General features: G+C 71.6%; 88 protein-coding genes, 11 tRNA genes, 1 other RNA gene and 1 riboswitch (1 of these 101 running past the window's edge). Of the genes, 51 read left to right on the top strand and 49 right to left on the bottom strand.

What is annotated here, in order from left to right:
- From ACFYZA_RS20815 to ACFYZA_RS20795, 5 genes are all read left to right on the top strand, one after another.
- Positions 1 to 330 carry the end of an amidohydrolase family protein gene (locus ACFYZA_RS20815; protein WP_388492064.1) on the top strand. 639 nt of this gene lie to the left of the window's left edge, so only the last 330 of its 969 coding nucleotides appear in the window; the start codon falls outside the window, past its left edge; it ends in the stop codon at positions 328 to 330.
- A gap of 72 nt (positions 331 to 402) precedes the next feature.
- Positions 403 to 1,143, top strand: coding sequence for a response regulator transcription factor (locus ACFYZA_RS20810; RefSeq protein WP_382582883.1), 741 nt, complete (start codon positions 403 to 405; stop codon positions 1,141 to 1,143).
- Positions 1,144 to 1,205: 62 nt separating this feature from the next.
- Positions 1,206 to 2,780, top strand: coding sequence for a sensor histidine kinase (locus tag ACFYZA_RS20805; RefSeq protein WP_388492272.1), 1,575 nt, complete (start codon positions 1,206 to 1,208; stop codon positions 2,778 to 2,780).
- Positions 2,781 to 2,937: 157 nt separating this feature from the next.
- Positions 2,938 to 4,290, top strand: a complete 1,353-nt coding sequence (locus ACFYZA_RS20800; protein ID WP_388492062.1) for a glycosyltransferase — start codon at positions 2,938 to 2,940, stop codon at positions 4,288 to 4,290.
- Positions 4,287 to 6,488, top strand: a complete 2,202-nt coding sequence (locus ACFYZA_RS20795) for an ArnT family glycosyltransferase (RefSeq protein ID WP_388492061.1) — start codon at positions 4,287 to 4,289, stop codon at positions 6,486 to 6,488. The genes ACFYZA_RS20800 and ACFYZA_RS20795 overlap by 4 nt, the downstream gene beginning before the upstream one ends.
- Before the next feature lie 41 nt (positions 6,489 to 6,529).
- Here the strand turns inward: ACFYZA_RS20795 and ACFYZA_RS20790 are convergent, their stop codons facing one another.
- On the bottom strand, positions 6,530 to 7,393 hold the full coding sequence (locus tag ACFYZA_RS20790) for an endonuclease/exonuclease/phosphatase family protein (RefSeq protein WP_388492059.1): 864 nt from the start codon (positions 7,391 to 7,393) through the stop codon (positions 6,530 to 6,532).
- Between the two features lie 189 nt (positions 7,394 to 7,582).
- Between ACFYZA_RS20790 and ACFYZA_RS20785 the strand changes: the two genes are divergently transcribed.
- Positions 7,583 to 9,097, top strand: coding sequence for an MFS transporter (locus ACFYZA_RS20785; RefSeq protein WP_382582871.1), 1,515 nt, complete (start codon positions 7,583 to 7,585; stop codon positions 9,095 to 9,097).
- 77 nt (positions 9,098 to 9,174) lie between these two features.
- Positions 9,175 to 9,951 (top strand): TetR/AcrR family transcriptional regulator, encoded by a 777-nt coding sequence (locus ACFYZA_RS20780; RefSeq protein WP_388492058.1) that lies wholly within the window; start codon positions 9,175 to 9,177, stop codon positions 9,949 to 9,951.
- Between the two features lie 270 nt (positions 9,952 to 10,221).
- Here ACFYZA_RS20780 and ACFYZA_RS20775 read toward each other — a convergent pair whose 3' ends face one another.
- The 3 genes from ACFYZA_RS20775 to ACFYZA_RS20765 all read right to left on the bottom strand — a co-directional run bounded on the left by ACFYZA_RS20775 (position 10,222) and on the right by ACFYZA_RS20765 (position 14,328).
- A complete protein-coding gene (locus ACFYZA_RS20775; protein WP_382582866.1) occupies positions 10,222 to 11,040 on the bottom strand; it encodes a YceI family protein in 819 nt (272 codons plus the stop codon).
- 245 nt (positions 11,041 to 11,285) lie between these two features.
- Positions 11,286 to 13,766, bottom strand: coding sequence for an MFS transporter (locus ACFYZA_RS20770; RefSeq protein WP_388492056.1), 2,481 nt, complete (start codon positions 13,764 to 13,766; stop codon positions 11,286 to 11,288).
- A 79-nt stretch (positions 13,767 to 13,845) separates the two neighbouring features.
- A complete protein-coding gene (locus ACFYZA_RS20765; RefSeq protein WP_382582861.1) occupies positions 13,846 to 14,328 on the bottom strand; it encodes a MarR family winged helix-turn-helix transcriptional regulator in 483 nt (160 codons plus the stop codon).
- 304 nt (positions 14,329 to 14,632) lie between these two features.
- On the opposite strand from ACFYZA_RS20765, the gene ACFYZA_RS20760 reads away from it, so the two are divergent.
- Positions 14,633 to 14,851, top strand: a complete 219-nt coding sequence (locus ACFYZA_RS20760) for a hypothetical protein (RefSeq protein WP_382582858.1) — start codon at positions 14,633 to 14,635, stop codon at positions 14,849 to 14,851.
- A gap of 65 nt (positions 14,852 to 14,916) precedes the next feature.
- On the opposite strand, the gene ACFYZA_RS20755 is transcribed toward ACFYZA_RS20760, so the two are convergent.
- The 9 genes from ACFYZA_RS20755 to ACFYZA_RS20715 form a co-directional block, all read right to left on the bottom strand.
- Complete coding sequence (locus ACFYZA_RS20755) at positions 14,917 to 15,729, bottom strand: hypothetical protein (protein ID WP_388492054.1); 813 nt, start codon at positions 15,727 to 15,729, stop codon at positions 14,917 to 14,919.
- Positions 15,730 to 15,797: 68 nt separating this feature from the next.
- The gene (locus ACFYZA_RS20750) at positions 15,798 to 16,649 is read right to left on the bottom strand and encodes an RNA polymerase sigma factor SigF (protein ID WP_382582852.1); all 852 of its coding nucleotides are present in this window, start codon (positions 16,647 to 16,649) and stop codon (positions 15,798 to 15,800) included.
- 246 nt (positions 16,650 to 16,895) lie between these two features.
- Positions 16,896 to 17,771: an RNA polymerase sigma factor SigF gene (locus ACFYZA_RS20745; protein WP_388492052.1), complete on the bottom strand. Its 876-nt coding sequence runs from the start codon at positions 17,769 to 17,771 to the stop codon at positions 16,896 to 16,898.
- Positions 17,772 to 18,070: 299 nt separating this feature from the next.
- Positions 18,071 to 18,364, bottom strand: coding sequence for a Dabb family protein (locus ACFYZA_RS20740; protein ID WP_382582846.1), 294 nt, complete (start codon positions 18,362 to 18,364; stop codon positions 18,071 to 18,073).
- A 76-nt stretch (positions 18,365 to 18,440) separates the two neighbouring features.
- Positions 18,441 to 18,602: a hypothetical protein gene (locus tag ACFYZA_RS20735; protein ID WP_162952557.1), complete on the bottom strand. Its 162-nt coding sequence runs from the start codon at positions 18,600 to 18,602 to the stop codon at positions 18,441 to 18,443.
- A 926-nt stretch (positions 18,603 to 19,528) separates the two neighbouring features.
- On the bottom strand, positions 19,529 to 20,278 hold the full coding sequence (locus ACFYZA_RS20730; RefSeq protein WP_388492051.1) for an ANTAR domain-containing protein: 750 nt from the start codon (positions 20,276 to 20,278) through the stop codon (positions 19,529 to 19,531).
- Positions 20,275 to 20,994, bottom strand: coding sequence for an ANTAR domain-containing protein (locus tag ACFYZA_RS20725; RefSeq protein WP_382582840.1), 720 nt, complete (start codon positions 20,992 to 20,994; stop codon positions 20,275 to 20,277). Before ACFYZA_RS20725 ends, ACFYZA_RS20730 begins: the two co-directional genes overlap by 4 nt.
- 102 nt (positions 20,995 to 21,096) lie before the next feature.
- On the bottom strand, positions 21,097 to 21,450 hold the full coding sequence (locus tag ACFYZA_RS20720; protein WP_382582837.1) for an STAS domain-containing protein: 354 nt from the start codon (positions 21,448 to 21,450) through the stop codon (positions 21,097 to 21,099).
- Between the two features lie 427 nt (positions 21,451 to 21,877).
- Complete coding sequence (locus tag ACFYZA_RS20715; RefSeq protein WP_388492048.1) at positions 21,878 to 24,889, bottom strand: VCBS repeat-containing protein; 3,012 nt, start codon at positions 24,887 to 24,889, stop codon at positions 21,878 to 21,880.
- A gap of 601 nt (positions 24,890 to 25,490) precedes the next feature.
- On the opposite strand from ACFYZA_RS20715, the gene ACFYZA_RS20710 reads away from it, so the two are divergent.
- Both ACFYZA_RS20710 and ACFYZA_RS20705 read left to right on the top strand, forming a co-directional pair.
- Entirely contained in the window at positions 25,491 to 31,748 is a 6,258-nt protein-coding gene (locus ACFYZA_RS20710) for an RHS repeat-associated core domain-containing protein (protein WP_388492046.1), read from the top strand.
- Positions 31,738 to 32,361 (top strand): hypothetical protein, encoded by a 624-nt coding sequence (locus ACFYZA_RS20705; RefSeq protein WP_388492045.1) that lies wholly within the window; start codon positions 31,738 to 31,740, stop codon positions 32,359 to 32,361. The genes ACFYZA_RS20710 and ACFYZA_RS20705 overlap by 11 nt, the downstream gene beginning before the upstream one ends.
- Before the next feature lie 150 nt (positions 32,362 to 32,511).
- Here ACFYZA_RS20705 and ACFYZA_RS20700 read toward each other — a convergent pair.
- The 4 genes from ACFYZA_RS20700 to ACFYZA_RS20685 form a co-directional block, all read right to left on the bottom strand.
- Positions 32,512 to 32,599 (bottom strand) — tRNA-Ser (locus ACFYZA_RS20700).
- 58 nt (positions 32,600 to 32,657) lie between these two features.
- Positions 32,658 to 33,086 (bottom strand): tRNA adenosine(34) deaminase TadA, encoded by a 429-nt coding sequence (tadA, locus tag ACFYZA_RS20695; RefSeq protein WP_382583602.1) that lies wholly within the window; start codon positions 33,084 to 33,086, stop codon positions 32,658 to 32,660.
- 44 nt (positions 33,087 to 33,130) lie between these two features.
- Positions 33,131 to 33,700: a hypothetical protein gene (locus ACFYZA_RS20690; protein ID WP_382582822.1), complete on the bottom strand. Its 570-nt coding sequence runs from the start codon at positions 33,698 to 33,700 to the stop codon at positions 33,131 to 33,133.
- Between the two features lie 207 nt (positions 33,701 to 33,907).
- Positions 33,908 to 34,087 carry a hypothetical protein gene (locus tag ACFYZA_RS20685; RefSeq protein WP_161244420.1) on the bottom strand — a complete coding sequence of 60 codons (180 nt, stop codon included), beginning with the start codon at positions 34,085 to 34,087 and terminating at the stop codon, positions 33,908 to 33,910.
- Between the two features lie 123 nt (positions 34,088 to 34,210).
- Here ACFYZA_RS20685 and upp point away from each other — a divergent pair, with 123 nt between their 5' ends.
- Positions 34,211 to 34,846 (top strand): uracil phosphoribosyltransferase, encoded by a 636-nt coding sequence (upp, locus tag ACFYZA_RS20680; RefSeq protein WP_053725981.1) that lies wholly within the window; start codon positions 34,211 to 34,213, stop codon positions 34,844 to 34,846.
- Positions 34,847 to 34,924: 78 nt separating this feature from the next.
- Here upp and ACFYZA_RS20675 read toward each other — a convergent pair whose 3' ends face one another.
- Both ACFYZA_RS20675 and ACFYZA_RS20670 read right to left on the bottom strand, forming a co-directional pair.
- Positions 34,925 to 35,548, bottom strand: coding sequence for a LytR C-terminal domain-containing protein (locus ACFYZA_RS20675; protein ID WP_382582817.1), 624 nt, complete (start codon positions 35,546 to 35,548; stop codon positions 34,925 to 34,927).
- A gap of 113 nt (positions 35,549 to 35,661) precedes the next feature.
- Positions 35,662 to 35,958, bottom strand: coding sequence for a type II toxin-antitoxin system VapB family antitoxin (locus ACFYZA_RS20670; RefSeq protein WP_053725882.1), 297 nt, complete (start codon positions 35,956 to 35,958; stop codon positions 35,662 to 35,664).
- Between the two features lie 96 nt (positions 35,959 to 36,054).
- Here ACFYZA_RS20670 and ACFYZA_RS20665 point away from each other — a divergent pair, with 96 nt between their 5' ends.
- The gene (locus ACFYZA_RS20665; protein WP_388492043.1) at positions 36,055 to 37,758 is read left to right on the top strand and encodes a helicase HerA-like domain-containing protein; all 1,704 of its coding nucleotides are present in this window, start codon (positions 36,055 to 36,057) and stop codon (positions 37,756 to 37,758) included.
- A gap of 404 nt (positions 37,759 to 38,162) precedes the next feature.
- Here ACFYZA_RS20665 and ACFYZA_RS20660 read toward each other — a convergent pair whose 3' ends face one another.
- Positions 38,163 to 38,744, bottom strand: coding sequence for an HhH-GPD-type base excision DNA repair protein (locus ACFYZA_RS20660; RefSeq protein WP_382582814.1), 582 nt, complete (start codon positions 38,742 to 38,744; stop codon positions 38,163 to 38,165).
- Between the two features lie 312 nt (positions 38,745 to 39,056).
- Between ACFYZA_RS20660 and ACFYZA_RS20655 the strand changes: the two genes are divergently transcribed.
- The 4 genes from ACFYZA_RS20655 (at position 39,057) to ACFYZA_RS20640 (ending at position 45,016) form a co-directional block, all read left to right on the top strand.
- A complete protein-coding gene (locus ACFYZA_RS20655; protein WP_388492042.1) occupies positions 39,057 to 41,483 on the top strand; it encodes a germacradienol/geosmin synthase in 2,427 nt (808 codons plus the stop codon).
- A gap of 59 nt (positions 41,484 to 41,542) precedes the next feature.
- Positions 41,543 to 42,466: a cation diffusion facilitator family transporter gene (locus ACFYZA_RS20650; protein ID WP_388492040.1), complete on the top strand. Its 924-nt coding sequence runs from the start codon at positions 41,543 to 41,545 to the stop codon at positions 42,464 to 42,466.
- Between the two features lie 165 nt (positions 42,467 to 42,631).
- The gene (locus ACFYZA_RS20645) at positions 42,632 to 44,179 is read left to right on the top strand and encodes an alpha/beta hydrolase (protein ID WP_388492038.1); all 1,548 of its coding nucleotides are present in this window, start codon (positions 42,632 to 42,634) and stop codon (positions 44,177 to 44,179) included.
- Between the two features lie 360 nt (positions 44,180 to 44,539).
- The gene (locus tag ACFYZA_RS20640) at positions 44,540 to 45,016 is read left to right on the top strand and encodes a GNAT family N-acetyltransferase (RefSeq protein ID WP_388492037.1); all 477 of its coding nucleotides are present in this window, start codon (positions 44,540 to 44,542) and stop codon (positions 45,014 to 45,016) included.
- Between the two features lie 84 nt (positions 45,017 to 45,100).
- On the opposite strand, the gene ACFYZA_RS20635 is transcribed toward ACFYZA_RS20640, so the two are convergent.
- Complete coding sequence (locus tag ACFYZA_RS20635; RefSeq protein ID WP_388492035.1) at positions 45,101 to 46,309, bottom strand: hypothetical protein; 1,209 nt, start codon at positions 46,307 to 46,309, stop codon at positions 45,101 to 45,103.
- A 536-nt stretch (positions 46,310 to 46,845) separates the two neighbouring features.
- Between ACFYZA_RS20635 and ACFYZA_RS20630 the strand changes: the two genes are divergently transcribed.
- Positions 46,846 to 47,364, top strand: a complete 519-nt coding sequence (locus ACFYZA_RS20630; RefSeq protein ID WP_388492033.1) for a two-component system response regulator — start codon at positions 46,846 to 46,848, stop codon at positions 47,362 to 47,364.
- 151 nt (positions 47,365 to 47,515) lie between these two features.
- Here ACFYZA_RS20630 and ACFYZA_RS20625 read toward each other — a convergent pair.
- Positions 47,516 to 47,603 (bottom strand) — tRNA-Ser (locus ACFYZA_RS20625).
- A gap of 71 nt (positions 47,604 to 47,674) precedes the next feature.
- On the opposite strand from ACFYZA_RS20625, the gene ffs reads away from it, so the two are divergent.
- The 6 genes from ffs to ACFYZA_RS20595 all read left to right on the top strand — a co-directional run bounded on the left by ffs (position 47,675) and on the right by ACFYZA_RS20595 (position 56,237).
- Positions 47,675 to 47,773, top strand: an RNA gene (gene ffs, locus ACFYZA_RS20620) — signal recognition particle sRNA small type.
- A 115-nt stretch (positions 47,774 to 47,888) separates the two neighbouring features.
- Complete coding sequence (locus ACFYZA_RS20615; RefSeq protein ID WP_388492032.1) at positions 47,889 to 50,180, top strand: DNA polymerase III subunit gamma and tau; 2,292 nt, start codon at positions 47,889 to 47,891, stop codon at positions 50,178 to 50,180.
- Positions 50,181 to 50,238: 58 nt separating this feature from the next.
- Positions 50,239 to 51,495 (top strand): phosphoribosylamine--glycine ligase, encoded by a 1,257-nt coding sequence (gene purD, locus ACFYZA_RS20610; RefSeq protein WP_388492030.1) that lies wholly within the window; start codon positions 50,239 to 50,241, stop codon positions 51,493 to 51,495.
- Between the two features lie 282 nt (positions 51,496 to 51,777).
- On the top strand, positions 51,778 to 53,442 hold the full coding sequence (locus tag ACFYZA_RS20605) for a hypothetical protein (protein WP_388492029.1): 1,665 nt from the start codon (positions 51,778 to 51,780) through the stop codon (positions 53,440 to 53,442).
- 202 nt (positions 53,443 to 53,644) lie between these two features.
- Positions 53,645 to 55,141, top strand: coding sequence for a N,N-dimethylformamidase beta subunit family domain-containing protein (locus ACFYZA_RS20600; RefSeq protein ID WP_382582790.1), 1,497 nt, complete (start codon positions 53,645 to 53,647; stop codon positions 55,139 to 55,141).
- A gap of 196 nt (positions 55,142 to 55,337) precedes the next feature.
- Complete coding sequence (locus ACFYZA_RS20595) at positions 55,338 to 56,237, top strand: phosphoribosylaminoimidazolesuccinocarboxamide synthase (protein ID WP_382582787.1); 900 nt, start codon at positions 55,338 to 55,340, stop codon at positions 56,235 to 56,237.
- A gap of 59 nt (positions 56,238 to 56,296) precedes the next feature.
- On the opposite strand, the gene ACFYZA_RS20590 is transcribed toward ACFYZA_RS20595, so the two are convergent.
- From ACFYZA_RS20590 to ACFYZA_RS20555, 8 genes are all read right to left on the bottom strand, one after another.
- Positions 56,297 to 56,369, bottom strand: a tRNA-Gly gene (locus ACFYZA_RS20590).
- A gap of 22 nt (positions 56,370 to 56,391) precedes the next feature.
- The gene (locus ACFYZA_RS20585; RefSeq protein WP_382582784.1) at positions 56,392 to 57,003 is read right to left on the bottom strand and encodes a response regulator transcription factor; all 612 of its coding nucleotides are present in this window, start codon (positions 57,001 to 57,003) and stop codon (positions 56,392 to 56,394) included.
- Entirely contained in the window at positions 57,000 to 58,217 is a 1,218-nt protein-coding gene (locus ACFYZA_RS20580) for a sensor histidine kinase (RefSeq protein WP_388492027.1), read from the bottom strand. Before ACFYZA_RS20580 ends, ACFYZA_RS20585 begins: the two co-directional genes overlap by 4 nt.
- A 17-nt stretch (positions 58,218 to 58,234) precedes the next feature.
- Positions 58,235 to 59,053, bottom strand: coding sequence for an ABC transporter permease (locus ACFYZA_RS20575; protein WP_382582778.1), 819 nt, complete (start codon positions 59,051 to 59,053; stop codon positions 58,235 to 58,237).
- Entirely contained in the window at positions 59,050 to 59,994 is a 945-nt protein-coding gene (locus ACFYZA_RS20570) for an ABC transporter ATP-binding protein (protein ID WP_388492025.1), read from the bottom strand. The genes ACFYZA_RS20575 and ACFYZA_RS20570 overlap by 4 nt, the downstream gene beginning before the upstream one ends.
- A 227-nt stretch (positions 59,995 to 60,221) precedes the next feature.
- A tRNA-Gly gene (locus ACFYZA_RS20565) sits at positions 60,222 to 60,294 on the bottom strand.
- 78 nt (positions 60,295 to 60,372) lie between these two features.
- Positions 60,373 to 60,444 (bottom strand) — tRNA-Gly (locus ACFYZA_RS20560).
- Positions 60,445 to 60,567: 123 nt separating this feature from the next.
- Positions 60,568 to 60,885 (bottom strand): Lsr2 family protein, encoded by a 318-nt coding sequence (locus tag ACFYZA_RS20555; protein WP_382582773.1) that lies wholly within the window; start codon positions 60,883 to 60,885, stop codon positions 60,568 to 60,570.
- Between the two features lie 315 nt (positions 60,886 to 61,200).
- Here ACFYZA_RS20555 and purS point away from each other — a divergent pair, with 315 nt between their 5' ends.
- The 3 genes from purS to purL are packed head-to-tail and all read left to right on the top strand — an operon-like array spanning position 61,201 to position 64,387.
- Entirely contained in the window at positions 61,201 to 61,461 is a 261-nt protein-coding gene (purS, locus tag ACFYZA_RS20550) for a phosphoribosylformylglycinamidine synthase subunit PurS (protein ID WP_078966365.1), read from the top strand.
- Positions 61,458 to 62,138 carry a phosphoribosylformylglycinamidine synthase subunit PurQ gene (gene purQ / locus ACFYZA_RS20545; protein WP_382582770.1) on the top strand — a complete coding sequence of 227 codons (681 nt, stop codon included), beginning with the start codon at positions 61,458 to 61,460 and terminating at the stop codon, positions 62,136 to 62,138. Before purS ends, purQ begins: the two co-directional genes overlap by 4 nt.
- Positions 62,138 to 64,387 carry a phosphoribosylformylglycinamidine synthase subunit PurL gene (purL, locus tag ACFYZA_RS20540; protein WP_388492024.1) on the top strand — a complete coding sequence of 750 codons (2,250 nt, stop codon included), beginning with the start codon at positions 62,138 to 62,140 and terminating at the stop codon, positions 64,385 to 64,387. Before purQ ends, purL begins: the two co-directional genes overlap by 1 nt.
- A 57-nt stretch (positions 64,388 to 64,444) precedes the next feature.
- Here purL and ACFYZA_RS20535 read toward each other — a convergent pair whose 3' ends face one another.
- Positions 64,445 to 64,660, bottom strand: coding sequence for a hypothetical protein (locus tag ACFYZA_RS20535; RefSeq protein ID WP_382582765.1), 216 nt, complete (start codon positions 64,658 to 64,660; stop codon positions 64,445 to 64,447).
- Here ACFYZA_RS20535 and ACFYZA_RS20530 point away from each other — a divergent pair.
- Positions 64,659 to 65,456 carry a sterol carrier family protein gene (locus tag ACFYZA_RS20530; protein WP_382582761.1) on the top strand — a complete coding sequence of 266 codons (798 nt, stop codon included), beginning with the start codon at positions 64,659 to 64,661 and terminating at the stop codon, positions 65,454 to 65,456. The two genes, ACFYZA_RS20535 and ACFYZA_RS20530, sit on opposite strands and share 2 nt — an antisense overlap.
- A gap of 30 nt (positions 65,457 to 65,486) precedes the next feature.
- On the opposite strand, the gene ACFYZA_RS20525 is transcribed toward ACFYZA_RS20530, so the two are convergent.
- Positions 65,487 to 66,893: a sulfatase-like hydrolase/transferase gene (locus ACFYZA_RS20525; protein WP_382582758.1), complete on the bottom strand. Its 1,407-nt coding sequence runs from the start codon at positions 66,891 to 66,893 to the stop codon at positions 65,487 to 65,489.
- A gap of 100 nt (positions 66,894 to 66,993) precedes the next feature.
- Entirely contained in the window at positions 66,994 to 67,086 is a 93-nt protein-coding gene (locus tag ACFYZA_RS20520; protein WP_324901219.1) for a putative leader peptide, read from the bottom strand.
- 290 nt (positions 67,087 to 67,376) lie between these two features.
- Here ACFYZA_RS20520 and purF point away from each other — a divergent pair, with 290 nt between their 5' ends.
- Together purF and purM are read left to right on the top strand one after the other, a co-directional pair.
- Positions 67,377 to 68,903, top strand: coding sequence for an amidophosphoribosyltransferase (purF, locus tag ACFYZA_RS20515; protein ID WP_382582755.1), 1,527 nt, complete (start codon positions 67,377 to 67,379; stop codon positions 68,901 to 68,903).
- 35 nt (positions 68,904 to 68,938) lie between these two features.
- A complete protein-coding gene (gene purM / locus ACFYZA_RS20510) occupies positions 68,939 to 70,036 on the top strand; it encodes a phosphoribosylformylglycinamidine cyclo-ligase (protein WP_382582752.1) in 1,098 nt (365 codons plus the stop codon).
- Between the two features lie 107 nt (positions 70,037 to 70,143).
- Here the strand turns inward: purM and ACFYZA_RS20505 are convergent, their stop codons facing one another.
- Both ACFYZA_RS20505 and ACFYZA_RS20500 read right to left on the bottom strand, forming a co-directional pair.
- Positions 70,144 to 70,407, bottom strand: a complete 264-nt coding sequence (locus ACFYZA_RS20505) for a DUF3073 domain-containing protein (RefSeq protein WP_382582749.1) — start codon at positions 70,405 to 70,407, stop codon at positions 70,144 to 70,146.
- Between the two features lie 280 nt (positions 70,408 to 70,687).
- On the bottom strand, positions 70,688 to 71,776 hold the full coding sequence (locus ACFYZA_RS20500) for a Leu/Phe/Val dehydrogenase (protein WP_388492022.1): 1,089 nt from the start codon (positions 71,774 to 71,776) through the stop codon (positions 70,688 to 70,690).
- Between the two features lie 165 nt (positions 71,777 to 71,941).
- Between ACFYZA_RS20500 and ACFYZA_RS20495 the strand changes: the two genes are divergently transcribed.
- Positions 71,942 to 72,784 (top strand): hypothetical protein, encoded by an 843-nt coding sequence (locus tag ACFYZA_RS20495; RefSeq protein ID WP_382582743.1) that lies wholly within the window; start codon positions 71,942 to 71,944, stop codon positions 72,782 to 72,784.
- 485 nt (positions 72,785 to 73,269) lie between these two features.
- Entirely contained in the window at positions 73,270 to 73,476 is a 207-nt protein-coding gene (bldC, locus tag ACFYZA_RS20490; protein WP_003949541.1) for a developmental transcriptional regulator BldC, read from the top strand.
- Between the two features lie 387 nt (positions 73,477 to 73,863).
- Here bldC and ACFYZA_RS20485 read toward each other — a convergent pair whose 3' ends face one another.
- The 3 genes from ACFYZA_RS20485 to hrpA all read right to left on the bottom strand — a co-directional run bounded on the left by ACFYZA_RS20485 (position 73,864) and on the right by hrpA (position 78,358).
- A complete protein-coding gene (locus ACFYZA_RS20485) occupies positions 73,864 to 74,037 on the bottom strand; it encodes a DUF6274 family protein (protein WP_382582740.1) in 174 nt (57 codons plus the stop codon).
- A gap of 196 nt (positions 74,038 to 74,233) precedes the next feature.
- Positions 74,234 to 74,308, bottom strand: a tRNA-Asp gene (locus ACFYZA_RS20480).
- A 90-nt stretch (positions 74,309 to 74,398) separates the two neighbouring features.
- The gene (hrpA, locus tag ACFYZA_RS20475; RefSeq protein ID WP_388492020.1) at positions 74,399 to 78,358 is read right to left on the bottom strand and encodes an ATP-dependent RNA helicase HrpA; all 3,960 of its coding nucleotides are present in this window, start codon (positions 78,356 to 78,358) and stop codon (positions 74,399 to 74,401) included.
- Positions 78,359 to 78,442: 84 nt separating this feature from the next.
- Here hrpA and ACFYZA_RS20470 point away from each other — a divergent pair, with 84 nt between their 5' ends.
- The 3 genes from ACFYZA_RS20470 to ACFYZA_RS20460 all read left to right on the top strand — a co-directional run bounded on the left by ACFYZA_RS20470 (position 78,443) and on the right by ACFYZA_RS20460 (position 80,547).
- Positions 78,443 to 78,865: a hypothetical protein gene (locus ACFYZA_RS20470; protein ID WP_388492019.1), complete on the top strand. Its 423-nt coding sequence runs from the start codon at positions 78,443 to 78,445 to the stop codon at positions 78,863 to 78,865.
- Positions 78,866 to 78,955: 90 nt separating this feature from the next.
- On the top strand, positions 78,956 to 79,711 hold the full coding sequence (locus tag ACFYZA_RS20465; protein ID WP_388492018.1) for a DsbA family protein: 756 nt from the start codon (positions 78,956 to 78,958) through the stop codon (positions 79,709 to 79,711).
- A complete protein-coding gene (locus ACFYZA_RS20460) occupies positions 79,708 to 80,547 on the top strand; it encodes a cytochrome c biogenesis CcdA family protein (RefSeq protein ID WP_382582728.1) in 840 nt (279 codons plus the stop codon). The genes ACFYZA_RS20465 and ACFYZA_RS20460 overlap by 4 nt, the downstream gene beginning before the upstream one ends.
- A 311-nt stretch (positions 80,548 to 80,858) precedes the next feature.
- Here the strand turns inward: ACFYZA_RS20460 and ACFYZA_RS20455 are convergent.
- From ACFYZA_RS20455 to ACFYZA_RS20445, 3 genes are all read right to left on the bottom strand, one after another.
- A tRNA-Phe gene (locus ACFYZA_RS20455) sits at positions 80,859 to 80,935 on the bottom strand.
- A 26-nt stretch (positions 80,936 to 80,961) separates the two neighbouring features.
- Positions 80,962 to 81,036 (bottom strand) — tRNA-Asp (locus ACFYZA_RS20450).
- A 38-nt stretch (positions 81,037 to 81,074) separates the two neighbouring features.
- Positions 81,075 to 81,147, bottom strand: a tRNA-Glu gene (locus ACFYZA_RS20445).
- Positions 81,148 to 81,384: 237 nt separating this feature from the next.
- Here ACFYZA_RS20445 and ACFYZA_RS20440 point away from each other — a divergent pair.
- The 6 genes from ACFYZA_RS20440 (at position 81,385) to ACFYZA_RS20415 (ending at position 87,871) form a co-directional block, all read left to right on the top strand.
- A complete protein-coding gene (locus tag ACFYZA_RS20440; protein ID WP_199846692.1) occupies positions 81,385 to 81,735 on the top strand; it encodes a metallopeptidase family protein in 351 nt (116 codons plus the stop codon).
- Positions 81,736 to 81,879: 144 nt separating this feature from the next.
- A complete protein-coding gene (locus ACFYZA_RS20435) occupies positions 81,880 to 82,425 on the top strand; it encodes a hypothetical protein (protein ID WP_382599786.1) in 546 nt (181 codons plus the stop codon).
- A gap of 198 nt (positions 82,426 to 82,623) precedes the next feature.
- Positions 82,624 to 84,897 carry a DEAD/DEAH box helicase gene (locus tag ACFYZA_RS20430; RefSeq protein ID WP_388492015.1) on the top strand — a complete coding sequence of 758 codons (2,274 nt, stop codon included), beginning with the start codon at positions 82,624 to 82,626 and terminating at the stop codon, positions 84,895 to 84,897.
- Positions 84,898 to 85,108: 211 nt separating this feature from the next.
- Positions 85,109 to 86,653 (top strand): amino acid permease, encoded by a 1,545-nt coding sequence (locus ACFYZA_RS20425; RefSeq protein WP_388492013.1) that lies wholly within the window; start codon positions 85,109 to 85,111, stop codon positions 86,651 to 86,653.
- Positions 86,654 to 86,814: 161 nt separating this feature from the next.
- Positions 86,815 to 86,887: transfer RNA gene (locus tag ACFYZA_RS20420), tRNA-Lys, on the top strand.
- Between the two features lie 423 nt (positions 86,888 to 87,310).
- Positions 87,311 to 87,871, top strand: coding sequence for a hypothetical protein (locus ACFYZA_RS20415; RefSeq protein ID WP_382599780.1), 561 nt, complete (start codon positions 87,311 to 87,313; stop codon positions 87,869 to 87,871).
- Positions 87,872 to 88,080: 209 nt separating this feature from the next.
- On the opposite strand, the gene ACFYZA_RS20410 is transcribed toward ACFYZA_RS20415, so the two are convergent.
- On the bottom strand, positions 88,081 to 88,263 hold the full coding sequence (locus tag ACFYZA_RS20410; protein ID WP_388492012.1) for a hypothetical protein: 183 nt from the start codon (positions 88,261 to 88,263) through the stop codon (positions 88,081 to 88,083).
- 330 nt (positions 88,264 to 88,593) lie between these two features.
- Between ACFYZA_RS20410 and ACFYZA_RS20405 the strand changes: the two genes are divergently transcribed.
- The 6 genes from ACFYZA_RS20405 to ACFYZA_RS20380 all read left to right on the top strand — a co-directional run bounded on the left by ACFYZA_RS20405 (position 88,594) and on the right by ACFYZA_RS20380 (position 93,836).
- A tRNA-Met gene (locus tag ACFYZA_RS20405) sits at positions 88,594 to 88,667 on the top strand.
- 115 nt (positions 88,668 to 88,782) lie between these two features.
- Complete coding sequence (locus tag ACFYZA_RS20400; protein WP_388492011.1) at positions 88,783 to 89,589, top strand: MerR family transcriptional regulator; 807 nt, start codon at positions 88,783 to 88,785, stop codon at positions 89,587 to 89,589.
- A 72-nt stretch (positions 89,590 to 89,661) separates the two neighbouring features.
- Complete coding sequence (locus ACFYZA_RS20395; protein WP_388492010.1) at positions 89,662 to 89,958, top strand: hypothetical protein; 297 nt, start codon at positions 89,662 to 89,664, stop codon at positions 89,956 to 89,958.
- An 80-nt stretch (positions 89,959 to 90,038) separates the two neighbouring features.
- Complete coding sequence (locus ACFYZA_RS20390; protein ID WP_388492009.1) at positions 90,039 to 91,160, top strand: PP2C family protein-serine/threonine phosphatase; 1,122 nt, start codon at positions 90,039 to 90,041, stop codon at positions 91,158 to 91,160.
- A gap of 322 nt (positions 91,161 to 91,482) precedes the next feature.
- Positions 91,483 to 91,623, top strand: a riboswitch (cyclic di-AMP (ydaO/yuaA leader).
- An 11-nt stretch (positions 91,624 to 91,634) separates the two neighbouring features.
- Complete coding sequence (locus ACFYZA_RS20385; RefSeq protein WP_382599770.1) at positions 91,635 to 92,699, top strand: M23 family metallopeptidase; 1,065 nt, start codon at positions 91,635 to 91,637, stop codon at positions 92,697 to 92,699.
- 192 nt (positions 92,700 to 92,891) lie between these two features.
- Positions 92,892 to 93,836, top strand: a complete 945-nt coding sequence (locus tag ACFYZA_RS20380; protein WP_388492007.1) for an aldo/keto reductase — start codon at positions 92,892 to 92,894, stop codon at positions 93,834 to 93,836.
- On the opposite strand, the gene ACFYZA_RS20375 is transcribed toward ACFYZA_RS20380, so the two are convergent.
- The 4 genes from ACFYZA_RS20375 to ACFYZA_RS20360 form a co-directional block, all read right to left on the bottom strand.
- Positions 93,828 to 95,300: a PrsW family intramembrane metalloprotease gene (locus ACFYZA_RS20375; protein ID WP_388492006.1), complete on the bottom strand. Its 1,473-nt coding sequence runs from the start codon at positions 95,298 to 95,300 to the stop codon at positions 93,828 to 93,830. The genes ACFYZA_RS20380 and ACFYZA_RS20375 overlap by 9 nt on opposite strands.
- A 47-nt stretch (positions 95,301 to 95,347) precedes the next feature.
- Positions 95,348 to 96,094, bottom strand: coding sequence for a tRNA (guanosine(46)-N7)-methyltransferase TrmB (trmB, locus tag ACFYZA_RS20370; protein WP_388492270.1), 747 nt, complete (start codon positions 96,092 to 96,094; stop codon positions 95,348 to 95,350).
- A gap of 538 nt (positions 96,095 to 96,632) precedes the next feature.
- Complete coding sequence (gene lhgO, locus ACFYZA_RS20365; RefSeq protein WP_388492004.1) at positions 96,633 to 97,838, bottom strand: L-2-hydroxyglutarate oxidase; 1,206 nt, start codon at positions 97,836 to 97,838, stop codon at positions 96,633 to 96,635.
- 108 nt (positions 97,839 to 97,946) lie between these two features.
- Positions 97,947 to 99,362 carry an MFS transporter gene (locus tag ACFYZA_RS20360; protein WP_161245700.1) on the bottom strand — a complete coding sequence of 472 codons (1,416 nt, stop codon included), beginning with the start codon at positions 99,360 to 99,362 and terminating at the stop codon, positions 97,947 to 97,949.
- A 768-nt stretch (positions 99,363 to 100,130) separates the two neighbouring features.
- On the opposite strand from ACFYZA_RS20360, the gene ACFYZA_RS20355 reads away from it, so the two are divergent.
- Positions 100,131 to 102,272, top strand: a complete 2,142-nt coding sequence (locus ACFYZA_RS20355) for an asparagine synthase-related protein (RefSeq protein ID WP_382599759.1) — start codon at positions 100,131 to 100,133, stop codon at positions 102,270 to 102,272.
- Between the two features lie 68 nt (positions 102,273 to 102,340).
- Positions 102,341 to 105,514, top strand: a complete 3,174-nt coding sequence (locus tag ACFYZA_RS20350; RefSeq protein WP_388492003.1) for a BTAD domain-containing putative transcriptional regulator — start codon at positions 102,341 to 102,343, stop codon at positions 105,512 to 105,514.
- A gap of 461 nt (positions 105,515 to 105,975) precedes the next feature.
- On the opposite strand, the gene ACFYZA_RS20345 is transcribed toward ACFYZA_RS20350, so the two are convergent.
- Both ACFYZA_RS20345 and ACFYZA_RS20340 read right to left on the bottom strand, forming a co-directional pair.
- On the bottom strand, positions 105,976 to 108,015 hold the full coding sequence (locus ACFYZA_RS20345; RefSeq protein WP_388492002.1) for a sigma-70 family RNA polymerase sigma factor: 2,040 nt from the start codon (positions 108,013 to 108,015) through the stop codon (positions 105,976 to 105,978).
- A 212-nt stretch (positions 108,016 to 108,227) separates the two neighbouring features.
- Complete coding sequence (locus ACFYZA_RS20340; RefSeq protein WP_388492001.1) at positions 108,228 to 109,127, bottom strand: TetR/AcrR family transcriptional regulator; 900 nt, start codon at positions 109,125 to 109,127, stop codon at positions 108,228 to 108,230.
- A 327-nt stretch (positions 109,128 to 109,454) separates the two neighbouring features.
- Here ACFYZA_RS20340 and ACFYZA_RS20335 point away from each other — a divergent pair, with 327 nt between their 5' ends.
- On the top strand, positions 109,455 to 110,825 hold the full coding sequence (locus ACFYZA_RS20335; protein ID WP_388492000.1) for an NAD(P)/FAD-dependent oxidoreductase: 1,371 nt from the start codon (positions 109,455 to 109,457) through the stop codon (positions 110,823 to 110,825).
- Between the two features lie 137 nt (positions 110,826 to 110,962).
- Positions 110,963 to 112,597 (top strand): SpoIIE family protein phosphatase, encoded by a 1,635-nt coding sequence (locus ACFYZA_RS20330; RefSeq protein ID WP_388491999.1) that lies wholly within the window; start codon positions 110,963 to 110,965, stop codon positions 112,595 to 112,597.
- Positions 112,598 to 112,602: 5 nt separating this feature from the next.
- On the opposite strand, the gene ACFYZA_RS20325 is transcribed toward ACFYZA_RS20330, so the two are convergent.
- On the bottom strand, positions 112,603 to 113,883 hold the full coding sequence (locus ACFYZA_RS20325; protein ID WP_382599789.1) for an MFS transporter: 1,281 nt from the start codon (positions 113,881 to 113,883) through the stop codon (positions 112,603 to 112,605).
- 183 nt (positions 113,884 to 114,066) lie between these two features.
- Here ACFYZA_RS20325 and ACFYZA_RS20320 point away from each other — a divergent pair, with 183 nt between their 5' ends.
- Complete coding sequence (locus ACFYZA_RS20320) at positions 114,067 to 114,633, top strand: MarR family transcriptional regulator (protein WP_345261667.1); 567 nt, start codon at positions 114,067 to 114,069, stop codon at positions 114,631 to 114,633.
- Positions 114,634 to 115,343 lie beyond the last annotated feature (710 nt).

Below are 115,343 nucleotides of genomic sequence, written 5' to 3'. Positions count from 1 at the left end.
GACCTCGCCGAGACGTACGGGGAGGTCAGGCTCGACACGACGATGGCGTTCACCGACTTCAGCGAGCGGACCGCGCCGTTCCCCGTGCGGGAGCTGGGGCGGCTGCGGGATCTGGGTGAGCGCGTACTGTTCGGCTCCGACTTCCCCAACATCCCGTACCCCTATCTCCATCAGCTTCAGGCGCTGGAGCGGCTCGGGCTCGGGGACGAGTGGCTGCGTGCCGTCTGCCATGACAATGCCGCTCGCCTCTTCGGGCTGCCGGACGCGAGCCCCGCGCCCGGCCCCGCGCCCGGCTCCGCGCCCGGCCCCGCGCCCGGCCCCGCGGGCTGAGCCGCGCACTTTCTCAGGCAAATCACAGGATCGGGCAAGGATGTTCTCACGGCCCCCTCACAGGGTGGGGCCATGACCGTTACCTCCTCGCCCCAGGGGCGGACCGAAATGCTGCGGCCGGACGGCAGCCCCGTGCGGGTGCTCGTCGTGGACGACGAGGCGCCGCTCAGCGAACTGCTCTCCATGGCGCTGCGCTACGAAGGCTGGGAAGTGCGCAGTGCCGGTGACGGGGCCGGGGCGGTGCGCGACGCCCGGGACTTCCGGCCGGACGCCGTGGTCCTCGACATCATGCTGCCCGACATGGACGGCCTCGCCGTCCTCGGGCGGCTGCGCCGCGAACTGCCCGACGTGCCGGTGCTGTTCCTCACCGCCAAGGACTCCGTGGAGGACCGGATCGCCGGGCTCACGGCGGGCGGCGACGACTACGTCACCAAGCCGTTCAGCCTGGAGGAGGTCGTGGCACGGCTGCGCGGCCTCATCCGCCGCTCCGGCACGGCCGCCCTGCGCAGCGAGTCCGTGCTCGCCGTCGGCGACCTCACGCTCGACGAGGACAGCCACGACGTGACCCGGGGCGGGGTCAACATCCACCTCACCGCGACCGAGTTCGAGCTGCTGCGCTTCCTGATGCGCAACCCGCGCCGGGTGCTCAGCAAGGCGCAGATCCTCGACCGGGTCTGGTCGTACGACTTCGGCGGGCAGGCCAACGTCGTCGAGCTCTACATCTCCTATCTGCGGCGGAAGATCGACGCCGGGCGCACCCCGATGATCCACACCCGGCGCGGCGCGGGATATCTGATCAAGCCCGGGGAGTAGACCGCGTGGGCAGGATCCGGCGGCCCTGGTCGCTGCGCACCCGGCTCGTGGTGTCGGCGGTCATGCTGCTCGCCGTGGTGGGTGCCGTCATCGGTACGGTGACCGTCCTCGCGATGGGCGCCAACCTCCAGGGCCAGCTGGACAACCAGCTGCGCGCCGGACTGCCCCTGCGCGCGATGGGTCACGCGGCCCAAGAGCAGCAGCAAGGACAGGGACAGCAGCAAGGACAGGGGCAGGGGCAGCGGCCGTCGGACGGCGACCGGCTCGACTTCATCGTCGGCAGGCCCGGACAGCCGCTGTCCACGGTCGGCGCGGGCGTCGCGGCCGACGGCTCGCTCACCGGGCTGCGCAGCACCCAGCCGGAACGCGAGGGCGAGAGCCGCACCGGGACGCTGTCCGCGGGGCAGACCGAGGCGCTGGCCGCCGTCCCCCAGGACGGCCGCGTGCACTCCGTCACGATCCCCGGCCTCGGTGACTACCGCGCCCTGTGGGACCCGGACCGTGCCATCGTGCTCGGCTTTCCCACCGACAAGCTCGACGCCACCGTCAACACCCTTGTAGTCGTGGTCATTTGCGTGACCGCGGCCGGGCTCGTCGCCGCAGGGATCGCGGGCGCGGCCATCGTCGGGGTGGCCCTGCGGCCGCTGCGCCGGGTCGCGGCCACCGCCACCCGGGTCTCCGAACTCCCCCTGCACAGCGGCGAGGTGGCGCTGCACGAGCGGGTGCCGGGGGCCGAGGCGGATGCCAGGACCGAGGTCGGCCAGGTGGGCGCGGCACTCAACCGGATGCTGGACCACGTCCACGAGGCGCTCAGCGCTCGGCAGGAGAGCGAGACGCGGGTGCGGCAGTTCGTCGCCGACGCCAGCCATGAGCTGAGGACGCCGCTCGCCTCCATCCGGGGCTACGCCGAGCTGACCCGGCGCGGCCGCGAGGACGTCGGGCCCGACACCCGGCACTCGCTCGGCCGCATCGAGTCGGAGGCGGCGCGCATGACCGGCCTGGTCGAGGACCTGCTACTGCTCGCGCGCCTCGACGCCGGACGGCCGCTCTCGTACGAGAGCACCGATCTCTCGGCGCTTGTGGTGGACGTCGTCGGGGACGCGCACGCCGCCGGGCAGGGCCACACCTGGCGGCTCGAACTTCCGCCGGAGCCGGTCGCCGTGCGCGGGGACCGGGGGCGGCTCCAGCAGGTCCTGGTCAACCTGCTCGCCAACGCCCGTACGCACACTCCGCCGGGGACGACCGTCACCGCCCGGGTCGAGCCGCGCGGGCCCGAGGTCGCCGTCGAGATCGAGGACACCGGCCCCGGCATCCCGCCCGAGCTGCTGCCGCACGTCTTCGAACGGTTCGCGCGCGGGGACGCGTCCCGCTCCCGCAACGCCGGTTCCACCGGGCTGGGCCTGGCCATCGTGCAGGCCGTCGTCACCGCGCACGGCGGGCGGGTGGGCGTACGGAGTGGGCCCGGGCGCACGGTGTTCGAGGTCCTCCTGCCGGCGCGGGACCATGCCCCGGACGCCCGCCCCGGGCGGGACCCGGACGACCCCCGCCCGGCGCGGAACCCGGGCAGCCGTCCCGCGCGAGCCGCGCTGCCGCCCCGCACCTCACAGGCTGAGCACAGGCCGACCACACAGGTGTGACAGCGCGGCTCGCGAGGGTCGGCGTATGCCAACCGAACCCTCTGCCGCGACCGCGTCCCACGCCGCGCCCCACGCGGCGACCCCGGTACACCAGGTACACCAGGCAGACCAGGCAGACCAGATACATCCGGCACATCCGGCACATCCCGCGCATCCCGTGGCGCTTCCGGCCCGTCGGCATCTGCCGGTCCAGCCGGCCGGCGCTCCCGTCCTCGATGTGACGATCCCCGTCCACAACGAGGAGCGGGACCTGGAGCGGTGTGTGCGGCGGCTGCACGAGCACCTCGCGCGGACCTTTCCGTACGGTTTCCGGATCACGGTCGCCGACAACGCGAGTACGGACTCGACTCCCGTCATTTCCAGGAGACTTGAGCGGGAGATGCCGCAGGTGCGGGCCTTCCGTCTTGAGGAGAAGGGGCGCGGGCGGGCACTGCGGACGGTGTGGTCGGCCTCGGACGCGCCGGTGCTCGCGTACATGGACGTGGACCTGTCCACCGACCTCAACGCGCTGCTCCCGCTGGTCGCGCCGCTCATCTCGGGGCACTCCGACCTCGCGATCGGCTCGCGCCTCGCGCGTTCCTCGCGGGTGGTGCGGGGCGCCAAGCGGGAGTTCATCTCGCGTACGTACAACCTGATCCTGCGCGGTTCGCTCGCGGCGCGGTTCTCGGACGCCCAGTGCGGATTCAAGGCGATCCGGCGCGATGTGGCGCAGCGGCTGCTGCCGATGGTCGAGGACACCGGGTGGTTCTTCGACACCGAGATGCTGGTGCTCGCCGAGCGGGCCGGGCTCCGCATCCACGAGGTGCCGGTGGACTGGGTCGACGACCCGGCCAGCACCGTGCACATCGTCAGCACGGCGATGGACGACCTGAAGGGCGTGTGGCGGATCGGGCGGGCGCTCGCCGTCGGGGCGCTGCCGCTGGACCGGCTCTCGCGGCCGTTCGGCGACGACCCCAGGGACCGGCAGCTCAGCGGGGTGCCCGGCGGGCTCGCCCGGCAGCTCGTCGGGTTCTGCGTGATCGGCGCGCTCTCCACCCTCTTCTACCTCGCCCTGTACTCGCTCTCGCGCACCGTCATGGGTCCCCAACTCGCCAACGCGGTGGCCCTGTTGGTGTCGGCCGTCGCCAACACCTCGGCCAACCGGCGGCTCACCTTCGGGGTGCGCGGCCGGGACCGGGCGATGCGCCACCAGGCGCAGGGACTCGTGGTGTTCGCCATCGGGCTCGCCCTGACCAGCGGCTCGCTCGCGGCGCTCGACGCGGCCAGTGCCGATGCCGCGCACTCCACCGAGGTGGCCGTCCTGCTCGCGGCGAACCTCGCGGCCACGGTGCTGCGCTTCCTGCTGTTCCGCGCCTGGGTGTTCCCCGACCGCGCGGACCCCGTACCCGCGACCGATGCCACCCCGCGCCCCGCGAGCACCCCGCACCCCACGGACCTCGCGGCCACCCCACCCCACACCGACCTCGCGGCCACCCCGCACCACGCCGACCCGAAGGGCGACGCACGATGACCACGACCTCCCCCCTGGCCGATCCGCGCGAGGGGGTCGCGGCGGCCGGAACCCGGGCCGCCCGGAACCGGCTGTGGCGCGGCCGCCCCGACGACCCTGCCTGGGCGCGGCCCGCGCTCCTCGCGCTGCTCGCCGTCACCTGCGCCGCCTACCTGTGGAACCTCAGCGCCTCCGGGTACGCGAACTCCTTCTACTCGGCGGCCGTCCAGGCGGGCAGCCAGAGCTGGAAGGCGTTCTTCTTCGGCTCGCTCGACGCGGCCAACGCGATCACCGTCGACAAGCCCCCGGCCGCGCTGTGGCCGATGGCCCTTTCGGTACGCCTCTTCGGCCTCGGCTCCTGGCAGATCCTGCTGCCGCAGGTGCTGATGGGCGTGGGCACGGTCGCCGTCCTGTACGCGGCCGTGCGGCGCCGGTTCAGTCCGGCGGCGGGGCTGATCTCCGGCGCGGTGCTCGCCCTGACGCCGGTCGCGGCGCTGATGTTCCGCTTCAACAACCCGGACGCGCTGCTGGCGCTCCTGATGACGGTCACCGTGTACTGCGTGCTGCGCGCCCTGGAGGACGCCCGCACCAAGTGGCTGGTGTGGGCCGGGGTCGCGATCGGCTTCGCGTTCCTGACCAAGACCCTGCAGGCCTTCCTGATCCTGCCACCGCTCGCGCTCCTGTACGCGGTGTGCGCGCCCACCTCGGTACGCCGTCGGCTCGGCCAACTCTCCCTGGCAACCGGGGTTTTGATCGTGTCGGGCGGCTGGTGGGTGGCGGCCGTCGAGCTGTGGCCCAAGTCGTCGCGCCCGTACATCGGGGGCTCGCAGCACAACTCCTTCCTGGAGCTCACCTTCGGCTACAACGGGCTCGGCCGCCTCAGCGGCGACGAGACGGGCAGCGTCGGCGGCGGGGCCGCGCGGCCCGGCGGCATGGAACTCCCGGCGGGTATGCGGCCGGGTGGCGGCGGGGGCGGTGGCGGTGGCTGGGGTGCGACCGGCATCGGGCGGATGTTCAACTCCGAGGTGGGCAGCCAGATTTCGTGGCTGCTTCCGGCGGCGCTGCTCCTGCTGATCGCCGGGCTCGTCGTCACCTGGAAGGCCAAGCGCACGGACACCGCGCGGGGCGCGTTCCTCGCCTGGGGCGGGGCGCTCCTCATGACCGCCGTGATCTTCAGCTTCATGGCGGGGATCTTCCACCAGTACTACACGGTGGCCCTCGCCCCCTACATCGCCGCCCTGGTCGGCATGGGCGTCACGGTCCTGTGGGAGGAGCGCTCGCGGATCGGCGCCGCGCTCGCGCTCGCGGTGACGGTGGCGGCCACCGCGATCTGGTCGTACGTGCTGCTCGGGCGCACCCCCGATTATCTGCCGTGGCTGCGCTGGGCCGTGCTGATCGGCGGCCTCGCGGCGGCCGTGGGCCTCGCACTCGCGGGACGGCTGAACCGCAGGGCCGCGTTGGGTGTCGCCGGTCTCGGCCTCGCGGCCTCGCTCGCCGGGCCGGCCGCGTACGCGGTGAGCACCCTCGACACCGGGCACACCGGCTCGATCGTCACGGCGGGCCCCGCCGGGGCGAGCATGGGCGGGCCCGGGGGCGGCGGCGGCCGGATGCGGTTCGGCGGCGGGCCGGGCGCGGGACCCGGCGCCGGGCAGACAGGCGGCCGGGCCGGTGGCCAGACCGGTGGGCAGAACCGCGGATGGCCGGGCCGAGGCGCCGGCCAGGGTCAGGGCGTGCCCGGTGGCGGAACGGGTCAGCCGCCCACCGCGCCCGGCCAGAACGGCGGGACGCAGGGCCGGCCCGGCACGGGCACCGGTGAGCGCGGCGGCACGGGCGCCATGGGCGGCGGCATGGGCGGTCTTCTGGACGGCGCCAAGGTGAGCGCCGAGGCGCGGGCACTCCTGAAGAAGAACGCGGACCAGTACACCTGGGCCGCGGCCGCCATCGGCTCGCAGAACGCCGCGAGCTACCAACTCGCGACGCAGGAGCCCGTGATGGCGATCGGCGGCTTCAACGGCAGCGATCCGTCGCCGACCCTGGCCCAGTTCAAGAAGTACGTGGCCGACGGGAAGATCCACTACTTCGTCTCCGGCGGCGGCGGAATGATGGGCGGTGGCGGCAGGTCCGGCGGAAGCGCCATCACCAGCTGGGTGGAGTCCTCCTTCAAGAAGGTGACGGTCGGCACCGCCACCTTCTACGACCTGACCTCACCCGTCGGCTGACCGGGCGCCGGAGAGCCGGCCTCACGCGGGGGCCGGCGCGCTCACCGGCGCAGCAGGAGATCGGCGACGACCGGGCGGTGGTCCGAGGCGAGTGTCTCGGCCACCGCCGCGTCGCGTACCCGTACCGCTCCCTTCTGGACGGCCACGTAGTCGATCCGGCGGTCCGGAACATCGGCGGGGAAGCTGTTGGCGCCGGGCTCGGCATCGGTCAACTGCCGCCATAGTGGGGCGAGTTCGGGGGCCGAGGGTACGGCGTTGAAGTCCCCGAGCAGGATCTTGCGGGCCCCGCGGCCGGCGTTCATGATGCGGCGGGTGTCGGCGACCTGCGCGACCCGGACCGCCGGATCGCCCCGGTAGTCGAGGTGGGTGACGTACACATGGACCGGCACCCCGCGCACCCGAAGCCGCACCTCGCCGAAGCCGGGTGCGGGTGCGGGCACGGGGTTGGGCACCTGGGTGGAGAGCCGGGTGATCTCGTGGTTCGCGGCGCCCAGGATCGCGTACCGGGAGAGCACCGCGACGCCGAACTCCCTTCGCGGGCCGCCCGGTCGGTCCGGAGCCAAGCTGTATATCGGCGCGAACGAGACGTGCATGCCGAGCCGGGCCGCGAGTTCGGCGGCCACATCACGGCCCTGGCTGCGCGCGCCCCAGTGCACATCGACCTCTTCGAGGCCGATCACGTCCGCGTGCAGCGCGCGCAGCGCCGCCGCCTGCCGGTCGAGGTCGAAGACGTCGTCCATCCCGGCGCCCGCGTGGATGTTGTACGTCGCCACCCGCAGCGGTACCCGCTCACCGGCTCCGGGGCCCGGGGCCGCGTGCGCCGGGGGCGCGAGCGCGAGCCCCGACAGAGCTGTCGCCAGGGCAAGCCGGGCTGCCCGACCGTGGAGCGTGGAAAGCCTCGCCATGGGAGTTCCCTTCACTCGTCCGTCCGCCGTCCATCCCGCACGCGCCCCCGCACGCCATGCTCACCGTAATTGGCTTTACGGCGTAGAAGTCCAGCCTTACGGTGTACAACGACGGCATCGATATACGCCGTACAAGAAAGCCGTACAAGAAGCCGTACGGGAAAGCCGTACAAGAAACCGGGGGCCACCTTGACCGCGACGACGACAGCCGAGAAACCCACCTCACCCACCGGGCACCCGCAGCGCTGGCTCATCCTCGGCGTCATTTGCGTGGCCCAGCTGACGGTGCTGCTCGACAACACCGTCCTCAACGTCGCCATCCCCTCACTCACCACCTCGCTCGGCGCGTCCACCGCCGACATCCAGTGGATGATCAACGCGTACTCGCTGGTCCAGTCCGGGCTGCTGCTCACCGCGGGCAGCGCGGCCGACCGCTACGGCCGCAAGAAGATGCTCGCGGCGGGACTCGCGCTCTTCGGCATCGGCTCGCTGGCGGCGGGCCTCGCGCAGAACGCGGAGCAGCTCATCGCCGCCCGCGCGGGCATGGGCATCGGCGGGGCGCTCCTGATGACCACCACGCTCGCCGTCGTCGTGCAGATCTTCGACGACGAGGCCCGGATCAAGGCCATCGGCATCTGGGCCACCGTCAACTCGCTCGGATTCGCGGCCGGTCCGCTCATCGGCGGGGTCATGCTCGACCACTTCTGGTGGGGCGCGATCTTCCTGGTGAACATCCCGGTCGCGGTCATCGGCCTGGTGGCCGTGCTCGTGCTGATCCCGGAATCGAAGAACCCCCTCGGCGACCGGCCCGACCTGCTCGGGGCGCTGCTCTCCACCGTCGGCATGACCGGGGTGGTCTACGCGATCATCTCCGGGCCCGGCCATGGCTGGCTCTCCGGCCATGTGCTGGCCTCGGCGGCCGTCGGGATCGTGTTCCTCGCGGCCTTCGTCCGCTGGGAGCTGTCCATCGAGCACCCGATGCTGGACATGCGCTTCTTCCGCGACCAGCGGTTCGTCGGCGCGGTCGCCGGGTCGATCCTCGTCGCCTTCGGCATGGGCGGCTCGCTCTTCCTGCTCACCCAGCACCTTCAATTCGTGCTCGGCTACGGCCCGTTGGAGGCGGGGCTGCGCACCGCGCCGCTCGCGCTCAGCGTCGTCCTGCTGAACATGTCGGGCGTCGGCGCGAAGCTGGTCACCAAGGTCGGCACCCCGCGCGCCATCGCCATCGGCATGACCGCGACCGCGGCCGGGCTCGCCTCGATCGCGCTGCTCGGCGGCCACAGCTACGGCGGCACGCTGCTCGGCCTGGTCGTGATGGGCGCCGGCATCGCGCTCTCCATGCCGGCCATGGCCAACGCCATCATGAGCGCGATCCCGCCGGAGCGGGCGGGCGTGGGCGCGGGCGTGAACGGGACGCTGGGCGAGTTCGGCAACGGGCTCGGCGTCGCGGTGCTCGGCGCGGTCCTCAACTCGCGGTTCGCGGCGCTCGTTCCGGTGGCCGCGGCCTCGCTCCCGGCGGCCCTGGCCGCCGCCGGTGACGACGCCGAGCGGGGCCGGATCGCCGACGCGTTCGCCTCGGGCCTGGAGGCCAGTCAGCTGGTCGGGGCGGTCGCGGTGCTCGCGGGCGGGCTGCTCGCGGCGGTCCTGCTGCACCGCGCCGAACGATCCGCGCCCGCGCCCGCCGGGGCGGCTCCCGCAGCATAGCATCGTCGGGGGTGGGAGCCCCGAATTCCGGACATGACCTGATGGGTCGGCAGAAGCAAGGACCGAGGAGGGCAGCGATGGTGTCAGCGGCGGACCGTACGAAGGATGCGGCGCGTACCAGCGTGTGGCTCGGGAGCAAGGCGAGTCACCGGGTGCGCCGCGCGGAGGCGCCCGAGGGCGGGCCCGTGCTCGACCGGGACCGGATCACCGCCGAGGCCGTACGCCTCCTCGACGCCGAGGGCGCCGTCAAGTTCTCCATGCGGCGCCTCGCGGCCGAACTCGGGGTCACCGCGATGTCCCTGTACTGGTACGTCGACAACAAGGACGACCTCCTCGAACTCGCCCTGGACGCGGTGTTCGCGGAGATCGAACTGCCCGACATGGACGACGAGTCGGCCGACTGGCGCGATCAGCTCCGCACGGTCGTGGTGGGCTACCGCGCGATCTTCGTCCGCCACTCGTGGGCGTCGGCGCTGATCGGCCGCTACCTCAACATCGGCCCGAACTCGATGGCCTTCTCGCGCACGGCCCAGCGCATCCTGTCCCGCACGGGGCTGCCCGCGCACGGGCAGACGGGCGGGCTCGCGGCGGTGTTCCAGTTCGTGTACGGGTTCGGCACGATCGAGGGCACGTTCGTGCAGCGGTGTGCGGACGCGGGGCGTACGCAGGACGAGTTCTTCGCGGAGGCGATGGGGGCGCTGGCCTCCCAGCCCTCGTACCGGGACCAGTTCGCCGATGCGGCGGAGCTGATGGCCGCGCGGGGTGGGGAGACGGTGCAGGAGATGCGGCAGCGCGACTTCGACTTCGCGCTGACCCTGCTGATCGCCGGCATCGAGGCCCTGAGCACGCCCTGACCCCCCTGGGGGCTCGCTGAAATGCCCGATGCGGGCCCGCACCAAGGCCTTTGGGGGCGCGGGGAACTGCGCGACCAGCCACGCACGGTGGACGGACGAAAGCGGGGTCAGGGGCGCGGGGAACTGCGCGAACGGCCCGCGCAGTTCGGCCCCCGGCCCCCGGGCATCCCGGGTCGGCCCCCGGCCCCCGGGCATCCCGGGTCGGCCCCCGGCCCCCGGGCATCCCGGGTCGGCCCCCGGCCCCCGGGCCCCGGGCCCGGGCATCCCGGGCTACGCGGTCGGCAGGGTTTCGCCCTGGACGGTCTGGATGTCCAGCTCGACCTTCAGCGTCGTGCCGATCGCCGAGATCCCCGCCTGCACCACCTGGTTGTAATTCATCGCGAAGTCCTCGCGCCGCAGCTCCGCCGTCGCCCGGTACGCCGCCCGCACCCCGCCCCACGGGTCGGGACCCGTACCGAGGTACGACAGGTCGAGGTCGACCTCGCGGACCACCCCGTGCAGGGACAGCTCACCCCGCACGGTCCAGCGGTCCGGCCCGGCCGGGACCAGGTCGGTGCTGCGGTAGGTGATCTCGGGGAAGCGCTCGACGTCCAGGAAGTCACCGGACTTCAGGTGCCCGTCCCGCATGGCGTTCCCCGTGTCGATCGAGGCCGCGCCGATGACCGCCTCGACCCGCGACTTCTCCAGGTCCTCCGCGATCTCGATGCGTCCGCCGAACTCCCCGAACCGCCCGTGCACGCTGGAGATGCCCAGGTGCTGGGCGACCGCGCCGACCGACGAGTGCGCCGGGTCGATCGTCCAGGGGCCCGGCGGCGGCAGCTCGACGCCGCCCTGCCGGGCCAGCACCACCGTGCCGACCGAGGCCCGTCCGCTCGCCGTCACCAGCGCCGTGGAGGCGGCCGGCGCGTACCCCACGGCCGTCACGATCACCGTGTACGGGCCGGGGGCGAGGGCCACGTCCGCCGACACCGAGCCGTCCTCCGACGCCGAGGCGCGCAGCACCTGCGTGCCGGTCATGTCGGTCATCGTCACCACGGCGTGCGAAACGGCCCAGCCGTCGCGCGTCCGTACCTGTGCCCGCAGTCCCATCCCGTTTTCTCTCCTCTTCAAGTGCAGAAGCCTCTTGGGGTCAAAAGGCCGGGCCCCGGGGCGGGACGGCCGGCCGTCCCCTGCCCGCCGCCCCGGTCCCGGGGCCCATTTCCACGCCGGCCACGGTTCGGCTTCCGCTCGAAGCCGAACCGCACCCGGGGGTCCGGGGGCACCCGGACGGCCAGGCCGGGCTCGCGGGGCCCGGCACGCGCCCTGATCCGGCCTGACCGACCGGGTGCCCCCAACTACTCGCCGGGGTGGGCGAGTTCGATGTCGTGGCCGTCGACACCGCGGCCGGCCACGGTCAGCGAGCCGGCCACCGGCGGGTAGCCGGTCGCGATGACCGTGTACTCGCCGGAGTTCAGGTCGGCGAAGGCGTACGCGCCGTCGTCGCCCGTGGTGGCGTTGGCGACCACGTTGCCCGCCGCGTCGAGCAGCGTGACGCGGGCGTCGGCCAGCGGACGGCGGTCGCCGCCGCCCCGGATCGTGCCCTGGACCAGTGCGCCGGCCTGAAGGGCGGCCTCGACGCGGGTCACGCCGTAGCCCGAGATCTCCACCGGCAGGGCCAGCGGGCGGAAGCCGTCCGCGTTGACCGCCACGGTCACCTGGCCCGGGACCAGCTCACCGAAGGTGAACTCGCCGGCCGCGCCGGACTTCCCGGTGGCCAGCAGATCGCCGCGCACATCGGTCACGATCACCATCGCGCCCTCGACCGGAGCCCCGGTCTCGGCCGCCTTCACCGCACCGGCGAGGCCGCTGGTGCCGGACAGGAGGATGTCGTAGGCGAGCGCCTCGACGCCGACCACGATGGTCGAGGCCTGCGGCTGGAAGCCGTCGGCGGCCGCGATCAGGACGTAGCTGCCGGCGCCCGGCGCGGCGAGCAGGTACCCGCCGTCGGGGCCCGCGACCGCGCGGCCGAGCTGGCTGCCGCCGAGCGAGATCAGCGTGACGGCGGCGGAGGCGACGGGCGCCCCCTCGGCCGCACGGACCGTGCCGCGCACCGGAACACCGTCGAGGACGGGGGCGGTGAGCGTCTCGGCCACCGTCTCGGCCACCGGGGCGGCCTCAACTGCCGCCGCCTGGGCGGGAACCTGGGCGGGAGCCGGAGCGGCGGCGGGCGCCTGCTCGGACTCGGCGGCGCCTACCGCTCGGGTGCGCAGCGGGATCTCCTTGATGAAGATGGTGATCAGGAAGGCGAGCAGCGCGCACGGCGCCGCGTACAGGAACACATCGCCGACACCGTGTCCGTACGCGCTCTCGATGACGGTGCGGATCGGCGCGGGCAGCGTCGCGAGGTCCGGGATGGTGCCGGAGCCGCTGCTGCTCTTGGCCGCCGCGGCGCCCTGCGGGCCGAGCGCGGTGAGGCCGTCGGTGACGTAGTGGCTGACCCGGTTGGCCATGACCGCGCCGAGCGCCGAGACGCCCACCGCACCACCGAGGGAGCGGAAGAAGACGACGACGGAGGAGGCCGAGCCGAGGTCGGCGGGGGAGACCTGGTTCTGGGTGCACAGCACGAGGTTCTGCATCATCATGCCGATGCCGAGGCCCATGAGCGCCATGTAGATGGCGAGGTGCCAGTACGGGGTGTCGTAGCGCATCGTGCCGAGCAGACCGAGCCCCGCCGTCACGAGGACGCCGCCGCTGACCAGCCACGCCTTCCACTTGCCGGTCTTGGTGATGACCTGTCCTGAGACGGTGGACGCGATGAAGAGTCCGCCGATCATCGGGATCGTCATGACACCGGACATCGTCGGCGTCTTGCCGCGCGCCAGCTGGAAGTACTGCGAGAAGAAGACCGTGCCGGCGAACATCGCCACACCCACGAAGAGCGAGGCGAGCGAGGCGAGGGTGATGGTGCGGTTGCGGAAGAGGCGCAGCGGGATGATCGGCTCGCTGGCCTTCGACTCGGCGAACACGAACAGCGCGCCGAGCAGGACCGAGCCGCCGACCATCGCGTAGGTCTGCCACGAGATCCAGTCGTACTTGTTGCCCGCGAAGGTCACCCAGACCAGGAGCAGCGAGACCGCGGCGCTGATCAGGAAGGCGCCGGTCCAGTCGACCTTGACGTCCCGCTTCACGACGGGGAGCTTCAGGGTCTTCTGGAGCACGATGAGCGCGATGACCGCGAACGGCACACCGACGTAGAAGCACCAGCGCCAGCCGAGCCAGCTGGTGTCCGTGATCAGACCGCCGAGCAGCGGGCCGCCGACGGTCGCGACCGCGAACGTGGCGCCGAGGTAGCCGCTGTAACGGCCGCGCTCACGCGGCGAGATCATGGCGGCCATGATGATCTGGGCGAGCGCGGAGAGACCGCCCACGCCGATGCCCTGGAACACCCGGCAGGCGATGAGCATGCCCGAGCTCTGGGACAGACCGGCCACGATGGAACCGGACACGTAGATGACCAGGGCTATCTGGACCAGCAGCTTCTTGCTGAACAGGTCCGAGAGCTTGCCCCACAGCGGGGTGGTGGCGGTCATCGCGAGCAGCGACGCCGTGACGACCCAGGTGTAGGCGGACTGGCCGCCGCCCAGGTCGCTGATGATGTGCGGCAGGGCGTTGGAGACGATCGTCGAGGACAGGATGGCGACGAACATGCCGAGCAACAGCCCGGACAGCGCCTCCATGATCTGCCGGTGAGTCATCGGCGCGCCACTCTCGGACGGCGTGTGCCCTCCGTGCTTGGCGTGGCCGCCCCGCACACCGGCTGGTGTGGTCGTAGCCATGAAGTTCCTTGTCTTGTACGTCTGTTGGGCGGGTGTACGGGTGTGGTGCGTACTGCTTGGTGCCGCGTATCGCGTGGTGCTAAGCGGGTGTACGGGTCGGCGGACGGGTCTCGGGGCCCCGGACGTGGGGTGCCCGGCAGTCCCCGAAGGAGTCGCGCAGGCGCGCCAGCATCGTGTTGAGCTGCCCGACCTCGTCGTCGGTCCAGTCCTTGAGGGTGTGCGCGAACATCTCCGTGGTGCGCAGGCCGAGATCGTCGATCATGGTCTGGCCCGTGGGCGTGAGCCGCAGGATGCGCGAGCGCTTGTCGGCGGGGTCGGCGGACCTTTCGATCCAGCCCCGCTGGGCGACGTGCGCGACATGACGGCTCGTCACCGACATGTCCACCGCGAGGAGTTCGGCGAGCTTGCTGATCCGCATCTCGCCGTGGCGCTCCAGGAGGGTCAGCACGGCGGCCGAGCCGGCGGGGCACTCGGGCGGCAGGATCCGCGCGAGCCCGCGCTTGACCGCGCCGATCGCGCTGAGCTGCCGGGCCAGCTCCTCGTAGTGACTCTGTGCGGCCATGGACACCTCCCGAAATCTTGTTGCTTCGGGCAACCATAAGATTGTTGGTTGCCGAAGGCAAACTAAATCGGGGGGTTGGCGGCAAAGGAAACGCAAAGGCTTCGCATATGAAAACCCAAGACGCAGGTCGGGGGCTTGCGGACGCTCTTGCGGGGTGATCGGGAAGGGGTGGTGAGGGGGTGGTGACGGCGGCGCGGGCCTCGTGTGCGGAGGTGCCCCGGGCGGCGCCGGAGCCGCCTCGCGGGCGCGTTCGCGCGGGGGCGGGGGTTGGGCCGGACCCCCATCTTCGCTAGGGTCCTGCCCCATGGCACACAACCCCCACGCACCCCAGGGTCCCGAGGGCAACTACGACCCGGCGGGCTCCACGCAGATGTTCCGCGCCTTCGTCGACGAGGGCGTCCCCCAGGGCCGCCAGCCGGCCACCCCCGCCGCGGCCGCCGCGGGCCCGCGCGTGGGCCTGATCGTCGGCGTGGTCGCCGTGATCGTGGTCCTGGCGGCGGTCGCCTGGCTGGCCCTGGGCTGAGCGGCCGCCCGGCAGCGGCGAGTCCGGGGGCGCGGCCCCCGGCACCGCCCGGCCGGGCGGGGGCCCTACCCCCAACTGGCCGTCACGGCGCGGGTCTCCACATGCATCCCCAGCGGCACCCGCCACGCGTCCACACACACCCCGTACGTCCGTGAGGCGGACGCACCCGCGGCGATCGGCACCGGCAGCGGCTGAGTCGAGGTCCTGGTCGCCCAGTCCACTCCGAGCAGCCCGATGATGTGCGTCGCGAACACCACGCTGCCCGACGTCACCGCCGTACCGCCGGTGTTCCGGAACCGCACGGTGACGTTCTCGCACCAGCGCTGATCCCCGGCCGAACGGTTCGGCGCCCCGACATCGAGCACCGCGGGCCCGGCCGGCGGCGGGCTCGGCCTGCCCGGCGTACCGGGCGCCGAGGGCGTACCGGAAGGGCCGGAGGGCCCGCCGGACGAGCCCCCGGGGGTGCCCGGAGCGTCGGGAGTGCCAGGAGAGCCGGGTGTGGCCGAGGAGCCGCCCGGTGCTGAACGCCCGTTGCCCGCAGGAGAGTTGGGCGAGCCCGGGCTTACCGGGGCGCCCGGTCCGGGTGGAGTGCCAGGGGTTCCGGGCGCCCCCGGCGTGCCCGGCACGGAAGGCGTCGCGGGCGTGGAGTGCGTACCGGCGCCGCCGGACGGGGAGGCGGCGCCCGGCCCGTCCAGCGGGACCAGCTCCACCTTGCCCTGCGGTGGCACCGCGTGGTCCGGGGCCGAGGGTCCGGTGCCCGCGGCACCGACGGCCAGGTACCCGTCCCGGCCGCCGTCACCGGCACAGGCGGCGAGGGTGCCGCCGAGGCCGAGGAGCACCGCCGCCGGGACACCGATCAGCGCAGCACGTCGTCGCATCGCGCCAGTGTGTCTGACGGATCGTCAACAAACCAGAGTGCGGCCCGAGTTCGCCCGGGCCGCCCGGGTCAGTCGGAGATCAGGCCCTCGCGGAGCTGGGCGAGCGTGCGGGTCAGCAGGCGCGAGACGTGCATCTGCGAGATGCCGACCTCCTCGCCGATCTGGGACTGCGTCATGTTCGAGAAGAAGCGGAGCATGATGATCTGCCGCTCCCTGGGCGGGAGTTTGGCGAGCAGCGGCTTCAGCGACTCGCGGTACTCGACGCCTTCGAGGGCCGTGTCCTCGTAGCCGAGCCGGTCCGCGAGCGAGCCCTCGCCGCCGTCGTCCTCGGTGGCGGGCGAGTCGAGCGAGGAGGCGGTGTAGGCGTTGCCCACCGCGAGCCCGTCGACCACGTCCTCCTCGGACACCCCGAGGACCGCGGCGAGTTCGGGCACCGTCGGCGAGCGGTCGAGCTTCTGGGCGAGCTCGTCACTGGCCTTGGTGAGGGCGAGCCGCAGCTCCTGGAGCCGGCGCGGCACCCGTACCGACCACGAGGTGTCGCGGAAGAACCGCTTGATCTCGCCGACGACCGTGGGCATCGCGAACGTGGGGAATTCCACGCCCCGTTCGCAGTCGAAGCGGTCGATCGCCTTGATCAGGCCGATCGTGCCGACCTGGACGATGTCCTCCATCGGCTCGTTGCGGCTGCGGAACCTGGCCGCCGCGTACCGCACGAGCGGCAGGTTGAGCTCGATGAGGGTGTCGCGTACGTACGTACGCTCCGGGCTGTCGGTGTCCAGCGTGGCAAGGCGCAGGAAGAGGGAGCGGGACAGCGTGCGGGTGTCGATGGCTGCGGTGTTTGCGGCGTGTCGGTGCACGGTCGGTGCCGGTGCGCTCTTGGTGAGCGTGAGCACCTTCGAGCTGCCCTGTTCTGCGGACATGCCACCCCCTTGAGGTCGCGGACGGTCGCGTTGGGCCACGACCATCGGAGGAAGCAGCCTCCACCTGAATACCGGAGGCGGGGCTGCGGCAAACGCGGTTTCGGCAGAATGTCACATGTCGGCAACACGCTGTAGTGACATGTCGACAAGGGGGGCCCGAGTACGTGCAGGAAACAGGGGGTGTGCGGTTTTTCGGCCGGAAATTTTTTACCGGCCCGATGCCAGGGCCCGGCTCACTCGAACCGGTTATGCCTCGATTCGATTTGCGGATCGAAGTCGGGCGAAACTCCTGGCCAGAAGCCTTGACACATGCATCTGCGACACTCCCAATTCCTGACTGATCTGGGACTGCGTCAGATTGCTGTAATAGCGGAGCATCAAGATCCGCTGTTCCCGTTCGGGCAGTTGTACGAGAAGGTGGCGGACCAGATCGCGGTGCTCGACGCCGGCGAGCGCCGGGTCCTCGTAGCCGAGCCGGTCGAGCAGGCCGGGCAGTCCGTCGCCCTCCTGGGCGGCCTCCAGGGAGGTCGCGTGGTACGAGCGGCCCGCCTCGATGCAGGCGAGCACCTCGTCCTCGCCGATGCGCAGCCGCTCGGCGATCTCGCCGGTGGTGGGGGAGCGGCCGTGCAGGGTGGTGAGGTCCTCGGTGGCGCCGTTCACCTGCACCCACAGCTCGTGCAGGCGGCGCGGGACGTGGACGGTGCGCACGTTGTCGCGGAAGTAGCGCTTGATCTCGCCGACCACGGTGGGCATCGCGAAGGTGGGGAACTGCACGCCCCGGTCCGGGTCGAAGCGGTCGATCGCGTTGATGAGGCCGATGGTGCCGACCTGGACGACGTCCTCCATCGGCTCGTTGCGGCTGCGGAACCTGGCCGCCGCGTACCGCACCAGCGGCAGGTTGGCCTCGATCAGCGCCCCGCGCACCCGGCCGTGCTCCGGGGTGCCCGGCTCCAGCTGCTTGAGCTGGCCGAACAGCACCTGCGTGAGGGCGCGGGTGTCCGCGCCCCTGGTGGACGTTCTGACGGGGCCCCTGGGGCCCTCCGAGGAGTCCTGGGCAGGGACTTCGGGGGCGTCCTGGGGCTCGTTCTGGGGCGGCACTTGAGGCGTAGTACTGGCCGGCACGGTCACGCCACCCCTTAGTCCTCGGTCTTGGTCGTCGGTGAACTCATCCGTCAAAAGCGGTCATAGCATCACAAGACATGTCCACTGTGTGCAAGCACCGTATAACCACGTGTTGAGGGCAAGTTGGGGCAGATGGCCCCGGCCGGAGGGCCGCCGGAGCACCAAAAAGCCCCGCACCTCTCGGGCGCGGGGCCGGGCCGCGTACCGGAAGGGTCACCGGTATGCGTGCGGAGGGGGTGCGGGGCCGGCGGGGGTCCCGTACGGGGTGGTCACGGGGTCCGCGGGAGGGCCGTACGGGGTCAGAACGGGTAGTCGGCGATCACCCAGGTGGCGAACTCGCGCCACTGGCCGGCCGCGGCCTGGTGCGCGGGGTGCTCGATGTACCGCTTCAGCGCGTCCGCGTCGGCGACGGCGGAGTTGATGGCGAAGTCGTACGCGATCGGCCGGTCGGTGATGTTCCAGGCGCACTCCCAGAACTCGATCTCGGGAACGAGCCCGTCGAGCTCCTGGAAGGCCTTCACACCGGCGGCCACACGCTCTTCGTCGCGCTGCACGCCCTCGTTGAGCTTGAAAAGGACCAGGTGGCGGATCATGAATCTCTCCTACGGATACGACGGGGACCGGCCGGAGGACGCGACCGCGGTCTCGTCCGGGGGCTGGGCCGGGGGCTCAGCGGACCAGGTTGGTCATGAACTCTCCGACGCCCTTGGCCGCGCTCGATATGCCCTCGAAGCCGGTCTGGACCATCCCGGCGGCCTGCACCGGCGACGTGATGATCGTGTACAGCACGAAGACCACGGCTATGTAGAGCAGGACCTTCTTGATGTCCACTGTGCCAGCCCCTCCCCGGCGCCACCCCTGTGCGGTCGGGTGAGTCTAACCGCCACCCGGCCCGTACTCACCAGGCCTTTAGGGACCTAGGGCCCGGTGATCGGGGCCCTTTGCCCGACGGTACGGACGTGACGGGAGAGCAGGATGGTTCCTGAGCCCACCACATCTGGCAGGAATGCGGTGGGTGAGGAACAGGACCTCACTGCGGGGTCCGCGCCGCGAGCTTCCCCCCTGACTGCGGCGCAGGACTTGCAGGTCCTGTTCTCATCGGGGGGAGCGGCTTGTCCCCCCGATGCCGCTCCCCCCGTCCCATCGTCGAAGCCCCGGTCACTTCCCCGACCGGGGCTTCTTCGTGCCCGTGCGCGGGTGGCCGCCGGCGGGAGGCCCGGGGCGGAGGAGCCGCCTCCGGCCAATGTGGGCCGCGGGCGGGCCACGGAGGGCGCCCGGGAGTACGTTCAAAGGGCACCAAGGGGGCGCCGATCGTTTCCGCTCGTGTGGGACGGCCGCCGCCCGGTCACGGTCGGCACGGCGGCGGCCGTCTGCGCGAGGAGGTGGGCTCCCCTCCGCACTCTCCTCGCGTCCACACCGTCCTCAGCGGTGCCCGGGGCCAGCGGGAGAGCGGCCCCGGCTCGAAGCGCTCCGCGAGGACGAAGGGCCGGAGCCGCTGTACATCGGTGCGGCGGCTCCGGCCGCCCCAATCGAAGGGGCGGACGGTGAGCGCAGACCCGGGGGCAGGGGGCCAAGGGGACAGCCGGTCGAACCTGTGCGTGTGCGGTCGGCCCGGCTGTCCGCCGTTGCGTCACTTCGCATCGTAGGCCGGGCACAGGCCGAAGCAACCGTGCGAATCCAGCCGCCGAACGGCGCCCGGGAGGCTCCGGGCGGCCTCAGGCCTCGGGCAGGGCGTCGCCGGGAGCGCTCCGGGCTGCTCAGGCCTCGGGCAGGGGGAGCGGGATCGTCGCGGTGTCGAAGGTGCCCTCGATGATCGAGGCGGCGAAGTCGGCCAGCCGCAGATGATGGCTGCGGGCGTAGCCGCGGAACGCGAAGAAGGCCTGGTCGGGGGAGATCCCCCAGCGTTCGCAGAGGATGCCCTTGACCTGCTCCACCAGGATGCGGCTGTTGAGCGCCGTCTGGAGCTGGGTCCTCTCGATGTGGGACTGCTCCAGGGTGCGCTGCTGGAGGATCGTGATCGTGGCGACGCCGGCCAGGGCCTTGGCGAGCGCGATGTCGCTGTCGCGGAGCCGGTGGGGGGTCTTCTGGAAGAGGTTGAGCGCACCGATGTTGCGGTCCCGCAGCCGCAACGGGATCGCGTGCGTGGCCACGTACCCGGTCTCCCGGGCCCGGGTCGCGAAGCCCGGCCAACTCGCCGTCACCCGTGGGCTGTTGAGGTCGATGTTGGTCCTGGCGCTGCCACTGCGGTAGCACTCCACGCACGGGCCCTGGTCGTGCTGGAGGGCGAAGAGCTCCAGGAGCCGGGTGTGTTCGTCGGAGGCGGCCACGACCTGCAGTTCGCCGAGCGGGTCGGCGAGCAGGATGCCGGCGGCCGACACGTCGAGGAGCTCGACGCACCGGGTCGACAGGCGCTGGAGCAGGTCCAGTACGTCGAAGTCGTCCGTCAAGGAGTCGGCGACCTCCATGAAGATCTCCGCCAGACGTTGTTCGCGGATCATGCCGATCATCCCTTTCGACCGCCGGGCGCGAGCGGCCCGTCCATATCGTCGCTGAACCGCAGCCGTCTGGCCACTACGTCCCCGGCTACGTCGCCGAGCGGCAGATCCCGGCTGAAGGCGAACGCCCGCAGCCGCAGCAGGGCCTCCGCGAGGGAGACCTCCAGCTGGGCGCTGACCATGCCGGTCGCCTGGTGCACCACCGCCCGGTGCAGCTCCCCCGGCGCGCCCGTGACCGTTCCGGAAGCCGCCTGGGCGCTCCCGTCGCGCTCCAGGAGCAGCCCGGTCAGCGCCGCGGCCAGGGCCAGGGCGTCGGCGAACGGCTGCTCCGGGACGGTGTCGCTCGCCCGCGAGGACACCACGCTGAGCACTCCCATCCGGATCGCGCCCAGGCCGAGGGGGAAGCAGCACGCGCCGGCCACGCCGATCCTGAGGGCCTCGGCCGGCAGGCCGGGCCAGCGGTCGGCGCGCACCGCGGCCAGGTCCGGTGCGACGACGGCCGTGCCACTGCGCGCGGCGTCGAGGCCGGGGCCCATGCCGAGGGTGAACTGCAGTTCCTCGAAGTCGGCCGCGATCCCCGGCGAACGCCACAGCGGCTCGGGCTCCATGCCCCGGTCCGCCCCGACCAGCAGCGACACCGAGACGCCGTCGGCGTCCAGGGCCCGGGCGCAGGAAGCCGCCAGGACGCTGCCGTCACCGTGCCGGAGCGACCGGAGCACGTCGGCCATGCCGTCGCTGATCACTGGGCTCCGACCTGCCGGGGTTTCGGGCGATCTGCCCACCGGCTCTCACCCTGAACACTAGACGCACCCTTCGTACCCCGCCGACGACTACCGCGGCCTGGCCGAGGTCAGCCCCTGCCGGGCGGCCTCGACGGTGGCGTACCGGGGAAAGACGCCGGTGAGGTCGACGGAGTGGAGCAGCAGATGGATGCCGCGCCGCGCGTAGACCAGACGCAGCCACCCGGCGCGGTCCAGACAGCCGGCCCGGGCCGCGCACAGGGCGCCGAGGGCGCTGCAGTCCATGAAGGAGACGTCGAGCAAGTCGACTATGACGTAAGGGATTTGACTGTTCCGCTGGGCCCTGGCGAGGTCGCCGCAGAGGCTCGGTGCGGTCAGGATGTCGAGTTCGCCGGTCGGCCGGATCACCCGGCACCCCGGGGACAGATCGACGGTGCTGCCCATGCGGGCCGTCTCCTCATTCACATACTGCTACGGGTGGGACGGAGCTGTCCGCGGAGAGACGGCCGGGGTCTGGGGCACCCGCAGTGAGCAGAGTACGGCTTCCGGCTCCTACGGCGCTTCCGCCGGTGCCGGGGGTACGAGTTGGGCACGAGCTGGTCTGTTGTGCGCGTTCTTTTGGCGCAATCCGGTTGATCCGGACCACATCGTTGATCGCTTGCGCGCGGATGACCCTGGCCGGCCGGATCCGTCGCGCGGTGGGGCTGATGGCCGGACGCCAGGACGTCCGAGTCGCCGGGGGTGCGTATCCGACCGCACCACGGCCATACGCACAACACCCCGCTGACCGGCATTTCTGCTGGTCGGCGGGGCGTTGTAAGCCGCAGTGGAGGGATGTGAACCCGGCCGGCGCGACCCTTCTCGCAACGGATCAGCTGATCTGCTGGAAGCCCGACCATCCGCCGGTACCCACGGCGGTGCCGGCGCCTTCGATGGAGGGGTAGAAGTACAGCCTTCCGTCACCCCCGGTGGACCAGATGTCGGGCTTGGCATCACCGTTGGCGTCCGGGACGGCGGTGAACAGGGGGCGGTTGGCGGGCGTCCAGTTGGTGCCGACCACTACGGAGGTGGGGCCCGAGCCGAGTCCTTCACCGTTGGGGCCCGTGCCCTGGTAGAGGCGGAGTTCGCCGGTGGCCCGGCTGCGGGCTATCAGGTCGACGTGCCCGTCGCCGTTGCGGTCGCCGGGGGCGGCCAGGTCATAGCCGGACCAGCCGCCGTTGCCGACCAGCACCGGAGGCCGGTTCTCGTCGAGGTACGGGCTGTCGGAGCCGAAGTACAGCCAGAGCTGGTCGCCCTCCTTGACCAAAAGGTCGGCGTGGCCGGGGACGTCGATCGTGCCGTCGCCGTCGGTGTCCAGGCCCCCGTCGACATCGCCCACTGCGAGGATCTGGGAGGCGTCCGACCAGTGGTTGTCGGCAGGGTCGTAGACGTCCAGGGAGCGCCGGTCATAGAGACAGGCCTGGGAGTGGCCGTCAGCCTGTTCGTCACGGGCGGTGCAGGCCCACCCGAGCCCGTTGTTCGGGTAGACGGCGAGGGTTTTGCCGCCGTCGGCCGGTACCAGTCCGAGGAGGTCTTCGAAACCGTCGTTCGTCCAGTCACCTCGGTGGGTGAGGGAGCCTCCGATGAAGTTGGTGCTGCCGCCGCGGACACCGGGTCCCATGTATCCGTTGCCCTGCCCCGTACCGCTGTCGGCCTGGCCCGTGTAGAGGACGAGGGTGCCGTCGGTGCTCGTGGCGTAGAAGTCGGCGATGCCGTCACCATTGAGGTCGCCGGGCTTGCGCGGAGTGGCAGGGCTGTTGGCGTAGAAGTGATAGGTGGTTCCGTCGGATCTGTTTCCCGCCTTGTCGACGCTGCGAACTCCCAGCGAGTGAGCACCGGCCGCGATCGGCCTCAGCTTGATGTCAACCGGTCCACCTGCCGTGGCGGGAGTGGCAACGCGCACGGTGGGGTCCCAGTCGGTCCAGTACTCGTACTTGGCCACATCGGCGATGTTGCCGCTGGAGAGGGTGAAGGTGCCCTCGGTGCCCGCTGCGGAGGTCGTGGCGGGCCAGCCTTCCGACCCGTCTGGATAGGCGGTTGAAGTGATGCCCGGCGGGTTGCTCGGCCTGGTGGCATCGACCATGAAGTGACACTGCGGGCTCCAGCCGCTGGCGAGCGAACCGTCCTCGGTACGTACCCACCAGGTGAAGGTGCCGGTGCCGGTGACACCCGCGTCGGACAGGAGTTTGGCGAGAGCGGCCTTGGTGACGGGAAGCTTCGCGCCCTTGCCCGAGGTGACGTCGATGCTCTGGTTCACCTCGTTGGCCGCGCCGCCGTGGCCGGTGGGCCACAGGACGAAGTGCGCCTTGACGGTGCCGCCGTCCGGGTCCGAGAAGGAACCCCCGAGCGTCACGTCGGTGTTGCCGATGGTCGTGTACGGGGTGGTGGCGCCGCACTGGGCTCCGGTGTCCGGCGTGGTGTAGATGCCGGAGGGTGCGTTCGGCACGGTGTTGTAGTCGGTGGAGAGCACGGCCGTACCGGCGTCGAACTTCTTCCAGGCGTAGACGTCGGTCTCGCTGGTGGCCCTCATACCGAGCGTGATGTTCGGCCAGTGCTTGGTGGCGGCCTGCTTGGCGGCGGACGTCACGTCGAAGGCCAGGTTGCCCGCCGGGCAGTCTGAGCTGTAGCCCAGCGAGTTGTTGACCGTCGCCAGCTTGGTGGCCCAGGACGGCTGGTTGTTCCACGTCGTGGAGGACGAGATGGAGCCCGTCAGCCAGGTCTCCACCCCTTGGTCGTTGCACGACCAGGACCAGGTGTTCTTGATCCGGAACGTCGAGGAGATGATCGACTTGTTGGTGTTCCAGAGGTTGTCGGAGTCCATCCGGAAGAACGAACGGCCCAGGCCGTTGGTCTCGTTCTCGTACCCCACCCGGGCCAGGTTGGTGGACGAGCCGGATCCGCCCCAGCCCGCACCGTTGTAGAAGGTGCCGTCCGGGTACTTCTTGTACGCGATCGTCCACGCCTCGCGGGAACCACCGACAGCCGGGTCGATGTAGACCGGGTAGGTGGTGTCCTTGCCGGTCAGCAGGGACTGGTCGGGCGCCAGTGTGACGGCGCTCGAGGAGACCTTGAGAGGCATGTCCGTCTGCCGCGCGCCGTGGCCCGGCTCGAACTCGTCGGTCGGCACCGCCGTGGTGGCCGGGTCCGGTGAGCCGGCCGAGGGCACGGCGGCCGCCTTCACGGCGGCCGACTTCTTGGCGGCCTTGGCGCCGGCGGTCCCGGTGCTCGACGCGGTGCTGCTGTCCCACATGAGCGGGACCGGGGCGGTGAAGACCTCCTGGCCGGCCGGGTTCACGGCTTTGAGATTGCCGTTCGCGTCCGCTGAGACGCTCACCCCATCGGTACCGAGCTTGAACTGGAGGCTCTTCAGCGCCGGATTGGCAGCCGCCGCAGGCGACTTGACCACCAGCAGCTCACCGAATCCGGCCGCCCCTGCCCGCAGTTTGAGGTCTACGCCGGGCAGCACCTCGGGGTACACGGCGCTGTCGCCGTCGACCTGCGGCTTGGGCAGGGACGCCGGCCAGGACAGCGACATGCTGCGTCCGTCGCGGGTGATGGTGGCCAGCGGCCCTGTGCCACCGCCGGAGAACTCGAGTCCCACAGCGGTCGCCTTCGGGGTGAGTCTTCCGTCCGCGCCCGCTCGCAGAGTCGGGTCGATGTCCACGAGCTTGTTTCCCTGACGCACCCGTTGGGCCGTGGCGTACCGCTCCTCGGTAAAGGTGCCCGAGGGGTTGGCGAAGACCTGGGTGGTCTCCGTGCGCCGGGACAGGAGCTCCACGCGATGACCCGAACGCGCGGCCTTGGCAACGGCGTTGGCCACTTCAGTCGTCGCGGAGGTCTCCATCGGCCGTACAGCAGCTGACTGGCCGTCATCTGCGAAGGCGGGCAGGCCCATTGCTATGGCTGAGAGCGTTATCGCCGTTGTAGCGGCGGCAGTTGTTGCTCTTCGGCGCGCGGCATGCCGCGCCCCCTCCCACCGGAAGTGCATTTTTGATTCCTTTCACGTTCCTACACATATGCCCCACGCTCGTTGGCTGAACATCAAAGGTGGCCGACGGCAGGGTTCATTCGCCCAGCTGTAGTGGCAATGAAATCTCATGGGTGAGTATGCAGCCTGCCACCGACAGCGAAGAACCTGTCACCGGCTCACGGAAGTCTTCGCCAATTTGCCCTGGTAGAAGGCGACTTGCTCGTGGTGCAGAGTCGATGATTCCTCCCTGTAGGGGTCAATTCGGGCAATTCTCAAGAGTTTTCCTGTGTCAAATAAAAAGTTGATCTAGGGAATCTCCTCGCGAAGTAATGGGTCTTTATGCGGTGCTAATGTCTGCCGACTTGTCAACTGTGTGCACCCTGGGGGGTCAAAAGTGTCCGTCTCACGGACCGCGTTGTCTCGACGGCCTTTGGGGGTCCGTAAGAGACGGCGTAGAAGTATCCGGATCGTCTGTATGACGCTGGTGGCGTATCTGCTGACCGGACTGTTGGGTGGCCCGGTGGCCGCCGCGGCCGAGCTGAGCCTGTCGAAGGCCGGCACACCGGACCCGGTCCCGACGAAGACGGTCAAGGGCAAGTCGAACGCGCGCGTCGACGAGGCCGCACAACATGCCTGGAAGAGCGCCCCGAAGATCACCTGGCCCGCCCCCGGGACAGCGCGGACGGACATACCCGAGGCCGGGGTGGCCAGAAAGGCAGCGGGTTCTCTGCCAGTGCGCCTGGGCCGTACGGCCCAGAAGAAGGGTTCGGCCGGCAGAAGCGCGGCCGGCCCCGAGCAGGCCCAGGTCCAGGTCCTCGACCAGGAAACGGCGCAGAAGCTGGGCGTCGACGGTGTCCTACTGGCAGTCAAGCCGTCCGAAGGAGCTCAGGGTTCGGTCGATGTGCAGGTCGACTACTCCGCCTTCCGCGGCGCTTACGGCGGTGACTGGGCCTCACGGTTGAAGCTGCGCCAGCTGCCCGCCTGCGCCCTCACCTCCCCGGGCGACAAGAACTGCGCCACGGGCAAGGAACTGCCGACGGACAACAACGCCGTGGCCGGCACCCTGACCGCGCCGGTTGTCCTGCCCTCGGCCCAGCCGTCGCCCAGCACCTCCGCTGCCGGCCCCGTCCAGCAGGCGCCGTCCATGGCCCGCTCGATGACCGGGCTCTCCGCGGCCAACAACACGGTGTTGCTAGCCGCGACCGCCTCCGTCTCCGGCAGCGCGGGCAATTTCGGTGCCACGTCGCTGGCACCTTCGGCCTCCTGGTCGGCGGGCGGCAGCAACGGTGGCTTTTCGTGGAAGTACGGCATTGACACCCCTGATGTAGCCGGTGGTGTCCAGCCTGACCTGGCGCTGTCGTACAGCTCGCAGTCGGTGGACGGTCGTACGGCCGCCACCAACAACCAGTCGAACTGGATCGGTGACGGCTGGTCGATGGAGCCGGGCTACGTCGAGCGCAAGTACGTCTCGTGCACGGACGACACGACCGGCAGCAACACCACCGCCAAGGTCGGCGACCTGTGCTGGAAGAAGGACAATGCCGTCCTCAACCTCAACGGTCACAGCAACGTCCTGGTCAAGGACGACAACACGGGCCAGTGGCACCTGGAGAGCGACGACGGCACCACGGCCGAGAAGCTGACCAGCACCACGAACAACAACGGCGACAACGATGGTGAGTACTGGAAGGTGACCACGCCCGACGGCACCCAGTACTACTTCGGGTACAACCGGCCCACCGGCTGGGCCGCGGGCAAGGACGAGACCAACTCGACCTGGACCGTTCCGGTGTTCGGCAACCAGACCGGCGAGCCCTGCAACAAGACAGCGTTCGCGGACTCCTGGTGCCAGCAGGCGTGGCGGTGGAACCTTGACGCGGTTGTCGACCCGCACGGTGACGCGATGACGTACTACTGGGCCAAGGAGTCCAACTCCTACGGCCGCGACGTCAACCCGGACACGGGCAACGCCACGTCCACTCCGTACGACCGCGGCGGCTACCTCAAGCGCATCGAGTACGGCCTGCGCTCCAACAACTACTACGCCACCCCGGCGGCCAAGGTCGACTTCACCGTCTCCGAACGCTGCCTGGCCACCGACTGCACCAGCTTCGACAAGACCCACGCCGCGAACTGGCCGGACACCCCGTTCGACGAGTACTGCGCCACCGGCGTCACGTGCACGGGCAACTACTCGCCGTCGTTCTGGACGCGCAAGCGCCTGACGCAGATCGACACGTCGGTGCTCGTCGGAACGGGCTTCAAGCCGGTCGACACCTGGGCGCTGACCCAGCAGTTCCCCTCCACGGGCGACGGCACGGACCCTGCGTTGTGGCTGGCCTCGATCACCCGTACCGGGCACACAGGCACCGGCGACACCGCCCTGCCCGCCGTAACCTTCATGGGCGAGCAGCTTGCCAACCGTGTGGAGGGCGCCACCACCGGCGGCTCCCCGGATCCCGTGCCTCCGATGATCCGCTACCGCGTCTACGGCATCAACACCGAGAGCGGATCCACGATAGGCATTACGTACTCCGACCCGGACTGCAAGGCCGGCGACGTGCCCGCACCCGCCTCGAACACCCGGCGCTGCTACCCCGTCATCTGGTCGCCCCCGGACGCCCCGGCCGCCAACTACGAGCCCTACCTCGACTGGTTCCACACCTACGTCGTCACCCAGGTCCTTGAACAGGACAACACTGGCGGCGCTCCTGCCAAGGAGAGTGATTACACCTACCTTGACGGCATGGGCTGGGCCAAGGACGAGGACGAGTTCACCAAGGCCAAGTACCTGACCTACGGCGACCGCAAGGGATACGGCCGCGTCCAGGTCCGCACCGGCGCCGGCACCGATGCCAGAACGCTCAAGGAGTACCGCTACTTCCGCGGCATCGACGGCGCCCAGGTCACCAATCACGACGGCGTCGCCGTCACCGACCGGAGCGCCTTCGCCGGCATGACGCGCGAGGAGGCAACGTACGACGGAGACGGCGGCAAGCTGCTCAACACCACCAGCTACGAGCCTTGGAGCAGCGAGCCCACCGCCACCATGTCCCGCGCCGGCCTGTCCGCGCTCAAGTCGTACGCGACGGGCAACGGCTCGGAGACCGATCGCACCGCCGTCGGCGCTGGATGGCGCACCACACAGACGGACCGCACCTACGACGGCGTCGGCCAGCTCCTCACCGAGTCGCGACTCGGGGACACGGCCAAGACCGGTGACGAGGAGTGTGCCACCACCACGTACGCGGCGGGCGCACTGCGCACTCTGATCGCCGAGGTAAAGACGGTCGCCAAGCCGTGCGGCACCGTGCCGTCGCTTCCCGCCGACCTCATCTCGGACGAGCGCCACTACTACGACGGCGCCACCAGCCTGACCACTGCCCCCACCAAGGGTGACGTCACCAGGCTGGAGGAGCAGGACACGGCCGGTACCGGCTACCTGACCACGGCCACCCATACCTACGATCAGCACGGCCGCGAGCTGACCGAGTCAGACGCCCTCGGCAACACCACGACCACCACCTACACCCCCGCCACGGTCCTGTCGCCGACATCGAAGGCCGAGACCAACGCGCTGGGCCAAACCAGCACCACCGAGTACGACCCCACCCGTGGGATCGCCACCGGCACGGTCGACCCCAACGGCAAGCGCACCGATGCCGTCCACGACGGTCTCGGCCGGGTCCTCCAGGTCTGGCAGCCCGGCTGGACCAAGGCGAGCCACCCCACCCAGCCCTCCACCCAGTACAGCTACCTGGTCTCCCGCACCGCTGCGAATGTCGTCACCAGCAAGTCCCTGAAGCGCAACGGCGATTACGCCACCACGTACACGATCTACGACGGTCTGCTGCGGCCGCGTGAGACCCAGACAGCGGCGACCGGAACCGCCAACCGGCTGGTCACCGAGACGCTGTACGACTCGCGGGGCTTCACACGGAAGTCCTACTCCGCGTACTACGCGGACGGCGCCCCGTCCGCCACGCTGGTCGCGGGGGACGACACCAAGGTCCCGGCTGCCACGGAGAACACCTTCGACGGCACGGGCCGCGTCACGGCAGCCATCGCCCGCAAGTACGGCGCCGAACAATGGCGTACGACGACGGTCTACGACGGTGACCGCACCACGGTCGTCCCGCCCCAGGGCGGCACCGCCACCACGAAGGTCACCGACGCGCTGGGCCGGCAGACCGAGCTGCTGCAGTACACCGACGCCGCGCGCACCGCGTCGCAGTCGACGACGTACACGTACGGCAAGTACGACACCCCGGTCAGAGTCACCGATCCCGCGGGTAACACGTGGTCGTACACCTTCGACAACCGTGGTCAGCAGACCGTCGCTGACGACCCCGACAAGGGGAGGACGACCACGACGTACGACGATCTCGGCCGCGCGGTCACCACCACCGACGCGCGAGGCGTCACGCTGACGACCGGTTACGACAAGATCGGCCGTAAGACGAGCCTGAAACAGGGCAGCACCACCCTCGCCTCCTGGACCTACGACACTCTGGCCAAGGGCCGACTGACCAGTAGCAGCCGGTTCGTCGACGGCGCCGAGTACACCACCGCCACCGGTGGGTTCAACGACCGTTACCAGCCCACCTCCACCCAGGTCACGATCCCGGCGGCGGCCGGCGGGCTCGCGGGCTCCTACTCCTGGACCTACGGCTACAACGCTCAGACCGGCACGCCGGACTGGACGCTCGACCCGGCCATCGGCGACATCCCCTCAGAGCGGGTCACGCCCGAGTACAACAGCGACGACCTGCCCATTCGCACCACTCGGGCCGGCGCTGTGCTCGCCTCGAACACCACGTACGACGTGTACTCCCGTCCAGTGCGCACCGAGTTCGGCGACATCGGCAAGAAGGTCTACGAGTCGCGGGAGTACGACGACTTCACCGGCCGGCTGACCCGTCAGACCACCGACCGAGACCTGGCACCGCAACGCATCGACGACACCTCCTACAGCTACGACCCGTCCGGCAACATCACCAACATCACCACCGCCAGCGGTCAGGACTCGCAGAGGTCCGTCGACACCCAGTGCTTCACCAATGACGCTCTGGGCCAGCTGACCGAAGCCTGGACCGCCAAGACCGATTGCGCCACGGCGCCGTCGGCGAGCACGGTCGGCGGCCCGGACGCCTACTGGCAGAGCTTCAGCTACGACGCCATCGGCAATCGCACGCAGCAGACCGAGCACGGCATCGGCACCTCCGCGGGCACCGACGCGGTGACGACGTACGTTCAGCCGACCTCGAACACCGGACTGCCCCACGCCGTCCAGCAGGCCTCCGTCAAGGGCGGTGCCGGTGACGGTCAGACCAGCACCTTCGGCTACGACCAGGCGGGCAACACCACCAAGCGCACCATCGGCGGCCGCGTTCAGGATCTGACCTGGAACGCGGAGGGCGACCTCGCCACCGTCACCGAAGGAGGCAAGACCACCAGCTACCTCTACGACGCCGACGGCGCGCGCCTCATAGCCAAGAACGCCGACGGCACGAGCACGCTGACCCTGCCCGGAGACAACGAGCTCACCCTCGGCGCCAACGGCACCACCAAGACGGGTGTCCGCTACTACACGCAGAACGGCGAGACGATCGCGGTCCGCTCCGGCGCCTCTATCTCCTATCTCTTCGCCGACCACCAGGGCACGTCGCTGACCGCGGTCAACACCAGCACCCTGGACATCACGCGCCGCAAGCAGTTGCCGTTCGGACAGGCGCGCACCGCGAGTTCCTTCCCGGGCACCCAGGGCTTCGTGGGCGGCACGACCGACCCCACCGGCCTCGTCCATCTCGGAGCTCGCGAGTACGATCCGGCACTCGGCCGCTTCCTCTCCGTGGACCCGGTCATCGACTTCAACGATCCGGCGCAGCTGAACGCGTATTCCTACGCGCACAACAATCCGGTCACCAAGTCCGACGCGAGCGGCATGATGCCGCTCGGCCCCACGGACGGCGGTGCCTCCGCCGACACGATGTGGGCCATCGAACGCGGCATGACTGCCGGGTACGTGGTCAAGAATGGCAAGTACGTCTGGGTCGAGACCCCCAAGAAGGACACGGAGTCCCGCCAGAGGTACACCGCATACCGGGCCAACCCGGCCCACTACCTGATCGACGACGGCTATGCCGCCGCCCGGGACAAGCGAGTGGCCGAGGCCCGCGCCAAAGCCCAGGCCATCGCCCGGGCCAAGGCGGCGGAGGCACAGCGTCGGAAAAAGTCCGGAATCTTCGGCAACCTCATGAGGGGCCACTTCAGTGACGCCTGGGACCAGACAGAGTCGGGCCTGCACGACACGTTCGGCACGTGGGACGGATGGAAGAACCGCGTGCTCCCGGGGGCGGCTTTCGGGGCCTGTCTGGTCGTCTCCGCAGGCTTGTGCGCAGCGGCGGGAGCGGTCGGGGTGGCAGCGACCTTCGTTGGCGACGGCGTGACCACGGGAAGTTGGAACTGGGCCGCAGCAGGAAAGGGCCTCGCATGGACCGCTGCTGGAGGCTTTGCTGCAAGGGGAATCGCAGGGTCATGGCGATTTTCGGCCCTTTCGAGCCGCATCCGAGTTAAGACTATCTATCAAGCCGAGAATGTCGTAATTCATGGATACCGCAACACCGTTGAGCTGGGCTCCACCCTCGCTAATATCGGCGTCAACACTAATCTTTCAGGATTGTTCTGCGGGGCGGGAGCTGCAAGCCCAGGAAATTCCATAAGTGTATGCTGAGGTTCAGACGCGGATGCAAGCCTTGTATGGACACCTTGGAAAACGTGATGGGCAGGGTGAAATGAACGTTTTTGTCCTGAGACGGCGTTCCTGGCCGGTGTTCTGCGGTGTGGCCATTCTGGGGCTCGGGATCGGAATGTTCGCCGCGATCTGCGAGGTCACCGCAGTGAGTGGATTTCGAACCGGGTGGCAGGGGATACCTGTCTACCTGGCGATCGCGGGATTTCTGGGGCGCATAGCGAACTGCAAAGCAATACTGCGCGAAAACGTGCTCGTGGTCGTGAATCCCCTGCGCACCCATGTTCTTCCGAGAGCGCTGATCCGTGGCGCCTCGCTGGGTGAGGACGGCACGTTGCGCGTGGACCTCGAAGTGGACCGCAGCATCTCGGTGTTCGCCTTCGGGGGTTCGTTCGTGGACCGCTTCAGGAATACGAGCGGGGAGGCGACACGAAAGATCGGCGGATGGCTTCAATCGGGCAGCGGGGCCGGCGGCACCGATAGCGCTCCCCAGGTCCGGTGGACCCGGTGCCGACCCGCTGATCTCTCGCTCGTCCTGTGTGCCGTGACAGCGGGCACGGGCGCGATGTGGATGCTGCTCACCGGCGGCGCGTAGCGCCGCTCGGGGCTGTGGCGCCGCTGAGCCCCCGGGGCCGCGGAGCGAGCGTTCGTGGTCCGACGCCCGAGCCAGGGCGTCGGACCACGCCCCAACGGGGGCCGGAGCAGCACGAAGGCCCGGTTCTGATGAACCGGGCCTTCGTCAATCTGGCGGTAGCGGAGGGATTTGAACCCTCGGTGAGTTTCCCCACACTCGCTTTCGAGGCGAGCTCCTTCGGCCGCTCGGACACGCTACCGAGAGAGAGCTTAGCCCAAGGTGGGCCGTGGTTTGAAATCGGTTCGGCGAGAGCTGGGTCACCGCTGCCGGAAGAACGCCGTGAGCTGCGCCGAACACTCTTCTTCGAGGACGCCGGCGATCACTTCGGGGCGGTGGTTGAGCCGCTGGTCGCGGACCAGGTCCCACAGCGATCCCGCGGCTCCCGCCTTGTCGTCGCGGGCCCCGTAGACGACCCGGTCGATCCGGGACTGGACGATCGCGCCCGCGCACATCACGCACGGCTCCAGGGTCACGACGAGCGTGCAGCCGGTCAGCCGCCACTCGCCGGTCTCCCGGGCCGCGCGCCGGATGGCGAGGACCTCGGCGTGCGCGGTCGGATCGCCGGTGGCCTCGCGTTCGTTGTGCCCGGACGCGAGGAAGGTGCCGTCCGGGGCGAACACGACCGCGCCGACCGGCACATCGCCGGCCGACTCGGCCTGTGCGGCCCCGGCCAGGGCGGAGCGCATCGGCTCCGCCCACCGTTCGCGTACGGGGTCGTGCGGGTGGGGCACTAGCGGACGGCCTCCAGGACCTCGGCCGCGCCCAGCGCGTCCGCGATCGTCACGAGGGCGTCCCCGTCGAGCGCGAGCAGCCGGCCCTCGCTCACCCCGAGGTCGGCGAGGATCGCGCTCTCGCCGAGCGGCCCGGCCGGCACGGCGCCGTCCGGCGACGCGTCGCCGTCCGGCTCGTCCACGGCCGTCTCCGCCTCGTCCTCGTAGCCGTCCTCCGTGCCGTCGAGGTCAAGGGTGTCCAGCTCGTCCTCCTCGTCGTCCTGGTCGTGGCCGAGCAGTTCGTCGGTGAGCATGGCCCCGTACGAGGAGCGGGCTGCGACGGCGGCGTTGGAGACGAAGACGCGAGGGTCCTCCTCGCCGTCGACGCGGACGACGCCGAACCAGGCGTCCTCCTGCTCGATGAAGACGAGCACCGTGTCGTCGGCCCCGTCGGCTGCTGCTTCACGGGCCAGGTCGGCCAGATCCGACAGCGTCTCCACATCGTCGAGCTCTGTGTCGCTCGCTTCCCACCCGTCTTCGGTGCGCGCGAGCAGTGCGGCGAAGTACACCGTGACTCTCCCACTGGTCATAGGCGTGCCGGTTGGGGGTCCCCCCGGCTGTGGCTTCATTCGGAATCGTGGCAGAAAACACCGCGGTTGCGAGAGTTCTTCCGCGGTTGCGTTTTTCCGGTCGCCCCGATCACGGCTTCCGACACGTCATGATCACGAGCTCCGGGCCACCCCGTCCAAGGCTCCCGACGCCCGTGAGCACGGGCCTCGGGGCACCGGGTTCGCGGGTCACCAGCGGAAGGTTCGCATGCGCATGGCCTGGCGCATACGGGCCGCGCGGGCGCGCCGGGGCTGGACCCGGTCGCGCAGCGCCTTCGCCTCGTGCAGTTCGCGCAGGAACTGGGCGCGCCGCCGTCGACGGTCCGCATCGCTCTCCGGTTGTTGCGCTCGGTCGCGCTCGTCCGGCATTGGCCCACACCGCCCCGGGTCGGTTCGTGTCTTCCACCTTCCCCCCGTTCGGGCGCTTGACGCCAGCGTGAACCAGCGGCAGGTGGGACGCGGGGCCGCTACGCCCCGGTTACTGTGGACGTCATGCGGATCCATGTCGTCGACCACCCTCTCGTGGCGCACAAGCTCACCACGCTGCGCGACAAGCGCACCGACTCCCCGACCTTCCGGCGGCTCGCCGACGAGCTGGTCACCCTGCTCGCCTACGAAGCCACCCGGGACGTGCGCACCGAGCAGGTGGACATCGAGACCCCGGTGACGCCGACGACAGGCGTGAAGCTCTCGTACCCGCGTCCCCTGGTGGTCCCGATCCTGCGGGCCGGCCTCGGCATGCTCGACGGCATGGTGCGCCTGCTGCCGACCGCCGAGGTGGGCTTCCTCGGCATGATCCGCAACGAGGAGACCCTGGAGGCCTCCACGTACGCGACCCGGATGCCCGAGGACCTGTCGGGCCGTCAGGTGTACGTCCTGGACCCGATGCTGGCGACCGGCGGCACGCTCGTCGCGGCGATCCGCGAGCTGATCAAGCGCGGTGCCGACGACGTCACGGCCGTGGTGCTGCTCGCCGCCCCCGAGGGCGTCGAGATCATGGAGCGCGAGCTGGCGGGCACGCCGGTGACCGTGGTGACCGCCTCGGTCGACGAGCGCCTCAACGAGCACGGCTACATCGTGCCGGGCCTGGGCGACGCGGGCGACCGGATGTACGGCACCGCCGACTAGTCGCCCGGCAGCGCCCCGCGCGGGGCGCCGCCGACCGGTTCCGGGCAGCGTCCCGGGCGAGGCGCGCTCAGGACTTCTTCAGCACTTACCGGAGGGCGCGGGTGCGGGCTTGGCCAGGGCGGCCAGGGCCGTGTCCGCGTCCTTCGGTGCGTTCAGGTTCGCGAAAGTGGTCCCGATGATGAGGTCGACGTCCGGCGTGTCGCGCGTGTCGGTCTTCTGCGTCGTGCCCTTCAGCTGCGTCCCGAGTACGGAGAAGGGGCCGCGGGTCGCCGTCGGCGCGCCGAGCAGCATCCCGTTGTTGGGGACCTTCTTGTCGTACTCGGCGGGCGCGTTGCCGACCTTGCCGATCGCGAAGCCGCGCTTCTTCAGCTCGTCGGCGACCGACTTGGCCAGGCCGCCGCGCGGGGTCGCGTTGTAGACGTTCACGGTGATCTGCGCGGGTTTCGGCAGCGCCACCTGGGGAGCACCGGACGCGGCGGGCGCCGGGCAGTCCTTCTTGTGGGCGGCGGCCTTGGCCTTGTCGCCGCCCCCGAACACGTCGATGAGCTGGATCGTCCCCCAGCCGATCAGGCCGAGGGCCACGACCGCGCCGACCAGCGCGAGGACCAGCCGGCCGCGCTTACGGGGACGTCGCATCCGCGGGTAGGCGTCACCCTTGATGCGGTACTTTCCGCCCATGCCGGGGGGAGTGAGCATGCTCATAGGCGCAGGGTAGTGCCGACCCGGGACGATGCCTACTAAATGATCAACCGCCGGGGCGTGTGTGCGCCCGTATGCGCGGCAAAAGGTCCGAAAGGCTCACCCGGCTGTCGGGTTCAGTCCATTTCGAGTACGCGGGCGTGCAGAACCTGGCGCTGCTGGAGCGCGGCCCGTACCGCCCGGTGGAGACCGTCCTCCAGGTAGAGGTCGCCCTGCCACTTCACGACGTGCGCGAAGAGGTCGCCGTAGAACGTGGAGTCCTCGGCGAGGAGGGTCTCGAGGTCGAGCTGGCCCTTGGTGGTCACGAGCTGATCGAGCCGGACCGGGCGCGGCGCGACGTCCGCCCACTGCCGGGTGCTTTCCCGGCCGTGGTCGGGGTAGGGCCGCCCGCTTCCGATGCGCTTGAAGATCACACGGAAAGCCTACCGGGCGAGCGGCTCCGGGCGCAGCCATGGAGCCCGAGTGCAATCCTGGGCAAAACGCCAAGAACCCGACGCAGGGGGCTCGCCATGACCGACAGCGACCAGACGGCGGCCGCGCGCGAGCCCATCAGCGCCGCGGGGCCGGACGAAACCGGAGCGCGGGATCCCGCCCCGGCGCCCGCCGACGCGTCCGCGCCCCCCGCGCCAGCCGACACCGCGCCCCCCACGGCCGCCGACACCGCCCCCGCCGCGCCGCAGCCCGCCGCCGAGATCGCCGCGGGGTACGGCTTCACGGGCCCCGCGATGGAATTGGGCGCGCTGTTGTGGGACGGCCAGTGCCTGCCGGACGCGCCCATCCGCATCCCCCTCTCCATGCTCAACCGCCACGGCCTGGTCGCCGGCGCGACGGGCACCGGCAAGACCAAGACCCTCCAGCTCATCGCCGAACAGCTCTCCGCCAACGGAGTGCCGGTGTTCCTCGCGGACGTCAAGGGGGACGTCTCGGGCATCTCGGCGCCGGGCCAGGCGGGCGACAAGGTGGCCGAACGGGCCGCGCAGGTCGGCCAGGAGTGGGAGGCGGCCGGATTCCCCTGCGAGTTCTACGGACTCGGCGGCATCGGCCCCGGCATCCCGCTGCGCGCCACGGTCACCAGCTTCGGCCCCGTACTCCTGTCGAAGGTGCTCCAGCTCAACCAGACGCAGGAGCAGTCGCTCGGCCTGATCTTCCACTACGCCGACACCAAGGGCCTCGAGCTGTACGACCTGAAGGACCTGAAGGCGGTCGTCGGCTTCCTGGTCTCGGACGTCGGCAAGGCCGAACTCAAGGGAATCGGCGGCCTGTCGTCCGTCACCGCCGGAGTGATCCTGCGGGCGATCACCGCGTTCGAGCAGCAGGGTGCCGAAGCGTTCTTCGGGGAGCCGGAGTTCGACACGAGCGAGCTGTTGCGGCTGGCGCCGGACGGCCGGGGCCTGGTGTCGGTCCTCGAACTCCCCGCCGTCCAGGACAAGCCCCACCTCTTCTCCACCTTCCTGATGTGGCTGCTGGCCGACCTCTTCCAGAAGCTCCCCGAGGTCGGCGATGTGGACCGCCCCAAGCTCGTCTTCTTCTTCGACGAGGCGCACCTGCTGTTCAACGGCGCGTCGAAGGCCTTCCTGGAGTCGATCACGCAGACCGTGCGGCTGATCCGCTCCAAGGGCGTGGGCATCTTCTTCGTGACCCAGACGCCGAAGGACGTCCCCGCCGACGTCCTGGCCCAGCTCGGCAACCGCGTCCAGCACGCGCTGCGGGCCTTCACCCCGGACGACGCGAAGGCGTTGAAGGCGACGGTACGCACGTTCCCGCACTCCCCCTACGACCTCGAAGAGGTCCTGACCTCGCTCGGCACCGGCGAGGCGGTCATCACCGTACTGAGCGAGAACGGCGCCCCCACCCCGGTCGCGGCGACCCGCCTGCGAGCCCCGCAGTCGCTGATGGCCCCCATCGACCCGGCCGCCCTCGACCAGGCCGTCAAGTCCTCGATCCTGTACGCCCGTTACGCCGAGCCGGTGGACCGCGAATCCGCCTTCGAGAAGCTGTCGGCGGCGGAGCGGGCGCGGGAGGAGGCGGCGGTGTCGGCCGCGCTGGACGCGCCCTCGGGTCCGGGCAAGTCGGCGTCCCGTGGGAAGAAGCAGGATGCGTCGCTGGCGGAGCAGGTGGTGAGCAGCGGGATCTTTCGTTCGCTCGCGAGGTCTGTGGGTACGCAGCTGGGCCGGGAGATCTCCCGCTCGATCTTCGGCACGCGCCGAAGGTAACCCCCTCCGGGGGTATCTGCCCGCCCGTGGCCCGGGGCCGGCGGGTCCCGGCCTTCCTGGGGCTCCGCCCCAGCCCCCGTTCGCGCCGGGGCGCGGGGAACTGCGCGACCGGCCACGCACGGTGCGAGGCCGAAAAGGGACCTAGGGGCGCGGGGAACTGCGCGACCGGCCACGCACGGTGCGAGGCCGAAAAGGGACCTAGGGGCGCGGGGAACTGCGCGAACGGCCACGCACGGTCCGCAGCCGAAACCGGGGGGCCCGGGGGCGCGGCCCCCGGAAGCCCGCCCACCCCACTCCACCCCCGGAGGGTCTCGGGAAGGGGCGGGGTGGGGAACAAACCGGGGTCTGGGGCGGAGCCCCAGGGGGTGGGGGGCCGGCCCCGCAGGGGCTCGGCCGGGACGGCGCTACTTCGCGGCGCGCCCCGCCGCCTTCACCTCCTGCTTGTACGCCCGCACCTTCGCCAACGACTCCGGCCCGGTGATGTCCGCGACCGACCGGAAGGACCCGGCCTCCCCGTACGGCCCCGCCGCCTCCCGCCACCCCCGAGGCCGCACCCCGAGCCGCTTCCCCAGGAGCGCGAGGAAGATCCTCGCCTTCTGCTCCCCGAATCCGGGCAGCGCCTCCAGCCGGGAGAGCAGCTCCGCCCCGGACGCCACCCCGGTCCACACCCCGGCCGCATCACCCCCGTACTCCTCCACGAGGAACCCGCACAGCTGCTGGATCCGCTTCGCCATGGACCCCGGGTAGCGATGCACCGCCGGCTTCTCCTTGAGGAGCTCCGCGAAGGCCTCCGGGTCGTACGCCGCGATCGCCTCCGCGTCGAGGTCGTCCACCCCCATCCGCCGGGCGATCGTGTACGGGCCCGAGAACGCCCACTCCATGGGCACCTGCTGGTCGAGCAGCATGCCGACGAGCGCGGCCAGCGGGCTGCGGCCGAGCAGCTCGTCGGCCTCGGGCTGCTGGGCGAGCCGAAGGGTTGTCTTCATGCCTCGATGATCGGCGGCCGACGACCGGGACGCACGCGGACACCCTCGCCCGATACGGCTGGGCGCGCCCCACATATGAGCGCCCCGCATCTGAGCGCCCCACATGTGCGCAGCCCACACCTGCCACCCCACACGTACCCACCCCACATAAGGGGAGGCATTCGCACCCTTTTCGAGTCGGCTCACGCTTTCGTATGACAGACGTACGGCACTCGAATGGCCGACGCCGGGCCGGGTAGTTCCGCCCGGACCATCACGTGCGTGCCGGGCACGTGCGTACCAGCCATGTGCGTACCAAGAGGGGCGACCGTAGTGAGCCAGCCTTTTGTTCTGCCGGATTTCTATCTGCCGTATCCGGCCCGGCTCAACCCCCACCTGGAATCCGCGCGGGAGCACTCGCGCACCTGGGCCCGGGACATGGGCATGCTGGAGGGCTCCGGAGTCTGGGAGCTCGCGGACCTGGACGCGCACGACTACGCGCTGCTCTGCTCGTACACCCACCCCGACTGCGACGCGGAACAGCTCGCCCTGGTGACGGACTGGTATGTGTGGGTGTTCTTCTTCGACGATCACTTCCTGGAGATGTTCAAACGCACCCTGGACCGCAAGGGCGGCAAGGAGTACCTCGACCGGCTGCCCGCCTTCATGCCCATGGACCTCGCCGACGGGTTCCCCGAGGCGACCAACCCGGTCGAGGCGGGCCTCGCCGACCTGTGGGCGCGCACCGTCCCCTCGATGACGAAGGAGTGGCGCGAGCGCTTCGCGATCAGCACCCGCAACCTGCTGAACGAGTCGCTCTGGGAGCTCGCGAACATCAACGCGGGCCGGATCGCGAACCCCGTCGAGTACATCGAGATGCGCCGCAAGGTCGGCGGAGCGCCGTGGTCGGCCGGGCTCATCGAGTACGCCGCGAACGCCGAACTCCCCGCGTCCGTAGCCGAGTCGAGGCCCCTGCGGGTCCTCACGGACGCCTTCGCCGACGCCGTCCACCTCCGCAACGACCTGTTCTCCTACCAGCGGGAGGTCGAGGACGAGGGCGAACTCAGCAATGGCGTACTGGTACTTGAGACCTTCCTCGGCTGCACGACGCAGGAGGCCGCCGAGTCCGTCAACGACCTCCTGACCTCGCGGCTCCAGCAGTTCGAGAACACCGCGCTCACCGAAGTCCCCGCGCTGTGCCTGGAGAAGGGCCTTCGGCCGGACCAGTGCGCGGCGGTCGCGGCGTACGTCAAGGGCCTCCAGGACTGGCAGTCCGGCGGGCACGAGTGGCACATGCGCTCCAGCCGCTACATGAACGCGGACGCCGTGCTCGGCCCGGCCCCTTTCGACGGAGTGCTCGGCACCTCCGCGCTCGACGTCACCAGCCTGTTCGGCCGCCCCGCCGAGGCCCGGCACCGCAGCTTCACGCACGTACCGAACCAGAAGGTCGGCCCGTCGCTGCTGCCCGACTTCGACGTCCCGTACCCACTGACGGTCAGCCCGCATGTGGGCCACGCACGTGTGTCGTCGATCGCCTGGGCGGACCGTATGGGGCTGCTCGACGACCTCTGGGACGCGGAGAAGCTCGCGGGCTACGACTTCGCGCTCTGCGCCGCCGGACTCGACCCCGACGCGACACCGGAGGAGCTCGAACTCAGCACCGAGTGGCTGACCTGGGGAACGTACGGCGACGACTACTACCCGCTGGTGTACGGCCGGCCGCGCAACCTGGCCGGGGCGCGGGCGGCCACCGTGCGGCTCTTCGCTTGCATGCCGGTCGACGATCCCGCCGCCGGCGTCCTGGCGGCGGTGACCCCCATGGAGCGGGGCCTCGCCGACCTGTGGGCGCGCACCGCGGGGCCGATGCCGGCCGCGGCCCGCGCGGCCTTCCGCCGGTCCGTCGACGTCATGCTGGAAAGCTGGCTCTGGGAGCTGCTCAACCAGGCCCAGCACCGCATCCCCGACCCCGTCGACTACATCGAGATGCGCCGCTACACCTTCGGCTCCGACCTCACGATGAGCCTGTCGCGCCTGCGTCACGCCGGTCAACTGCCGCCCGGACTCTACGAGAGCGGCCCCATCCGCAGTCTGGAGAACGCGGCCGCCGACTACTGCTGCCTGCTCAACGACGTCTTCTCGTACCAGAAGGAGATCGAGTACGAGGGCGAGCTGCACAACGGCGTCCTCGTCGTCCAGAACTTCTTCAACTGCGACTACCCGACCGGGCTGCGCATCGTCGACGACCTGATGCGCTCGCGGCTGCGCCAGTTCCAGCACGTCATCGACAACGAACTCCCGCTCCTGTGTGAGGACTTCGAGCTCGACGAGGACGGGCGGCGTGTGCTCGGCACCTATGTGGCCGAGCTCCAGGACTGGATCGCGGGCATTCTGAACTGGCATGTCTCGGTGCGCCGCTATGGCGCCGCCGACCTCCCGGCCACCCTGCCCCATGGCAGCTCCCCCCACACCGCGTTCCGGGGCGGTGTGGCCCCGGGGTGGATGCGGCCCAGCGGGGACGGGACCTCGGCGGACCGGGTACGGCTGCCGGAGGCGTGGAAGGCGGCGGCCGCCCCCACCGGCGCCCCGCTGGCCGTCCCGTCCGTGACCGGCGCGGTGCCGGCACCCATGGGGCCCGCCGTCCCGTCCGTGACCGTGGTGGCGCCCGAGCCCATGGGGCCCGCCGTGCCCTCCCTGCCCGTGTCCGCCGAGTGGACGCCCACACTCCCGGCGCCCACGGTGGCGGGAGGCCATACCTCGTGATCCTCTAATGTGCGGGGGCCACACCCTGGGGCCGCACCCGGCCACGAGGAGGCGCGCGCATGGGACACGACCACGGCGCGTCCTCGGCGGCATCGGGCACGCTCAGCGGCACGTATCGCAACCGGCTGCTGTGGACCATCGGCATCAGCGCGGCGATCACCCTCATCCAGGTGGTCGGCGCGCTGCTCTCCGGCAGCCTCGCGCTGCTCGCCGACGCGGCGCACAGCCTCACCGACGCGGTCGGGGTCTCCCTCGCGCTCGGCGCGATCACGCTCGCCCAGCGGGCCCCGACCCCGCGCCGCACCTTCGGCTTCTACCGGGTGGAGATCTTCTCGGCGGTCCTGAACGCCCTGCTCCTGGCCGCGATCTTCGTCTGGGTCCTGTACTCGGCGATCCGCCGCTTCAGCGAGCCGGTCGAGGTCAAGGGCGGGCTGATGTTCGCGGTGGCGCTGGGCGGACTCGCCGCGAACCTGGTGGGTCTGTGGCTCCTGAAGGACGCCAAGGACAAGAGCCTCAACCTGCGCGGCGCCTACCTCGAAGTGCTCGGCGACGCGCTCGGCTCGGTGGCGGTCATCGTGGGCGGCCTGATCATCCTGTTCACCGGCTGGCAGGCCGCCGACCCCATCGCCTCCATCGTCATCGGTCTGCTGATCGTGCCCCGCACGTACGGGCTGCTGCGCGACGCCCTGCACGTGCTGATGGAGGCGGCCCCCAACGACGTGGACCTCGCGGAGGTCCGCCGCCACCTTCTCGAGGAGCCGGGTGTGGTGGACGTACATGATCTGCACGGTTGGACGGTGACGTCCGGGATGCCTGTGCTCACCGCACATGTGGTGGTGAAGGAGACCGCCCTGGACGGCGGGTACGGGGAGCTCCTCAGCCGGCTCCAGAGCTGTGTGGGGGACCACTTCGACGTGGCCCACTCCACGATCCAGCTGGAACCCGAGGGCCATACCGAGGCCGCGGACTCCCTCCACCGCTGAGCCGCTGCCGCCGGGGTCGACGGGCCGCACCCAGGGGCCGCGGGACCGGGTGCCGGACGGGGGAGCGGCGCCCGGGGCGCCGGGTGTGAGCGCGGTTCGGCGCGCGGGTTCGGACGGGGCTGTCTAGCCTGTTCGGGGGGCTCCGCTTCCTGGAAGGGTGAGTCCATGAAGGGTGCGGCACAGCTCGCTCGACGGGTGGTCGCGGCCGGGGCCGGTGCGGCTCTGGCCCTGATCGGGCCCGCCACCGTCACTCGCGCCGCCGGTCCGGGGCCGGACCTGGAGCGGTTCTACCAGCAGAAGATCGGCTGGGAACCGTGCCAACCGACCGAGGGCCAGACCGGTGAACTCCTGGACTCCGTAAGGGGTATGGAGTGCAGCACCCTCAGTGTGCCGGTCGACTACGCGGACCCCGGCAAGGGCGACATCGCGCTCGCGCTGGCCCGCATCAGGAGCGCGGCCACCGGCGCCGACCGCAAGGGATCCGTCGTCTTCAACTTCGGCGGCCCCGGCGAATCCGGGGTCGACGGGCTTGCCGCCTTCCGGGACGTGGCGGCCGGCATCGACAAGCAGTACGACCTGGTGAGCTTCGACCCGCGCGGCGTCGCCCGCAGCTCTCCCGTGCGCTGCGGCGGCGAGGAAGAGGCGGCACGGTTCGACGACGGGGACCGGGACACGCCGGGTACGGGGGCCGCCGCCGTCGCCGAGGCGAAGCGCACAGCCCAGGCGTGCCGCACGAAGACCGGGCCGGTGCTCGACCACGTGGGCACCGTCAACACCTCCCGCGACATGGACGTGCTGCGCGAGGTGCTCGGCGACGAGAAGCTCAACTACCTGGGGATCTCGTACGGGACGCGGCTGGGCGCGGTCTACGCGAGCCAGTTCCCGAAGCGGACGGGCCGGATGGTCCTGGACGCCGTCGACACCCTGCGGGGCAGTGCCGAGCAGGACGCGCTCGCGCAGACCAAGGGCTTCCAGCAGGCCCTCGACGCGTTCTTCGCCGGCTGCGCCCAGCAGAACTGCGAGCTCGGCACCAGCCCGGAGCAGGTCGGCGCGACCTTCGACCGGGCGGTCGCGAAGCTCGCCGACGGGAAGACGGTGACGGGCTCCGACAACCAGGACTTCACCAGCGACGACCTGCACAGCGCCGTGCAGTCCGCCCTCTACAGCCAGGCCTCCTGGCCCACCCTGTCGGCGGGCATCGCCGCCCTCCTCGATGACGACGACCCCACCGTCCTCGCCTCGCTCAACCCGGGCGCGGGCACGGACGACGCGCCCGCCGGCAACTCCGACGAGGCGATGCTCGCGATCAACTGCGCGGACGACCCGGTGCGGCCGGCCGACCCGACCAGGGAGTACGACGCCGTACAGCGTCAACTCACCCGGGAATCCCCGTACTTCGGGCCCGGCACGGCCGCGCGGGCCGTCGCCTGCGCGGGGTGGCCCGCGGGCACCGACTACATCCGCCGGATCGACCACCCCGGCGCGCCCAAGATCCTGGTCGTGGGCGGCAAGGGCGATCCGGCGACGCCGTACCCATGGGCCCAGGCCACAGCCAAACAGCTCGGTTCGGGTGTCCTGATGACATACGAGGGCGAGGGACATGGGGCGTACGCCGCTTCGCAGTGCATCCGCGCCAAGGTGGACGCCTTCTTCGCGGCCGGGACGGTACCGCCGGCGGGAACGAGCTGCCCGGCGGAGGTACCGGACGAGTAGCCGGGCCGGAGAGCGGACGGGTGCGGGGCCGGGCTTGGCGGCCGGGTCCCGCCGAGTGGCCGGTGGCGGCCGGTCGAGCGGGGCGGCCACGGTCACCCGGGCCTAAATTCGCTGGGCCGCGCGTGGGGTAAATGGCACGATCGCCGACATATGGATACCTCACCCATGTCTCCGGAGCCCATGTCTCCCGAGCCCACGTCTTCCGGGTCCACGTCTCCCGAGCCCATGTCGCCGGAGCACGACCCTGCTGCGACTCCGCCCGCGTTTCCTTCCCCCACTCCCCCCGCCAACCCCTCCGGGTCGGCGTCCGGACGAACATCGCACGCCGGCACCACCTGGCGCACCCGGCCCGAGGCCCCCGTGGACATCGAGGCGGTACGCGCCGTGAACCTGGCCGCGTTCCCCACCGAGCTCGAGGCCGACCTCGTCGACGCGCTGCGCGCCGACGAGGCGTGGATCCCCGGCCTTTCGATCGTGGCGGAGGCCCCGGACGGCTCGGTCGCCGGCCACGCGCTGCTGACCCGGTGCCGGGTCGACGGCGCCCCGGCGCTGGCCCTCGCGCCCGTCGCGGTGGCCCCCGGGCATCAGCACACGGGCGCGGGATCCGCCGTGGTGCGGGCCGCGCTCGCCGCCGCGCGGGAGCGGGGCGAGGATCTGGTCCTGGTGCTCGGCCACCCCGACTACTACCCCCGCTTCGGTTTCACCCCGGCCTCGGCGCTCGGCATCCGGGCCCCCTTCGAGGTGCCCGACGAGGCGATGATGGCGCTCCGGCTGCGGCCGGGAGGGGCGCCGGCGCCGACGGGCGTGATCCAGTACCCGGCGCCGTTCGGGACGTAGGCGCGGCGGGCTGACAGGGCTGTATTGGCCGTCAGGCCGGCCCGGGCCTTGGGCCGGCTTCCGTAGGCGCCCCTGTGCGCGCGCCTACGGAAGCCGTGTCGTCCCACCCGCCCGGTACTGCGAATCCGCAGGGCGCCTCAGGGCCCCCAACACCCAAGCGCTGTAACAGTGTTCGGTGACCACATAGACCGGCGTCGTACCGTCCCGGCACTCCACCACCTGCGAGCCGGGCGCGGGCCGGGGCCCCGGGTCGGTCCAGTACGGCGGCCTGACCCGGACCACCGTGAGGCTGCGCGGCACGGGGACCCGGGCTAGCCGGCCGAACGGATCGGGGGTGGAGGCGAGCAGCCCCGGAGCAGCGACCAGATAGCCGAACTCCTCGTGGCTGTAGGGGACTTCACCGCGAATGGTGCCCGGAAAGCACTCCTCCACGGAGGGTGACAGCGGGGCCACCCTGATGGTGTCGGTGGTGCGGTGGCGACGGCGGTGCGTCACCCAGGCGGCCCCGGTGAGGACCGGAACGGCTCCGACCGCCGTGAGCAGCACGGCGGTCGGCACCCCGCCGGTGGCCCACGGCGTGCCGAAGGCGAAGCAGGCGATGAGCAGCACCGCGGCCAGCGGCACGATGATCCGCCAGGTCTCCTGCGGGACCGACCCGGCCGACCCGGCAGCCCCGACGGCATCCGCCGAACCGGTGGACCCAGTGGCACGCCGTGCCGAGCAGTACCCGCTGCGCAGGCAGGCCCCGCCCACGGAGAGCAGAAAGAGCGCGGCGGCCAGCGGCAGCCGGTAGCCGCCGCGCGGGTCCGCCGTCGTGTACTGGCGCATGCCCCGGAACTCGACGTACCTGATCTCCCCACGCCAGTAGGTGAGTTGAAGGGCGGCGCCGGGGCGGACCACCGCGAAGACGGGGGTGCGGCCGTCCATCTTGACGCGGCGCGGTGGCGCGGCGACAGCCCGGCCGGGCGGGTGCATCGGCGGGCTGGTCTTCAGCCGCCCCGGCAGCGCCCCGGGGCCGTCCTGTACGTGGCCGAGGCCCAGCCAGTAGTACGTGGAGCGGTGCTGGTGGTCGGCCGCGGTGGAGGTCACCGTGGCCTCGACGGTGTGTCTGCACTCCGTCGAGACCTCGGCGACCGGGCAGTCGCCCGCCGCCGCGAACGCCCGCTCCACATCGAGCGCGTGCGGCACGGTGACCAGGAGCAGCCAGCCGGCGACGAGCAGGAGCGCGACGCCGATCGCCGCGCGGGCGAGGGCGGCCGACCGGTCGCGGGCCAGGAAGACGGGTGCGTTCATCGCTCGCCGCTCGGGGCCGCGTACCGCACGGAAGGGGATGACGGGATCATCATCCGGTCATCCTGAACCCATCGGGGGCCCAAGTTCCGTCTGTGGAAAGGTGGTTCAGACCAATAGCGGAGCGCGGGCCGCCCCGGCGGAATCGATCATGCGGTGGTCGCCGCGCCGGCGCACCCCGGCGTGGATCGGCCCGCCCACCTGCGCGGGTTCACCCATAGGTGTGAGCGACGGCGGGACATGCGCCACTGGCACTTGCGTGTTGGCACCCAGTGCCGTGGAGGAGCGGTCGAGGCGGCGAGAAGTGGGGCCGAGGCCGGAGACAACAGACATCGTCGACACCCTGATGTTCCGGGGCGCCCGGTGCGAGAATTCCTCCCACACAGCCAGCCGACGACTATGTGCGGACCGACCCGGCACATGCATGCCACATGTGCATCCCCCACATGCACACCACAGTGGTGCTCCCCGACTGCGTACGAGCGGCCGCGAACGGGCATATGCCTACCCCGGCGCTCCCGAATGAAGGTGATGGGGCCATGTCCGCGGACATGAAGGTGCTACTGGTCGACGACCACGAGGACAACCTGTTCGCCATGGAGAGCATCCTCGCGCCGCTCGGCTACCCCCTGGAGCTCGCGACCAGCGGGGACGCCGCCCTCAAGGCCGCGCTGCACGGGGGAATAGCGGTCGCGGTCCTCGACGTCGTGATGCCCGGCGTGAGCGGCCTGGACGTCGCCCGCTATCTGAGCCGCCTGACCCAGACCCAGCTGATCCCCGTCATCCTGGTGACCGGCATGGGCCAGGACAGCGACATGGCCGCCCAGGCCCTGCACCTGGGCGTGGCCGACTACCTGATCAAGCCGCTCGACCCCTGGGCCTTACGCATCAAGGTCCAGTACCTCTACCGCACCAGCACCCTGCTCACGAGCAACCCGCGCCAACGGGGCCCCCGCAACCACCCGGCCGAACCGGCCCAACTCCCCGCCCGCCGCCGCCAGTTGCACCCCACCGAAACCATCCGAATCCCCCACCAGCCGGACGAACCGCCTCGGTGAGGCGGGGGCGGGCGGCTTGTCCACGAGGGAGCCGTCTCGTCCCCCGAGCCGAGGGGACCTCCCCGCCCCGGCGTGCGGAGACCCCCGAACACGGAGAAGGCCCCGGCCGGTTTCCCGGTCGGGGCCTTCAACATCGTGCCCGGTGAGGCACTGGCGGAGGATACGAGATTCGAACTCGTGAGGGGTTGCCCCCAACACGCTTTCCAAGCGTGCGCCCTAGGCCACTAGGCGAATCCTCCGGGGCAAACAATACAAGACGTTGAGGGGTGCTCGCGAACTCGTTCCCACCTCAGGGATCAGGTACGCTGTGCGCAGCCCCTCACGTGGCGCTATCTGACTGAACTCCCCCAGGGCCGGAAGGCAGCAAGGGTAGGTCGGCTCTGGCGGGTGCGTGGGGGGCGCTTTATTTTGTGGGGCGCGGGGCGTCCCATCCCCTTGTGTGCGGGGCCGGTTCGGCCGGGGGGCCTCGGGCGGGCCGTCGTCGGCGGGCCCGGTTGTCAGTGGGCCCCGATAACCTCGTATGCGTGTCGTCCCTTGCGCTGTACCGCCGCTACCGCCCCGAGTCGTTCGCCGAGGTCATCGGGCAGGAGCATGTCACTGACCCGCTGCAGCAGGCGCTGCGGAACAACCGGGTCAATCACGCGTACCTGTTCAGCGGGCCGCGGGGCTGTGGCAAGACGACCAGTGCCCGGATCCTGGCCCGGTGTCTGAACTGTGAGCAGGGGCCGACGCCCACCCCGTGCGGGGAGTGCCAGTCCTGCCAGGACCTCGCGCGCAACGGGCCGGGTTCCATCGATGTGATCGAGATCGACGCCGCTTCGCACGGTGGCGTGGACGACGCCCGTGAGCTGCGCGAGAAGGCCTTCTTCGGCCCCGCGTCCAGCCGCTACAAGATCTACATCATCGACGAGGCCCACATGGTGACCTCGGCCGGCTTCAACGCCCTCCTGAAGGTCGTCGAGGAGCCGCCGGAGCACCTCAAGTTCATCTTCGCCACCACCGAGCCCGAGAAGGTCATCGGGACGATCCGGTCGCGTACGCACCACTATCCGTTCCGCCTCGTGCCGCCCGGCACGCTGCGGGAGTACCTCGGCGAGGTCTGCGGGCGCGAGGGCATTCCCATCGAGGACGGGGTGCTGCCGCTCGTGGTGCGCGCCGGCGCCGGTTCCGTGCGTGACTCGATGTCCGTCATGGACCAGCTGCTCGCCGGTGCCGCCGAGGACGGTGTGACGTACGCGATGGCCACCGCCCTGCTCGGCTACACCGACACCTCGCTGCTCGACTCCGTGGTCGACGCCTTCGCGTCGGGCGACGGCGCTGCCGCGTTCGAGGTCGTCGAGCGGGTCATCGAGGGCGGCAACGATCCGCGCCGCTTCGTCGCCGACCTCCTCGAGCGGCTGCGGGACCTCGTGATCCTCGCCGCCGTTCCGGACGCGGGGGAGAAGGGGCTCATCGACGCCCCGGCCGACGTCGTCGAGCGGATGCAGGCGCAGGCCTCCGTGTTCGGTGCGGCCGAGCTGAGCCGGGCCGCCGATCTCGTCAACGCGGGGCTCACCGAGATGCGCGGGGCCACCTCGCCCCGGCTCCAGCTCGAACTGATCTGTGCCCGGGTGCTGCTGCCCGCCGCGTACGACGACGCGCGCTCGCTCCAGGCCCGTCTCGACCGCCTTGAGCGCGGGGTCAACTTCCAGGCGGCGCCCGCCGGTGGGCCCGCCATGGGGTACGTGCCCGGGCCCGAGGCGCATGCGCCGATGCAGGGCGGTCCCGGCGGGCCCGAAGGGGCTCGGGCCGCGGTGCGGGGTGCGGGGGCCGGGGGGCCGGGACCGATGGGCGGGCCCGCCCAGCCGCAGGCCACCCAGCAGCAGCCCGCCCAGCCGCCGCAGCCTCAGGCGCAGCCCGCCCCTGCGCAGCCGGTGCCGCAGGCGCCCGCGCCCCAGCCCGCCGTGCAGGCGCAGCCCGCCCAGCAGCAGCCCCAGGCACCGTCCGCCCCGCCCCAGCCCGCCGAGTCGAGCCCCGCGGGGGCCTGGCCGTCGGCTGCCGCGCCCGGTGGCCAGCGGCCCGGTGCCTGGCCGGGGGCGGCGGCACCCGCCCCCTCCGCAGGGGCCTGGCCCTCGGCCGCGCCCGCGTCCGCCCCGGCCGCACCGGAGCCCGCTCCGGCCGCGCAGCCCGCAGCGCCCGCGCCCGGCGGGCAGGGCAATGCCATGCAGGTGCGCAACATGTGGCCGGACATTCTGGAGGCCGTCAAGAACAAGCGGCGCTTCACCTGGATCCTGCTCAGTCAGAACGCGCAGGTGGCCGGCTTCGACGGCACCACCGTGCAGCTCGGCTTCATCAACGCCGGTGCCCGGGACAACTTCGCGAGCAGCGGCAGCGAGGACGTGCTGCGCAGTGTGCTCTCCGAGCGCTTCGGGGTGCAGTGGAAGGTCGAGGCGATCATCGACCCGTCGGGCGGCACCCAGCCCCCGCCCGCCGCGGGCAACTTCGGCGGCGCCGCCCCCCGGCCCCCCGCCCCGCCCGTCCAGCAGCACCAGCAACAGCCGAGCCAGCAGCACCAGCCGCCGCAGGCGCCCCCGCAGCCTTCCAGGCCGGCGGCCACGACCCCGGCCGCACCCGCGCCCGCACCGCAGAAGCAGCAGCCGCCGCAGGCCGGCCCTTCCGTACGCCAGGAGGAGCCCCCGCCGCCCCCGGTCCGGCTGGAAGACGATGTTCCGGAGGACGACGATCCGGACCTGGTGGACAACGCGCTGTCCGGGCACGACCTGATCGTGCGCGAGCTCGGGGCGACCGTGGTGGAGGAATATACGAACGAGGGCTGAGCATCCGCCTGGTGACCCGCACAAAGATCACGCCATCACGGCGGCTAGGCTGGCTGCCGTGAAGGTCCTTGTCATCGGCGGCGGTGCCCGCGAGCACGCCCTGTGCCGTTCCCTGTCCCTCGACCCCGACGTGACGGCGCTGCACTGCGCCCCCGGCAACGCCGGGATCGCGGAGGTCGCCGAGCTCCACCCCGTGGACCAGCTGGACGGGGACGCGGTCGCCCGCCTCGCCGCCGAGCTCGGCAGCGAGCTGGTCGTGGTCGGGCCCGAGGCCCCACTCGTCGCCGGGGTCGCCGACGCCGTGCGCGCCGCGGGCATCCCCTGCTTCGGCCCCTCGAAGGAGGCCGCGCGGCTGGAGGGCTCCAAGGCCTTCGCCAAGGACGTGATGGCGGCGGCGAGCGTGCCGACCGCCCGCTCCTACGTCTGCACCACCCCCGAGGAGATCGACGAGGCGCTGGACGCCTTCGGTGCTCCGTACGTGGTGAAGGACGACGGCCTCGCGGCCGGCAAGGGCGTCGTCGTCACGGACGACCTCGCCGCGGCCCGCGAGCACGCCCTCGCCTGTGACCGCGTGGTCATCGAGGAGTTCCTCGACGGCCCCGAGGTCTCCCTCTTCGCGATCACCGACGGCGTCACCGTCCTGCCGCTCCAGCCCGCGCAGGACTTCAAGCGCGCGCTCGACGGCGACGAAGGTCCCAACACCGGTGGCATGGGCGCCTATTCACCCCTTCCGTGGGCCGACCCTAAGCTCGTCGACGAGGTCATGGAGAGCGTCCTCCAGCCGACCGTCGACGAACTGCGCCGCCGCGGAACGCCGTTCTCCGGACTGCTGTACGCGGGCCTCGCGATCATCTCGCGCGGGGTGCGGGTCATCGAGTTCAACGCGCGCTTCGGCGACCCCGAGACCCAGGTCGTCCTCGCCCGTCTCCAGACCCCGCTCGCGGGCGTGCTGTTCCACTCGGCCAACGGCACCCTGGACGTCCAGCCCCCGCTGACCTGGCGCGACGACGCCGCCGTCACCGTGGTCATCGCCTCGCACAACTACCCCGCCACGCCCCGCACCGGCGACCCGATCGAGGGCCTGGCCGAGGTCGCGGCCGAGGACGCGCCGACGGCGTACGTCCTGCACGCCGGGACCCGGCACGAGGGCGACGCGGTCGTCAGCGCCGGGGGCCGTGTCCTCTCGGTCACCGCGACCGGCGAGGACCTGACGCAGGCCCGCGACCGGGCGTACACGGCGGTCGGCCGGATCCGCCTCGACGGCTCGCAGCACCGTACGGACATCGCCCGCGAGGCGGCGCAGGGCCTGGGCTGACGGGTCGCGGCCCGGGGGCCCGGCGCCCCCGCCCCGCCCTTCGCGCCCCGCGCCCAGCCCCCGTACCCCCACCCCATCCCGCCCCGGAACACTCACACCTTTACCCAAAGCCATTCCATCGAGTGACGGTGGCCCCATCGGGATGACTCCTGCCGGGGCCCCAACTAGGGTGCGGCGAGGGCGTTGCGGCACTTGGCCCACCGGCATTGCGATGTCAGTGGGCGGTGCCACAGTGGGGGAGTGAGCAAAGCCGCCGCAGGGCAGAGGGGGTGAAGTCCGGCCGTGTCCGGTACCGGAATGGGTGGAGAGGTGGGCGCGCAGCACGCGCGTTCGCGGGCTCTCGCAGTACTGCGCATCCGTAGCAGGGCGCTGGCCGTGGCTCTGCTGCCGGCGGCCGTCGCCGTCGTGCTGATCGTCGCCGCCGCGCAGGGCCGTATCGAGGGCAGTGGCTGGGGCGCCGCGCGCTGGGCGGTCACCGCCACCGCGCTGCTCGTGCTGCTGCTCGCGGCCGTCGTCGGGGCCGTGATCGTACGCGCCAGACCGGCCCTTTCCCCGACGGTGGACCTCGCCGAATCGGCGGCCCCCGATCTGTATCGCCTGGTCAGGGATCTGGCCGAGCGCCTCGATGTGCCACCGCCCTCGGCGATAGCCCTGACCCCGGACTGCGACAGCTGGCTGGAGGACCGCACTCATCCGGCGCACGCCGGGCGGGGGGCGATGCCCGCTCGCTTCATACGCGGCGCCGGTGCGGGGGCCGCTCGCGCCCGGCGGGTGCCGGCCACGCCGGTCCTGGTCATCGGCTCGCCCTTCATGTGGTGGATGCGCGTCGGCGAGCTCCGCGCCATCCTCGCCCCGGTCGTCGCCGGTACGGGCCCCTCCGCGCATCCGGACATAGCCGCCGCCCGCCGGTTCGTACGGGGTCTGGACGCGGCCGTGGGTCTGGCCGCGCGGCCCGGGCTCGACCCGGTGCGCCGCCTCGCCTGCGGCTTCGTCGCCGCGATCGCCCGGCTGCTCCTGCGGGGCTGCCGGGTGCATGCCGCCGAGATGGAGCGCGGGGTCGCGGTCGCCGCGTCCGAGCGCGCCCAGGCGGTGGACTACGGGGTACGCATCGTGGCCCAGGAGCAGGTCGGGCTCGCCTACGCGGGCTGGGACCGGCTGCTGACCAGGGTCGCGCTGCCCGCCTGGCGGATGGGCCGCTGGCCCTCCCGTCTGGACGCGGGCGTGGTCTCCGCGCTCACCGAGCTGTCCCGGCGCGACCGTCTGGCCGAGGGCTTCACCTCACGGCTCGGCGAGCGCCCGGCCTGTGACCTCCTGGAGGAGCCCGGGGCCGCCGACGAGGCGACCTCGCTGCTCGCCGCCCGGCTGTTCCACGGCGGCCCCGCCGAGCCGGGCCCCGACTGGGCGCCGGTGGACTGGGCCGCGTATCCGGAGGAGGTCGTGGACCGAAAGTGGCGCACCGAGGCCGCCCGGCTGCACCGGGTCCTGGACGCGCTCGACGAGCGGCGCGACGCCAAGTCCGCGGCGCCCACGCTTGCCCGGGTCATCGACCACCTGGCCGGGACGGACGGCGAGGCCGCCGACCGTCTCGCGGCCCGGATCGCGGCGGAGGTGGCCGGCGAGGAGGCCGCGTCCGCACCGCCCGCGCCCGGCCCCGAGGCCTGGGGCATCGACGCGGTGCCGCTCTTCCCGCTCCAGCCGCAGCGCACGGGCCGCGAGCTGCTCGCCGACCATGTGACGGCGATGGTGTGCTGCGCGGCGGTCGACACGGCGGGCGCCCTGCCCGGGCTCGACTGGCTGGACGGGCCCTCGCTGCTCATCGACGACGTGCGCCGCTCGGACCTGGGGTCCCCGGTGCTCGCGCTCGTCGAGGAGGGCGACCCGGACGAACTGCGCGGCTGGCTCTCCTCCATCGGCATCCGCCCGGAGAAGCCGGTACGCCTGGTCTGAGGGGAGCGCCCGCCCCCAACAGGGCTCCCCAGAGGGCGAGTTCGCCCTACATATCCGGAACGTCGAGTTCCCGTTAACGTCAATTCGCGACGAACGGTGACGGAGTGCGTGCGTTATGTGATGTGCTGGGGACCGGTCGCGGACAGACCGCGCACCACAGTCGCATCAGTGTTGTCGCGGGGGATCGAGGGAGGGGAGTGACATGGGGGTGGAGCGGTCGGAGCACATCCGGCGCTGGGAGTCCGGAGCCCTCGCGCACGCCGTCTCGGACCCCTTCGGGCAGGGCCCGCTCCCCTGGCTGCGCGGCAGTGAGACCTACTTCGACGACACCGGGCACGTGGTGCCCTGGTACGTCGACCACGTCCCGGTCCAGCGGGGCACCCCCGACCCCCGCAGCGCCCCCCGGGTCACCGGGCCGCGCACCGCCGACGACGTACGACGGCAGATCAAGGGCTTCGCCTCCAGCGGGGCCGTCGCGCCCGGCGAGGCCATCGACTTCCACATCACCGTGGACCCGCCGCAGCAGTTCACCGTCGACGTCTACCGGATCGGCCACTACGGCGGCGACGGGGCCGCGAAGATCGCCACCAGCCCCCGGCTGTCCGGGATCGTCCAGCCGCCGCCGCTGGCCGTGGACCGCACGGTCTCCTGTCACCACTGGTGGCAGTCCTGGCGCTATCAAGTGCCCTCGCACGCCTCCATCGGCGCCCATGTCGCCGTGCTCACCACCGCCGACGGCTACCGCTCGCACATCCCGTTCACCGTTCGCGACAGCCACCCCGCCGATCTGCTCCTGCTGCTGCCCGACATCACCTGGCAGGCCTACAACCTCTACCCGGAGGACGGCCGCACGGGCGCCAGCCTCTACCACGCCTGGGACGAGGAGGGCCGGCTGCTCGGCGAGGAGGACGCGGCGATCACCGTCTCCTTCGACCGGCCGTACGCGGGCGCGGGCCTGCCCCTGCACGTGGGCCACGCCTACGACTTCATCCGCTGGGCCGAGCGCTACGGCTACGACCTCGCCTACGCGGACGCCCGCGATCTGCACGCCGGACGCGTCGACCCCACCCGCTACCGCGGCCTGGTCTTCCCCGGCCACGACGAGTACTGGTCGGCTCCCATGCGCCGGGCCGTCGAACTGGCCCGTGACGGCGGCACCTCGCTGGTCTTCCTGTCGGCCAACTCCCTTTACTGGCAAGTGGAGTTGGGGCCCTCCCCGTCCGGGGTGCCGGACCGGCTGCTGACCTGCCGCAAGCGCCGCGGCCCCGGCCGGCCCGCCCTGTGGCGCGAGATCGCCCGGCCCGAGCAGCAGCTCCTGGGCATCCAGTACGCGGGCCGCGTCCCCGAGCCGCACCCCATGGTCGTCCGCAACGCGAGCCACTGGCTGTGGGAGGCGACCGGGGCCGGGGACGGCGACGAGATCGAGGGCCTGGTCGCGGGCGAGGCCGACCGCTACTACCCGCGCACCGCCCTCCCCGAGCACCGGGACCGCATCCTGCTCGCCCACTCCCCCTACCGGGACAGCGAGCAGCACGTCAGGCACCAGGAGACATCCCTGTACCGAGCGCCGTCCGGCGCGCTCGTCTTCGCCTCGGGCACCTTCGCCTGGTCCCCGGCGCTCGACCGGCCCGGCCATGTGGACTCCCGCATCCAGCGGGCCACGGCCAACCTCCTCGACCGCATCTGCAAGCGGGACTGACGCGGGCCACGGCCCGGCCATGCCGCGCTCCACGGGCCGCCGGGGCCCGGACCGTGACGCGCTCCACGGGCCGCTGGGCCCCGGACCGTGACGCCGGAGGCACCGGGACCCGACCCGCACCCGACCCGCGACGGTGGTCCCCGGCCGCATGCGAGAGAATCGGAATCGCTCCTGGATCAACCTACGCGGAGGAACCGTGTCCGGATTCGTAGAAAAGCCCGAGCCCCTGCAGGTGCCGGGCCTGACCCACCTCCACACGGGCAAGGTGCGTGACCTCTATCGGAACGAGGCGGGCGACCTCGTCATGGTCGCCAGCGACCGGATGTCCGCGTACGACTGGGTGCTGCCCACCGAGATCCCCGACAAGGGCCGGGTCCTGACCCAGCTCTCGCTGTGGTGGTTCGACCTGCTCGCCGACCTGGTCCCCAACCACGTCATCTCCAGCGAGGTCCCGGCCGGCGCCCCCGCCGACTGGGCGGGCCGCACCCTGGTGTGCAAGTCGCTCGCGATGGTCCCGGTGGAGTGCGTGGCCCGCGGTTACCTCGCCGGCTCCGGGCTGGTCGAGTACAACGAGTCCCGCACGGTGTGCGGCCTCGCGCTGCCCGAGGGCCTGGCCAACGGGTCCGAGCTGCCCGCGCCGATCTTCACGCCCGCCACCAAGGCCGCCGTCGGCGAACACGACGAGAACGTGAGCTACGAGGAGGTCGCCCGCCAGATCGGCGCGGAGACCGCCGCCCAGCTGCGCCAGGCCACCCTCGCCGTGTACGGGCGGGCCCGCGACATCGCGCGCGAGCGGGGCATCATCCTCGCGGACACCAAGTTCGAGTTCGGCTTCGCGGGCGAGGAACTCGTCATCGCCGACGAGGTGCTCACCCCGGACTCCTCGCGCTTCTGGCCGGCCGCCACCTGGGAGCCGGGCCACGACCAGCCGTCCTACGACAAGCAGTACGTCCGCGACTGGCTGACCTCGCCGGAGTCCGGCTGGGACCGCAAGAGCGAGCAGCCGCCGCCGGCGCTGCCGCAGCAGATCGTGGACGCGACCCGGAGCAAGTACATCGAGGCGTACGAGCAGCTCACCGGGACCAGCTGGGCGTAACCGGCGCGGACGACGAAGAAGCCCCCCGGTCGAGGGCCGGGGGGCTTCTCCTTCTACGGAGCGAACGACGAGGTTCGAACTCGCGACATCCACCTTGGCAAGGTGGTGCTCTACCAGCTGAGCTACGTTCGCATGCGCCGTGGCGCGGAGACCACTATACCCAACCGCGCTCGCGAGCGAGACGCACCGCCGTATGACGGTTCTCCGCACCCAGCTTCGCGGCGGCCGACGAGAGGTAGTTGCGGACCGTTCCCTGGGACAGCGCGGCCCGCTCGGCGATCTCCGCGACGGGTGCCCCGTCGGCCGCGAACCCGAGCACCTCGGCCTCGCGAACGGTCAGCGGAGAGTCCCCTGCGGAGATCGCGTCGGCCGCCAACTCCGGGTCCACATAACGGTTTCCGGCGTGCACCGACCGGATGATCTCGGCGAGCCGCTGGGCGCTGACGGTCTTCGGCACGAAGCCCCGCACGCCCGCCGTCAGGGCCCGCTTGAGGTGGCCAGGGCGCCCGTGGCTGGTCACGATCATGGTCCGGCAGGACGGCAGTTCGGCCCGCAGTTTTGTGGCCACCGTCACACCGTCCGCGCCCGGCATCTCCAGATCGAGGACCGCCACATCGGGCCGGTGGGCCCGTGCCATCGCGAGCGCCTCGGGGCCGGAGGCGGCCTCGGCGACGACCTCCAGGTCGTCCTCCAGGCCGAGCAGCGCCGCGAGCGCGCCCCGGATCAGGTGCTCGTCGTCGGCGAGCAGCACCCGTACCCGGCTCATCTGGGCACCTCCGCGGTCAGCCGGAACAGGCCTTCGCCCGCCGGTCCCGCCTCCAGGGTGCCGCCGAGCGCCGAGAGCCGCTCGCGCAGGCCCGCGAGGCCGGAGCCCGGGGTGGTGCTGGGCCGCTCGGGCACGCCGTCGTTCTCGACGACCAGGGTCGCGGTGTGCTCGGCGACCGCGAGCCGGATCGCCACACTGCGGGCGTCCCCGTGCCGCAGTACGTTGGTGGTGGCCTCGCGCACCACCCAGCCGAGCGCCGACTGGGCCTCCACGGTCAGGCCCTCGGCGGGCCCGCTGTACTCACAGCCGATCCCGGCCGCTTGGAGCACCCCCCGGGCCCCCTCGATCTCCACCCCGAGGTCCGCCTCGCGATAGCCGCGCACCACTTCCCGTACCTCTTTCTGTGATTCCTGGGCGATGCGCTGCACCTCCACCATCTGCGCCACCGCCTCGGGCCGGCCGCGCTGGGCGAGCTGGACGGCGAGCTCGGCCTTGAGCGCGATGACGGCGAGGTTGCGGCCCAGCACGTCGTGCATGTCCCGCCCGAAGCGCAGCCGTTCCTCGGCGACGGCGAGGCGGGCCTCGGTCTCGCGGGCCCGGTCCGACTCCCACATCGCCGAGAGCGTCCAGGCCCCGCAGCGCGCCATCAGCAGGATGTACGTGCCGGACAGGGCGACCACGAGGGCCAGATAGACCAGCCGTTCGCCGCGCACCCCGGCCACCGCGAACACCGCGACGGTCGGCAGGGCGAGCAGGGCGAACCGCCGCAGGAACGTCCAGGGCGCGACGAGGAGGCTGTACGTCATCCCGAACGGCACCACGACGTAGAGCGCGATCATGATGAGCTCGGCCTCCCTGACGCCGTGCGCCGCGTAGAGCCCGCCGAGCAGGACGAACGAGAGCAGGCAGAGCGCGAGCGCCACCACGAGCGGCCGGCGCGGCATCGCGCCCCGCCCCAGGTACTGGTCGAGCGCGCGGCGGTGTGCCCGGATGCCCTGGTGGGCCTGCGCCGCGCCCGCGGCGAGCGTGGCCACCGCGAGGGCGAGCGGCAGCCGTTGGTGCCGCAGGCCCTCCAGGACGAACGGCACTTCCCAGCTGAGGAAGAAGAACCACGTCGTGCAGCGCCAGATCACCCGGCTCTGCAGTTCGACCTTCTCGATCCTGCTGAGGTCCCGCCAGTGGCGCTGATGCCAGCCCCGTATCCCGCCGATCACGCCGTCGCCCCCTCGTCTCAGCGCCGCGGCTCCCAGCGGAAGCGCTTGCGCACGACCAGTACCGCGATGGACGTCCAGACAACCATGACGAGCAGCTCCCGCAGTACGTCACCCGCGTCGGCCCCGCCCGTCCAGGCGCTCCTGATCAGCTGGATCACCGGGGTGAGCGGCAGCATGTCGCACACCGCGGCGATCTTGTCGGGCATCACGTCGAGGGGGACGACCATGCCCGATCCGGCGACCGAGAGCAGCATCATGGGCATGACCGCGATCTGGGCGCCCTCGGCGGTCCTGGTGACGGCGGAGGTCGCCGCCGCGAGCGCGCCCATCATGGCGATGCCGAGCAGCAGCCCGACGGCCGCGAGCCACCCCACCTCGGGCAGCGGCACGTGCAGCCACAGCGAGCAGCCCACCACGAGCAGCACGGACTGCGCGAGGGCGATGAGCACCGCGGGCAGCGCCGCCCCCGCCAGGATCTCCCGGTCCCGCAGCTCCCCGGTGCGAAGCCGCTTCAGGACGAGTTCCTCGCGGCGTACGACGTAGATGCCGACCAGCGGCGAGTACAGGGCGAAGAGCAGGGCGAAGCCGAGCGAGCCGGGCAGCAGCACGGTCCCGGCGTTCAGCCCGTTCTTGCCCAGGTCGATGCTGTCGACCGTCCCGTACATGGAGACGGTGAGCAGGCCCGGCAGTACGAGCACGGTGAACATCGCGGACTTGTTCCGGCCGAGCAGGGTCAGTTCGGCCCGGGCCAGCGCCTTCATGCGGTCCGCCGCGGTCCTGAGCGACCGCGCGGGCGCCAGGACCGGGCTCTGCGCCGCGTCCAGGGTGGTGCTCATCGGGTGGCCTCCGTTTCTCCGCGCTGGTTCTGCGCGATCTTGAGGAACGCCTCTTCGAGCGAGGCCGAGCGCACATCGAGCCCCCGCAGCTCGACCCCGCTGTCCCTGGCCCACAACAGCAGCCCGGTGGCGGCGAGTTGGAGCTCCTTGGTCTTCAGCCGCACGGTGCGGCCCGCCGTCTCGTGGCTCGTGATGCCGAGCCGGTCGAGCGGCGGGAGATCGCCCAGGTGGTAGCCGTCGGGCAGATCGAAGGAGATGTGCGAGGGCTGGGCCGCGACGACTTCGTCGACCCGTCCGCTCGCCGCGATCCGCCCCTCGTGCAGGATCGCGAGCCGCTCGGCCAGCGCCTCGGCCTCCTCCAGGTAGTGGGTGGTCAGCAGCACGGTGGTGCCGCCGTCGCGCAGCGCGCGCACCAACTCCCAGGTTTCGCGCCGCCCTTCGGCGTCGAGACCGGTCGTCGGCTCGTCGAGGAAGAGCACCTCGGGCCGCGCGAGCAGCGCGAGCGCCAGGTCGAGCCGGCGTTTCTCACCCCCGGAGAGCTGCTTGACCCGCACCTGCGAGCGCCGGGCCAGGTCGACGAGTTCGAGCGCCTCACCGACCGGCCGGGCCCCGCTGGTGCAGCCCGCCCACATGCGGACGGTCTCGGCGACGGTCAGCTCGGCGGGGAAGCCGCCCTCCTGGAGCATCACCCCGGTGCGGGGGCGCACCACGGCCCGCTCGGTGTACGGGTCGTGCCCGAGCACCCGGACGCTGCCGGCGGTGGGCCGGGCCAGTCCTTCGAGGAGTTCGACGGTGGAGGTCTTTCCCGCGCCGTTGGTGCCGAGCAGCGCGAAGAGTTCGCCGCGCGCCACGGAGAAGGAGATTCCGGATACGGCCTCGAAGCCCCCGGCGTAGGTGCGCCGCAGCTCCTCGACCTCGATCACATTCGCTGTGCCTGCCATGCCTCCAGCGTTCCGCCACCTGGGCGGCCGGGGCAGTGCGCGCTGTCATCGCGGCTCATGACAAATGTCAGGAGGGGAGCGGCACTTGGCCGGGTAAGCGACTCGGGGCGCGCGGCGCTCGCGTATCCGGCGCTCGCGTATCGGGCGCTCGCGTTTCCGGCTCTCGGGCGCGTGACCACATGACCAAGGGCCCCGGTTCAATGAACCGGGGCCCTTGGTGATTCCTGAGCGGACGACGAGATTCGAACTCGCGACCCTCACCTTGGCAAGGTGATGCTCTACCAACTGAGCCACGTCCGCATGCCTCCGACCAGCTCTCACTGGACGGCGCGAGCACCACTCTACCTGATCCACAAACGTGGCCGGCAGACGATGCGGAGCGGGTGACAGGAATTGCACACTGCGCCTCCCCCCTGGAAGGGGGGTGTTCTACTACTGAACTACACCCGCACGCTCCGGTGGACTTGGCTTTTCGGCCTTGCCCCTCGGCGTGCTCCAGACTCTAGCTGATCAGCAGGGGGGGTTTGCAACTCCGGTGCCCGGGGCGGCCGCAGAGCCGCCCCGGGCGGGAGATCAGCTCGCCTCGGCGAAGGCCTCGTAGACCTTCTTGGGGATCCGGCCTCGGGCCGGCACGTCCATCTTGTTGGAGCGCGCCCAGGCGCGGACGGCCGCCGGGTCGGGAGCGACGGCGGTGTGCCGGTAGGTCCTGCCGGACTTCGAGTGCTTGCGGCCCGCCGTCACGTAAGGCGCGAGCGCCTTGCGCAGTTTCTTTGCATTGGCGGGATTGAGGTCGATCTCGTAGACCTTTCCGTCCAGGCCGAACGTGACCGTTTCCGCCGCTTCTCCGCCGTCGATGTCATCGGAGAGTGTGACCACTACGCGCTGAGCCACGGATATCGGTTCCTTCCTACGGTCTCGCCACTCCCACGTGCCTGACGTGCGGCGATACCGGCCTTCCGGCTGTTATGGAGCAATGTTGTTTTCGCTGGGATTCCTTTGTACAGCGGCAGCCATTGCAATGTGAAGCCCAGCCAATTGCATCAGCGTGTCTCAACGCAATGACTTCGGCGACTTTTTCTCGGGATTTTTCCCACGTGTTGTCGTCGCCGAAACCGGAACGTGATCAGGTGTTAGCGATATCTACCCGCGTAGATTTTCTGGGCGGGTACTCTGAGGGAACCGCCTTCGCACCACACCACACCGGGAGTGCCAGTGGCACGCGTCGTAGTCGACGTCATGCTCAAGCCGGAAATCCTCGACCCGCAGGGACAGGCGGTGCAGCGCGCACTGCCCCGTCTCGGCTTCGAGGGGATCGGCGACGTACGTCAGGGAAAGCGTTTCGAGCTCGAGGTCGAGGGGCCGGTCGACGAGGCCGCCCTCGCCCGCATCCACGAGATGGCCGAGACCTTCCTCGCCAACACCGTTATCGAAGACTTCACCGTCAAGGTCGAGGAGCAGTCCAAGTGACTGCACGCATCGGCGTTGTCACCTTCCCCGGCACGCTCGACGACCGGGACAGTCTGCGGGCCGTGCGCATCGCGGGCGCCGAGCCGGTTTCGCTCTGGCACCGCGACAAGGACCTCAAGCAGGTCGACGCTGTCGTCCTGGCCGGCGGGTTCAGTTACGGCGACTATCTGCGGGCCGGGGCCATCTCCCGGTTCTCGCCGGTGATGGAGACGGTCATCGAGCAGGCCAGGGCCGGTCTTCCGGTCCTCGGCATCTGCAACGGTTTCCAGGTCCTCACCGAGTCGCACCTGCTGCCGGGCGCCATGCTCCGCAACAACCACCTGCACTTCATCTGCCGCGAGCAGAAGCTGCGGGTGGAGAACGCGGAGACCGCCTGGACCTCCGACTACGAGGCCGGCCAGGAGATCCGGGTCCCGCTCAAGAACATGGACGGCCGTTACGTGGCCGACGAGCGCACCCTCGACGAGCTGGAGGCCGAGGGCCGGGTCGCGTTCCGCTACCTGGACCAGAACCCCAACGGCTCGCTCCGTGACATCGCCGGCATCACCAACGCCGCCGGCAACGTCGTCGGCCTGATGCCGCACCCCGAGCACGCCGTGGAGCCGCTGATCGGTACGGGCCGTACCGACGGCCTCGGATTCTTCACCTCGATCCTGAAGAAGCTGGTCAACGTCTGATGACTCTCGACACTGTTCTGCACGCCGCCGAGACCCCCGACGTCGAGCAGCCCTGGAAGGAACTCGGCCTCAAGGAGGACGAGTACGCGCGCATCCGGGAGATCCTCGGCCGCCGCCCGACCGGCGCCGAGCTCGCCATGTACTCCGTCATGTGGTCCGAGCACTGCTCCTACAAGAGCAGCAAGGTGCACCTGAAGCAGTTCGGCGACAAGGTCCCCGAGAACGACGCCATGCTGGTCGGCATCGGCGAGAACGCGGGCGTCGTCGACGTCGGCCAGGGGTACGCGGTCACCTTCAAGGTCGAGTCGCACAACCACCCCAGCTACATCGAGCCCTACCAGGGCGCGGCCACCGGCGTCGGCGGCATCGTCCGCGACATCCTCGCCATGGGCGCCCGCCCGGTCGCGGTCGTCGACCCGCTGCGCTTCGGCGCGGCCGACCACCCCGACACCCGGCGCGTCCTGCCCGGCGTCGTCGCGGGCATCGGCGGCTACGGCAACTGCCTGGGCCTGCCGAACATCGGCGGCGAGGTCGTCTTCGACGCCTGCTACCAGGGCAACCCGCTGGTCAACGCCGGCTGCATCGGCGTGATGAGGCACGAGGACATCCACCTCGCGAAGGCGTCGGGCCCCGGCAACAAGGTCATCCTGTACGGCGCCCGCACCGGCGGCGACGGCATCGGCGGCGTCTCGGTGCTCGCCTCGGAGACCTTCGAGTCGACGGGCCCCGCCAAGCGCCCGGCGGTCCAGGTCGGCGACCCGTTCCAGGAGAAGCTCCTCATCGAGTGCACCCTTGAGATCTTCAAGGAGAAGCTCGTCGCGGGCATCCAGGACCTGGGCGGCGCGGGCCTTTCCTGCGCGACCTCCGAGCTCGCGAGCGCCGGTTCCGGAGGCATGCGCGTCGAGCTGGACACCGTGCCGCTGCGCGACTCCTCGCTCTCGCCCGAGGAAATCCTCATGAGCGAGTCGCAGGAGCGCATGTGCGCGGTCGTCGAGCCGCAGCACGTCGACCGCTTCATGGAGATCTGCGAGAAGTGGGACGTCATCGCCACCGTCATCGGTGAGGTGACCGAGGGCTCCCAGCTGGAGATCTTCTGGCACGGCGAGAGAATCGTGGACGTGCCGCCGCGCACGGTCGCGCACGAGGGCCCGGTCTACCACCGCCCCTTCGCCCGCCCCTCCTGGCAGGACGCGCTCCAGGCCGACGACGCCGGCAAGCTGGCGCGCCCGCGGTCGGGCGACGAGCTGAAGGACCAGGTCCTCAAGCTGGTCGGCTCCCCGAACCAGGCCTCCAAGGCGTGGATCACCGACCAGTACGACCGTTTCGTGCAGGGCAACACGGTGCTCGCGATGCCCGAGGACGCGGGCATGGTCCGGATCGACGAGGAGTCGAACCTGGGCGTGGCCATGGCGACCGACGGCAACGGCCGGTACGCCAAGCTCGACCCGTACACCGGCGCCCAGCTCGCGCTCGCCGAGGCCTACCGCAACGTGGCGGCCTCCGGCGCGAAGCCCCTCGCGATCTCGGACTGCCTCAACTTCGGCTCCCCCGAGGACCCGGACGTGATGTGGCAGTTCGCCGAGGCCACCCGTGGTCTCGCGGACGGCTGCCTCCAGCTCGGCACCCCGGTGACCGGCGGCAACGTCTCGCTCTACAACCAGACCGGCGAGACCGCCATCCACCCGACCCCCGTGGTCGCGGTGCTCGGCGTGATCGACGACGTGAACCGGCGCACCCCGATCGCGTTCGCCCAGGAGGGGCAGCTGCTGTACCTCCTCGGTGACACCCGCGAGGAGTTCGGCGGCTCGGCCTGGTCCCAGGTCGTCCACGACCACCTGGGCGGTCTGCCGCCCCAGGTCGACCTGGACCGCGAGAAGCTGCTCGGCGAGATCCTGATCTCGGGCTCCCGCGACGGCATGATCGACGCCGCGCACGATCTGTCCGACGGCGGTCTGGTCCAGGCCGTGACCGAGTCCTGCCTCAAGGGCGGCAACGGCGCACGCCTCGTCGTCCCGGACGGCCTGGACGCGTTCACGTTCCTGTTCAGCGAGTCGGCCGGCCGCGCCGTCGTGTCCGTGCCGCGCTCGGAGGAGCTGCGCTTCACCGACATGTGCGGCGCGCGCGGCCTTCCGGCGACCCGGATCGGTGTCGTGGACGGCGAATCCATCGAGGTCCAGGGCGAGTTCAGCCTCGGCCTCGCGGAACTGCGCACGGTCCACGAGGCGACGATCCCCTCGCTGCTGGCCTAGTACGCGCCAACGCCTCGGCCCCGTAACCCAGTTGATGGGTACGGGGCCGAAGTGCGCTCAGGCGGCGACGAGTTGACTGCCCTTCGTCGCCGGTACGGATGCGGCCCGCGTGTCGGCGGGCAGCCGCACGGCGAGCACCGCGGCGAGGGCCGTGACCCCGGCCGCCGCGCCGCCGATGCCGCCGAGCCCGCCGAGCGGGCGTTCGCGCGGGTCGAGAACGGTCTGGGGAGCTGTCCCGGCCCGCAGCGGGCCCCGAAGTAGGCTCGGGCGCATGCCCCCGGCCAAGAAGCGCACCCGCAGATACGACCCGGCGAAGATCCGGGCCGCCGTCCTCGCCCAGTTCGGCAACGTACGCGAAGCCGTCCGCACGCTCACGCCCGAGCAGCTGGCCCGGCCCACCCGGCTCGGCGACTGGACGGTGCGTGAGCTCGCCGTGCACCACACCATGGCGCTCGGCATGCTGGACCGCCAGCTCGCCGAGGCGGAGCCGCTGAAGCAGGAGGTCGCGCTGCTCGACTGGCCGTTCGCCACGGCGCCCGCGGCGGCTCAAGTGGCCGATCGGACAAGGGAGTTGGCGGCCTCTGTCGACGACCTCGGCGCACTGTTCGAGGAGCGCGCCGCCCGCACCGCGGAGCTCTTCGCGAGCACTGCGGACGACCGCCTCCTGCCGACCCGGTTCGGCGCGATGACCTTCGCCGACGTCCTGGTGACCCGGACCGTCGAACTCACCGTCCACACCGACGACTTGAACGACGCGCTGCCCGGACTCGGCGTCCCGCACGACCGCCAGGCCCTCGCCGCCTGCGTCCGGCTGCTGGCCGACGCCCTCGCGGTGAAGGCGCCCGGTGGCTCGGTCGAGGTAAGGATCCCGCCGTACGCCGTGGTGCAGTGCGTGGCGGGCCCCAAGCACACCCGGGGCACCCCGCCCAACGTCGTCGAGACCGACCCGCTCACCTGGGTCCGCCTCGCCACCGGGCGCGTCGGCTGGGCCGAGGCCCTGGACGCGGCGAAGGTCGCGGCGAGCGGCGAGCGGGCGGACCTGGCGGCGGTGCTGCCGGTGATGTCGTGACCGGGCGAATTCAGGCGAACTCGGCCTTCATCAGGGGTACTTGAGGAGCGTCGCGTCGGTCTTCTCCCAGGCGGCGCGGAGCTGGGCGAGCCGGGCCGGGTCGTCCGTCGCGCGGTCCGCCTGCTCGCGCTGGTCGGCCGCGAGGTTGAACAGCTGGTCCTGGCCGCCCCGGCCCCGGTAGTACTTCCAGTCCCCGCGCCGCAGCGCCCGCTCGCCCCGGACCCGCCAGAACAGGTCCCGCTCGCGGAGCCGCTCGCCGCGCAGCAGGTACCCGGCGAGGCTGGTGCCGTCGAGCGGATAGGCGGGGTGCGGGCGGGCCCCGGCGAGTTCGAGCAGGGTCGCGGTCCAGTCCGGCGAGAAGTTCGGCACGTGGCTGACCTGGCCGCCGTCGATCCGGGACGGCCAGCGCACGATGGTGGGGACGCGGATGCCGCCCTCCTGGAGCGAGGCCTTGTTGCCGCTCAGCGGCCAGTTGTAGGAGAAGCGCTCGCCGCCGTTGTCCGAGGCGAAGAACACCAGGGTGTCGCGCTCCTGCCCGGAGCGCTTGAGCGCGTCGAGCACGGCGCCGACCGACCGGTCGAGGTCCTCCACCATCTCGGTGTACTTCGCGACCGAGCCGCCGTCGTAGTGGAACAGCGCATTGGGCTGCCCGGCCTTGATGCGGCGTACGACCTCCGCGCTCTCCTCGGTGTCGCCGTCGGCGATCCAGGGCCAGTGCGGGGTGGTGAAGTTCAGGTTGAGCAGCCAGGGCCGGTCGTGCTCGCGGCGCACGTACTCGCTCGCCCGCTCGGTCAGGATCCGGGTGTAGTACCGCAGGTCCTTGTACTCGGCGTCGCCCTCGTACAGGTCGTACTCGCCGGCGAGGCCCAGCTTGGAGTAGTACTCCAGGGCGCCGCCGAAGTTCCCGAAGAACTCGTCCCAGCCGGACTTGGTGGGCGAGTAGTCGGGGAGGTAGCCGCAGTGCCACTTGCCGATCAGGGCGGTCGCGTAGCCGGCGCCGCGCAGCAGGGACGCGAGCGTGGGGTGGGTCGGGTCGAGGCCCACGCCGTGGTCCGCGATCGGCTCGGCGAGGCCGCCCTTCGTACGCCCCGGGAAGCGCCCGGTGTACAGGCTGAACCGGGTCGGCGAGCAGGTCGCCGAGCCCGAGTACGCATCGGTGAACCGCACGCCCTGGCGGGCCAGGCGGTCCAGGTTGGGGGTGCGGATGTGCGGCGCCCCGTACGACGACAGGTCGGCCCAGCCGAGGTCGTCGCCGAGGATGAACAGGATGTTCGGCCGCGCGGAGTGCCGTCCCGGGGCGGCACGGAACGGTCGCTCGCTCCGGTCGGCGGCGGCTTCGGCTTCGGTGGCGGGCAGCCCGACGGCGGCGGCCGCGGCGGTGGCTCCGACGGCGCCGCCGAAGGCACGACGGGACAGTTTCCGGGTGTGCGAGGGCACGGAAGGGCTCCAGAGGAAGAGGTGGAGAAACAGCCCCTCGGGACATCACGGCCCGGCCCTTGCGGGCGGGGGGAGTCAGGGGGCGGGGTCTGGGGCGTACTTACGCGCAGCGACAGATGGCGCTGGCGACACGGACCAGGTCGACGTGCCGGCGCTCGACGAGCGTGACCGCGAGGTCACTCAGAGGCTGCATGGTGCAGGAGCCTCACGCAGCGCACAGGTACCTGTCAATGAGCGTCCCGAAGGGCGGGACCGGAGCGAACTCCGTCACACACGACCCGGTCGCAATCCGTCACCGCGAGCAGCTGCAAACGCCGCGAACGCCCCCGGAGTGCCCGTCCTCACCTGCGGTGATGTCGTACCGGGGGTGGCGGGGGTCCGCTTCCGGAGTGCGAGGCACGAAAGCTACAAAAGGGTGCGGGGTGCCCGGCTGTCGATATCCCCAATTCGGACCAGTGGTCGATCTCGCCTACACTCGGTGGCGTGCCACGTGGTGACGGACGACTCAACCACGACCTGCTCCCCGGTGAGAAGGGCCCCCAGGACGCTTGCGGCGTCTTCGGTGTCTGGGCTCCGGGTGAAGAGGTCGCGAAGCTCACTTACTTCGGGCTCTACGCCCTCCAACATCGGGGCCAGGAATCCGCGGGCATCGCGGTCAGCAACGGCTCCCAGATCCTCGTCTTCAAGGACATGGGACTTGTTTCCCAGGTCTTCGACGAGACCTCTCTCGGTTCCCTCCAAGGTCATATCGCGGTCGGTCACGCCCGCTACTCGACCACCGGTGCCTCCGTGTGGGAGAACGCTCAGCCGACGTTCAGGGCGACCGCCCACGGCTCGATCGCGCTCGGCCACAACGGCAACCTGGTGAACACCGCGCAGCTCGCGGAGATGGTCGCCGAGCTGCCCAAGGAGAACGGCCGGGCCACCCAGCTCGCCGCCACCAACGACACCGACCTGGTCACCGCGCTGCTCGCGGGCCAGACGGACGACGACGGCAAGCCGCTGACGATCGAGGAGTCGGCCGCCAAGGTCCTCCCGCAGGTCCAGGGCGCCTTCTCGCTCGTCTTCATGGACGAGCAGACGCTCTACTGCGCCCGTGACCCGCAGGGCATCCGCCCGCTGGTGCTCGGCCGCCTGGAGCGCGGCTGGGTCGTGGCGTCCGAGAGCGCGGCCCTCGACATCTGCGGCGCCAGCTTCGTCCGCGAGATCGAGCCGGGCGAGCTCGTCGCCATCGACGAGAACGGCCTGCGCACCTCTCGATTCGCAGAAGCGAAGCCCAAGGGCTGTGTCTTCGAGTACGTCTACCTGGCGCGCCCGGACACCGACATCGCGGGCCGCAACGTCTACCTCTCCCGAGTGGAGATGGGACGGAAACTCGCCAAGGAAGCGCCCGTCGAGGCCGACCTGGTGATAGCGACTCCGGAGTCCGGCACCCCCGCCGCGATCGGATACGCGGAAGCCAGCGGCATCCCGTACGGCTCGGGCCTGGTGAAGAACGCCTACGTCGGCCGTACGTTCATCCAGCCCTCGCAGACCATCCGACAGCTCGGCATCCGGCTCAAGCTGAACCCGCTCAAGGAAGTCATCCGGGGCAAGCGCCTGGTGGTCGTCGACGACTCGATCGTCCGCGGCAACACCCAGCGCGCCCTCGTGAAGATGCTCCGCGAGGCGGGCGCCGCCGAGGTCCACATCCGGATCTCGTCGCCGCCGGTGAAGTGGCCCTGCTTCTTCGGCATCGACTTCGCGACCCGCGCGGAGCTGATCGCCAACGGCATGACCATCGAGGAGATCGGCACGTCCATGGGCGCCGACTCGCTCTCGTACATCTCGACCGACGCGATGATCGAAGCGACGACGATCCCCAAGGACAACCTCTGCCGCGCCTGCTTCGACGGCGTGTACCCGATGGAGCTCCCCGACCCCGAGCTGCTCGGCAAGCAGCTCCTGGAGTCGGAGCTGGCCTCCGGCCCCGCCGCGACCGCGGCCGCCGACGCCCTGCGCCGCCCGTAAGACCCTGCAGTACGACACGAAAGTTCTCCAGAGCCATGCCATCTGCTGAACCCAATGAGCGTGCTCCGCACGCGGGCACCGGTGCCAGCTACGCAGCCGCGGGCGTCGACATCGAGGCGGGCGACCGCGCCGTCGAGCTGATGAAGGAGTGGGTGAAGAAGACGAAGCGGCCCGAGGTCCTGGGCGGCCTCGGCGGATTCGCCGGACTCTTCGACGCCTCGGCCCTCAAGCGCTACGAGCGCCCGCTGCTCGCCTCCGCCACCGACGGCGTCGGCACGAAGGTCGACCTCGCCCGCAAGATGGGCGTGTACGACACCATCGGGCACGACCTCGTCGGCATGGTCGTCGACGACCTGGTCGTGTGCGGTGCCGAGCCGCTGTTCATGACCGACTACATCTGCGTCGGCAAGGTCCACCCCGAGCGGGTCGCGGCCATCGTGAAGGGCATCGCCGAAGGCTGCGTCCTCGCGGGCTGCGCGCTCGTCGGCGGCGAGACCGCCGAGCACCCGGGGCTGCTCGGCCCCGACGACTTCGACGTGGCCGGCGCCGGCACCGGTGTCGTCGAGTACGACCAGCTCCTGGGCGCCGACCGCATTCGCGAGGGCGACGCGGTCATCGCCATGGCGTCCTCCGGTCTTCACTCGAACGGGTACTCACTCGTCCGTCATGTGGTGTTCGACCGGGCCAGGATGACCCTGGACCAGCACGTCGAGGAGTTCGGCCGCACGCTCGGCGAGGAGCTCCTGGAGCCCACCAAGATCTACTCGCTCGACTGCCTGGCCCTGACCCGCACCACCGAGGTGCACGGTTTCAGCCACATCACCGGCGGCGGTCTTGCCAACAACCTGGCCCGGGTGATCCCGGACCACCTGCACGCCACGGTCGACCGCTCGACCTGGACGCCGGGCGCGGTCTTCGACCTCGTCGGCACGGCGGGCAAGGTCGAGCGGCTCGAACTTGAGAAGACGCTCAACATGGGCGTCGGCATGATGGCGATCGTCCCCGGGGCCTCGGTCGACGTGGCGCTCCAGACCCTCGCGGACCGGGGCGTGGACGCCTGGGTCGCCGGCGAGATCGTCGGGCGTGGCGATCACCGCGACGGCGCCGAGCTCACCGGCGACTACGCCAAGTAGGCCGTTACGGGCAGCACAAAACCCGGTCCGGGGCGAAGGCCCTGGACCGGGTCGGTGTGCTCAGAGCAGCGAAGACGTGCGTTGCTGCGAAAGCGGGATCAGCGAAGTCAAGCGCCGCGGCGCTGCGACGACGGACCGGACTCTTCGTCCTCGTCCTCGTCGTCATTCCCGTACAGATCCGCATAGCGGGCGTACGGGTCCTCGTCCTCGTCGTCCTCCAGTGGCTCCGCGTTCGGCGGTTGGCTCACTGTCGGGCTCGGAGTAGATGCGCCCAGCTCGTTGGCCAGACGCGACAGGTCAGTCCCGCCGCTGCTGTACTTCAGCTGGCGGGCGACCTTCGTCTGCTTGGCCTTTGCCCGGCCGCGCCCCATGGCTCGACCCCCTCGGTGACGGGGCTCGACGGCCCCAGAGTCTTGACACGCGTTCATGATCCGGAACGGTCTCTCCATGGAGAAACCGCGTCCGTAGGGCTTCAACGGTACCTGCTTCCGCGGCCATACGGTACGCCGCCCGCATGACGCGCCACTTGGCAGAACCAACAAAGCGCCCTGTACTCGCTGGTCAACCGCGATTTTAACCTCTTCTTGGCGCCCGACCCGCCGACCGGCGTGAGTCATGTCTCTCAGCGCGGCCGGCGGGCCCTTCCGAGGCTCAGTGTTGACGTGCCTCCGCCATGCGCTGCTCGGCGATCCGGTCGGCCGCCGCAGCCGGCGGAATGCCGTCTTCCTTCGCACGAGCGAATATGGCAAGCGTGGTGTCGAAGATCTTCGCCGCCTTGGTCTTGCAGCGGTCGAAGTCGAAGCCGTGGAGCTCGTCGGCGACCTGGATCACGCCGCCCGCGTTCACGACGTAGTCGGGTGCGTACAGGATCGCGCGGTCCGCGAGGTCCTTCTCCACACCCGGGTGCGCGAGCTGGTTGTTGGCCGCGCCGCACACCACCTTCGCGGTGAGCACCGGCACGCTCGCGTCGTTCAGGGCGCCGCCGAGCGCGCAGGGGGCGTAGATGTCCAGGCCCCCGGTGCGGATCAGCGCCTCGGTGTCGGCGGCGACGGCGACCTCGGGGTGCCGCTCGGTGATGGCGCGCACCGACTCCTCGCGCACGTCCGTGATCACGACCTCGGCGCCGTCGGCGAGCAGGTGCTCGACGAGGTGGCGGCCGACCTTGCCGACGCCGGCGACGCCGACCTTGCGGCCGCGCAGCGTCGGGTCGCCCCACAGGTGCTGGGCCGAGGCCCGCATGCCCTGGAAGACGCCGAACGCGGTCAGTACGGAGGAGTCGCCCGCGCCGCCGTTCTCGGGGGAGCGGCCGGTGGTCCACTGGCAGGCGCGCGCCACGACGTCCATGTCGGCGACGTACGTACCGACGTCGCAGGCCGTCACGTAGCGCCCGCCGAGGGAGGCCACGAACCGGCCGTAGGCGAGCAGGAGGTCTTCGGACTTGATCGTCTCGGGGTCACCGATGATCACGGCCTTGCCGCCGCCGTGGTCGAGCCCGGCCATGGCGTTCTTGTACGACATCCCGCGCGACAGGTTGAGGGCGTCGGCGACGGCCTCGGCCTCGGTCGCGTACGGGTAGAAGCGCGTACCGCCCAGGGCCGGGCCCAGGGCGGTGGAGTGGATGGCGATGACGGCCTTGAGCCCGGTGGCTCGGTCCTGACACAGCACTACCTGCTCGTGTCCGCCCTGGTCGGAGCGGAAGAGGGTGTGCAGTACGTCATCGGCTCCGGTCACATCGGTCACGGTGGTGACTCCCAAGTACGAAGCGGCGGTTGACGGCCCGCCGGTGGGTGGTGGCGGGCCTGGTTCGGGAGCAGGTTAAGTCCTACGCGCCCGTAGATCAGGCGCAGTGCCCAGGATCACCCCCACCGGGGGTCACGGAGGCGTGCCCGTGGGACGATGCGGGGCATGGCGGTGGTGTCCTCGGTGATCGTTCCGTACGCGTCCTACCTGCGGGTGTACGAGCCCCTTGCCGCCTTTCCCGAACCCGAGCGCGGCCACTGGGCGAGCTATGCCGAGCGCGGGCGCACTCCAGGTGCCCAGGACGAACTCCGGCGCGCGCTGGCCGACTTGGTGCCCACCCCGCCCGTCCCGGTGCCGGTGCACGAGAGCGCGGACGCGTTCGTGGCCGAGGTCGACGGGGTCGTGTGCGTGTGTCCCTGGCGGACCCGGCTGCGCGGCTGGCAGGCCCTCGAGGTGCTCGTCGAGCAGTTTCCCGAGCCGCTCCTGGACGCGCTGCTGCCTCCGGTGGTGCGGCGGCAGGCCGAGGCGGACTACGAGCGCTGGCGCGCGCGGAACCCGGATGCCCGGCCCTGGATCTTGACCAGTGTCTGGCACGTCCCTGTGAGCTGGTTCACGGTCTTTTCGGACGAAGAGCGCGAGTATGCACCGGGTGCGGGTGCCGAGGCGCCCGTGCTGCGCTACCGCACTCCGATGGTCCAGGCCCGGCGGCGCCTCGCGAGGGCGCTGCGCGCGGTGCGGGACCGCATCGACGAGGGGCCGCTGACCGAGGGCCTGGTGGACGTCGGGCGGTGGCTGGAGGAATTCCATCCGCGCTCGCTGGTCGAGCTGGACTACGGCGGCCTGGTGCACGTCCTCTCCCCGGACAGCCTGAAGGCGGACCGCTCGGCGGCCGACGTGGCGGAGGGCGTCGCCGCGCTGCGGGCCGGCGACGACGCGGGCGCGCAGGAGGCGTACGGCCGCTTCACGGAGCGCTGGCGGGCCGTCAAGGAACGCCGGATGGCCAACTGAGGCCCTTTCGGCCGGATCCGGGGCGTTCGAACGGCTGCCCCAGGACGTAGGTCCTGATCCGGGCCTTTGCCCCAAGGGTGACGGACCGCACTTATCTCACCCTTGCGTCCAGACCCCACCCTCGTGCCAAAATAGGACAAGGGGTCCGGGGAGGATCCCTTCCGCCCAACTAAGGGCGGATTGCTCGGTATTGCTTGCTATGGGGGGTCTGACGACTCCTGATCGCTCTGTGACTGATCGTCACTGTGGCGTGACTGTCCGCTATGGCATGGTCCATCGGCTTCCGTCGCTGATGAACACCTGGGAGGGCAATTCCATCGGTTTGGCCGACGTGGCTGGACGGATGGTGTAGTTGTAGTGCCGAGGACAAGCCGTTCGTCCTATAACCGACTCGGCTCGCGTCCGCCATTTCGGGCAACGCGGGTCAAGGTGCAGAATTTAGAGGAAAGAACCGAGAAGGTTCGGTTCTCCCGAGGAGGCCGCTCATGACCGCTCGCACCCCTGATGCCGAGCCGCTGTTGACCCCGGCTGAGGTTGCCACGATGTTCCGCGTGGACCCGAAGACGGTGACCCGCTGGGCGAAGGCCGGCAAGCTCACGTCCATCCGCACCCTGGGTGGACACCGCCGGTACCGCGAGGCAGAGGTCCGCGCACTGCTGGCGGGTATTCCGCAGCAGCGCAGCGAGGCCTGAACAACACCCCAATAGTCCGGGCGTTCCGGGGCCCCCACTCCGGCCGAGCCCGCCTATAGCTCCACATGACGTCTGCCCGCCCCAACGGGCCGCGTCATTGATCGCGCTGGACTCCGCCGGGTCCAGCGCGATTTTTTATGTCCGGCCTTGTCCGGCACGTCCGGCAACTCCCCCACGCCACCCCGTGGCCGCTTCGGTGGGGTGCCTTCCGCCGACTCCGGGGCATCACCGCCGAGGGTGGTGCAATTGCACATATTAAATCGGGGCGTTGTATGAGGGGTGTAAGTTCACCCGTTCCGGAAACTCGTTCCGTGACTCCCGTCACACCCTCAAGAGACGTTCACTCAGAGCCTCTCACCGCACGGATCGCCACCGGCCCGCCATAGGTCACCGGTTGGGGGGACTTTCGTCCTCGGGGCCGGCGGGCTCGCCGACCTCCATGGCGAGCCGCAGGAGCCGGTGGCAGACCGCGCAGTGCCGGGTGAGGTGGCGATAGCCCAGAGCGGCCGACAGATGGGCGCGCAGCAGCGCCCGCGTCTCGTGCCTCGACGTAACCGCCATGCGCCACCTCCTGGGGCCCCGTTCCCCTCCTTGCAGGGGTACCGGCGGCAGGTGCCCCCGTCAAGACGGCGAGAAGGCCCGGATCCGCTGGAATCCGGGCCGCGTCGGGGGCCCGGCGGGCGGACACGGCCGAGGGGCCCGCACGTGGGGCAAACAGCGAGGGCCGCATCCATGGGATGCGGCCCTCGATCTACTGCGGTCCTGACGGGATTTGAACCCGCGGCCTCCACCTTGACAGGGTGGCGAGCACTCCAAACTGCTCCACAGGACCTTGTTTCGCAGCCCGTTGGTGCTTGGCTGCGAGTGAGACTGTACAGCAGGTCAGACGGTCAGGTCGAACTCACTCAGAGCGATGCCCGCGCTACGGGGCCGCCGCGTCGATCGCCTTCACGATGCGCTTGTCGGAGACGGGGAACGCCGTGCCGAGCGCGTGCGCGAAGTAGCTCACGCGCAGCTCCTCGATCATCCAGCGGATGTCCAGGACCTGCTGCGGCACCGGCCGCCCCCGCGGCAGCTGCTCCAGGAGCCAGGCGTACTCGTCCTGCATCTCGTGGACCTTCTCCATGCGCGTGGTGTCGCGCTGGACGGCCGTCGGCATCTGCTGGAGCCGGCGGTCCACCGCGACCAGGTAGCGCATCAGGTCGGGCAGCCGCTTGAGGCCGGTGAGGGTGACGAAGCCGGGCGGCACGAGGGCCGCCAGCTGGTTGCGTACGTCCGTGACGTTGTTGACCAGGGTCAGGCTGTTCGTGGTCTTCAGACGGCGCTCACAGGCCTGCCAGGCGGCCAGGATCTGCTGGACCTGGCCGACCGTGCGCACCGTGGCGTCCACCAGGTCCGCGCGGACCTTGTCGTACAGCTCGCGGAACGATTCCTCGTCCCACGCGGGGCCGCCGTGGTCCGCGATCAGCTTGTCCGCCGCCGCCGTCGCGCAGTCGTCGAAGAGCGCCTGGATCGAGCCGTGCGGATTGCGCGACAGGGCGAGCTTCTGCTGGTTGGTGAGCTTGTCGGAGGCGAACTTGGCCGGGTTCACCGGGATGTTGAGGAGGATCAGCCTCCGGGTGCCCCGCCACATCGCCTGCCGCTGCTCGGCCTCGGTGTCGAAGAGGCGTACGGAGACGCTCTCGCCCGCGTCCACGAGGGCGGGGAAGGCCTTCACCGGCTGGCCGGCAAATGGGGCATCCCCTGCTCGAACGGAGTTGAGAGCTTGGGGACGGGTCTCGAAGACCTTCGTCAGGGCGCCGATCGTCCAGTCCGTGAGGCCCGAGCGCTCGATGGACTCGCCCGAGGGCCCCGCGGTCGCCGCGGCGGCCTTGGAGAGGGCCTGACGGGCCTTGGGGCGCAGCTGGAGCTTGAGCGTCTCCAGGTCCTTGTCCTCGGCCAGCTTGCGGCGCCGCTCGTCGACGATCCGGAAGGTGATCTTGAGGTGGTCCGGCACCCGGCTCAGGTCGAAGTCGTCGGCCGTGACCGGGACGCCCACCATCCGCTGGAGTTCGCGGGCCAGGGTCACCGGCAGGGGCTCCTGCAGCGGCACGGCCCGGTCCAGGAACTTCGAGGCGTAGTTGGGTGCCGGGACGTAGTGCCGGCGGATCGGCTTCGGCAGGGAGCGGATCAGCTCGGTGACGACCTCCTCGCGCAGGCCCGGGATCTGCCAGTCGAAGCCCTCGTCGGTTACCTGGTTCAGGACCTGGAGCGGTACGTGCACGGTCACGCCGTCCGCGTCCGCGCCCGGCTCGAACTGGTAGGTCACCCGGAACTTCAGCGGGCCCTGGCGCCACGAGTCGGGGTAGTCGTCCTTGGTGACGGCTCCCGCCTTCTCGTTGATGAGCATCTCGCGCTCGAAATCGAGGAGTTCGGGCTCGTCGCGCTTCTTGTGCTTCCACCAGGAGTCGAAGTGCGCGCCGGACACGACGTGTTCGGGCACCCGCTGGTCGTAGAAGTCGTACAGCGTCTCGTCGTCCACGAGGATGTCGCGGCGGCGGGCCCGGTGCTCCAACTCCTCGACCTCGGTGAGGAGTTTGCGGTTGTCCGAGAAGAACTTGTGGTGCGTGCGCCAGTCGCCCTCGACCAGCGCGTTGCGGATGAAGAGCTCGCGCGAGGCCTCGGCGTCGATGCGGCCGTAGTTGACCTTGCGGTTGGCCACGATCGGCACGCCGTACAGCGTCACGCGCTCGTACGCCATCACCGCGGCCTGGTCCTTCTCCCAGTGCGGCTCGCTGTAGGTGCGCTTGACCAGGTGCTGGGCGAGCGGCTCGATCCACTCGGGCTCGACCTTCGCGTTCACCCGGGCCCACAGCCGGGAGGTCTCCACGAGCTCCGCCGACATCACGAGCTTGGGCTGCTTCTTGAACAGCGCCGAACCCGGGAAGATCGCGAACTTGGCGCTGCGGGCGCCCAGATACTCGTTCTTGTCGGTGTCCTTGAGCCCGATGTGCGAGAGCAGACCTGCCAACAGCGAGGTGTGGACGGACTGTTCGGGCGCGTCCTCCTCGTTGAGGTGGATGCCCATGGTCTTGGCGACCGTGCGCAGCTGCGAGTAGATGTCCTGCCACTCGCGGATGCGCAGGAAGTTCAGGTACTCCTGCTTGCACATCCGCCGGAAGCTGGAGGAGCCGCGCTCCTTCTGCTGCTCGCGGACGTACCGCCACAGGTTGAGGTAGGCCAGGAAGTCGCTGGTCTCGTCCTTGAACCGGGCGTGCTGCTGGTCGGCCTGCGTCTGCTTGTCGGAGGGGCGCTCGCGCGGGTCCTGGATGGAGAGCGCGGCCGCGATGACCATGACCTCGCGCACACAACCGTTGCGGTCGGCCTCCAGGACCATCCGGGCCAGGCGCGGGTCGACGGGCAGCTGGCTCAGCTTGCGGCCCTGCTGGGTGAGCCGCTTCTTCGGGTCCTTCTCCGCCGGGTCCAACGCGCCCAGTTCCTGGAGGAGTTGGACGCCGTCGCGGATGTTGCGGTGGTCCGGCGGGTCGATGAACGGGAACTTCTCGATCTCGCCGAGGCCCGCCGCGGTCATCTGGAGGATGACGGACGCCAGGTTGGTGCGGAGGATCTCCGCGTCGGTGAACTCCGGCCGGGTGAGGAAGTCGTCCTCGCTGTAGAGCCGGATGCAGATGCCGTCGGACGTACGGCCGCAGCGGCCCTTGCGCTGGTTGGCACTGGCCTGCGAGACCGGCTCGATGGGCAGGCGCTGCACCTTGGTGCGGTGGCTGTAGCGCGAGATGCGGGCGGTGCCGGGGTCGATGACGTACTTGATGCCGGGGACCGTCAGCGAGGTCTCGGCGACGTTGGTCGCGAGCACGATCCGGCGGCCGCTGTGCTGCTGGAAGACGCGGTGCTGCTCGGCGTGCGAGAGGCGCGCGTACAGGGGGAGCACCTCGGTCGAGCGGAGGTTCTTCTTGATCAGCGCGTCCGCGGTGTCGCGGATCTCGCGCTCGCCGGACAGGAAGACCAGGATGTCGCCGGGGCCCTCGGACTGGAGCTCGTCCACCGCGTCGCAGATCGCGGTGATCTGGTCGCGGTCGGCGTCCTCGCTGTCCTCTTCGAGGAGCGGCCGGTAGCGCACCTCGACGGGATACGTACGGCCGCTGACCTCCACGATCGGGGCATCGCCGAAGTGCCGCGAGAACCGCTCGGGGTCGATGGTCGCCGAGGTGATGACGACCTTCAGGTCGGGGCGCCTGGGCAGCAGCTGGGCCAGGTAGCCGAGCAGGAAGTCGATGTTGAGGGACCGCTCGTGCGCCTCGTCGATGATGATCGTGTCGTAGCCGCGCAGCTCGCGGTCCGTCTGGATCTCGGCGAGCAGGATGCCGTCGGTCATCAGCTTCACGAAGGTCGCGTCCTGGTCCACCTGGTCGGTGAACCGGACCTTCCAGCCGACCGCCTCGCCCAGCGGCGTCTTCAGCTCTTCGGCGATGCGGTCCGCGACCGTACGGGCCGCGATCCGGCGGGGCTGGGTGTGGCCGATCATGCCGCGCACCCCCCGGCCCAGCTCCATGCAGATCTTGGGGATCTGGGTGGTCTTGCCGGAGCCGGTCTCACCCGCGACGATCACGACCTGGTGGTCGCGTATCGCCTCCAGGATCTCGCCCTTCTTCTGGCTGACCGGAAGCTGCTCGGGGTACGTGACCTCGGGCATGCGGGCGGACCGCCGGGCGATGCGCTCGGCGGACTTCTGGGCCTCGGCGGCGATCTCGTCGAGCACGGCCTGCCGGGCCTCGGGCTTGCGGATGCGGCGGGCGCCTTCGAGACGGCGGCCCAGGCGGTGGGCGTCGCGCAGCGAGGCCCCGTCGAGCAGCGTCTGGAGATCGGCGAAGGAAGTAGACATACCTGATTCAGGATCTCACCCGCCGAGGACGAGTGGCGAACGCATTTCGACGCCGTTCGGGGCCCACCCCGTACCATTTCGGGCATGCCCCGCTCCCGAGCCCCGCGCCGCCGCCTCACCGCGGCCCTGCTGATGGTGCTCGGGGTGCTCGCGGTGGCGCTCTGCGGGCCGGTCACGACGGCCTCGGCGGCACCTACGACGGCGGCCGCGCCCGCCGCGCCCGCCGCTCCCGCGAAGAAGGTGCCGGCGCCCGCGAAGAAGGTGCCGGCGCCCGCCTTCACGGACGGTTCGGCCGTGCCCGGCTGTCAACAGGGCGGCCGGCACCAGGACTCCGACCCCGCCGCGCCGGTCCGGACCCGTACGGCCCACGACCAGGCGCCGGTCCTGGAGGACCGGGTCGCGCCCGCCGCTCTCGGCGCGCTGTACGCGGCCCACCGCAACCCGCCGGTCCGCGGGCCCACGCTCAGCGCGCCCACCCCCGTCGAACTCTCGGTGCTCAGGGTCTAGACGGCCGGTCCGCCCCAGCGACCGCCCGTCCCCTTCTCGTACGCGCCCCCCCCGCAGGTGTGCGCGTACGCACGCACCCGGAGTTTCCGCATGCCCAAGAACACGTCCAAGTCCGCGCCGAAGCCGTCCAAGGCCGCCGCCGCGAAGTCCAAGAAGCCGTATCTGATCGGGGCGGCCGTGCTGGTCGCCGCCGGGGTCCTGGGGATGGCGTCCTACCAGGCGAGCGCCCCCGACCCGAAGCCCACCGTCAGCGACTCCGCGTCGTCCGCCGCCTCGGACCCGGCCGCGGACGCCCACCCCGAGCTGGCGAAGCTGGCCCGCCGCGACGCGAAGGACCCGCTGGCGCAGGGCCGCGCCGACGCGCCCGTCGTGATGATCGAGTACGCCGACTTCAAGTGCTCGTACTGCGGGAAGTTCGCCCGCGACACCGAGCCGGAACTGGTGAAGAAGTACGTCGACAACGGCACCCTGCGCATCGAGTGGCGCAACTTCCCGATCTTCGGCGCCGAGTCGGAGGCGGCCGCGCGCGGGGCGTGGGCGGCCGGGCAGCAGGGGAGGTTCTGGCAGTTCCACGCGGCGGCCTACGCGGAGGGCGCCAAGGAGAAGGGGTTCGGCGGCGACCGTCTGAAGGAGCTGGCCAAGGAGGCCGGCGTGCCGGACGCGGCGCGCTTCGCGGCGGACCTCGACAGCGACGCGGCGAAGGCGGCGGTGAAGAAGGACCAGGAGGAGGCGTACGCGCTCGGCGCGAGCTCCACCCCCTCCTTCCTCATCAACGGCACGCCCGTCGCGGGCGCCCAGCCGATGGACGAGTTCGCGCGGGTCATCGAGGCGGCGGCGAAGAAGTGACGCCGGACATCGGATACCTCGCCGCGTTCCTGGGCGGCCTGCTCGCCCTCCTCAGCCCGTGCAGCGCGCTGCTCCTGCCCGCGTTCTTCGCGTACTCGATCTCCAGCCGCACCAGGCTGCTCGCCCGCACGGGCATCTTCTACGCGGGCCTGGCCACCACCCTGGTGCCGCTGGGCGCGGCGGGCTCGTACGCGGGCCGCCTCTTCTACGGCCACCGGGACCAGCTGGTGCTGTTCGGCGGCTGGCTGATCATCGCGCTGGGCATCGCCCAGATCGTGGGCATGGGCTTCGCGAGCCGCCGCATGACCGAGCTCTCCGGGAGGATCCGCCCCACGACCGCACTGTCCGTGTACGCGCTCGGCGCGGTCTACGGCCTGGCGGGTTTCTGCGCGGGGCCGATCCTGGGCAGCGTCCTGACGGTGGCGGCGGTGAGCGGCAGCCCCGTCTACGGCGGCCTCCTCCTCGCGGTGTACGCCCTGGGCATGGCGGTCCCGCTGTTCCTCCTGGCCCTGCTCTGGGAGCGCTTCGAACTGGGCGGCCGCAGGTGGCTGCGCGGGCGGGTCCTGAAGCTGGGCCGCCTCGAACTCCACACCACCTCCCTCCTCTCCGGCCTGTTCTTCATCGCGCTCGGCGCGCTGTTCCTGGCCTACGACGGAGCGACGGCCCTGCCCGGCCTCCTGGACGTGGACGACTCGTACGCGCTGGAGGAGTGGACGAAGAGCATCGGCGACGCGGTCCCGAACTGGGCGCTGCTGACGGCCATCGCGGCGGTAGCCGCGGTCGGGCTGGGCGTACGGGGGTGGCGGGCCCGGGCCCGCGAACCCGAGGACACCTGAGGGCTCGGCCCGGGGGGTTTGCCCACCCGCCCGCCCCTTGCCCGGGGTTGGTTGGTTCCGGGCCCCTGGGGGCTCCGCCCCCAGACCCCCGTTCGCGCCTTAAGGGCGCTCGTCCTCAAACGCCGGACGGGCTGAAATGCCCGGTGCGGCCCAGCACCAGGGCTTTTAGGGGCGCGGGGCTGTGACATATGCGGCTCCGCCGCGTGGGCGCGACCGGCCACGCACGGCCCGAGGCCGAAAGGGGGTTGTGGGCCCGCCCCGAGCGCGCCGGGAACGACGAAAGCCCCGACCGAGAAGGTCGGGGCTTTCTGTGGTGGCTGGGGCCGGGGTCGAACCGGCGACCTATCGCTTTTCAGGCGATCGCTCGTACCAACTGAGCTACCCAGCCACGCAGTTCACCGAAGTGAACCGCAGCGGTCCTGACGGGATTTGAACCCGCGGCCTCCACCTTGACAGGGTGGCGAGCACTCCAAACTGCTCCACAGGACCAAGCTTGCGCGAGAACAAGTCTCGCACAGGATTGTGCGTGCCCCCAACGGGATTCGAACCCGTGCTACCGCCTTGAAAGGGCGGCGTCCTGGGCCACTAGACGATGAGGGCTAATTGGCCCGCCTGGGCGCTTCGCAGCGCGTCGGGGACGTGAGAAGCATATGGGATGCGGGGAGGTATCGCCAAAACGGTTTCCGAGGAGGTCACGCGGGGGGTGCGCGGAGGGCGCGCGGAGGGCGTCCCGCCCAGGCCGTGCCGAGCCCGCCCGGTACCGGCCCGGCGGCACGCGGCAGGCCGGACGTACGCGCGGACGCGCCCGTACGCCGGTGCGTGACCGACAATGGCCGGGTGCTGGAGATGACGCGCGAGGAGTTCGAGGAACTGGTCGGCGAGGCGCTGGACCGGATCCCGCCCGAGCTGACGCGGCTGATGGACAACGTCGCGGTGTTCGTCGAGGACGAGCCGGCCCCCGACGACCCCGAGCTGCTCGGCCTCTACGAGGGGACCCCGCTCACCGACCGGGGCGAGTGGTACGCCGGGGTGCTCCCGGACCGGATCACCATCTACCGCGGCCCCACGCTGCGGATGTGCGAGACGCGCGAGGAAGTCGTCGCCGAGACGGAGGTGACGGTGGTTCACGAGATCGCCCATCACTTCGGGATCGACGACGAGCGTCTTCACGCGCTCGGATACGGCTGATCCCCCGCCGGGCCCCGCACGGGCCCGTGCTCGCCCTCGGACGGATGTCGGGCGCAAGCCGGGTGCGGCCCGGGCGTGTCCCCGGTGGGGGGCCGGGAGTTGGAACCTGTGACCCCGCCGCTCCCGTGTTCCGGAGGTGCCCCCGTGCGCCAGTTGACCACCCCTGTCCGCCTGGCCGAGCTGGCCGTGACCGTCCTGGTGCTCACGGCGTCGGCGGGCTGCATGAGCGTGAGCGACAACGAGGGGAAGCCGAAGCCCTCGGTGTCCGCCGGGCGGCACGGCGAGGCGGCCAGGTCCGAGGAGGGCAAGGGCGGCTCCGGCGAGGGCCGGGAACGTACCGGCAAGCACGACCCGAAGGCGCCGGGCGTGCCTTCCGGGGCGCCGAGCGCCAGCGGTGGGTCGCCGGGGGCGTCCGGCGCGGCCGTGCCGTCCGTCGGCGCGCACCCCAAGCCCGGCGGCCCGGGCCCGGCCAAGCCCTCGCCGGGAGCCCCCTCGCAGCCGGCCCCGTCCGCCAGTCACTCGGTGCCGGCCCCGCCGCCGGTCTCGTCCCCGCCCCCGCCGCCCGTCTCACCGCCGCCGGCCTCTCCGTCGACGACTCCGGGGGCCGATACGCACAACAGCGCACTGCGAAGCAATCAGGCTCCGCTGCAGTCGGAGCCCAGCGCATCACCGCAGGTCGGACCGGTTTAGGGGGACTCGGTTTGCCTTAGGGGGGTGGGGGTGCGTATGGTAGTAGATCGTTTGATCCCATTGCCCGGCGCCGACACAGAAGAGCGCCGTGTGGCGCGTACTCTCCCTAGCCGTGGCTGACCGCATTGAGGCGGTCGAATTGCGAATTCACGGAGTTGACGGGCGCGTGCCGAGACTCCGGAAGGTTTCGCATTTCGCATGTCCATTTCCAGCACTGATCACTCCGTCCTGCCCGAGAACGAGAACACCGACGCCGTCGAGGCCCGTGAGAACGACGTCGTCGAGGCCGTAGCGGCCTCCGACGTCATCGAGGTCGTCGAGATCGTCGAGTCCGAGGCGGACGAGAACACCGAGCCCACCGTCACCTTCGCGGACCTCGGTCTGCCCGAGGGCGTCGTGCGCAAGCTCGCCCAGAACGGTGTGACCACCCCCTTCCCGATCCAGGCGGCGACCATCCCGGACGCCCTGGCCGGCAAGGACATCCTCGGCCGTGGCCGTACCGGCTCCGGCAAGACCCTCTCCTTCGGTCTGCCCACCCTGGCCGCGCTGGCCGGCGGGCACACCGAGAAGAAGAAGCCCCGCGCGATCATCCTCACGCCGACGCGTGAGCTCGCGATGCAGGTCGCGGACGCGCTCCAGCCGTACGGCGACGTGCTCGGCCTGAAGATGAAGGTCGTCTGCGGCGGTACCTCGATGAGCAACCAGATCTACGCCCTGGAGCGCGGCGTCGACGTCCTCGTCGCCACCCCGGGCCGTCTGCGCGACCTCATCAACCGTGGCGCCTGCTCGCTCGCCAACGTCCAGGTCGCCGTCCTCGACGAGGCCGACCAGATGTCCGACCTGGGCTTCCTGCCCGAGGTCACCGAGCTGCTCGACCAGATCCCCGGCGGCGGCCAGCGGATGCTCTTCTCCGCCACCATGGAGAACGAGATCAGCACGCTGGTCAAGCGCTACCTGACGAACCCCGTCACGCACGAGGTCGACAGCGCGCAGGGCAACGTCTCGACGATGACCCACCACGTCCTGGTCGTGAAGCCCAAGGACAAGGCGCCGGTCACCGCCGCCATCGCCGCCCGCAAGGGCCGCACGATCATCTTCGTCCGCACCCAGCTGGGCGCGGACCGCATCGCCGAGCAGCTCTGCGAGTCGGGCGTGAAGGCCGACGCGCTGCACGGCGGCATGACCCAGGGCGCCCGTACCCGCGTCCTCGAGGACTTCAAGAAGGGCTACGTCAACGCCCTGGTCGCCACCGACGTCGCCGCCCGCGGCATCCACGTCGACGGCATCGACCTGGTCCTCAACGTGGACCCGGCCGGCGACCACAAGGACTACCTGCACCGCTCGGGCCGTACCGCCCGCGCCGGCAAGTCCGGTGTCGTCGTGTCGCTCTCGCTGCCGCACCAGCGCCGCCAGATCTTCCGGCTGATGGAGGACGCGGGCGTCGACGCCTCGCGCCACATCATCCAGAGCGCCGGCGCGTTCGACCCGGAGGTCGCCGAGATCACCGGCGCCCGTTCGCTGACCGAGGTCCAGGCCGACTCGGCGAACAACTCGGCCAAGCAGGCCGAGCGCGAGGTCGCCGACCTCACCAAGCAGCTGGAGCGCCTGACCCGTCGGGCCGGTGAGCTCCGCGAGGAGGCCGACCGCCTGGTGGCCCGTGCCGCCCGCGAGCGCGGCGAGGACCCGGAGGCCGCGGTCGCCGAGGTCGCCGCCGAGGCCGAGGCCGAGGTCGCGGCTGCTGCCGCCGCCGCTGCCGTGCCGGTGCAGCAGGAGTCCCGCGAGGAGCGCGGTGGCTTCCAGCGCCGTGACGACCGGGGCAACTTCGACCGCCGTGACAACCGCGACAACCGTGGTGGCGACCGTGGTGGCTTCCGCCGCGACGACCGTCCCTCGGGCGGCTTCAACCGTGGTGGCAACGACCGCCCCTCCGGCGGCTTCAACCGCGACCGCCGCGACGAGCGCCCCTCCGGTGGCTTCCGTCGCGACGACCGCCCCTCCGGCGGCTTCAACCGCGACCGTCGTGACGACCGTCCCTCGGGTGGCTTCAACCGTGACGACCGTGGTGGCGACCGTGGCGGTTTCCGCCGCGACGACCGTCCCTCCGGCGGTTTCCGTCGTGACGACCGTCCCTCGGGCGGCTTCAACCGCGATGACCGTGGTGGCGACCGTGGTGGCTTCCGTCGTGACGACCGTCCCTCCGGCGGCTTCAACCGTGACGACCGCGGTGGCGACCGTGGCTTCAACCGCGACCGCCGTGACGAGCGCCCCTCCGGTGGCGGCTTCAACCGCGGTGGCAGCGACCGTCCGTTCAACCGCGACCGTCGTGACGACCGTCCCTCCGGCGGCGGCTTCCGCTCCGGCGGCCACGACCGTCCGTACGGCCGTCGTGACGAGCACCGCGGCACCGGCACCAACACCGGTTCCTTCGGCGGCCGCCGTGACGACAAGCCCCGCTGGAAGCGCAACGGCTGATCCGCTGAGCCCCGCTGGAAGCGCGACGGCCGAACCCGTCGCCTGACGGCCCATCAGGGCCCGTACCCCACCTGCCCGGTGGCGTACGGGCCCTTTTGCGTGGGCCCCGCCGTCTACGGGCGCGGAGCCTGTGGCCGGGACCGCTGAATCCCGGCCATCTCGGCCACCCGTCGGCGCATGTCGTACCCACGGGTTGGGAATCGCTGGGGGCATGACAAACGACGCCAGCCCCAACTCCCCGGAAGCGCAAGGCACTTCCGTGGGGACACCAGGCACCACCGGCGCGACGACCGACGAGGAACGCCTGGCGCAGCTCGGCTACAAGCAGGTCCTCGCCCGCCGCATGTCGGCGTTCTCCAACTACGCCGTCTCGTTCACGATCATCTCGGTGCTCTCCGGCTGCCTGACGATGTACGCGTACGGCATGAAGACCGGCGGCCCGGCCCTCATCACCTGGGGCTGGGTGGCGGTGGGTCTGATGACGCTGGTCGTCGGCCTCGCGATGGCCGAGATCTGCTCCGCCTACCCGACCTCGGCGGGCCTCTACTTCTGGGCCCACCGCCTGGCGCCGCCGCGCAGCGCGGCCGCCTGGGCCTGGTTCACGGGCTGGTTCAACGTGCTCGGGCAGATCGCGGTGACGGCGGGCGTGGACTTCGGCGCGGCCTCGTTCCTCGGGGCGTACCTGAACCTCCAGTTCGGCTTCGGGGTCACCCCGGCCCGCACGATCCTGCTGTTCGCCGCGATCCTGATCCTGCACGGCCTCCTGAACACCTTCGGCGTGCGCATCGTGGCGTTCCTCAACGGGGTGAGCGTGTGGTGGCACGTGCTCGGCGTGGCGGCGATCGTGGCGGCCCTGGCGCTGGTCCCCGGCCACCACCGCTCGACCTCGTTCGTCTTCACCGACTTCGTGAACGAGACCGGCTTCACCAACAGCGTGTACGTGGTGCTGATCGGCCTCCTGATGGCGCAGTACACCTTCACCGGGTACGACGCGTCCGCGCACATGACCGAGGAGACCCACGACGCCTCGACGGCGGGCCCGCGCGGGATCGTCCGCTCCATCTGGACGTCCTGGATAGCGGGCTTCGTACTCCTCCTCGGCTTCACGTACGCGATCGGCTCCTACGACGCCCAGCTGAACTCGGACACGGGCGCGCCCCCCGCCCAGATCCTCCTGGACTCCCTCGGCGCGACGGGCGGCAAGCTCCTGCTGCTCGTGGTGATCGGCGCCCAGCTCTTCTGCGGGATGGCCTCGGTGACCGCCAACTCCCGCATGATCTACGCCTTTTCACGCGACGGCGCGCTGCCGTTCTCGCGGCTGTGGCACACGGTGAGCCCGCGCACCCGCACGCCGGTCGCGGCCGTCTGGCTGGCGGCGGGTGCGGCACTCGTGCTCGGCCTGCCCTACCTGATCAACGTCACGGCGTACGCGGCCGTGACCTCGATCGCGGTGATCGGCCTCTACATCGCGTACGTGATCCCGACCCTGCTGCGCCTGTTCCGGGGCGACGCGTTCGCCCGGGGCCCCTGGCACCTGGGCCGCTGGTCGCGTCCGGTCGGCATCGTGGCGGTGGCCTGGGTGGCGGTCATCACAGTCCTGTTCATGCTGCCGCAGGTCTCCCCGGTCACCTGGGAGACCTTCAACTACGCCCCGCTCGCGGTCCTGGCGGTCCTGGGCTTCGCGACGATCTGGTGGCTGGCCTCGGCCCGGCACTGGTTCCTGCGGGGGGCGGGGGTGGGGGCGCCGGGGGAGTGAGGCCTCGGGGCGGGCCACCCCGGGCCCGGGGTCGTTTCGCCCCGCTTCATCCGGCTCCGGAGGGATGCCGAAGGCGGCCTCCCGACCCGCGACGGGCCCGACAACCGATACCCGATCGGCTGCCGGGCGCCGTCCGGCTATGCTCGGGGGTGACTCGCCAAGGGCCATTAGCTCAATTGGCAGAGCAGCGGACTTTTAATCCGTTGGTTGTCGGTTCGAGTCCGACATGGCCTACCGCTTGTCGCGGCGTCAGACATGCTCTGAGCTGCTACTTCTTCAGCCCGACCGGAACCACCCGGTCGGGCTGAAGTCGTTTTGGCCGCGTTGCGGCCCGCGTGCGTGCGCGATGCGTGCGCGGTGAGTGCGCCAAACGCTGGCGCGCGTTCCGGGTGCGCCCGCCCATGGGCAAGGACGGTCGGCAGGGCATCGCCGAGCCGACCGTCCCCCTCGGCACCCGTAGAGCCAGGCGAACTGACCTGGCGTAAGGACCGATGTAGGACGACCGCAGGACGCCCGTCAGTAGCGTCACCCACAACGCGAGCGACGCCGGCCAGCCGGGCGGTGCCGCACAGCTCCCGCTGTCAGGACCACGGATCCGGGAGCGACCCCACGGGGGGACATGCCAGGCACGACCGGAGGACAAGGAGTGCGACAGGTATGAAGCGGATCAGAAAGCTCGCCACGGTCCTGGCCGTAGGCGTAACAGCGCTTGCCTTCAGCGCGCAGACCGCCAGCGCAAGCATCAACATCCCGAGCACGACCGTGCGGAACGGCGCCAGCGGTGACTGCGTCATCGAACGCAGCACCTCATCGGCCGGCATAACCAACAACGCCTGCGGCTACGGCGGCACGTACTTCCGCATCATCAGCACCGCCCCCGACGCCGGCGGCCACGCCTACGTGCAGATCCAGACCACCCAGGACGACCCGTCCGGTCCCGGCTACTGCCTGTACGCCGTTGGACCGAACACCGGTCCTTCCGGTGCCTCCGCCGGTTCCTCCGACGTGGAACTGATCCCCTGCTCCTGGAACGACCCCCGTGCGCTGTGGGCTGTTTCCAGGGCCGGAGCCACCGTCAACGGCTACACCCCCGAGACGTTCTTCACCTTCGGCGGGCGGGTCTGCCTGGACGGCGGTTTCGGGACCCTGTACGCCTACCGCGAGGAGGGCTGCAACGGCGGCAACGCCTGGCAGGTGTGGAACGTGTACACCGGCTGACCACGACGAGGCCCGATGCCGCGAGGCATCTCGGATCCCCGCCGGCCAGGTACGCCGGAACAAGCGCCGCGATCCGGGCCGGGCGCGGCTGGCCTGGCAGTGCTGCCCGGCGGTGCTGCCCGGCACGGACATGAGGGATTACGGGCAACGACAGCCGACAGGGCGCCCCCTGCCCGCCCCGAAGCCCAGGCAGGGGTGCGCGCTGGGAGCTACAGGGCCGACTGGAACGCCGATGTGGACGGCACGGTGTCGGCGGCCGCGGTGACCCGGTCGAGGACGGGCGAGCCCTCGCCGGCGAGCCGGGCAGCCATCCGTGCGGCGAGCGGAACGTAGGTGGCGCCTGCCGGAGCGCAGGGGGGCTGGGCGGCGGCCGAAACGAACTCAGTGGGCATGGCTTGATTGTGCGCAGTGAGACCTGCCTCAAAGAGCCTTTTCTGTAAGGCAGTTGATGGCGGATTGTGGCGTTCACGGAGGCGGACTTCGGGGTGGTGGAGGGGTGGCTACGGTCCCAGGCCCTCGCCCGGGTCGACGCGGTGGAGCAGAACCGGGGCACGGGTGCGGTCGGTGATCCGGACTCGGTCCGTGTCGGTGATCTCGTCGTCCAGCCAGGCGAAGGGCGCCCCGGCCAGCCCGGGCCAGGCAAGCCCAGCCCGTCCTCGGAGGGCCGGGGCTGTAAATGGTCCGGGGCACCCCTCCTAATGGCGTACAGTTGTGTTTACCGACGCGGGGTGGAGCAGCTCGGTAGCTCGCTGGGCTCATAACCCAGAGGTCGCAGGTTCAAATCCTGTCCCCGCTACTGAACGAAGAGGCCCGGCACTTGTCTTCAAGTGCCGGGCCTCTTCGCGTTCCCCCGGGCCCGTGCGTCGACGCGGCTTGACCTTTACGCAACGTCAAGATCTAGCTTGGTCGATGTGAACGGCAAGGAGTGGTCGATCCAGGAGATCGCCAAGAAGGCCGGGACGACGAGCCGCACCCTCCGGCACTACGGAGACCTCGGGCTGCTCGCGCCGAGCCGCATCGGGACCAACGGATACCGCTATTACGACCAGGGCGCTCTGGTCCGCCTTCAGCGGATCCTGCTGCTGCGCGAGCTGGGGCTCTCGCTGCCCGTGATCGGCGAGCTCCTGGAGGGCGAGCGCGATCCGGCGGCCGCCCTGCGCACCCATCTGCGCCTGCTGGAGCAGGAGCGCGAGCGCATCGCGCGGCAGATCGCGTCCGTGCGGACCACCCTGCACAAGACCGAGAGGGGAGAGGAGCTCATGGCCGAGGAAGTGTTCGACGGCTTCGACCACACCCGGTACGAGGAGGAGGTGAGCCGGCGCTGGGGGCGGGACGCCTACGAGAAGGGCGACCGCTGGTGGCGCTCGCTCGGCGAGGCGCAGCGCAAGGGGTTCCTGAAGGAGCACGAGGACATCGCCCGGGACTGGGGGCGGGCGCGCGGCGCCGGGGCCGCCGCCGACGGTGAGCTCGCGCAGGACATCGCGCGGCGGCACGTCGCCTGGTTGTCCGCCACCACCGACGTCGGCCGGTCGTACGTGATCGGGATCGGGCAGATGTACGTCGACGATCCGCGCTTCGGAGTCAACTACGACCAGCACGGCGCCGGCACGGCCGCCTTCGTGCGGGACGCCCTGACGGTGTACGCCGAGCGCCACCTCTCGGACGGCGACGGCTCGACGGGCGACGGCTCGACCGGCGGCGGCTCTTGCGGAGGGTAGTCTCGCGCTCGCTATAGGTGAGCGTCGAGGAAAGGGGTGCGGGTGGTGAGGGCTCCGCGTGAGGTGGCTGGGGTGCCGACACTGGTGCCCCGGGCGTTGATGCCCGTGCCCGTGCCCGTGCTGGTTCTGGTGATGGTCGTGGTCTGCCTGCTCGGGGCCGGCGGCTGTGGCGAGCCGAGCCGGCCCGCGCCCGCGCGGGGCGTGCCGGTCGCGGGGGCGGCCTCGGCTCCCTCGACCCACGGGTGCCGGCTGAACCGGGGCGGCTGGGTCGAGCTGTCCTGTGTGCCCGAGCGGGCCGCCAATCATCGGCACGCCAGGGGCAGCTGCGCCCGGGGCCGCCCGGGCCCGCACCGCTGCCGCCGACACTGAGCCGGGCCGCGACCGCCCGCCCGGCACCCGCCTGGGTGCGTCGAGTCGCCTTCGGGGCCGAAACGGGCCAGGCTGGACGGGTGCGGCAGCGAGCAGAGGGCGAAGGGCGCCTGGTACGGGCGCTACCCGTACTGCTGATCGGTGTGGGCTTCGCCTTCGACGCCTCCACCCCGCCGGACCTGACAGCGGCCGCGCTGTTCGCCGGCGCCCCGGTCATCGCCGCACCGTTCTACTCGGCCCGGGGCACGGCCGCGGTGGGCCTCTGCTCGGTGGCCGCCGTCGTGGCGCTCTGGTTCATACACGATCTGCCCAACCTCGGCGAAGGCGCGAGCGAGCTGTTCACCGTGCTCACGGTGGGCGCGCTCGCCCTCTTCATCAACCGCATCCTGCGCCGCAGCGGCGAGCGCCTCGCCTCCGCCCGCGTCATCGCTGAGACCGCGCAGCGCGCCGTGCTGCCCACGCCCGCGTCCCGCATCGGCGGACTCCATGTCGCCGCGCGGTACGAGGCCGCGCAGGCGGACGCGTTCATCGGCGGGGACCTCTTCGCCGTGCAGGACACCCCGTACGGGGTCCGGCTCATCGTCGGTGACGTACGCGGCAAGGGGCTCCAGGCGGTGGAGGCCGTCGCCGTGGTGATCGGCGCGTTCCGTGAGGCCGCCGAGCAGGAGTCGTCCCTGGAGGCGGTGACCCAGCGCCTGGAGCGGGCGCTGGCCCGCGAGGGCACCCGGCGCGACCGGCTCGACGCGGTCGAGGGGTTCACCACGGCGCTGCTCGCCGAGATCCCGCGCGGCGACGGCACCGTACGCCTGGTGAACCGAGGTCATCCCGAGCCGTTCCTGCTGCACCCGGACGGCTCCCTCGACGTGCTCGTGCCGAGCGAGCCCGCGCTGCCGCTCGGGATGGCCGACCTCGGGGTGTGGCCGGACCGCTCGGACGTACGCCCCTACCCGCCCGGCTCGACGCTGCTGCTCTACACGGACGGCCTGTCGGAGGCGCGCGACGCCACGGGCGTCTTCTACCAGCCCGCCACCCGGCTGCGCGGCGCGATCTTCCCCGGCCCGGACGAGGTCCTGGACGCGCTCGTCGACGACGTACGCCGCTACACGGGCGGCGGCACGAGCGACGACATGGCGCTGCTCGCGGTGGGCCGCCCGGCCGAGGGGCAGCCCGACCGCCGGCGCACGGTCAGGATCGTGAAGTGAGGGGACGTGGGGGCCTGGGGTGAGGGGGGTGAGGGGCTGCCTCGAGGTGTGGTCGGGGTGTGGTCGGGGGCCGGTCGAGCGTGCTGTCACGGTGGGTGCTCGAAGGGTCTCCCTGCGCATAACAATTGACACACCGTCAGAAAGCTGGTGTGACGGGGGCGACCTTGAGGGGCCGTCAACTCGCCCGTTTTGCCCCGGCAATGGGGGCTAAGTCCGGGCCATGGCCGTTAACGATCAGTGGGAACGGCTTGGAATCCGCCCCGGGTGTCTATTAACGTTCGATAACGCAGCGCGGTCGTCCCAGCCGCCGCCACGGCGGCCCCGCGCGCCTGCGCCGAATCCCCTTCGGGGAACCGGGGAACCACCAACTTGGGGTGAATCGGACGTCCGTCATGGGCGCTCGTAGGAGACCTTCCTGCTCCGAACCCGTCAGCTAACCCGGTAGGCGAGAAGGAAGGAAAGGAGCGCCCCTCCGTGGCGTCCAACGAGCCTGCCCTCGACACCCCCCTCCCCTCCGTGTACGGGGACGCGCCCGGCGAGAACGAGACCTGGGAGGAGTGGGACCCGACCGAGGAGTCCGTGCGCCCGGTCCGCGGCCGGCACAGAGTCGCCAAGCAGCGCGGCGGGCTCGCCCGCAGCTCCACCGTCCTCGGCGTCGGCGTCATCGCGGCGGTCGGCGCGGGTGGCATGGCCACCGCGCAGGCCAAGCCGCCGGTCTCCATATCCCTGCCGGACTCCATCAGCGAGAGCCTGCCCGACCTCAAGTCGCTGCCCGGCGTCGGCGAGTTGGTCTCGCACGACGCTCCGAGCAGCCCCAAGACGGCCGCGGCGCAGGCCGACCAGAAGATCGCCGCCGCGCCGCTGACCATGACCGGCCTGTCCACCAGCGAGGCCGAGCAGGGCGCCACCGACGCGGGCGAGGCGCTGCGCGCCCGCATCCTCCAGCAGGCCGAGCAGCAGAAGGCCGGGGCCGTCGCCGAGGCGAAGGCGGCCGCGCAGAAGGCCGCGGAGGCGAAGGCCGCCGAGGAGGCCAAGGCCAAGCAGGACGCGGCCGAGGCGAAGGCCGCCGCCGAGAAGAAGGCGGCGGAGGCCGCCGCGGCGAAGAAGGCGGAGGAGGAGCGGCTGGCCAAGCTGGCCGCGAGCTACTCGCTGCCGGTCGGCTCGTACACGCTCACCTCGACGTTCGGGGAGGCCGGCTCGATGTGGTCCTCCGGCCACCACACGGGCCTCGACTTCGCGGCGCCGACGGGTACGCCGCTGAAGGCGATCCACTCCGGGACGGTCAAGTCGGCGGGGTGGGCGGGGGCGTACGGGTACCGCACGGTCCTCACGCTCGATGACGGCAGCGAGCTCTGGTACTGCCACCAGTCGTCCCTCGCGGTGAGTGTGGGGCAGAAGGTGTCGACGGGGGACGTGATCGGGCGGGTCGGGGCGACCGGGAACGTGACGGGTCCGCACCTGCATCTGGAGGTGCACACGCCGGACGGTACGGGGATCGACCCGATGGCCTGGCTCCAGTCCAAGGGGCTGAATCCTTAACCCGGTTCTCGCCCCGCCCCGCCCCTTCCCGAAACCCTCCGGGGGAGAGTTCGCCGGCTGGGGACCGTGCGTGGCTCGCGCAGTTCCCCGCGCCCCTGGCGATCGAGGACGAGCGCCGTTCAGGCGCGAACGGGGTCCGGGGCGGAGCCCCGGGGTCGGAATAGGCGGGGGCGCGTCGGGGGTTAGGGGGCCATGACCTCCTTGCGCGTGCTCGGTCGCTCCGACCTCTCCGTCTTCCCCCTCGCCCTCGGCGCCAACGTCTTCGGCTGGACGGCCGACCAGGACCAGTCGTTCGCCGTCCTCGACGCCTACCTCGCCGGTGGCGGCAACTTCGTCGACACCGCCGACGCCTACTCGAAGTGGGCCCCGGGCAACTCCGGCGGCGAGTCCGAGACGATCATCGGCAAGTGGCTGACCGCCCGCGACAACCGGGACGAGGTCGTCGTCGCCACCAAGGTCGGCTCGCACCCCCAGTACGAGGGCCTCGCGGCGGGCACCATCAAGGCCGCCGCCGAGGAGTCCCTGCGCCGCCTCGGCACCGACTACATCGACCTGTACTACACGCACTTCGACGACACCTCCGTCCCCGTCGAGGAGATCGTCACCGCCCTCGACCAGCTCGTGCGCGACGGCAAGGTCCGCGCGCTCGGCGCCTCCAACATCACCCCCGCCCGGCTCCAGGAGTCCCTGGACTTCGCGGACCGCGAGGGCCTCGCCAAGTACTCGGTGCTCCAGCCGCACTACAACCTGGTCTCCCGCGACACCTACGAGGGCCCCCTCCAGGACACCGCCTCGCACGCCGGGCTCGCCGCGGTGCCCTACTTCGCGCTCGCCTCGGGCTTCCTCACCGGCAAGTACCGCCCGGGCCAGACCGTGGACAGCGCGCGGGCCGAGGGCGCGGGCAAGCACCTGGACACCGAGCGGGGCCGCAAGGTGCTCGCCGCGCTCGACCGCATCGCCCAGGAGCGCGACGCCGAGATCGCCACGGTTGCCCTGGCCTGGCTGGCGGCCCGCCCGACCGTCGCCGCCCCCATCGCCTCGGCCCGTACCGTCGAGCAACTCCCGGCGCTGCTCGCGGTCGCCGACCTGGAACTCACCGACGCCCAGCTCTCCGAGCTGACGGCCGCCTCAGCGTAGGTACGGGTTGTACGGGCCCGGGCCCGTGGCTGGGCCCGGCTGCCCGTACAGGGCGTACTGCGGATGCGGCGCGTACGGGGCGTACTGCGCGTGCTGGGTGTAGGGGTGCGGGGGGCCCGGCTGCGGCGGGACCCAGATGCGGCCGGTGGCCCCGGCCGCGTACAGCAGCGCCGGGCCCGCGACCGGCTTGCGCTCCCACAGGTGGTGGAGCAACTCCTGCTCGCGGGCGGCGAAGTCGGGCCCGGGCCCGGTCGCGCCCGCGCTGCGGTACGCGCGGTGGCGCAGGAAGGCGAGCGCGGTCGCGAACGCCTCGTACTCGGCGACCGCCCGCGCCGCCGGCTTCCCGCCGAAGCGGTGGTGCGCGAAGTCGCGGGCCGTGGCGCGGGCCCGCATCGAGGACAGCGCGAGCGGCTCGGCCGGACCCAGCCAGCCGGCCGCGGCGTACGCGGGCAGCTCGGCGGCGACGGTACGCAGCTCGCGCTGCCGGCTCCAGACCGCGAGCCAGGTCAGCAGCCCGAACACCGGCACCATGAAGGCCCCGTACACGATGTAGAAGCCGTACACCCCGAACAGCGTCGAGCTGTTCCACAGGGCGTGCATGCCCATCGCGCACACCAGGCCGAGCAGCGGGAAGGCGACCCGCCGCAGGCGCTTGCCGGGCGGCGCGAGCGCGGCCGCGCCGAAGCCGATGCCGGTCATCACGGTGAACAGGGGGTGGGCGAAGGGTGACATGACGACCCGTACGAAGAAGGTCGCCGCCGTCGTCGATGCGAGGCCCCCGCTGTGGCTCGCCTGGTCCTCGCCGAAGGCGTTGCCCAGGTAGAGGATGTTCTCGGTGAAGGCGAAGCCGGTCGCGGTGAAGCCGGCGAAGACGACGCCGTCGACGATCCCCTTGAAGTCGCGTCTCCTGAACAGGAAGAGCAGCAGCACGGCCGCCGCCTTCGCGCTCTCCTCGACTATCGGGGCTATGACGCTGGCGCCCAGATGGTCGGCCGATGACGGGTCGGCGGTGGCCGTCGCTATCCACCGGGTCGCGAACGAGTTGGCGATGATCGCCACCAGCGCGGCGGCGCACGCGCCCCACGCCAGGGCGAAGAGGAGGTTGCGCCACGGCCCCGGGTCGACCCGGTCCAGCCAGCGGAACGCGGCGCCGAGCAGCGGCACCGGAAGCACCGCGAGCCCGAGCCCGACCAGGAAGCCCTCGGTGCCGGTCTGGTCCCGTACGAGCGCGAGGATGACGAGCCCGCACAGGGCGAGCAGGGTGATCAGCGCGCCCGCCCGGACCGCCTTGGAGCGCCAGAAGTCGCGGCGCGGACGGTAGCGCCACTTCGCGCGGTCCGGCGGGACCCCGTCGAAGCGGGGCTCCTCCGCGCACGCCGGAACGGGCTGGGCCGGATGGCCGGGCCCGGCCTGCTGGGGCGCCTGCCCGGGAGGCGGGCGATGCGGAAGCGACTCGAAGGACACCAGACGACCCTAACGAGGGTCACTGACAATGCGCGACGGTGCCTGCACTACCCGCTGTGCGCGACGCGGCGGAACAAGAGGTCGTGCACCACGTGGCCCTTGTCGAGGCCCTGGCCCTCGAACCGGGTCAGCGGCCGGAACGCGGGCCGGGGTGCGTAGCCGCCGCCGGCCACGGTGTTCTCGAAGTCGGGGTGCGCTTCGAGGACTTCCAGCATCTGCTCGGCGTAGTCCTCCCAGTCCGTCGCGCAGTGCAGTACGGCGCCGGGCTTCAGCCGGGTCGCGGCCAGCGAGAGGAACTCGGGCTGGATCAGGCGCCGTTTGTGGTGCCGCTTCTTGGGCCACGGGTCCGGGAAGTACACGCGGAGCCCGTCGAGGGCGTCCGGCTCCAGCATTTCGCGCAGCAGGATGATGGCGTCGCCGTTGGCCACGCGGATGTTGCTGAGGCCGCCGCGTTCGGCGAGGCCGAGGAGGTTGCCCTGGCCGGGGGTGTGGACGTCGACGGCGAGGATGCCGGTGCGGGGGTCGTCCGCGGCCATCTGCGCGGTGGCCTCGCCCATGCCGAAGCCGATCTCCAGAACGACGGGGAGGCCGTCGAACATCTCGGCCGGGTCGATCTTGTGCAGCCCGTCGATGTCGAAGCCCCACACCGGCCACAGGCGTTCCAGGTACTCGCCCTGGCCGGTGGTGACGCGGCTTCGGCGGGGCTGGAAGCTGCGGATGCGGCGTTCGTGGTGCGAGCCGGCCGGGTCGGCGGCCGGGCCGCCCGGGAATCGGGGCGCCTTGTCCCTCGGCAGGACCTTCTCGGTCGCCTGGGCGGGGGGCTCTGGGGTGCGGGGCTGCTCAGACACAATGCGCCGATTCTACGGTGCGGCCGCCTCCGGGGCCCGGCCCCGGCCACCCTCGGGGTCGCCATCCGCCCACCGGCGAAACCGTGCCGGGCCGTTCGCGCAGTTCCCCGCGCCCCTGGGCCCGACGTCGGCCTCGGGCCGTGCTCGCTTCTCGCGCAGTTCCCCGCGCCCCTCGAACCCCGACTTTGCCCGCAGGCCGTGGGGGCCGTTCGCGCAGTTCCCCGCGCCCCTGGGGATGCCGAGGCCCGGCGGCGCCCGAAGGGGCCGGGCCCCCTGACACCCCGGCCAGGACAGGCCCCCTCAGGGGCGCGAGGAACTGCGCGAGTAGCGGGCACGGTCCGCAGGTGGGGACGTTTTTAGGGGCGCGGGGAACTGCGCGACCAGCCACGCACGGCCCGCGCGCGAGAGGGGGTTTCAAGGGGCGCGGGGAACTGCGCACACAGGTGCCCGGCCCAGCCCGCTGAGGGGCCGCGCCCGGAGGGGGTTAGGGGTGGGGGAGGGTCTGTAGGACTCGGGAGGCTACTTCTCGGCCGATGGGGAGGGACGCCGTCGCCGCGGGGCTCGGCGCGTTGAGGACGTGGATCGTGCGCGGCGCCTCCCGGATCAGGAAGTCGTCCACCAGCGTGCCGTCCCGCAGGACCGCCTGGGCCCGGACCCCCGCGGGCGCGGCGCGCAGGCCCGCCTCGGTGACCGCGGGGAGCAGCCGGCGCACCGCCTCCGTGAAGGCGTGCTTCGACCAGGAGCGGTGCAGTTCACCGGCCCCGTACCGCCAGTGTCTGCGGGCTATCCGCCAGGTGCCGGGCCAGCCGAGGGTGCCGGCCAGTTCGGCCGGGCGCACCGTGCGCCAGTCGTAGCCCTCGCGCGCGGCGGCCGGCACCGCGTTGGGGCCGACGTGGACCGAGCCGTCGACGCCCCGGGTCAGATGGACGCCGAGGAAGGGGAAGGCGGGGTCGGGCACCGGGTAGACCAGGCCCTTGACGAGGCCGGGCCGGGCCAGCTCGTAGTACTCGCCGCGGAACGGCACGATCCGCATCCCCGGGTCGTCACCCGCGAGCCGCGCCACCCGGTCGCAGTGCAGACCCGCGCAGTTGACCAGCGCCCGGGCGCGCAGCACCGTGCCGTCGGCGGTGCGTACGGCGACGCCGAGCTCGGGGCGCCGGTCGATGCGGACCACCTCCGAGCCGTAGCGCACATCGGCGCCGGACAGCTCGGCGAGCCGGGCCGCCACCGCCCCGTAGTCGCACACCCCCGTGGTGGAGACGTGGATCGCGGCGAGCCCGCGCACCTCCGGCTCGTACGCGGCTATCTGGGCGGGGCCCAGCTCGCGCACCGGGATGCCGTTCTCACGGCCGCGCTGGACCAGGGCGTGCAGCCGCGGCAGCTCGGCGCGCTCGGTGGCCACGATCAGCTTGCCGGTGACCTCGTGGGCGATGCCGTGCCGCGCGCAGAACTCGACCATCTCGGCCGCCCCGCGCACCGCGAAGCGCGCCTTGAGCGAGCCTGGCTTGTAGTAGATGCCGCTGTGGATGACCCCGCTGTTGCGCCCCGTCTGGTGCCGGGCCGGGCCGCGCTCCTTTTCCAGGACCACCACGCGGGTCCCGGGCGAGGCCTGTGTGAGGGCGTACGCCGTCGACAGACCCACGATCCCGCCGCCGACCACCAGCACGTCGCAGTCGTACGTCGTCGTCACTCAAGCACCTCCCACCCCGGTCGTGTCTTTCCCGGGGACGGCCCCGACCCCCTCACCACATACTGCCTTGGCCCACTGACAACGCCGGTAAACGTCCGCTGGAGGGCCTCAGGCCGGGGTCACGAGCAGCGGCCTGGCCCGTTCGCGCAGCTCGGCGACGCGTGGCTCGTCCCCGTACGGCTCCAGGCGGTGCAGCAGATCGCGTACGTACTCGGTCGTGCGGGCCGAGGAGATCCGGCCCGCGACCTCGACGGCCCGGGTGCCGGCCGCGCAGGCCGCGTCCAGGTTCCCCGACTCCAGCTCGGCGACCGCGCTCACCACCAGGCGGAGCCCGTGCGAGCGGACGAACTCCTCGGTGGGCCGCGAGAGGGCTTGCTCGGTGAAGCGGCGCACCTGCCGGGGCGCCTTCAGGTCGCGGTAGCACTCGGCGGCGTCCGCGGCGAAGCGGTCGTAGGAGTAGAAGCCGAGCCAGGAGGGATCGCAGTCGCCGTCGCGCGAGCGCTCGAGCCACGCCTCGGCGGCCTTGAGGGCGGCCTCGGCCGGGTGCCCGTCGCCGGCCTTGGCGTGGGCGCGGGCCTCGACGAGGCGGAAGAAGGACATGGTGCGGGCGGTGGCGAGGCCGCGGTTGCGCTCGACGGCGGCCTGCGCGAGGTCGACGCCCTCGTCGGCGAAGCCGCGGTAGGTGGCCTGGAGCGACATCGAGGCGAGCACATAGCCGCCGAGCGGCACGTCGGCCGCGGCGCGCGCGAGCCGCAGGGCCTGGATGTAGTAGCGCTGGGCCGCTTCCTGCTGGCCGGTGTCGAAGGCCATCCACCCGGCCAGCCGGGTCAGCTCGGCGGTCGCGCCGAACAGGGCGCGCCCCACCTCGTCGCTGTACGAGCCGAGCAGCAGCGGGGCCGCGTCGACGCGTAAGCACTCGGGAACCATGGACGAACGCCAGTCGCCGCCGCCGTACTTGGAGTCCCAGCGGCGGGCGTCCTCGGCCGCCTCGCGCAGTTTGGCCACATCGCTGTGGCCGACCTTCAGCGGTGGCAGGTCGGTCAGGTCGATGCTGCGGGCCACCGAGGAGTCGGCGGGCGTTATGAGCCAGCGGGAGGCGGGCGTCGCGTACGCGCTGACCGCGAAGGAGCCCGCGAGGGACTGCCAGATGCCGCCGCCGGCCCGCCGCCCGGCCAGATCCAGCCGGTACAGATCGGTCGCCGAGCGGACCGCCTCCGACACGTCACGCGGGAAGGCGAGCCCGACCTCGGGGGCCGGATCGGCGTCGGCGAGGCCGATTTCGTGCAGCGGGACGGGCCGGCCCAGCTTGGCGCCGATGGCCGCCGCTATGAGATGGGGCGCGGCGCCCTGCGGCACCATGCCCTTGGAGACCCACCGGGCCACGGAGGTCTTGTCGTAACGAAGGGTCAGGCCCCGTTGCGCGCCGAGGTCGTTGACCCGTCGCGCCAGGCCGGCATTGCTGATTCCCGCGAGGGCGAGAACGGTGCCGAGCTTCTCGTTCGGCCCGCGTTGCTCCCTGGACATGCGCCACCCCTCGACACAGACGGCGTTCCCCCGGGCGGTGTGGTGTCCGGATCGTCGGCCGCAAAAGCATGTGGCCGAGCCCTCGGGAATATGCCACCCGTGAGGAACAGCAGTAAACACAGCGTAGTTCGCCGCATCCCGACCGTTAAGAGGCGGTCTTCCGTATGGCGAGATTGTTTTCCGTACGGCCGGTTGCCGACACGCATGGGCGCGGCCCGGCCCCGGAGCCCGTTGCGCCGGGGTGCGGCGGGACCGGCCGCCGCCGCGCTCCCGCCGTGTGGCCGTGCGCCCGGCCGTGCGCTCTCGCCGGTCCTCCAGGGGGGCGCTTCCATGTGTGGTGCGTGGGTCGGCCCGCTGCATGGATCCAGTGGGCTGGGGGACACCGCCGCCTCAATCCCCGCGGGCGGCGGACCGGTCCGGGAGGCGAACAGCGCCTCCCGGACTGTGTGTTGAGGGCCTCCGGAGACGCGTGTGGCCGTTGCTCGGCAGTCGGAGAATGGCCGAATATCGCCCCTCGTAGCGCGCCCTTGGAGCGCCTGGTCGATCACCGGTGACCCGTCCCGTACGTCCCGAGAACGGCGCCAATCGGCCACCCGCCGGGGCGAATTCACTTTTTGCGCCCGCTACCCGTAGCCCCTCCGGGGCGCCGTTGTCGTGGCAGCATGGGGGCCCGGCCTCCTTCGGCCCGTACGGACCTCCTGGCAGGGCGTCCCGCCGAGGGGCCGGTCCGGGGTTGTCCACGAGTTGTCCACAGCCTGTGGAGGCGCGATGCGATGGTTGGTGGGGTGGAGCAGCGTCGCCGCAAGCTTCCGCGCGGGCACCTACGGTACGGGCGCATACGGGGCGGGCGGATACGGCACGGCAGGTGCCGTGGGTGAGCCCGACGAGGGCCGCACCGTCCACCCCGTCGGGGCCCAACTCCTGTGGGGCGACCCGGATCCGCTGTGGGCGGTGGGGGACTGGCGGCCCGACGAGATCCGCATCGTCAGCGTCGGCGCCGACACCCGGCTCGCCGTCCTGGGCTGCTGCGCCGCCAGCGACGAGGAGCTGCGCGTCGGCCTGTTCGCCGCGCGCGGGGGAGCGCTGCGCCACCTCTCCGCCTGGGCCGGCAGCTACACGGCGGTCGCCCAAGTGGCCCGACGCGTCACGGTCGTTGGCGACCTGGCCGGCGCGCGGCCCGTCTTCTACACCCCCTGGGCGGGCGGAACCGCCTACGGCACGGCGGCACTTCCGCTCGCCGACCTCATCGAGGCCCAGCTCGACATCGGCCACCTCGCCGCGCTGCTCGCCTGCCCCGACGTGCCCGAGGCGCTCGGCGACTCCACGCCGTACGCGGGCGTGCGCCGCATCCCGCCCGGCCACGCACTGGTCCTGCGGGAGGGCTCGCGCGAGATCACCGGGTACGAACCGGTCGCGTCCCTCGCGGTCGCCGCGCCCCAACTGCCGCCCGCGGCAGCGGTGGAGGGGGTGCGCGACGCCCTGGTATCCGCGGTGCGGGCCAGACTCACCGCGCCCCGGCACGCCCCCGAGACCCTGCCGCCCGACCCCGGCCCGGTCCCCGGCATGGGCCCCGCCGAGCGGCGCGCCGCCCGTGGGGGCCCGGCCCCCGGGATAGGGGCCGACCTCTCCGGAGGGCCCGCCTCCGCGACCCTCGCCCTGCTCGCGGCCGGACTGCCCGGCGTGCCCGGCACCGTACTCGGCCACGGCACCGGCGCGGGCGAGCGGCTGCTCGCCGTCACCTTCAACGACCTCACCGCACAGGGCGCGGGCCGGCAGGCGGAGCTGGAGCGGGCCGGCGCGATGGCCGCCAACCCCCGGCTGCACCACGTGGTGGTGACCGGCGACGAGGAGTCCCTGCCGTACGCCGACCTCGAAGGCCCGCTCACCGACGAGCCCGGCCCCTCCCTGATCGCGGCCCCCCGCCACCGCCGCCGCCTCCTGTCGGGCAGCGCCGACCACTTCACCGGAAGCGGCGCCCGGCAGGTCCTGGACGCCCATCCGGCGCGCCTGGCCGATCTTCTGATGGACCGTCAGCGCCGCCATCTGCTCCGGCCGGCCACCGCGCTCGCCAAGGCCGGCGGCCCCTCGGCCAACTCCCTGTTCGTGCCCCTCACCGTCTACCGCGCGGCCCGCCGCCTGGCCCGCACCCCGTACCGCACCGGCATCGAGTCGGCGGCGGACGCCCTGCGCGAGCCCAGCTTCGACGACGGCGCGAGCCCGCTGTCGATCTCGCTCGCCGCCCTGTCCTGGACCCGTCCGGGACCGGCGGCCCGCTGGCTGACGGGGGAGGCGCTGGCCGAAGTATCGGTCCGCCTGATGGCCTCGGCGACCCGCCCGGCCCCTTCCCTGCGCCCCGGCGAGGCCCGCGCTTCGGCGGCCCTCGCCCGGTACGCGGCCGACCACCGGATCCTGGAACAGGCCGCGGAGGTGCGCAGCCAGCGCCTGCACGCCCCCTTCCTCGACAACCAGGTCGTCCGGGCCTGCCGCGCCCTGCCCGAATCGCTGCGGGTCCAGCCCGGCGCCCGCGCCTCGATCCTGCGGACGGTGCTCTCGGCGTCCGGGGTGCGCGATCTGCCGCCCGGCTGGGGCGCGCCCTCGCACGCCCCTTCGGCGGCCGCCGCCCGGGCGGGCCTGCGCCAGTCGGCGGACCCGCTGATCTCCCTGTTCGAGGCGCCGCTGCTCGCGGACGCGGGCCTGATCGAGGCCCGTACGGTCCGCAAGGCGGTCCGCGCGGCCGCCGCGGGCGAGCCGCTCCCTCTGGACGGCCTTGCCGATCTGATCTCCACCGAACTGTGGCTGCGCCGCCTGCTGGCCCGCCGGGGCACCTGCTGGACCGGCACCGCCGCGCCGCGGCAGCGCGCGGTGGCGGGCGGAGTCGTGCCGCCGCGGCGGCCCACCCTGCGGTCCTGAGGCCCGCTTCGGCGCCCCGGGAGGAAAACGGTTGCCCCCGCCCGGCGAAAGCCCGTCACAATGAACCGGTGCGGTACCTGATCCTGGGCGCCACGGAGGCGCACGACGACCACGGCACCGCCATACCCCTGGGCGGCCCCAAGGTGCGCGCGCTCCTGACCGCGCTCGCGCTGCGCGCCCCCCGCCCCGTCTCCGTGGCCGCGCTCATCGACGACGTATGGGCGGACGAACCACCCCAGGACGCCCCCGCCGCCCTCCAGGCCCTGGTGGGCCGGCTGCGCCGGGCGATCGGCAGGGCGGCCGTCGAGTCGGGCCCCGCCGGCTACCGCCTGGCCGCCGCGCGCCACGACGTCGACCTGTACGCGTTCGAGGACCGCGCGGCCGAGGGCGCGGCCCGGCTCGCCGCAGGCGACCCCGAGGCCGCCGCCGACATCCTGCGCGCCGCCCTCGCCCTGTGGCGCGGCCCCGCCCTCGCGGACCTGCCCGAACGTGACGCTGCCCTTCGCCCCGAAGCCCAGCGCCTGGCCGCCCGGCGCCACCGCATCGAGGCGGACCTGCGGCGCGGCGCGACGAGCGGGCTGCTGCCCGAGCTGACGGAACTGCTCGGCGCCCACCCGTACGACGAGCCGCTGCACGCCCAGCTCATCCGTACGCTGCGTGCCGAAGGCCGCGGGGCCGACGCGCTCGCCGCGTACGAGAAGGCCCGCCGCACCCTGGCCGATGCCCTCGGCGCCGACCCCGGGCCCGAACTGGCCGCCCTGCACGCCCAGTTGCTGGCCGCCGCACCCGCCCCCGAGGCCGCCGCCGCTCGGCCCCGGGCCGGCAACCTCCGCCCCCGCCTGACGTCCTTCGTCGGCCGCGAGTCCGAACTGGCCGTCATCCAGGCCGACTTGACGGCATCCCGGCTCGTCACGCTCATCGGCCCCGGCGGCACCGGCAAGACCCGCCTCGCCGAACAGGCCGCAGCGGCGGCGCCCGCCGAGGGCTGGCTCGTCGAACTCGCCCCGCTCGACGAGCCCGACGCCGTGCCCGGCGCCGTGGTCTCCGCGCTCGGCCTGCGCGAGACGACGCTGCTCGCGCAGGGCGCCAAGGCCGCCCACGACGACCCCACCGCGCGCCTCGTCGACGACCTGTCCCGCCGCCCCGACACGCTGCTCGTCCTCGACAACTGCGAGCACGTCATCGACGCCGCGGCCCGCCTCGCCGAGACGCTCCTCACCCGCTGCCCCCGGCTCCGCATCCTCGCCACCAGCCGCGAACCCCTCGGCGTGCCCGGCGAGGCCGTCCGCCCGGTCGAGCCGCTCGCGCCCGCCCCGGCCCACCGGCTGTTCGCCGAGCGCGCCCGCACCGTACGCCCCGACTTCGACCCGGCCGCCGACCCGGAGGCCGTCGCCGAGATCTGCCGTCGCCTCGACGGCCTGCCGCTCGCCATCGAACTGGCCGCCGCCCGGCTGCGGTTGCTCACCCCGCGCCAGATCGCCGACCGCCTCGACGACCGCTTCCGCCTGCTCACCACCGGCAGCCGCACCGTCCTGCCGAGGCAGCAGACCCTGCGGGCCGTCGTCGACTGGTCCTGGGACCTGCTCGACGAGCCCGAGCGCACCGTGCTGCGCCGTGCCTCCGTCTTCGCCGGCGGCTGGGACCTCGACGCCGCCCAGGCGGTGTGCGGCGGCCCCGACGAGCTCGCCGCGCTCGTCGAGAAGTCCCTGGTCGTCGCGGTCCCCGCGGCCGACGGGTCCGGGATGCGCTACCGCATGCTGGAGACGATCCACGAGTACGCGGCCGAGCGGGCCGCCGAGACCCCCAAGGCGCTGCGCGAGGCGGCCGCCGCCCACACCGCGTACTACCGCGAGCTGGTCCGCCGCGCCGAACCCCTCGTCCGCTCGCACGAGCAGCTCCCCTGGATCGACCGCCTGGAGACCGAGCTCGACAACGTACGGGCCGCGCTGCGCCGCGCCACGACCCCGCCCACCGCCGACGAGGCGGCCGCCACCGAACTCGCCCTGGACATGGGCTGGTTCTGGTGGCTGCGCAACTACCGCAACGAGGGCGCCGCCTGGGCCCGGGCCATCGCGGCGCTCTCGCCGCCGCCCGCCGACGAGCCGGACCCGCGCTACTGGCCGCGGCTCCACCTGGACCTGCTGCGCTTCTTCCTGCTCTCCGACGCCGACCCCCGCGACGGATTCGCCGACCCCGGGGTGCAGGACCGCATCGCCGGGATCCGCGGCGCCTTCGAGGCGGGCGGCCCCCAGGCGGCCCGCTTCCCCGGCCTGCTCTGGCCGTTCACGACGTTCTGCACCGACAGCCCGCTCACGGTCCGCTCCTCGATCGACGCCGTCGTCGCCAACTGCCGCCGCCACGGCGAGGACTGGTCGGTCGGGGTGTCCCTGATGTTCCGCACCCACATGAGCATGGACATGCCCGGCGGCATGGAGGGCATCGACGACGACCTCGCCGAACTGCGGGAGCTCGGCCGCCGGGTGGGCGACCGCTGGATGCGCGCGCAGGTGGCCGGCGCCGCTGCCGAGGCCGCGATGATGCGCGGCCTCGTGGAGCCGGCCCGCGCCGCCTACGAGGAGGCGCTACAGCTGGCCCGCGAGGTGGGCGCCCACCAGGAGGCGCCGTTCCTCACCGCCCGTGTGGGTGAACTCGCCTACCGCGAAGGCGACTTGGACGCCGCCGAGAAACTCCTCCTGGAAGCCGCGGCCGAGGCGGACCGCTACCGGGTGGCCGACGCGCTGCCCTACGTCCACTCGCTGCTCGCCACCGTCGCCCTCGACCGGGGCGACACCGCCGCCGCCCGCGCCCTGCACGCTCGGGCCCGCGAGTTCGCGGAGGTCGGACCGCCACCCCCGCACTTCGCCGCCCTGCTCGACGGCCTGGGCGCCCGCATCACCGCCGCCGACTCGGGCCCCCTGGCGGGCCTGCGCGGCATGACGGAAGCGCTGCGCACGGCGACCGGCTCCGCCTGCACCGAGCTGGTCCTGGCCCATCTCGCCGAGCGCGCCGCCCAGTTGCTCGGCGACCTCGACCACCACGAGAGCGCGGTACGCGTCCTCGCGTCCGCCTCCACCTGGCGCGGCCCGATCCCGCGCACGGTCCCGGAACGCGCCATCGAAGCCTCCATCACCACCCGAGCCCGCCGCGCCCTGCCCCCCACCCGCTACAAAACCGCCAAGACCGCCCCACCCCTGTCCCCCACGGAAATCCTCACAACCCTGGACACACTGAACCTCCCCTGAGCGATGCGGCTCCGCCGGTGGGTGCGGCGCTGTGTCTTCTGCCCGGCTCCGCCGCGCGGGTGCGACCGGTTCGGCGCTGGGTCACCAACAGGGGTGCGGGGAACTGCGCGAACGGCCCCCGCCGAGCCGCAGTCGACAAACCACGCGCGGGAGCGTGGCTGCTCTGGAGGGGGTCCACCTGCGGACCGTGCGTGGCTGGTCGCGCAGTTCCCCGCGCCCCTTGCGGGGCTGGGGGTGCCGGATGCGGGGCGCGACGGGTTGGGCGCCGGGTCACCTACAGGGGCGCGGGGAACTGCGCGAACGGCCCCCGCCGAGCCGCAGTCGACAAACCACGCGCGGGAGCGCAACCCCCGGCCGGAGCCGAGCCAAGGCACCCCCGGGGCCAAGCCAAGGCACCCCCGGGGCCAAGCCAAGGCAGCCCCGGGGCCAAGCCAAGGCACCCCGGAAAGCCGCGCCGCGCCTTAGCGGCAGCTGATCTGCGACTGGGCCCAGTCCGCGAGGGCAACCCCGCCGAACGGACCGGCCGGCTCGACGACGAGCCGGATCGTCCGACGGCCGGAGATGTCGGCGTGCACCGGCACCGCGGGGTCGCCGCCGCGCAGAACCGGCGACCGCCACAGCCTGGCCCCGTCCCCGTACAGGGAGAACCGCACCGCCCCGAGCCCCATCGTGAGATCGTCCACCCCCGCGTACGCGTCGTACGTACGGCACTGGCGGTTGAGGTCGATGGTGACCGAGGACCGGCCGTGCACGGTCACCCCGTGCGCATAGCGGTGCTCGCCCACGCTCATGCCCGAGCGCTGCCACAGCCAACTGGAGCCGCCGAGCCGCACCTCGGGCTTGGTGCCGTCGCCGAGGATGCCGTAATCCAGGCGGCTCACCTGGAACACCGCCGGGGCGGGCGGCGGCGGGGGCGGGGGAGGCGTCGGCCTGGGCGGCGTCGGCTTCGGCGGCACCGGACGCGGCGGCACGGGCGCGGGCCGCGTCGGCTTCGGCGGGGCCGGACGGGCGGCCGGCTTCTTCGGCGGAGGCGGCGGCGGCGAGGGCGCGGGCGGCGCGGGCGCCGGAGCCGCAGGCGGCTCGGGGCTCGGCGGCGGCTTCCGCGGAACGACGGGCGGCGCCACCGCGGGCGGCTTCGCATCCGGCTTCGGCGGCGCCGAGTCGTTGCCGGTCAGCGCGAACACGACCCCCGCCGCCACCGCGACGGCCACCGCCGCCGCGATACCGGCCTTGGCCGGGGCGCCGAGCCCCTCCGAGGCCACCGCACCCCCCGCCGCGCCGCCCGACGAGCTGCCGCCCGTCGCCGCGGCCGCCGCACCGGCGCCCGCGGCCCCGGCCGCGCCGCCCGCGACGACCCCGGCCGCCTTGAGCGAGAACCCGGCGGCGAACCAGCCGATGACCGCGACCGGAAGCAGCGCGGGAATCCCGGCGTTGACGTCCTTGAGCTCGACGACCGCGACCCGGCACTTCGCGCACTCCTCCAGATGCTTGCTGAGCCCGCGTTCGGCCCGCATCCGAAGGCCGCCGCGCGCATACGCGCCGAGCCGGTCGGCATGGCGCGCGCAGTCCCCGCCGGAGGTCAGCGCGGTGGAGACGTGCGCCTGGAGGTAGGCCTGCTTGAGCCCTTCGCGGGCCCGGCTCGCGAGCACCGCCGTCGCGTTGGCGGTAAGACCGAACAGCGGCGCGATCTCGCTGGGCGACTCCTCCTCGACGGTGGTGTGCCACAGCACCGCCTGCCACCGCTCGGGCAGCGAGCGGAACGCCTGCATGGCGAGCGTCTGCTCTGCCTCGTGCATGGCCCGCACATCGGCGCCCAGATCGATGGTGTCGTCGTCGGACACCTCGGACGAGCGCGCGGCCTGCTGGGCGAAGACCGCGAAGTCGTCGACCAGCTGCTCCCGTTTGGCGGTCCGCGTCCAGGACGCGGCGACCCGGCGCACGGTCGTCATCAGGTAGGCGCGCACGGCCTGTTCGGGCCCGGCCCCGCCGCGCACCGCCTGGAGGGTGCGCGCGAAGACCTCCGCCGTCAGGTCGTCCGCGGTGTGCGCGTCGCGGCAGCAGCTGCGGGCGTAGCGCCGCACGGCCTCCGAGTGCCGCCGGAACAGCTCCTCGTACGCGCTGTCGTCGCCGGCCCGCATCGCGTGGATGAGGTCGGCGTCGGACTGGCCGACCTCGCCGAGGTCCAGGGTCATGCCCTCGCGCAGGCCGCCCTCGCGCTGCGACGGCACGCTCGTGCCGGGGTCGCCGATACCGTCCATCGGCCCCCAGGGGCCGGGCAGTACGGTCCCGCCGAGCTCGTTCACCGTGTGCTCGTACGCGCCCGCGTGCTCGGTACCGGAACCGCCGACGGCCTGCCCCGGAACCGACGCGGACCCACCCGGCACGGCTTTCCCGGGACCGCCCTGGCTCGGCACCTGGCGCGGTGGACGACCGCCCTCGGGGCCGCCCGATTCGGGACCGCCGCCGTCCGAGAGTGACTCGTCCCGCTCTTCAACACCCATAGCGGAAGCTCCCGTAAGCACGCACAGACCCGACCACCGGGCAAGCGTGCCACAGAGCACAAGCGGAGCCGAGTGTCAGACCCGGCAACCACTCATCCGGGGAGACTTACCGCACCCGAGCACTAGCCGTCACTCTTTCGGGGAAGGCTCGTTGGCTCGGGAGCGGCCGCGTGGCGCCTCGCAACTCGCTTTATTCGTACGGGAGTTGACATTCAGGACGGGCGCGAGCGGAGCCCTTCCAGGAGGATGTCGAGCAACCGTGCCGAGGCCGCCGCCTGCTGGGTGGGATCCGGCAGCGAGGGCGCCGCCGTGGCTATCACCAGGAGCACATCGGCCACGGTCACATCGACGCGCAGCTCGCCCGCCGCGCGCGCCCGGTCCACCAACTGCCCCACCACGTCGAGCAGCTCGGCCGCGCCCGCGTCGTCCAGGTCCTGCTCCGGCGCCGCCCGCTGCTCGATCACCCGGCCCCAGCCCGGACCCTGCTCGGCCGAGCCGACCTGGCGCTGCTGCGGCACCCGCGCCTCGTCGAGCCCGTCCCGCACGCCGTCGGCCCGAAGCCCGTCGGCCCGAAGCCCCTCGGCCCGAAGCCCCTCGGCTCGCAGTCCGTCGACCCGGGGCACCTCGACCCGGGGCCCCTCCGGACGTACACCCTCGGGGCGCACACCCTCGGCCTCCTCGGCGTCGACACCGACCCGCAGCACCTGCGGCGGAAGCAGCCGGCCCGCGCCCGAGGCCACCGAGGTGCGCAGGAAGCGGGAGAGCGCCGACCAGGGCTCGTCCTCCTGGCCAAGGGCCGTACGGGCCTGGTCCGTCAGGCGCGCGGTCTCCTCCTCGGCTATCCGGCGGACCAGCACGTCCTTGCTGGGGAAGCGCCGGTAGACCGTGCCCACACCGACCCTGGCCCGGCGCGCCACGTCCTCCATCGGCGCCCCGTAACCGAGCTCGCCGAACACCTCGCGCGCCGCGCGCAGCACGTGCTCCAGGTTGCGCTGGGCATCCACCCGCAGCGGCGCGGAACGCGATCCGCCGCCGCTCAGACCCGTACCCACTCGACCGTTTCCGTCGGACGCCGCGACGGCGGTCTGCCAATGAGAGTCCTGAATGTGCATTTATCCCCCGGTAATAACGTCTCCCCCCGGAGACTCCCCGCCCTGACAGCCGAGGACCGGTCCCTGATCCGACACCCCGACGGGATACGAACATAGTTGAGCCGGACTCAATTCAGAAGAGGTTCTTCCGCACGGTGTGCCCCCCGATCGGACCAAGGACCGAAACCTGACCGAATCGGACCCGCCCCACCACGTGTCACTCACACCATGACCTGCGGATCTTCCCGCGCCACCGGAAGAATGAGCCACCCGCCGCAGCAGTGCCTTCCAGTCACACAATTTGTCGGGGCTGTGGACAAAGCCCGAGGCCCGTTGCGTCATGGGGTGGTGACAGAACCTGTGCGCATTCTCGTGGTCGGCGGCGGATACGTCGGGATGTACACGGCGCTGCGCCTGCAACGCCGGCTCAGGGCCGAGCTGCGGAGCGGGGCGGCCGAGATCACCGTGGTGGCCCCGGACCCGTACATGACGTACCAGCCGTTCCTGCCCGAGGCGGCGGCCGGAAGCATCTCCCCGCGCCACGTCGTGGTGCCGCTGCGCCGGGTCCTGAACCAGTGCCGGATCGTCATCGGCGAGGCCGACCGCATCGACCACGCGCGGCGCACCGCCACCGTCACCACCCTCGCCTCGCCCGAGGACGGCACCGGCACCGTCCGCCTGACGTACGACGAACTCGTCCTCGCGCCCGGTTCGATCTCGCGCACCCTGCCGGTCCCCGGCCTCGCCGACTACGCCATCGGCTTCAAGACCGTCGAGGAGGCCATCGGGCTCCGCAACCACGTCATCGAGCAGATGGACATCGCCTCCTCCACACGCGACCCGGCCATCCGCGACGCGGCCCTGACCTTCGTCTTCGTCGGCGGCGGCTACGCGGGCGTCGAGGCGCTCGCCGAGCTGGAGGACATGGCCCGCTACACCGCGCGGTACTACCACAACATCCGCCCCGAGGACCTGAAGTGGATCCTCGTCGAGGCCAGCGACCGGATCCTGCCCGAGGTCGGCGAGGAGATGGGCCGGTACGCGATCCGCGAGCTGCGCGCCCGCAACATCGACGTACGCCTGGAGACCCGGCTCGACAGCTGCGAGAACCGGACCGCCGTCCTCAGCGACGGCGCCCGCTTCCCCACCAGAACGGTCGTGTGGACCGCGGGCGTCAAGCCCGCCCCCGTCCTCGCCGCCACCGATCTGCCCCTGACCGAACGCGGCCGGATCGAGTGCACCGCCGAGCTGCGGGTGGCCGGCACCGAGCACGCCTGGGCGGCCGGCGACGCGGCCGCCGTCCCCGACCTGACCTCGGACGAGAAGGGCAAGGAGTGCGCGCCCAACGCGCAGCACGCCGTGCGCCAGGCGAAGGTGCTCGCCGAGAACATCGCGTCGGCGGTGCGGGGCGGCGAACTCAAGGAGTACCGGCACAAGTACGTCGGCTCGGTCGCCTCCCTCGGCCTGCACAAGGGCGTCGCCCACGTCTACGGCCGCAAACTCAAGGGCTACCCGGCCTGGTTCATGCACCGCGCCTACCACTTGAGCCGCGTCCCGACCTTCAACCGCAAGGCCCGCGTGCTCGCCGAATGGACGCTCGCCGGGCTCTTCAAACGGGAGATCGTCTCGCTCGGCTCGCTGGAACATCCGCGCGCCGAGTTCGAGATCGCCGCAGGCGGCGGCCCGCCCGCCAAGGGCCCGGCCCCGCACGACGACTGACGGTTGTCAGTGCGGTCCGTCACACTGGGCGTGTGACCATAGGTGGGCCCACACCTGCACAGAGTGATCCCGCGACCCAGCACCGCATCAGCACCGGCAGCACAGCACCCGCAGCAACACACGAGGCTTGGAACACCGTGAACTTCACGCGTTGGAGCGCCCGGCTCCCCGGTACGCAGCGCCGCGCCGCAGCACGGACCGACCGGGGCTCCGTGCCCGCCGCCCGCGGCGAATCCGGGCCGCAGCCGCAGCCCTGGCCGGACGACACGGCCGAGCCCCCGGTCCTGGACGACCTCTCCGTGCGCGAGGTCCTCGGCCAGCTCCCCGCCCTGGTCGCGCTCCTGCACGGCCCCGAGCACCGCGTCGCGTACGTCAACGACGCCTACGCCGCGGCCTTCGGCACCCGCCCGCTCGGCGCCCCGGCCGCCAAGGCGCTGCCCGAGCTCGACGAGCTCGGCCTGCTGCCGCTGATGGACCAGGTGCTGCGCAGCGGCAAGCCCCGTACGGTCAAGTCCCGCAAGACCCAGGCCGGCGGTTCCTACACGGTGACGTGCACCCCGGTGGAGATCCCCGGCCGGACCGAGGGCGGTGTGCTGGTCTTCGCCGCCGACGTCACCGATCACGCCGAGGCCGCCGAGCGGCTGCGCACCAGCGAGCGCCGCCACCGCGAGACCGCCGTCACCCTCCAGCGCTCCCTGCTCCCGCAGGAGCTGGAGCAGCCGGACGACCTGCGGGTCGCCGCCACCTACCAGCCCGGCGGTACGGACGCGGCGGTCGGCGGCGACTGGTACGACGTGATCACCCTGGGCGCCGGCCGCACCGCGCTCGTCATCGGCGACGTGATGGGCCGAGGCGTGCGCGCCGCCGCCGTGATGGGCCAGCTCCGCACCGCGGTCCGGGCGTACGCGCGCCTCGACCTGCCCCCGCACGAGGTGCTCCAGCTCCTGGACGGCCTGGCCGCCGAGATCGACGCCAGCCAGATCGCCACTTGCGTCTACGCGGTGCACGACCCCAACGAGGGCCGCTTGGTGTACGCGTCGGCGGGCCACCTGCCCGTTCTCGTGCGCCATGAGGACGGCACCGTCCACCGGGCGGAGGACCCGACGGGCCCGCCGCTCGGCACCGGCGGCTGGCTGCACACCTCGGGCACGATCGCGCTGCCGCCCGGCGCCACCGCCGTCCTCTATACGGACGGCCTGGTCGAGCGCCGGCGGGAGGACATCGACGAGGGCGTGGCCGCCCTTGAGCGCGCGCTGTCCGGCGCGGTCGGCACCCCCCAGGTGGTGTGCGACCGGCTGCTGCGCTCGCTCGGCGTCACCGCCGAACACGACGACGACGTCGCGGTCCTGGTCTGCCAGCACCCCGCCCGCACGGGACACGCCGCCGAGCTCTTCCACAACGCGGCCCTCGACCTGCTGGGCGGCATCGAAGCGGCCCCGCGCGCCCGGGCGTTCGCCTCCGGCGTGCTCGCCTCGTGGCGCTTCCCGGTGGAGCTGCGCGACCTGGGCGTGCTCGCCGCGAGCGAGCTGGTGGCCAACTCGCTCCAGCACGGCACCCCGCCGATGCGCCTCAGGCTCCGCCGCACCGACCGCCGCCTGATCATCGAGGTGACGGACGGCGACGACCACCTTCCGCGCCGCCGCCGCGCCGACCCCGGGGACGAAGCAGGACGAGGCATCTCGATCGTCGCGACGATCGCCTCGTCCTGGGGTTCGCGCCGCACACCGGGCGGCGGCAAAGCGGTGTGGTGCGAGTTCGCGCTGCCGGGTTAGGCCCGTCAGGCGTTGGCGGGCGACTGCTCGGGCAGGTGCACCGCCACCACGCGCGTGGTGGCGGCGGCGGCCGGGTGGTCCTGCGCGAGGGTCAGCTTCTTGCCGAGCCGCAGCGCGAGGAAGGTGATCCCGAGCGAGAACAGCACGAACGTCACGATGTACGGGCCGTGCAACGCGGCCCCCATCGGACCGCCAACCGCCGGGCCGACGGCCAGCGCGAGCTGCTTGACCAGCGCGAACGCCGAGTTGTACTGCCCGATCATCGACTCCGGCGCGAGATCGGCGACCAGCGGCGCCACGGTCGGCGACAGCATCGCCTCGCCGAGCCCGAACAGCGCGTACGTCGAGACGAAGGCCGCGGTCGCCATGGCCTGGCTGCCGTGCCCGAGCCCGGCGTAACCGGCCGCGATCCACGCCACGGCCCAGATGAGACCCACGGACGCGATGACGCGGCTGCGGCGCCGGCGCTCCACGAACTTAAGCACCAGGAACTGCGCGACCACGATGACGGCGGTGTTGGCGGCCAGCGCGATCCCGAGCGTCGAGGGCTGGATCCCGGCGGCCTCGGTGCCGTACGCGGCGAGCCCGGACTCGAACTGGCCGTAGCAGGCGAAGAACACGACGAAGCCGAGCACGCACAGCTGCACCATCGCCCGGTGCCCGAGGATCGCCCGGATCCCGCCGCCGGCGCCCTGCTCACCCTTGGGACGCGCGTCCGAGAGGACCGCCGAACGCGGCATGCGGACGGAGGCGGCGATCCCGGCGAGCACCAGGAACATCACCGCTTCGATGGAGAAGAGCAGGATGAAGCTGGAGGGGTGGTCCTTGTCGACGATCTGGCCGCCGATGAGCCCGCCGATGCCGAGCCCGAGGTTCTGCAGGAAGAACTGCATGGCGAAGGCGCGGGTGCGGGTAGCGGGTCCCGAGCACCAGACGATCATCGTCGCGAGCGCGGGCTGCATGACCGCGGTCCCGGCGCCGAGCAGCGCGGCGGAGGCCACGGCCGCCGGCACGTTGGAAGCGAAGCCCAAGCTCAGCGCGCCGACGGAAGCGAGCAGCGCGGCCCCGACAAGGACCGGCAGGGGACCGCGCCGGTCGATGACGCGACCGGTGAACGGCAGCACCACGAGCGCGGCCATGGCGAAGACGGCGAGCACGACACCGGCCGTCGTCGCACCCAGGTCTCGCACCTGGGCCACATAGACATAGAGGTACGGAACGGTGAACCCGAGTCCGAACGCGCTCAGCGCGTTACCTGCCTGGATCCGGCGCATCGCTGCACCCATCGCCTTGGTCACACTCACCACCTTGGGGGTCTGGAAGCTCGGAGAACCCGACGCCCGTGGACGTGAGCCGGAGGGCTCGAACGTGAAGGGCTCAGATCTGAAGACTTCAACACTAAAATTAGAGTCTTAACAATACACACTCAAGGACTTAGACGCCAACGAACCCCGTGCCATACTCGCGACATGGCTGAGACCCCCGAGCCCGCCGAGCCCGACGGCCCACAGGAGCCGACCCTCGACGAGCAGATCGCCGCGTATCAGCGCGAGTACCGCGACCTCGACCCCCAGGTCGAAAAGGTCGTGTCGGCCCTGGGCCGCCTCAACCGCCGGATGAACGTGGCGTACGGCCGACAGGTCGCCGCCCTCGGCATCAGCAACGCCGAGTGGGAGGTCCTCAAGACCCTCCTGCTCGCGGGTGAGCCCTACCGCCTGGGCCCCGGCGAGCTCGCCAAGCGCCTCGGCCTCACCCCGGCCGCCATGACGCACCGCATCGACCGCATGGCCGGCGAGGGCCTGGTCACGCGCGACCGAGACGAGAACAACCGGGTGCGCGTCATCGTCGAGCTGACGGACGAGGGCCGGACGAAGTGGCTCGAGGCCATGCGCATGGCCAGCGACTTCGAGGAGGACCTCCTCCAGGACCTGTCCCCCCAGGAGCGCGGCGTCCTCGGCGAGATGCTGATCCGCCTGCTCCGCAGGGTGGAGCACGCCCAGCCGGACGCGGGCGGCCGCCTCACCGACCTCGACTGACCTGGACCGCGGCCTCGATCGAGGCCGCGCCAAAAAATCAGTGGACAGGAGCCGGGGCCGGGGTTGACACGGTCCGCCTCGGTCCGTAAGGTTCTTCGAGTTGTGCGGAGCCGATACGGTTCTGCGACAACCGTCCGCCGCAGATTCTGCGGCAACCCAACCCAGCACGATCTCCCGACCGGGATTGTTTTCGGCATGCCGAATTCATTTCGATTGGGACCGGAAGCCCCGATTACGGGTTGCCGGGAAAATCCGCTAGGGTTCGGGAGTCCGAACGGCCCAACAGCCGGGAAGACAAGCCGACTTGGCCCCGGGAGACCGGGAATCAGGACCGAAAGGATCTGATAGAGTCGGAGCCGCCGGAAAGGAAAACCCGAGAGGGAGAACCTGAAAGGCACCGAGGAAATCGGACACGAAAGAGTCTGATAGAGTCGGGAACACGAAATACCGAAGGGAAGCGCCCGGAGGAAAGCCCGAGAGGGTGAGTACAAAGGAAGCGTCCGTTCCTTGAGAACTCAACAGCGTGCCAAAAGTCAACGCCAGATTGACAACCCCGTATCCGCTCCGGCGGATCGAGGTTCCTTTGAAAGTCCTGTCCGGCCCTTGTGGTCGGCAGGCAATTACACAGCGAGGACGCTGTGGACGGGCCGCCTTATTCCGGTGGTTCCGTCCCGCTCTTACGTGATGTGTGCACCCGATTACGGGTAAAC

The organism is Streptomyces sp. NPDC001828 (assembly GCF_042892175.1).
Classification (GTDB): Bacteria; Actinomycetota; Actinomycetes; order Streptomycetales; family Streptomycetaceae; genus Streptomyces.
The sequence above is the reverse complement of the archived record's forward strand: the minus strand, read 5'-3'. Positions and strand labels throughout refer to the sequence as shown.

What these genes read in the sequence shown, in the direction of transcription:
- ACFYZA_RS20810 (WP_382582883.1), top strand. Translation starts at nt 403, where the DNA reads ATGACCGTTACCTCCTCGCCCCAGGGGCGGACCGAAATGCTGCGGCCG.
- ACFYZA_RS20805 (WP_388492272.1), top strand. Translation starts at nt 1,206, where the DNA reads ATGCTGCTCGCCGTGGTGGGTGCCGTCATCGGTACGGTGACCGTCCTC.
- ACFYZA_RS20795 (WP_388492061.1), top strand. Translation starts at nt 4,287, where the DNA reads ATGACCACGACCTCCCCCCTGGCCGATCCGCGCGAGGGGGTCGCGGCG.
- ACFYZA_RS20790 (WP_388492059.1), bottom strand. Translation starts at nt 7,393, where the DNA reads ATGGCGAGGCTTTCCACGCTCCACGGTCGGGCAGCCCGGCTTGCCCTG.
- ACFYZA_RS20780 (WP_388492058.1), top strand. Translation starts at nt 9,175, where the DNA reads ATGGTGTCAGCGGCGGACCGTACGAAGGATGCGGCGCGTACCAGCGTG.
- ACFYZA_RS20775 (WP_382582866.1), bottom strand. Translation starts at nt 11,040, where the DNA reads ATGGGACTGCGGGCACAGGTACGGACGCGCGACGGCTGGGCCGTTTCG.
- ACFYZA_RS20770 (WP_388492056.1), bottom strand. Translation starts at nt 13,766, where the DNA reads ATGGCTACGACCACACCAGCCGGTGTGCGGGGCGGCCACGCCAAGCAC.
- ACFYZA_RS20765 (WP_382582861.1), bottom strand. Translation starts at nt 14,328, where the DNA reads ATGGCCGCACAGAGTCACTACGAGGAGCTGGCCCGGCAGCTCAGCGCG.
- ACFYZA_RS20760 (WP_382582858.1), top strand. Translation starts at nt 14,633, where the DNA reads ATGGCACACAACCCCCACGCACCCCAGGGTCCCGAGGGCAACTACGAC.
- ACFYZA_RS20755 (WP_388492054.1), bottom strand. Translation starts at nt 15,729, where the DNA reads ATGCGACGACGTGCTGCGCTGATCGGTGTCCCGGCGGCGGTGCTCCTC.
- ACFYZA_RS20750 (WP_382582852.1), bottom strand. Translation starts at nt 16,649, where the DNA reads ATGTCCGCAGAACAGGGCAGCTCGAAGGTGCTCACGCTCACCAAGAGC.
- ACFYZA_RS20740 (WP_382582846.1), bottom strand. Translation starts at nt 18,364, where the DNA reads ATGATCCGCCACCTGGTCCTTTTCAAGCTCAACGAGGGCGTGCAGCGC.
- ACFYZA_RS20730 (WP_388492051.1), bottom strand. Translation starts at nt 20,278, where the DNA reads ATGATCGGCATGATCCGCGAACAACGTCTGGCGGAGATCTTCATGGAG.
- ACFYZA_RS20725 (WP_382582840.1), bottom strand. Translation starts at nt 20,994, where the DNA reads ATGGCCGACGTGCTCCGGTCGCTCCGGCACGGTGACGGCAGCGTCCTG.
- ACFYZA_RS20720 (WP_382582837.1), bottom strand. Translation starts at nt 21,450, where the DNA reads ATGGGCAGCACCGTCGATCTGTCCCCGGGGTGCCGGGTGATCCGGCCG.
- ACFYZA_RS20715 (WP_388492048.1), bottom strand. Translation starts at nt 24,889, where the DNA reads ATGGAGACCTCCGCGACGACTGAAGTGGCCAACGCCGTTGCCAAGGCC.
- ACFYZA_RS20710 (WP_388492046.1), top strand. Translation starts at nt 25,491, where the DNA reads ATGACGCTGGTGGCGTATCTGCTGACCGGACTGTTGGGTGGCCCGGTG.
- tadA (WP_382583602.1), bottom strand. Translation starts at nt 33,086, where the DNA reads ATGCGCTCCGCCCTGGCCGGGGCCGCACAGGCCGAGTCGGCCGGCGAT.
- ACFYZA_RS20690 (WP_382582822.1), bottom strand. Translation starts at nt 33,700, where the DNA reads ATGACCAGTGGGAGAGTCACGGTGTACTTCGCCGCACTGCTCGCGCGC.
- ACFYZA_RS20685 (WP_161244420.1), bottom strand. Translation starts at nt 34,087, where the DNA reads ATGCCGGACGAGCGCGACCGAGCGCAACAACCGGAGAGCGATGCGGAC.
- upp (WP_053725981.1), top strand. Translation starts at nt 34,211, where the DNA reads ATGCGGATCCATGTCGTCGACCACCCTCTCGTGGCGCACAAGCTCACC.
- ACFYZA_RS20675 (WP_382582817.1), bottom strand. Translation starts at nt 35,548, where the DNA reads ATGAGCATGCTCACTCCCCCCGGCATGGGCGGAAAGTACCGCATCAAG.
- ACFYZA_RS20665 (WP_388492043.1), top strand. Translation starts at nt 36,055, where the DNA reads ATGACCGACAGCGACCAGACGGCGGCCGCGCGCGAGCCCATCAGCGCC.
- ACFYZA_RS20660 (WP_382582814.1), bottom strand. Translation starts at nt 38,744, where the DNA reads ATGAAGACAACCCTTCGGCTCGCCCAGCAGCCCGAGGCCGACGAGCTG.
- ACFYZA_RS20650 (WP_388492040.1), top strand. Translation starts at nt 41,543, where the DNA reads ATGGGACACGACCACGGCGCGTCCTCGGCGGCATCGGGCACGCTCAGC.
- ACFYZA_RS20645 (WP_388492038.1), top strand. Translation starts at nt 42,632, where the DNA reads ATGAAGGGTGCGGCACAGCTCGCTCGACGGGTGGTCGCGGCCGGGGCC.
- ACFYZA_RS20635 (WP_388492035.1), bottom strand. Translation starts at nt 46,309, where the DNA reads ATGAACGCACCCGTCTTCCTGGCCCGCGACCGGTCGGCCGCCCTCGCC.
- ACFYZA_RS20630 (WP_388492033.1), top strand. Translation starts at nt 46,846, where the DNA reads ATGTCCGCGGACATGAAGGTGCTACTGGTCGACGACCACGAGGACAAC.
- ACFYZA_RS20600 (WP_382582790.1), top strand. Translation starts at nt 53,645, where the DNA reads ATGGGGGTGGAGCGGTCGGAGCACATCCGGCGCTGGGAGTCCGGAGCC.
- ACFYZA_RS20585 (WP_382582784.1), bottom strand. Translation starts at nt 57,003, where the DNA reads ATGAGCCGGGTACGGGTGCTGCTCGCCGACGACGAGCACCTGATCCGG.
- ACFYZA_RS20575 (WP_382582778.1), bottom strand. Translation starts at nt 59,053, where the DNA reads ATGAGCACCACCCTGGACGCGGCGCAGAGCCCGGTCCTGGCGCCCGCG.
- ACFYZA_RS20570 (WP_388492025.1), bottom strand. Translation starts at nt 59,994, where the DNA reads ATGGCAGGCACAGCGAATGTGATCGAGGTCGAGGAGCTGCGGCGCACC.
- purL (WP_388492024.1), top strand. Translation starts at nt 62,138, where the DNA reads ATGACTCTCGACACTGTTCTGCACGCCGCCGAGACCCCCGACGTCGAG.
- ACFYZA_RS20530 (WP_382582761.1), top strand. Translation starts at nt 64,659, where the DNA reads ATGCCCCCGGCCAAGAAGCGCACCCGCAGATACGACCCGGCGAAGATC.
- ACFYZA_RS20535 (WP_382582765.1), bottom strand. Translation starts at nt 64,660, where the DNA reads ATGCGCCCGAGCCTACTTCGGGGCCCGCTGCGGGCCGGGACAGCTCCC.
- ACFYZA_RS20520 (WP_324901219.1), bottom strand. Translation starts at nt 67,086, where the DNA reads ATGCAGCCTCTGAGTGACCTCGCGGTCACGCTCGTCGAGCGCCGGCAC.
- purM (WP_382582752.1), top strand. Translation starts at nt 68,939, where the DNA reads ATGCCATCTGCTGAACCCAATGAGCGTGCTCCGCACGCGGGCACCGGT.
- ACFYZA_RS20505 (WP_382582749.1), bottom strand. Translation starts at nt 70,407, where the DNA reads ATGGGGCGCGGCCGGGCAAAGGCCAAGCAGACGAAGGTCGCCCGCCAG.
- ACFYZA_RS20495 (WP_382582743.1), top strand. Translation starts at nt 71,942, where the DNA reads ATGGCGGTGGTGTCCTCGGTGATCGTTCCGTACGCGTCCTACCTGCGG.
- bldC (WP_003949541.1), top strand. Translation starts at nt 73,270, where the DNA reads ATGACCGCTCGCACCCCTGATGCCGAGCCGCTGTTGACCCCGGCTGAG.
- ACFYZA_RS20485 (WP_382582740.1), bottom strand. Translation starts at nt 74,037, where the DNA reads ATGGCGGTTACGTCGAGGCACGAGACGCGGGCGCTGCTGCGCGCCCAT.
- hrpA (WP_388492020.1), bottom strand. Translation starts at nt 78,358, where the DNA reads ATGTCTACTTCCTTCGCCGATCTCCAGACGCTGCTCGACGGGGCCTCG.
- ACFYZA_RS20470 (WP_388492019.1), top strand. Translation starts at nt 78,443, where the DNA reads ATGCCCCGCTCCCGAGCCCCGCGCCGCCGCCTCACCGCGGCCCTGCTG.
- ACFYZA_RS20465 (WP_388492018.1), top strand. Translation starts at nt 78,956, where the DNA reads ATGCCCAAGAACACGTCCAAGTCCGCGCCGAAGCCGTCCAAGGCCGCC.
- ACFYZA_RS20430 (WP_388492015.1), top strand. Translation starts at nt 82,624, where the DNA reads ATGTCCATTTCCAGCACTGATCACTCCGTCCTGCCCGAGAACGAGAAC.
- ACFYZA_RS20425 (WP_388492013.1), top strand. Translation starts at nt 85,109, where the DNA reads ATGACAAACGACGCCAGCCCCAACTCCCCGGAAGCGCAAGGCACTTCC.
- ACFYZA_RS20415 (WP_382599780.1), top strand. Translation starts at nt 87,311, where the DNA reads ATGAAGCGGATCAGAAAGCTCGCCACGGTCCTGGCCGTAGGCGTAACA.
- ACFYZA_RS20410 (WP_388492012.1), bottom strand. Translation starts at nt 88,263, where the DNA reads ATGCCCACTGAGTTCGTTTCGGCCGCCGCCCAGCCCCCCTGCGCTCCG.
- ACFYZA_RS20380 (WP_388492007.1), top strand. Translation starts at nt 92,892, where the DNA reads ATGACCTCCTTGCGCGTGCTCGGTCGCTCCGACCTCTCCGTCTTCCCC.
- ACFYZA_RS20360 (WP_161245700.1), bottom strand. Translation starts at nt 99,362, where the DNA reads ATGTCCAGGGAGCAACGCGGGCCGAACGAGAAGCTCGGCACCGTTCTC.
- ACFYZA_RS20355 (WP_382599759.1), top strand. Translation starts at nt 100,131, where the DNA reads ATGCGATGGTTGGTGGGGTGGAGCAGCGTCGCCGCAAGCTTCCGCGCG.
- ACFYZA_RS20345 (WP_388492002.1), bottom strand. Translation starts at nt 108,015, where the DNA reads ATGGGTGTTGAAGAGCGGGACGAGTCACTCTCGGACGGCGGCGGTCCC.
- ACFYZA_RS20340 (WP_388492001.1), bottom strand. Translation starts at nt 109,127, where the DNA reads ATGCACATTCAGGACTCTCATTGGCAGACCGCCGTCGCGGCGTCCGAC.
- ACFYZA_RS20325 (WP_382599789.1), bottom strand. Translation starts at nt 113,883, where the DNA reads ATGGGTGCAGCGATGCGCCGGATCCAGGCAGGTAACGCGCTGAGCGCG.
- ACFYZA_RS20320 (WP_345261667.1), top strand. Translation starts at nt 114,067, where the DNA reads ATGGCTGAGACCCCCGAGCCCGCCGAGCCCGACGGCCCACAGGAGCCG.